A 114,049-nucleotide genomic window follows, 5' to 3' on the forward strand; every position below is an offset into this window, starting at 1 on the left:
GGTGAGATGCGCGAGATCCTCAACCAGGTGGTTTCGGCCGAAAAGCAGGCCGAGGCCAACGTCATCCGCCGCCGCGAAGAGACGAACGCCACGCGTTCCCTGCTCAACACGGCCAAGGTGATGGCGGAGAACCCGGTGATGCTGCGGCTGAAGGAGCTCGAGGCTCTGGAAACCATCGCCGGCAAGGTCGAGCGGCTGACCGTCCACAACGGAACGGGCGGGCTGCTGAACGACCTGGTCAAGCTCCGCGACGGTTGAGCTTACGTTGCGTCAACGGAAGGGCCGCCGGGTCGACCGGCGCCCCTTCTTGCGTTTCCTGGGCATCCCACCCATCTGCGCCCGGCTTAACAGGCCTTTTCCTGCCGGGAAAAACCGATTAGACAGCGCCCAAACGAATGCGGACAGATTCCGCCCGCAAAGAAGGAAAAGCCCCTTGTCCACCACGAACTCCACCACGTTCGACAAAGTCGCCAAGATCATTGCCGACACCAGCGAGATCGATATCGACACCATCACGCCCGAGAGCCACACCATTGACGATCTCGGCATCGACAGCCTTGACTTCCTGGACATCGTGTTCGCCATCGACAAGGAATTCGGCATCAAGGTGCCGCTGGAAAAGTGGACCCAGGAAGTCAATGACGGCAAGGCTTCGACCGATGATTACTTCGTCATGAAGAACCTGTGCGCCAAGATCGACGCGCTGGTTGCCGCCAAGACCGTGTGAGGTCATCAGGGCGCGTGACTTGACGCGCTCCGTCACCTGACCCACAAAGCCGCTCATGAGCAGCCCCCACGACGTCGTCATCACAGGGATCGGCCTAGTTTCCTCGCTGGGGGAAGGTCCTGAAGCCCATTGGCAGAAGCTGGCGCAACCCGGCCCGGAGCCGGTGCTCGATCCCGCGCGCTTCGCGCCCTACACGGTTCATCCACTGCCCGAGATCGACTGGAACCTGCAGATCGCCAAGCGCGGCGATCAGCGGCAGATGGAGACATGGCAGAGGCTCGGCACCTATGCGGCGGGCCTCGCGCTCGACGACGCCGGCATCAAGGGCAATGACGAACTCTGCACCACAATGGACATGGTTGTGGCGGCCGGCGGCGGCGAGCGCGACGAAGCGGTCGACGCCGACATTCTAGCCGCTTCGGAAAACCGCAACGACCGCGACGTGCTGCTCAACGAGAAGCTGACCACCGAATTGCGGCCGACGCTTTTCCTGGCGCAGCTTTCCAATCTGCTCGCCGGCAACATCTCCATCGTCCACAAGGTCACCGGCTCGTCCAGGACCTTCATGGGTGAGGAAGGCGCTGGCGTCGCCGCCGTCGAGACGGCCGCCGCGCGCATCCGCTCCGGCCAGTCGACGCACATCCTGGTCGGCGGCGCCTTCCAGACGGAACATTCCGACATGCTGCTGGGCTACGAGCTGGCCGGTTATCTGCATCGCGGCCCGTGGAAGCCTGTCTGGCAAAGGCAGGGCGCCGAGGGCGGCGGCGTGGTCTCTGGTTCCGGCGGAGCCTTCCTGGTGCTTGAGCAGCGCGAACACGCGGCAAGCCGCGGACGCAAGATCTATGCTGAACTCGGCCCCGTCGTCTCCGGCCGCGCCAGGCGCGCGCGCGGAGAACTCGACACCGAGATCGCTCTCCTCCTCAAACAGGCGCTGCTGCCGAACGCCAAAATGCTCGCCATGTCGGGAGCATCAGGCGCGCATGCGGCAACATCGGCCGAAAAGGCGGCGCTCGACGCCAATCCGGCGATATCGGCGCGCGGTTTTGCAACGTTGACCGGGCACATGAAGGAAGCGCAGTTTCCCTTCGCCGTGGCGCTGGCGGCACTCGCGGTCGACCGCAAGGCCGCCTACCCTGTCTTTGACGCCACGGCCGAAAAGCCATTTGCAGGCATTCCCGTGAGCGTCCTTGCAACGGCGATCGGCTATCACCAATTCGAGGGCATGGCGCTGGTCAACGCCGCTTGAGGCGGCGTTTGGCGAACGCACTGCAGAGATAAGAGGGCTCCCGGATGGCCAATTTCAGAGATCACATGGGCAGGCCCGTGGTTGCCGTCACCGGTATCGGGGTGGTGACCTCGCTGGGCGTCGGCAAATCAGACAACTGGGCCGCGCTGACCTCGGGCAAGTCGGGCATCCACCCGATCACTCGCTTTCCGGTCGACCACCTCAACACACGGATCTCCGGCATGGTCGATTTCCTGTCGTCGAGCTCAAAGGGAGCAAGCCTCCTCACCTATGAACTGGCGGAAACCGCGGCGCAGGAGGCTGTTGGCGAAGCCGGCCTGACTTCCGGCGATTTCGGCGGCCCTCTCTTCCTCGCCTCGCCGCCGGTCGAGCTCGACTGGCACGACCGCTTTTCGCTCTACAATTCAGACAAGCACGATTCCGGCGCCGAAAGGTTGCTGCGCGTGGCGCGCGGCCTGAAGGAACTCGATCTCTTCGAAACCACCCAGTTCGGCTCGATCGCCGACCGGCTCGCCGACCGGTTCGGCACACGTGGCCTGCCGATCACGCTTTCGACGGCTTGCGCCTCCGGCGCCACCGCCATCCAGCTCGGCGTCGAGGCGATCCGCCGTGGCGAATGCGATCGGGCGCTGTCGATCGGCGCCGACGGCTCGGCGACCGCCGAGGCGCTGATCCGCTTCTCGCTGCTGTCGGCGCTCTCCACCCACAACGACAATCCGGAAAAGGCTTCCAAGCCGTTTTCCAAGGACCGTGACGGCTTCGTGTTGGCCGAGGGATCTGGCGCTCTGGTGCTGGAATCGCTGGAGGCGGCGCTTGCCCGTGGGGCCGCCGTTCTCGGCATCCTCAGCGGCTGTGGCGAAAAGGCCGACGATTTCCATCGCACGCGCTCCAAGCCGGATGGATCGCCGGCGATCGCCGCCGTCCGGGCCGCACTTGCCGATGCGGGTCTCGGCGAAGACGAGATCGACTATGTCAACGCACACGGCACCTCGACGCCGGAAAACGACAAGATGGAACACCTGTCGCTGTCGACGGTGTTTGGCGAGCGCATCGGCTCGATGCCGATCTCGTCCAACAAGTCGATGATCGGCCACACGCTGTCGGCGGCGGGCGCTGTCGAAGCGGCGTTTTCGCTGATGACGATGCGCGAAAGCGTCATTCCTCCGACCATCAATTATGACAATCCTGACCCGGCGATCGTGCTCGACGTCGTGCCGAACAAGAAGCGCGATGCGCAGGTTCGCTCCGTTCTGTCGAACTCCTTCGGCTTTGGCGGCCAGAACACTTGCCTTGTCATGGCGCGGGAACCGGTCTAAGCGAGCCCTTTCCGCTTAACAGAACCGACAGGCTCCATGCGCGCACTGCAACTTATCGAGGACCGCCGCCTTGAAACGGTGGACCTGCCACTCCCGCCGCCTCCCGCGCTTGGCGAAGTGACGCTGCGCATCAAGGCGGTGGCGCTGAACCATATCGACGTCTGGGGCTGGCGTGGCATGGCCTTCGCCAAGCGCAAGCTGCCGCTGGTCGTCGGCGCGGAGGCCTCCGGCGAGGTGGAGGCGGTCGGTCCCGGCGTTTCCAGCCTGCTGCCCGGACAATTGGTATCGATCTACGGCGCGCGCACCTGCGGCCTCTGTCGTGCCTGCCGCGAAGGTCGCGACAACCTGTGCGAGCATGTTTCGGGCGTTCACGGCTTCCATCTCGACGGTTTCGCGCAGGAGAAGATCAACCTGCCGGCGCGCCTGCTGGTCCCCGCCCCGCCCGGTGTGACCGATATCGGGGCCGCGGTCGCGCCCGTTACCTTCGGCACCGTCGAGCACATGCTGTTCGACAATGCCAGGCTGCAGCCCGGTGAGACGATCCTCGTTCATGCCGGCGGGTCCGGCATCGGCTCGGCGGCCATCCAGTTGGCCAAGCGGATGGGCTGCACGATCATCACAACGGTCGGCTCGAACGACAAGATCGACAAGGCCCAGGCTCTCGGCGCCGACCATGTCATCAACTACCGCGACGATCGCTTCGAGGGCGTCGTGCGCAAGCTGACGAAGAAGAAAGGCGTCGACGTGGTGTTCGAGCATGTCGGCACCGACACCTTTGCCGGCTCGATGCTGTGCCTGAAGCGCGGCGGTCGCCTGGTGACCTGTGGTTCGACCTCCGGCGTGTCGGCGCAGATCAACCTGATGCAGCTCTTCCAGCAGCAGTTGAAACTGCTCGGATCCTTCGGTTGCCGCATGGAGAACATGGCCAACGCCATGCAAAAGATGGCCGCGGGACAGGTCGCCCCGGTAATCGACACCGAGGTCGGCTTCGACGATATCGATGCCGCGCTGAAGCGCATGGAAGGCCGCGACGTTTTCGGCAAGATCATCCTGCGCGTCGCCTAGAGTCGGATGATTTCAGGTCGAATCGACCTGAAATCTGAATCCGCCTCTAAATCAAGGAATAGAGCATGATGTCATCCGAAAACCGCTTCACACTTTTCGGCATCATGCTCTAGGGCCTCGATGTCCGTGCTCAAGAAGCTTCGCCGCGATCTGAAATTTCGCCATGGCAGACAATTGCGCCAGGTGAATTACTGGTTTGTTGCGCGTCTCGCGATGGTCATCATGTCGCTGCTGCGCCTGCTGCCGGTTGACAGCGCGCTGAATTTTGCCGACCGCACCGCACGCCTCATCGGTCCAAGGGTCGGGCGCCACCAGGTCGCCCTCGACAATTTGCGCAAGGCGTATCCGGAAAAGAGCGAGGACGAAATCCGATCCATCGCGTCCGACATGTGGGGCAACATGGCCCGCCTTGCCGCCGAATACATCTTCCTCGACGCCCTCTTCGACTATGACCCAGCCGCCGGCAAGCCCGGCCGTATCGAGGTCAAGGGAACAGAGCATTTCGTTGAGATCGCGGCCGAGAAGCAGCCGCACATCGTCTTCACCGGCCATCTCGGCAATTTCGAGCTGCTGCCGGTGGCGGCCGCGACCTTCGGCATGAACATCACGGCGCTGTTTCGGCCGCCCAACAACCCTTACCTCGCCGACTATATCCTTTCGACAAGGCGATCGACCATGGGAGGCTTGCTGCCTTCGATGGCCGGCGCCTCGTTCGCGCTGGCGGGAGTGTTGGACAATGGCGGCAATATCGGCGTTCTCGTCGACCAGAAGTTCTCCAACGGCCTGGACACGACCTTCTTCGGCCGCCCCTGCCAGAGCAACCGCGTGCTCGGCACCCTTGCCCGCCACTATGACTGCGACGTCTATCCGGCGCGTTGTATCAGGTTGCCGGGCAACCGCTTCCGGCTCGAGATCGAGGACAAGTTGGTCCTGCCGCGCACCGCCGACGGCAGCGTCGATGTCCACGCCACCACCCAGATGCTGAACGACGTTGTCGAGCGCTGGGTCCGAGAGGATCCAGGCCAATGGATGTGGTTCCACAAAAGGTGGGAGATCAGCAACTGGCGGCGAAAAAACCGCACCAAGCCGGCTCCCGCCTCAAACAGCTGAGCAAGCCGCTGGCGGGAACGTGCGTTCCTCCGCCAGCAAACAAAGCCATATCAACAAACCGCCAATTGCCTAATTGGTGACGACAATGCGCGTATTCCCGAAGCCCACTTCGCGGACCATCGAATAGAAGGCCGCGGCATTGGCGGTGTGCAGCCTTACGCAGCCATGCGAGGCCGGACGGCCGAGTTGCCTGACGGCGCCCGTTCCATGGATGGCATAGCCGCCACGGAAGAACACCGAGTACGGCATCGGCGACATCTCGTACTTGCGCGAATACCACATCCGCGCCGTGCGCTGCGGCCGGTAGGTCCCGCGCGGCGTGAAATAGCCCGGACGGGCGGTGGAGACGGCCCACCGATAGACAGAATCGCCATAACGAACGGTCATCGTCTGCGACGACACGTCGATGTTCGCCACCAATGTGGCGGCCTGACTTGCTGCCGATGCGCCAAACAGCGCAACGACCAATACTGCTGCCTTGAGAAATGACGTATTCATGCGATCAAACCCCTCTGATTGCCCATGCCTGCTCGCCATCACGTTGTTTTTCACCTCTTTAATGGCGGCGAACAGATAGCACACAGTCTTTGACCAATTCGCCAATCCGAAGCAGTGAATTTGAACGATTTCCCGCGATAGTTGCCACAACGACACGTTGCACGGTTTGATCGACGGGCTTGCAAAACCACTGGGATCGCTGCTCAACTCGCGGCATGAACGGGCGACTCCTCAAGGCAATCGACATCAGGCGCGACGAGTTGGTGGCGCTGACCGCCGACCTAATCCGCTTTCCGACCATAAATCCACCCGGCGAAGCTTACGGACCGTGCGCCGACTATATCGGTGAGCGGCTAAGGAAGAGCGGCTTCGAGACCGAGTTCATCCGCGCCGAAGGCACGCCCGGCGACACCGATCGCTATCCGCGCATCAATGTCGTGGCGCGGCTTGATGGACGGTCACCTGGTGCCTGCGTCCATTTCAATTCGCATATCGACGTTGTCGAAGCCGGCGACGGCTGGACCGTCGATCCCTTCGCTGGCACCGTCAGGGACGGCAAGGTCTATGGACGCGGCGCCTGCGACATGAAGGGCGGCCTCGCTGCCTCCATCATCGCTGTCGAAGCCTTTGTGGAAGTCTTTCCCGACTTTCCCGGCGCCATCGAGATCTCGGGAACGGTCGATGAGGAATCCGGCGGCTTCGGCGGCGTCGCCCATCTGGCCGGCCTCGGCTATTTCTCGAAACCCAGGGTCGATCACGTCATCATTCCCGAGCCTCTCAACAAGGACCGCATCTGCCTCGGCCATCGCGGCGTCTGGTGGGCGGAGATCGAGACCAAGGGTGAGATCGCGCACGGCTCGATGCCGTTTCTCGGCGACAATGCGGTGCGCCATATGGGCGCGGTGCTGCAGGCATTCGAGGACGAACTGTTCCCGGCACTCGACCGAAAGATCACCCGCATGCCGGTGGTGCCGGAAGGCGCCAGGCGCTCGACCATGAACATCAATTCCATTCATGGCGGCCAGACCGAGGATTTCCGCCCCGGTCTGCCCTCGCCCAACGTGCCCGATTCCTGCCGTCTGACCATCGACCGCCGTTTCCTCCTCGAGGAGGATCTGGCCACGGTCAAAGCCGAAGTGACCGGCGTTCTCGACCGGCTGAAACGCGAGCGCAAAAAATTCGACTACGAGATCCGCGATCTGATGGAAGTACTGCCCCTGATGACCGAGCGCGACGCCCCCGTCGTCAAGGCGGTGGCGCAAGGCATTCATGCGATCTTCGACCGCGAGCCCGACTACGTCATTTCGCCCGGCACCTACGACCAGAAGCACATCGCCCGCATCGGGCATATCTACGACTGCATCGCCTATGGCCCGGGCATTCTCGACCTCGCCCATCGGCCGGACGAGTGGGTTGGCATATCGGACATGGTGGAATCGGCCAAGGTGATGGCGATCGGGCTCAACGTGCTGCTGCGCGGCACGGCCACGGGATGATCCTGCATCGCGATAAGCTTCGGCCCGCCGACAGGGCTGGCACGGCAAAAAACATTCCCGGCCACCCTGCCTGGCAGCACGAAACGCAATTTACTCCCACGCGAAATCACGCTTCTATCGCCCGGCTTGAGCACGTATCCTGAACGCATGGGGAGTTGCACGATGAGATTGTGGAAAACCATTCTGGCCGCCGCGGTTCTCGCATTGGCCGCTGGAACCTCCGCCTTTGCGGCCCGAACCGACCTGGTCATCGGCATTCCGCTCGAACCGCCGCATCTCGACCCAACCGCTGGTGCCGCTGCGGCGATCAAGGAAGTGCTCTACGCCAATGTCTTCGAGGGGCTGACCCGGATCGGACCCAATGGCGAGGTGCTGCCGGATCTGGCGGAAAGCTGGACCATTTCCGATGACGGCAAGGTCTACACCTTCAAGCTGCACGCCGGCGTCAAATTCCACGACGGCGCCGATTTCAGCGCCGATGACGTGAAATTCTCGCTCGACCGTGCCCGCGCCGACAATTCGGTCAACGCGCAGAAGGGCTTGTTCGCGGCCATCGACAAGGTCGACGTCATCGATCCAGCGACGGTGAAAACCACGCTGAAAAACCCGCAAGGATCCTTCCTTTACAATTTGGGCTGGGGCGACGCGGTGATGGTGTCGCCGAAATCCGCCGACACCAACAAGGAAAACCCGGTTGGCACCGGCCCGTTCAAGTTCCAGAACTGGGCCAAGGGATCATCGATCACGCTGGTCAAATCTGACCATTACTGGGGCTCTCCGGTGTTCCTCGACAAGGTCGAGTTCCGCATCGTGCCGGATGCCGCGGCCTATGTGCCTGCCCTTTTGTCCGGCGACATCCAAGCCTTTCCCTTCTTCGATCCCGACAGCCTCGCACAGATCAAGGACGATCCGCGTTTCAAGGTGGTGATCGGTTCGACCGAAGGCGAAACCATCCTCTCGATCAACAACAAGAAGCCACCTTTCGACAAGCTGCAGGTCAGGCAGGCGATCTCCTATGCGCTCGACCGCAAGGCGATCATCGACGGCGCCTCGGCCGGCCTTGGCCTGCCGATCGGCTCGCATATGTCGCCGGCGAACAAGGACTATGTCGACCTCACCGGCCTCTATCCGCACAATGTCGACAAGGCCAAGGAACTGCTGAAGGAGGCCGGGCTGGAGAACGGCTTCAAGGCAACGCTGAAACTGCCGCCGCCCAGCTATGCACGGCTGGGTGGCGAGATCATCGCCTCGCAACTTCGCGATGTCGGCATCAACCTGGAGATCATCCCGGTCGAATGGGCGCAGTGGCTGGACCAGGTGTTCACCAAGAAGGATTACGACCTGACCATCGTCTCCCATACCGAGCCCAACGACATCGATATCTATTCGCGCAAGGACTATTACTTCAACTACGACAATCCGACCTTCGACAAAGTGATCGCCGACCTCAACCTCACCTCCGACGAGACCAAGCGCAAGGAACTGCTTGGCGAGGCGCAGAAGATCCTGGCCGACGACGCCGTGGTCGGCTTCCTCTACGAATTGCCCAAGGTCGGTGTCTGGGACGCCAAGCTGCAGGGCCTGTGGGAAAATGCGCCGATCCAGGCCAACGACCTGACCAAGGTGAAGTGGAGCGAGTGAGGTTCTTGGTGCGCGCGGCACTCCCTTGCCTTCCATGAGCGCCTACCTCCTCAAGCGTCTCGCCGTCGCTTTGGCAACGCTGGTACTTGCCTCAATGGTGGTGTTCGCCGTGCTGGAGATCCTCCCCGGCGATCCGGCGCGGCTGATGCTGGGCATGAACGCCAGTGCCGACCAAGTGGAACTCTTGCGCAACCAGATGGGCCTCAACGCGCCGATCGTCCTGCGCTATCTGCACTGGGCCGGGGGCTTGCTCACCCTCGATTTCGGCCGCTCCTATACCTACTCGGTCCCGGTCATCGATCTCGTGCGCGAACGGCTGGCCGTCTCGCTGCCGCTGGCGCTGATCGCGCTCGCGCTCTCCACCTTGATCGCCATTCCGGTCGGCCTGTTTTCCGCCAGCCGGCGCGGACGGGCCGGCGATACGATTTCAATGGGCATCGCGCAGCTTGGCGTTGCCGTGCCCAATTTCTGGTTCGCGCTGATGCTGATCTATATCTTCGCGGTCTGGCTGCGTCTGGTCCCGGCCGGTGGTTTTCCCGGTTGGGGCGCCGGCGCCTGGCCGGCACTGAAATCGCTGCTGTTGCCGGCGGTGGCGCTTGCCTTGCCGCAAGCGGCAATCCTGGCACGCGTCACCCGCTCGGCGCTGATCGAGGTGCTCGACGAGGATTACATCCGCACCGCCCGCGCCAAGGGCCTGCCCTATCGGGCCGTGCTGTGGCGGCACGCGCTACGCAACGCCATGATCCCGGTGCTGACAATCCTTGGCCTGCAGTTCGCCTTCCTGCTCGCCGGCACCATCATCATCGAAAATGTCTTCTATTTGCCCGGGCTCGGCCGGCTGGTGTTCCAGGCGATCACCCAGCGCGACCTGATCGTCGTCGAGAGCGTCATCATGCTGCTGGTCGCCGCCGTCATCGCCGTCAACCTCGTCGTCGACCTTTCCTATGCGGTGGTCGATCCCCGCCTGAGGACCCGGCAATGACGCTGCGCATCGACATCCCCGACGAGACGTTCCGCAGCATCCTGGCCAAGGCGTTTGGGAATACCGCTTTCGTTACCGGTTTCGTCATCACCGTGCTGATCCTGGCGATGGCCGTCGTGTCCTATGTCTGGACGCCCTTTGATGTAACGAGGCTCGTTATAGCGGACAAGACGCAAGGTCCCTCGCTAGCGCACTGGTTCGGCACCGACCATTTCGGCCGCGATATCCTGTCGATGATCATGGTTGGCGCCCGCAACTCGATCGCCGTGGCGCTAGTCGCCGTCGGGATCGGCATGGGTGTCGGCGTGCCGCTTGGCGCCTTCGCCGCCGCGCGCGGCGGCCTCGTCGACGAGGCGTTGATGCGCATCAACGACCTCGTCTTCGCCTTCCCCGCACTGCTGTCGGCCATCATGATAACAGCCATTTTCGGGCCGGGCGCCGTCAATGCGATCATCGCCATCGGTATCTTCAACATTCCGGTGTTCGCCCGCGTCACCCGCGCCGGCGCGCTGGCCATCTGGCCGCGTGAATTCATCCTTGCAGCGCGCGCCGCCGGCAAGAGCAGCACGCAGATATCGATCGAACACGTGCTGCCCAACATCGCCACGCTGCTGATGGTGCAGGGCACAATCCAGTTCGCGCTGGGCATCCTGGCCGAAGCCGGGCTCTCCTATCTCGGCCTCGGCGCTCAGCCGCCAATGCCGAGTTGGGGCCGCATGCTGTTCGACGCCCAGACGCGCATGGTGGTGGCGCCGTGGATGGCGATCTTCCCCGGCATGGCGATCGTCGTCACCGTGCTCGGCCTGAATCTTCTGGGCGACGGCATCGCCGACATTCTCGACCCGAAATCGCGGCGGCTGCGATGAGCCTGCTCGAAATCGATAATCTGTCGCTGGTCATCGGCGACACACAGATCCTGAAAAATATGGAGCTCTCCGTCGCGCCCGGCGAAGTGATGGGGCTGGTCGGCGAATCAGGCTCCGGCAAATCGATGACCGCGCTCACGGTGACGCGGCTCGTGCCCCATGCCGCACGCGCCACCGGGCGCATCACATTCGACGGCATCGATATTCTGGGAGCGACCGAGGACCAGATGTGTGCCTTGCGCGGCGACGACATCGGTATGGTGTTCCAGGAGCCGATGACGGCGCTCAACCCGGTCAAGACAATCGGCGAACAAGTCGCCGAAGGCATACGCTGGCACACCGGGGCGAGCCGTGCCGACGCCGAGGAGCGGGCGCGAAAAATGCTCGACCGCGTCGGCCTGCCCGAAGCAAAATTCCCGCTGTCGCGCTATCCGCACGAATTGTCGGGCGGCCAGCGCCAACGCGTCGTCATCGCCATCGCCTGCGCGCTGAAGCCGAAGCTGCTGATCGCCGACGAGCCGACGACGGCGCTCGACGTGGTGCTGCAGGCACAGATCCTCGACCTCCTGCGCGATCTCGTGGCGGAGAACCGCATGGGCCTGCTGCTGATCTCGCATGATCTCGCTGTCGTGACAGAGATGGCCGACCGCATCACCATCCTGCGCCATGGCGAAGTGATGGACGCCGGCGACACGGCGCGCACGCTCTCCGAACAGTTCCATCCCTATACGCGCCAGTTGGCGCAGGCCTCGATGCATGTTCCGGCGCGCTCCAAACCTCATCATGTCGGGATGGACCAACCCTTGCTGCAGGTTGAGGGCGTCAGCCGCGACTACCCCGGACGCCGCATCTCGCTGTTCCGGCGCGCGCCAGACATACGTGCGGTCGACGATGTCTCCCTGTCGATGGCGCCGGGGCAGTCGGTGGCGCTGGTCGGCCGCTCCGGCTGCGGCAAGTCGACCCTTGCCCGCATGATCCTGGCGTTGGACCGGCCGAGTTCGGGAACGATCCGGTTTGGCGGCGAACCCATCACCGGCAGGAGCGAGGCCGAGCTGAAGCCGGCCAGACGCGATATGCAGGTTGTCTTTCAGGATCCCTACGGCTCCTTCGATCCGCGCCAGAAGGTCGAAAAACTGGTCGCCGAACCCCTGCATGTCCTGGAGAAAAAACCGACGCGCGCCGAGCGCCGCGAGATGGTGGCGCATGCGCTCCACGAGGTCGGCCTCGACCAACGCGACATGGACAAATACCCGCACGAATTTTCCGGCGGCCAGCGCCAACGCCTGTCGATCGCCCGCGCCATCATCACGCGCCCCAAGCTTGTCGTCGCCGACGAGCCAGTCTCGGCACTCGATGTCTCGATCCGTGCACAGATCCTGGACCTGTTCGCCGGATTGAACCAGAAACTCGGCATCGCTTATCTCTTCATCACCCACGACCTGACCGTCGCCCGCGCCATCACCGACGACGTGCTGGTCATGCATGACGGCAAGATCGTCGAGCGCGGCAGGACGAGCGAAGTGCTCGACCATCCGCAATCAGAGGCGGCGCAAGCGCTGGTCGCCGCAGCGCCGGATCTTCGCCGGGCGATCGCGAAACGGATGCAGGAACAAGGGTAAGCTGCCGATCCGCCCGCTACTCTTCCGGCTTTACCACATCGACCGGGCTGATGTCGAGCAAATCGAGCGTGCGGCGCAACAGACGCACCTCGGTCTCGGCCAGTTGCGAATCCGCCTTGGCGATTTCCGCCATGTGCTGCGCCAATTGCTTGCGCCGCCCGACGTCGAGGTCACGAAACAGCGCGATCGCCTGCGAGCCGTTGGTCTCATAGCCGTATTCGTTGAGATATTCGACAACCGCGTCGATGCTGGCCTCCGGAATGCCGAAAGCATCCTTGCAGATGCGCCGGAAGGCAACCATCTCGCTCTCGCTCACCGTGCCATCGGCCAGGATCATCCGGAACAGCATCAGCAGTTCCGCCGACAGGACGGGATCGTCCGCGACCTTGCGCACGCCCGGGTCGCCGTCGAAGATCGAGCGTATCTGGTCAAGCAATGCGAATGCCATGAACGGGCCCTTTCCGATTCTTCTTCAACAGAATTAGCGCGGAATCGGCCTTGCGCAAACCGGGTCGGCGTGGTCGAACGCGCGCTACAGCCGACGGACATCTTGACATATCAGATGATCGACCTCACCGCCCAGACAATCGCCATGCTCGCTTTCGCCGCCTTTGCCGGGGGGTTTGTCGATTCGATTGCCGGCGGCGGCGGGCTGATCACCATTCCGGCGCTGCTGCTCGCCGGTTTTTCGCCGGTCGAGGCGCTTGGAACCAACAAGCTGCAAGGCATGTTCGGCTCCGGGTCGGCGACGATCCACTATGCCTCGAAAGGCCATGTCGACCTGCGCCGGCAGCTGCCATCGGCGCTGCTTGCCCTCGCCGGCGGCGCCATCGGCGCATTGCTGGCCACGATCGTGCCCGGCGACCTGTTGCGAGCGGCCCTGCCGCTGGTACTGATTGCCATTGCGCTCTACTTCGCGCTCAAGCCCAACATGAACGATGTCGACCGGGCCGAGCGCCTGTCGCCCTTCCTGTTCGGCGTGACCCTGGTGCCGGCTATCGGCTTCTATGACGGCGTATTCGGGCCGGGCGCCGGTTCCTTCTACATGCTGGCCTTCGTGACGCTCGCCGGCTACGGCGTGCTCAAGGCAACGGCGCACACCAAACTGCTCAATTTCGCCTCCAACATCGGCGGCTTCATCATCTTCGCCGCCGTCGGCGTCATCTCGTGGAAGATTGGCCTGGTGATGGGCGTCGCCCAGTTCCTCGGTGCCCGCGTCGGCGCGAGCTTGGCCATGCGCATCGGCGCCAAGCTGATCAAGCCGCTGCTGGTCATCGTCTGCGTGGCTCTGGCGGTGAAGCTGCTGGCCGATCCGGCCAACCCGTTGCGCGTCATGATTGGTGTGTAATCACGCGCCTGTTACAATGCCGCTGTTCGAATCATGTTGGAGGAGCCAGACATGAATCTCAGCGCGCCTACCCAGATTGTTTTCATCATCTCCGTTGTCATCGCCATCATCGGCATTCTTGCCGCGCTTGGCGTCCTTGCGTTCATTCCGATCGCATCGGTGTGGATCGTGCTTATCGCCTATATCGTGCTCGCCGCCGGCTGCCTGATGCGCGGCGCCTGACAAGTTTCCGTCGACAAGCGGGGACCGAGAGCGCCCGGCCAAAGCCGGGCGTTTTTGATTATGATGCGGGCTCTGCTAGATTCGCTTGGCGGAAGGACGGCCAATGCCAATCGAGATGCAGCGCCGCAAAGAACAGGATCGCTCCATATCGGGGCTTTTCGAAATGCGTCGACGGCTTCCCAGTGCCGCGCTTGACGGCGTTGTCACCGATATCTTCGGTTATCGCGAAACCGCGCCCGGCTATTTCCATAACATCGAATATGCCTCGCTGACCGTGCCGCTGGTGATCAGCTTTGCCGAACCATTCGCTATCGGGCTTGGCCGAACCCCCGGCGATAACGACCGTTTCGCCAGCTTCGCCGCCGGCCTTTATGCCGGACCGGTGATGATCCAGTCTTTCGGTGGCGCCTGCTGCGTCCAGGTCAACTTCACCCCGCTGGGCGCACGCCGGTTTTTCGGCCGGCCGATGAGTGAACTGGCCGATCGCATGGTAGCCCTCGACGACGTGCTCGGTCTCGAAGGCATCGCCCTGCGCGAAAAACTTGGCAACGCGCCGGATTGGAACATGCGATTCGACTTGGCGGAAATGTTCGTCGCCGGCCGGCTGGCCGCTGCCCACGAGACCCGGGCCGAGATCGCTGGGCTTATGACAGGATCATCTTTTCGGGCGGCCGCACGCGCATCGCCTCTCTTGCGGAAAAGCTGGGCTGGAGCCGCAAGCATCTTGCCGAGAGATTCACCGACGCCACCGGCATCGGTCCGAAAACCCTGTCGCGCATCGTGCGCTTCAACCGAGCCCTCGGCCTGTCCAGGCAACAGGCGAGCGGGTGGGCCGACATCGCCGCCGATTGCGGCTATGCTGACCAGGCGCATCTGGCCCGCGAGTTCCGCGACCTGGCCGGCGAAACGCCGACGACACTGTCGTTGGGGGTGTAGTTCCGAACAAGCCGCGGCGCACTGGCCGGCAGGTAACATTTCTTCAAGACGCCGGAACGGCCTTCGAACAGAGTGGGTTATCGACCAATCCGGATGAAGGAGGCAGCCATGCCCACAACCAATGAAGCACCACGGCTCTACCCTGCCCTGCGCTACAGAAACGCGGCGAAGATGATCGACTGGCTGGGCGAAGCCTTCGGCTTCAGCGTCCGCGCCCGCTACGGCGAAGGCGATGTCGTGCACCATGCCGAACTGGTCGTCGGCTCTTCGATGATCATGCTGGGCTCGGTCCGCGACGACGATTACGGCAAGATGGTAGGCGAACCCGGTTCAGGCGGCGGCAAGTCGATCTATGTCGCCGTCGACGATGCCGATGCCGCGTATAAGAGAGCCAGGAAGGCCGGCGCCGTCATCATCCAGGAATTGACCGACCGCGACTACGGCAGCCGTGAGTTCGTCTGCCGTGACCCGGAAGGCAATGTCTGGTCGTTCGGCACCTACTGGCCGAAGGCCAGTGAGAAGGTCTGACCTTCAACGCGCCAGCGAAAAAATCGCGTCGCAGTCGAGATGGGTCTCCAGCTCGGCCGCGACTTCGTCCAGCGCCCGCTCGACTTCGGAACGATAGTCGAGGCCACCGCCCTTGATGCCGAGGCTTTCGAGGAATTTTCCGCGAAAGCCGTCGGCGCCGAACAGGCCGTGCATGTAGGTGCCGATCACCTTGCCGTCGGCGGAGATCGCGCCATCCTCGGCGCCGTTGATGATCGCCGACGGGCGCCTGGTGTCGGGGCCCGTCGTGCGGCCGAGGTGGATCTCGTAGCCTTCGAGCGGCAGGCCGAACGGCACTGACCGGGCGCTGACATTTCGCACCGTCTTTTCCGGCTCCATCACCGTCTCGACATCGAGCAGGCCGAGCCCCTCGGCTTCTATGACGGAGCCTTCGATGCCGTCGGGATCGCGCACCATGCGGCCGAGCATCTGGAACCCGCCGCAAATGCCGACGACATGGCCACCGCGCTTGCGATGCGCCGCAAGATCCCGATCCCAGCCATTCTCGCGAAACTTCAGGAGATCGCCGATTGTCGACTTGGAGCCGGGAATGACCACCAGCCCAGCATCGGCCGGCAGCTTCTTTCCCGGCGGCACGAACACCACCTCGACCTGCGGTTCGGCCTTGAGCGGGTCGAGATCGTCGAAATTCGCGATGCGGCCGAGCATCGGCACCGCCACTTTGAGCGCGCGCGCCTCGCCGGATGCCAGCCGCTCCAGCACCACGGAATCCTCCGACGGCAGCCGTGCCGCGGCCCTCAGCCACGGCACGACGCCGAAACAGCGCCATCCGGTGAATTTCTCGATCGCCCTCAGGCCATCATCGAACAGGGAGACGTCTCCCCGGAACTTGTTGATGAGATAGCCGACGATCATGCGCCGGTCTTCTTCCGGCAGGATCAGATGCGTGCCGGCGAGCGAGGCGATGACGCCGCCGCGATCGATGTCGCCGACCAGCACCACCGGCACATCGGCGCGCGTGGCAAAGCCCATATTGGCGATGTCGCGGCTTCTAAGGTTGATTTCGGCCGGCGAGCCGGCGCCCTCGACGATGACGAGATCGGCACCCTCGCCGACCTTGCCCCAGGACTCCAGCACCGCATCCATCAGCCGGCCCTTCAGCGCCTGGTAGTCGCGCGCCCGTGCTTCGCCGAACACCTTGCCCTGGACGATGACCTGCGCGCCGACATCTGTCTGCGGTTTGAGCAGCACCGGGTTCATATGCACCGATGGCGGCACGCCGCAGGCGATCGCCTGCAGCCATTGCGCGCGGCCGATCTCGCCGCCGCCATGGTTGTTGTCGCCGGGAATTTCGGCGACGGCGGCATTGTTCGACATGTTCTGCGGCTTGAACGGCCGCACCTTCAGACCGCGCTTTTTCGCGACGCGACAAAGGCCCGCGACCAGCACCGTCTTGCCGACGTCCGACCCTGTGCCTTGCAGCATGATTGCCCTGGCCATCAGCCTCTGCCCTGCGTCGCCGTGCCGGTGATCGTGGATTTTTGCGCCAACGGCCCGCCGCGCCAGATGTAGAGCGCCAGCAGCGGCTCATTATCCGTACGCATGGCGTGGTTGACGGTGGAGGCATGGTGGACGACCTCGCCGGCCTCCCGCCTGCGAAAACCGCCCTCGCCCATGCGCCACTCCGTGCCGCCGGTCAGCGGAATATAGATTTCCTCGGCGACATGATGATGGTCGGGGTAGACGATCCCGGGTCCGAGAATCAGCAGCCCGGCGGCAACCTCTTCGTTGACGAAGTGCCCACGCGTGCCAAACATTTCCAGCCAGCCGTAATTGTCGATGAAGGCCCTGCCAAAATCGGCCTCGGTGTAGGTCTGCCCCCAATGCAGTTCGTTGCGCTGCTCGGCCAGCAATCGCACCAGCGGCCTCGCATCCAGCGGCGCCAGTTCGGCCGCGCGATCGAGATGGCGCAGGCAACCAAGCCGGTGCGGCTCCAAATTTCGGGCTGGCATAACCCAGCCGATACGCGCCACCGCCTCGCGCACCGGAACGTCATCGACGGAAGCGAGACAGGCGTGGAACTTTTCCAGCAGTTCGTCCAATTTGGTCGTCACATCTTGCTCCGGGCATGCATCGATGCACAGCCGCTCCGCGATAGGTCGGGTTGCGCGGCGGCATCATTGGTCTAGATTGATGCGCGCGCAAAGCCAAAAACGACAGGCCAGCGGGCTAGCTGGCCAGCCTGTAGGGAGCACGCCATGGACGCCGCGGTCGATGCGAGCACCAACCAGTTCGAACTCAACGAGGAACAGCGTGCCATCCAGGAGATGGCCCAGGCCTTCGCCGCCGATCGCGTGGCGCCCAATGCGCTCGACTGGGACCGAAGGCGACATTTCCCCGCCGATGTGATCCGTGAAACCGGGCCGCTCGGCCTCGGCGGCATCTATGTCAGGGACGATGTCGGCGGTTCCGCGCTCGGCCGGCTCGACGCCGTACTGATCTTCGAGGCGCTGTCGCACGCCGACCCGGCCTTTTCCTCCTTCATCTCGATCCACAATATGGTGGCCTCGATGATCGACCGCTTCGGCAATGATGAGCAGCGCCAGCGCTTCCTGCCGAAGCTCACCTCCATGGAATGGCTGGCGAGCTATTGCCTGACCGAGCCTGGCTCGGGTTCGGATGCGGCGGCGCTGAAGACGCGCGCGGTGAAAAGCGGCGGCGATTACATCCTCAACGGCGCCAAGCAGTTCATCTCCGGCGCCGGCGACAGCGATGTCTACGCCGTCATGGTGCGCACCGGCGCCGACGGCCCGAAAGGCATCTCCACCATTATCGTGCCCAGGGATGCGCCCGGCCTCTCCTTCGGCGCCAATGAGCACAAGATGGGCTGGCACATGCAATCGACCCGCCAGGTCATCTTCGAGGATTGCAAGGTGCCGGCGGAGAACCTCTTGTCGGGCGAAGGCGCCGGCTTCGGCATCGCCATGGCTGGGCTCGACGGCGGCCGCCTGAACATCGCCGCCTGTTCGCTGGGCGGCGCCCAGTCGGCGCTCGACAAGGCGCTCTCTTATACCGCAGAGCGCAAAGCCTTTGGCTCGAAGATCAACCAGTTCCAGGCGCTGCAGTTCAGGCTGGCCGACATGGAGACGGAGTTACAAGCAGCGCGCATCTTCCTCTATGCGGCGGCCTCCAAGCTCGACCGCAAGGCGCCGGACGCCGGCAAATGGTCGGCAATGGCCAAGCGCTTCGTCACCGACACCGGCTTCGACGTCGCCAACGATGCGCTGCAACTGCTCGGCGGCTACGGCTATTTGCATGATTACGGCATCGAGAAGCTGGTGCGCGATCTCAGGGTGCACCAGATCCTCGAAGGCACCAACGAAATCATGCGCGTCATCATCGCGCGCGCCCTGATCGGCCGCTGACGCCACCAACTCCGGGAGAGAGACTATGACGACGATCGCCTTTATCGGCCTCGGCAATATGGGCAATCCGATGGCCGCAAACCTGGTCAAGGCTGGGCATGCCGTGCACGGTTTCGACCTGATGCCGGAAAACCTCGCGGTCGCGCGCGAACATGGCGTCGTCGTCATGGCCAATGCCGTCGCCGCCGTGAAGGACGCCGATGTGGTCATCACCATGCTGCCAGCCGGCAAGCATGTTTTGTCGGTCTATGGGGACATCGCTCCCAAGGCCAGGAACGGCGCGCTGTTCATCGATTCCTCGACGATCGACGTCGAATCGGCGCGCAAGGCGCATACGATCGCGGCAAAGCACGGCCTGCTGTCGATCGACGCGCCGGTTTCGGGCGGCACCGGCGGCGCCACGGCTGGCACATTGACCTTCATGGCCGGGGGAGCCGACGATGCCTTCTCGGCCGCCGAGCCGATCCTGAAGCCGATGGCCGGTCGCATCGTCCATTGCGGCGGTGACGGCGCCGGACAGGCGGCGAAGATATGCAACAACATGATCCTCGGCATTTCGATGATCGGCGTCGCCGAGGCGTTCGTGCTGGCGGAAAAACTCGGCCTGTCGCATCAGGCGCTGTTCGACGTCGCCTCGACCTCGTCGGGCCAGTGCTGGTCGCTGACCACCTATTGCCCGGTGCCGGGCCCGGTTCCCACTTCGCCCGCCAACAGGGATTACAAGCCGGGATTTGCGGCGGCTCTTATGCTGAAAGACCTCAAATTGTCCCAGGAAGCAGCGCTTGGCGCGGGCGCGGTGACGCCGCTTGGCGCCGAAGCGGCGCAGCTCTATACCCTGTTCAACGCCCAGGGCCATGGCGGCGCCGATTTCTCCGGCATAATTAATTTTCTGCGCGGCAACTCGGCGTAAGCAGTTAGTTTTTTCAGGCTCTTCCGGACTAAGGACCGCAAATTTAGATTTGCTTAAGCTCTCGATAACTCGGCGGTAACGATGTTCCTATAAAACGGATTGCGAGGCGGACATATCGCATCCGCCCGGCGCTCCGGATCAGGTCTCGCGTACCGGAGCCCGTAAGTTTCGCAAGTGTCTTGGTAGCGAAACGCCATGCGTATCTGGCAAAGCCGCGTTCCCGATGGGGCGCGGTTTTTGCATTTCCAGCCCTTTATTACCGACGATCCGTCTATATTCCGATCGCCGCACCCGGGATCGGCACATGGTCTTCATTGGTCAGCACCATCGGTGCATCGACGCCGTCCACGCGGACGACGAGCAGGCGCGTGCTCCATGTGCCGGCATTGCGAACCAGGTGGGAATAAACCGTGCCCTTACCCTTGGCGCCGTGGACGGGAATGCTGAACTGGGCGTCGCCCGCGCCATTCGCATTGACGTTGAGATGACCGCCGACCCAGAAATTGTCGGCCAAATCGTCGCCGATGGCGGCCTTGACCCGAACATCGGCGCGGACGACGTCCATGGTCATGCGGTAGGCGTCGCTGCCTTTGAGCACGAAAGGGATGCTGCCGACCATCGTCGCACAACCGCCGATACTGACCACCCATACGGCAAGGCCGGCAATCGCCCAATTGCGCTGCGTCTTGCGGAACTGCTCGGCGTCGCGCCAGGCCCGGTTCTGCCAGGCCCAGCGGCTGCCGCGCGCGCCGAGCACGAAGATCATGATGAGGTTGACGACCGGGATCAGCGCCAGCAGCGCGATGAAGGTGCTGTTGCCGATACCCCAAATCCAGTTGAGGAAGAAGGCGCCCCAGTTCCAGCGATCGAGTTCGGCTGGAATTTCAGCCGGTTGGTTGAGCGGTTGTCCGGCCATGTTGTTCCCCATCGGCGTGTATGCCGATTGGTTCTAGCGCAAGACTTCGACGATGCGCAAAAAAGTTCCGGGGCTTCCGCTTCAACCCTTTGTGGAAAGTCGGCGAAAATTTGCCCTCACCGCGCGGCCGGCCGGCTTCAGCGCTGCGCTGATCGACCGTTCGGCCGCGACGCCGTTGAAGAGCGACGGCGTTCGACCCGAGAGAACCTCCGGCCAGAAACGTGACGCCGATTGCAGGAAAGACATTTGCGCCGCAAGCGCGCCCTCGGCCATGGCGACGGTCTTCTCGCTGACCGCCATTGCCGTCTCCGCGCTCCAGGGCTCGCCGCTTCGCGCCTCCACGGCCATCAGCGGCAGCCGCATCATCACCACCAGCGGCGCCAGCATCAGGTCCGCGCCAAGGCTGGCCGCCTCTTGCACGCGTCGGCTTTTGCCGGTCTTTCTCATGTGGGCAATCCCCTGTCGCGGCCGGATCGGCCGCCTCTTACACTACGCGCCGAAGGCGAAATTCGTTCCCGCTCAAAGAGCATTATTTCCGGGGATTGGGCGTTTCTTCGCAGAAACGCCCAACCGAGGGTTGCTCCTATCGCTTGCGCAGGTCCGCCTGAGCCAGGTCGAGCGCCTTGCCGATGCGCTCGCAAGCCATGTCGATCGTATCGCGGGTCCAGATCAGCGGCGGCGACAGGATCATCGTATCGCCGGTGGCGCGCAGCATCATGCCGTTGGCGATCGCGTGGTCGCGCACCGTCACCGCGGCACTTCCCGACGGCAGGAAGCGCTCCTTCGTCGTCTTGTCCTTGACGATCTCGATCGCGCCCATCAGGCCGATCGAGCGCACCTCGCCCACCAGATCATGCCCGGCTATACGCTCCTGCAATGCGCTAGCGAAATAAGGTCCGGTGTCGTTCCTGACACGGTCGACCAGCCCTTCCCTCTCGATGATCTCCAGGTTCTTCAAGGCCACGGCGCAAGCCACTGGGTGCCCTGAATAGGTGTAGCCATGGTTGAATTCGCCGCCCTTCTCCACCAGCGTCGAGGCAATGCGGTCGCCAACCAGCAGCGCCGAAAGAGGCTGATAGCCCGAGGTCAGCGCCTTGGCCGTGGTGATGGTGTCCGCTTCGATGCCGAAGGTCTGCGCCGCGAACCACTCACCGGTGCGGCCATAGCCGGTGATGACCTCGTCCAGCATCAAAAGCACATCGTATTTGCGGCAGATGCGCTGCACTTCGAGCCAGTAGCTCGCCGGCGGTATCTTGACGCCGCCCGCGCCCATCACCGGCTCGCCGATGAAGGCCGCGACCTTGTCGACGCCGGCCTCGAGGATGGCATCCTCGACGGACTTTGCCGCGCGCAGGCCGAAATCGTGGTCGCTTTCGCCCGGCAGAGCCAGCTCATAGGCATAGGGCATCATCACATGGACGATGTTGGGCACCGCACCGTTGAGCTGCTTGTGCATGGCATCCATGCCGCCGAGCGAAGTGCCGGCAATGGTCGAGCCGTGATAGGCCATCTTGCGCGAGATGACGCGGTTCTTCTCCGGCTTGCCCTCAAGCACCCAGTAATGGCGCACAAGGCGCAAGGCGGTGTCGTTGGCCTCCGAACCGGAGGAGCCATAAAACACCTGGTTCACGTTGCGTGGTGCGATCTCGGCCAGCTTCTTCGACAACAGCACCGGCGTCGGCGTCGAGCATTTGAAGAAGGAATTGTAGTAAGGCAGTTCCTTCATCTGTGCATAGGCGGCCTCGGCCAGCTCGTCGCGGCCGTAGCCGATATTGACGCACCACAGGCCGGCCATGCCGTCCAACAGTTCCGTCCCTTCGGAATCGTAGATGAACGGGCCATTGGCGCGGGTGATGACGCGCGCGCCTGCCTCACGCAGCTCCTTATGGTCGGTGAAGGGATGCAGGTGATGCGCGGCGTCGATCTGCTGAAGCTGCTTCAGCGAATAGTTCTGGTAAGTCATTGATTTGGTCTTTCCTCTGAAATCATTCCGGCGGTGCCGGGGCGAATTCTTCAGAGGACGGCAGGCGGCGAATAGCCGATGCGGGCACAGAGCCGCAAAAGCTCGGCGCGCAGCGTGCGTGACGACGGTGTCACCGCGACCCGGAATGCGCGAGCTGATAGTCTAGCGAGAACCATGAAGGTACCTTAGAGCAAAGGCCGGTCGAGGTGAACCACCCTTTGCTCAGGGGTGCCATGGGGATGAGGTCAGGCTTTTCCGCTCAGTGCCCGCTGCAGGAAGACATATTTCATCGCCGTCTGCGCCGCCTGCGGCCGGCGGTCGCCGCGCCCGCCATGTCCGCCTTCGGTCTCCTCGAAGAACAGCGTCTTGCCGTGTCCTGCCTGCTGCAGGCGGGCCGCCATCTTGCGCGCATGGCCGGGGTGGACCCGGTCATCGGCGGTCGAGGTTGTCAAGAGCACCGGCGGATAGGCGGCGTCGGCCTTGACATGTTGATAGGGCGAATAGGCGGAAAGCCACTTGGCGTCTTCCGGCTTTGACGGATCGCCATATTCGGCCATCCACGAAGCGCCCGGCGGCAATTCGGTGTAGCGCAGCATGTCGAGCAGCGGCACCTCGATGATGACGGCACCGAAAAGCTCGGGATGCTGCGTCAGCGAAGCGCCGGTCAGCAGGCCGCCATTGGAGCCGCCCTGGATGCCGAGCGATTGAGCCGTGGCGATACCGCGCCTGACGACATCTTCGGCCACCGCCGAAAAGTCGTCGAAGCCGTTCTGGCGCTTGCCTTTCAGCGCCGCCTGGTGCCAGGCCGGTCCGAACTCGCCGCCGCCGCGAATGCAGGCCTGCACATAGGCATTGCCTTTCTCCAGCCACAGCCTGCCGCGCACGCCGGCATAGCCGGGCAACAGCGGCACCTCGAAACCGCCATAGCCGTAGAGTAGCGTCGGCACCGGACCGTTCTGGTCGCGCCGCCGGACGACGAAATAAGGGATCATCGTGCCGTCCTTCGAGCGCGCCTCGAACTGCTCCGAGATCAGCGGCGAGGCATCGAAGCGGGCCGGTTGCGATTTCACGGTCGCCAGCGTCTCGCCATTGTCATCGGACCAGATGATCGAGCTTGGCGTCAGGAAATCGGTGAAGGAAAAGGAGACGGTGGAACCGAAATGCTCGGCATGGCTGATGCCGACAGTGCCGTTTTCAGGCAGCACGACTGACTTCAGCGACCAGGCGCCGCGCTCGCGCTCGCAGACGAGAACCTTGCCGCGCACATTGTCCATCAAGCTGATGAACAGGCGGTCCTGTGTTCTAGCCAGCCCGGCAATGGAAACCCGATGCGCCGGCGCCAACAAGGTTTCGATGGCGCCAAAACCGCCGGTTTCGATCCAATGCGCGAAGTCGAAGGAGTAAAGCCCGTCCGGCTGGCATGCGGTGCCGTCCGGCGCCGTCCATGGCGTGCGCACCCCGAACACCAGTTGATCCCGAAAGAGCGAGGTGTCGGTGACGTCGTCGGGCAGCGGGATGCGACGGTTCTCGCCCGAAGGCAGGCGCAGGAAACTGTGCGATGCGAAGAAGTTGAGTGTCCGCGCCAGAAACAGGTGACGCTTCTCGCCGTCGAACTCGACACCGGCGCCTACTGCAAGATCCTCGGTCTTTCCCTCGAAGATCGGGGTCGCCTCTTCCAGCCTTGTGCCGCGCTTCCAGAGCTTGACCACGCGCGCATATCCGGACTCTGTCTTGTCGGCCTCTTCGAAAGCGGCCGAGACGATGATCGTATCCTCGTCCAGCCAGCCGAAGCCCGATTTCGAGGCCGGCGCCTGAAAACCGCCTTTCACGAAGGACTTGGCAGCGATGTCGAACTCGCGCATCGCGCTGGCATCACCGCCATCGGGCGACATCGAGACCAGGCAGCGGTTGAAATCGGGATAGAGCCTGACGGCGCCGCCGAACACCCATTTTATCCCCTCCTTCGCAGCCAGCTGGTCGAAGTCGATGATTGTCTCCCAGTCGGGCTTGTCGGTCTTGTAGGAGGTGACCGTCGTGCGGCGCCACAGGCCGAGCGCATTGGTCTTGTCCTGCCAGAAATTGTAGACATGACCGGCGATCGCCGCGCCAACCGCGATATTGTCCTCGGCCGTCATCAGGTCGAGAGCCGTCTGGAATGACGCCTCATAGGATGGATCGCCCTGCAATTCCGCCACAGTGACCTCGTTCTGGCGATGCACCCAGTCGAGCGATTCCTTGCTTGTCCTGTCCTCCAGCCAGAGGAAGGGGTCCTGCATCTCGCCAACTGAATGTAGCTGCGTTTGTGCGATCGAATTGGTCATGTGGTCTCCGAAAAATTCGTCAAGCTCGGTGCCACAAACATCGGCACGACGCTACCGACATTCAACAGGAACACGTAAAACCAGCAGACTTAGTAGACGCGATAGATCGGCCGCGCAGCCCGCGAGGACACCCATGCAACAACTTTACATTGCGATGGAAAAGTTTGGCCCATCCGGGAGCGGATGGAATGAGTATATCGAGTGGTCGGGCCTCACTCAGTTAACCGAGGTGGTCACACTCGACGGGATACTTTGCCCGTTTGCACTCCCACAAATCAAGGATCACCACTGGGCTCACATCGTCTGCGAAGACAACATGCTCAATTTCTTCGTCGACCTGGATTTCCTCCTCTCGGAACTGCCCGATACCGGCAACCTCAATATCCTTGGGGTTATCCGCGGACCCACGGTGGACGTGCGCTCACTCGGTTGGGATGAGTTCGCCTTCATGGGCTATGACTTGCTGGACAAGGATGTCGGCACCAGCGCATTGAGCAATTGCGGCGGATTCGCCGACGTATTTGCAAACGCAGAGCTATCCAGCGTCGGACTGATTGATGACTTCGATCGAGCCGTGAACATTCGGAATTTGCTACATGAGATGTACCCCGAAGAGCATCATGCCGATTGTGACCTTTGGGCTATTTTCAGGCGGCGGAGCAGCTCGGGAGCATCCCGATAGTTCAGGCAAGGGCTAAACAACTCGTCTTCGAACGACGGTGGCGCCTGCGAGCATGGCGCAGATCGCACCAAGCGTGGCCGGCAGGCCACCCGCGCCGAGCACATCCATCACGCCGCCGGTGAGCGGCGGGACCAGAATGCCGCCGACACCCCACATAAGGGAGAATGCCGCATTGCCGGCAACCAGCGCCGAACCGGTGAAGCGCTCGCCAAGTTCGATGATCGACATCGTGTAGATGCCGTAGGACACAGCCCCCCAGACGAAGACGCAAGGCCAGATCAGCGGCGTTTCGATCAGCATCGGCAAAAGCACGCAGCCAAACAGCGTCAGCAGTACGCAGATGAAGCGTACGAGACGGGCCGTCAGCCGCTCGGCCAGCAGGCCAAGCGGAACCTGCATGGCGATGTTGCCGGCGATCATGACCGACAGCAGCGCCGACATGCGAGCCTCCGCGATGCCATGATGCGTGCCGTAGACGGGCAGCAGCGCCAGCACCGCCTGCTCGAAGCCGGCGGCCACGACCACCGCCGACAGGAGCAGCCAGGCGAGAGGCATGAAACCCATTACCGAAACCTGGTGCCCGGCCTCGTCCACCCTGGGCAGGCGCCTGACCACCAACGCCAGGCAGAAGCCGCAGAGCACGAAGGCGGCAATGCCGACGAGGAACGGGCGCCAGCCCTGCGTGCCGACGGCGAGCAGGCAGAGCGGGCCGGCGGCGAAGCCGGCCGAAATGATCGTTGAATAGAGGCCCATGATGCGGCCGCGCCGGGCCGGCGGCGCCAGGGCGATCACCCAGATTTCGCTCAGCACATAGAGCGGGTTGGTCACGGCGCCGATCAGCAAGCGCAGCGGAAACCAGAGATAGACGTTCTGCGTCCAGCCGATCAGCGCCAGCACGACAGCCGAAAGCGCCGCGCAAGTGAGAGCCGTGCGCCCTGCTCCGAACCGCCTCGCCAGCGCTGGAATGATTGGCGACGAGACGATGAACCCGATCGGCGTCATGGCAGCCGACAGTCCGATCATCGCCGGCGAGACGCCCTGGCGCTGCAGGATGAAGCTCAGCAGCGGATAGGAAAGGCCCTGCGCGATGGCGAAAACGGACACGGTCGCGATCACACCGGTGATCGCCGCCCATTGCATCGTCTCGTCGCTTCTCGTGTCCACCAGTTCAAGATCCATACTGCTGTCGCGGTTGCAGACTTACCGGTTCGGCCCGGCGGCGGTAAGCCCCGCGGCCCGAACGGATGCCCGGCTCCAGCCAAACCCTGTCAGGAGCCTCAGCGGTTGGCCGATCTATAGAGCGCGAAGGCGACCAGCAAAGCGTCGAGGCCAATGATCACGGTTGGCAACCCCACCGGCCCGATCGCCTGCATCAGCAGGCCCGCGCCCGGCGGACCAACGATACCGCCGACGCCCCATAGCAAGGCGAACGCCGCATTGCCGGTGACCAGCAGCGAACCCTTGAAGCGGCTGCCGAGTTCGACCAGTGCCATCGTGTAGACACCGTAGCCGACCGCGCCCATCACCAGAAGCACGCCCCAGATCAGTGGTGTGGTGATCAGCAGCGGGAGCAGAACAGCGCATATGGTCGTCGCGACGGCGCAGGCCAGGATCATCGGTCGGCCACCGAAGCGTTCGGCGAGCAGGCCGAGCGGAATCTGCAGAAGGATGTTGCCCAGCGACAGCGACATCACCAGCGCGGCGAGCACCGCCTCCGGCAAGCCATAGCCGGCCCCAAACACAGGAACCAGGGCATAGGTGCTTTGCTGGACGGCGGCCGAGACCAGCACCGCCAGCAACAGCGCCGGCGCCAGCCGGGCAAAACCGACAAAACTGCCGGCAGGCTGGCCGTCATCCTCGAAACCGGCGAGCTTCGAGGAGACAAGGCGCAAAATGATGGCACAGAGCAGGAAACCGACGATGCCGACGCTGAAGGGAGCCCAGCCCTCGATGCCGACCAGAGTGAGCGTAAAGGGGCCGGCGGCATAGCCGGCGCCCATTAGTGTGTTGAACACGCCCATCACTCGCCCGCGCCGCGACGGCGACGCCAGCGACAGCGCCCAGACTTCGCCCAGCACATAGAGCGGGTTGATGACGATGCCGATGATGAATCGGATGACGTACCAGGCCACCCAATTCTGGAGGTAACCGATGCCCAGGAAGCACATCGCCCCGATCAGCGAGCAGCCAACCGCCAGATTTCGCGCCCCGAACAGCCGCACGGCAGCCGGGACGAAAGAGGCCGAAAGGATGAGGCCAACCGGCATCATCGCCGCCGACAGGCCGATCAGGGCGGGCGACATGGCTTGCTTCTGCATCAGGAGCGTGAACAGCGGCGAGCTCAACCCTTGCGCCGCTCCGAACATGGCCAACGCGGCGGTGACGCCCGCGAGCGCCGCCCATTGCGTTCCCGCTTCGCCTTCGCTCGAGCCGGTCGCGACCATGCCGTCATCCATGTGAGTGCGGCCATCGGCCAGCAAGCAAGACTAGCTACTGGTTCGACCGGAGAAAGAGAAGAGCCGGACCGGAGATCCGCTTGCACCAAGGAAATCGACCGACCGACCGACGCCAATCGGTCCCGAATGAACGAATCTTTGATGCAGACGCGATGGCTACGGGAAGTAGCGGGCGATTGCGCCTTTCTTGCCGTCCGCATAAGGCTTCAGCCACTTGTCGTCGATGGCAATCCCATCAGCATCGGACGGCCCCTTGCCGATCGTCCTGCGCCAAGCCCGGAACTTATAGTGGTCGAAGACGTCGAGCATGTGCACGGCATAGGCCGCGGCAAAGGTCTTGTCGCCTTCCACGATGACCAAATTCTCGTCGTTTTCGTAGGACGCCTTGTAACCGAGGTTGTGGCTGCCGGTAATGACGGTGGCGTTGTCCTCCATCGGATCGATGACAACGATCTTGTCGTGCACGATCGCGTGGCCGACGGTGAGCACTTCGGCCTGGAAATCGGTGGCAATCGTGGCGCCGGTCAGGTTCGCCGCCCTTACGATGGAGACATTCGGGGCCTCCCAGACCTTCTCCGGATAGACAAAGGGCGACTTGCCGTCCTTGTTCGACTTGTGGGTGACCGGATCCTTGGTCGGAGCGACATAGTTGGGCATGGCCGTCTCGTCGCTGATCGCGCCCTGCACGATGAGGTTCGGATCCGCTTTCGCCGCCGCAACCGCCTGGTCTACGATCGAATTTTCGCCGAGCAGCGAAGGGTTGAACACCAGGAACAGCACGGCCCGCTTCGCCGCTTTGATGCGGGCAAGGACGTCCTGGAGGTCAACCGGACGCACCGAAATGTCCTTTTTGTTGCGGGTCGGATCGTTGGGCGAAAACCACACCGTCATGCCGTCCAACACCACCGAGGCGCCGTTGAGCGGGTTTGGCATGTGGTTCTCCTTGCGGAACGGCACGCCCTGCGTCTGCACGACGTGGCCGGCAGCACTTTCCGAAGCCGGTGGCGGAAACACATCGGCTTTCATGCGTTCCCAATAGGCATCGAATACCTCCGCCATCGCCGGATCGTCGCGGACAAAAGCGTTGTTGGACTGGCCGCATATGCCAGTCGACGTCCAGTTGGTACTGCCGGTCATAACCGCTTGCGGATTGCCCTGGGTGTCGCGGTAGACGGCGAACTTGTTGTGGCCGATATGGTTGTTGTTGAACAGGCGGTCCGTCACCACGACCCCAGCATTGTGCAAACGCTTCCTGTAGGGTGCGTTGCCGGCATCCCAGGCCTTGGTCTGGTCATCCCTGCCCGAATTGGACAGGATGACTTCGACTACATCCCTGGCCGCGATAATGGCGTCGCACAATTCGTCGTCACCGAGCTCATAGAGCGCAAGCCTGACGGTGCCGCCTTCGGCCTTGGCCCGTTTCAACAGGCTGGTCAGGACGTCAGGCACGTCGCCATGCAGATAGGCGCGGATCTTGCTGGTCGGGTCTTGCAGCACCGCCCTGATCTTGTCGCGCTGGCCGACCTTGATGCCGGCTTCCGCCAGCGCATGAGACATCCATTGCGTCGAAAGCACGCCGTTGGTGAAGGCAACGCGTGCCTTGCCGAACATTTGGCCCAGGAAGATTGGCGGACTGACCGCGCCCTGCCCGAGATAGCCAAGGGGTCGCGCCGGTCCGGTATAGGCGGGTTTGCCGCCGACGACCTGATCGGGGCGCACCGGCACGGGATCGAGGCCCGGCTTCATGCCCCCAACGGGACGCACGCGGTAGGCGATCATTTCGCCGTCCGGCCTGACGTCTATGCTGTCGCGGCGGCGTCTGACAGTCAAATCGCGCCAGAATGTCTTCTGTACCGGCCAGACACCCGTATCCTGCGGAATCCATCGGGCATTGCGCTGACCCTTGAAGGGCACCCAGGACGCAAGGCAACGCTCCTCGCCTGTATCGGGATAGAGGCGCACGATCTCGAAACCGAGGCAGCCTGGGATCATCCCGTCAAGATCCCAGGAAAGGAACGCGACTTCGTTGTTTGTCGCGGCACGCACTTTGACGACGTCAGGCATGGCTGTCCCTCCAAAACAGTTCAACGCGCAAGTATGTCAGAAGTAAAAGACGGTACTGTAACGTCTTTTTAAATCTGCACCATCCGACGGCCTCATTCAGGCGCCTGCCGGCGCGCCGGTGTGGCCAGGGCGGATGTCGCGGCCACCCGGCTGCCGTTCCGGCATGTCGCTTCCCTCGCTCTAGTGGTCGCCGCCTCCGCAATGGCCGGAGGGGCGCCGGTCCATTATGCCGCCCGTTATCGCATCCTACGAGGACCATCATGACCGCCGCCCTACAACCCTCAGAACCGGCATTGGCGCCCGACCGTGCCCGCCGTGGCGGTCGCGCCGGCAAACGCGCCGGTGGCTCGGCCGCGTTCGAGCAGCCGGCTTTCCGCCAACTGAAAAATCCGCTGACGCCGACCAAGCTGGTGTCCGAGGATGAGCTGGAATCGATCCACCTCGCCTCCTTGCGGGTGTTGCGCGAGATTGGCGTGGACGTCCTGCACGACGAAGCACGCAGCATCATGAAGGCGCATGGCGCCGACGTACGCGAGGGCTCGGAGCGCGTGCGCTTCGACAGCGACATGATCCTGGAACTGGTGTCGAACTGCCCGTCCGAATTCACCATCCATGCCCGCAACCCCGCGCACAATGTGCGCTTCGGCGGTGACAATCTGATCATCTCGATGATGGCTTCGGCGCCCAATTGCTCCGACATCGATCGTGGCCGCCGGCCCGGCAACCAGCAGGATTATCGCAATTTCCTGCGGCTGGCGCAGATGCACAACATCCTGAATTGCACGGGCGGCTATCCGGTCGAGCCGACCGACATCCACCCATCGGTTCGTCACCTCGAATGCATCCGCGACCTCGCCACGCTGACCGACAAGGTGTTCCACATCTATTCGCTCGGCAAGGAGCGCAATGTCGACGGCATCGAGATCACCCGCATCGCGCGCGGCATCAGCCATGAGCAATTGCTCGCGGAACCATCCGTCTTCACCATCATCAACACCAATTCGCCGCTCAAGCTCGACGTTCCGATGATGGAAGGCATCATCCAGATGTCGAGCAAGGGCCAGGTTGTCATCGTGACACCCTTCACCCTCTCGGGAGCGATGGCGCCCGTAACCATCGCCGGGGCGCTGGTGCAGCAGAATGCCGAGGCGCTGTCCGGCATTGCCTTCGCCCAGATGGTGCGCAAGGGCGCACCGGTCGGGTATGGCGGCTTCACCTCCAATGTCGACATGAAGTCCGGCTCACCGGCCTTCGGCACGCCCGAATACATGAAGGCGCAACTGGTCGGGGGCCAGCTCGCTCGCCGCTACAAGATCCCCTACCGCACCTCCAACACCTGCGCCGCCAACACCGTCGACGCGCAGGCAGCTTATGAGAGCGTCTTTTCGCTGTGGGGCGCTGTCCAGGGCGGCGGCAACCTGATGATGCATGCGGCCGGCTGGCTAGAAGGCGGCCTGCGCTGTTCCTACGAGAAGACCATTCTGGATATCGACCTGTTGCAGATGGTTGCCGAATTCCTGACCCCGCTTGACCTTTCCGCTGAAGCGCTCGGCTTCGACGCCATCCAGTCGGTCGGCCCCGGCGGCCACTTCTTCGGCACCCAGCACACGCAAGACCGCTACAAGACCGCGTTTTATTCGCCCATCCTTTCGGACTGGCGCAATTTCGAAACCTGGGCGGAAGCCGGCTCGCCAACGGCAATGGAAAAGGCCAACAAGGTGTGGAAAGAGCGGCTGGCCTCCTATGACGAGCCTTACATGGATCCCGCCATCCGCGAGGAGCTCAACGCCTTTGTTGCGAAGCGCACGACCGAAGGCGGCGCGCCGACCGATTTCTAGACAGACCATTCTCCGGGCCGTTCGGTTTCGCTGCAAAGCGGGTCGGGGTCTTCAAAATATCTGATTCAGTTTACACGAAAACGGAACTATCCTCATGAAATCCCACGTTAAAGCGGTTGTCATTGGCGGCGGCGTCGTCGGCTGCTCGGTGCTCTACCACCTGGCCAAGGCCGGCTGGACCGACATCATGCTGATCGAGCGCTCGGAGCTAACCTCCGGCTCGTCCTGGCATGCGGCCGGCGGCTTCCATACGCTGAACGGCGATCCGAACGTCGCCAAGCTGCAGGCCTATACGGTCCAGCTTTACAAGGAAATCGAGGAGATTTCGGGCCAGTCCTGCTCGCTGCACCTGACCGGCGGCGTGATGTTGGCCGATACGCCCGAGCGCATGGACTTCCTGCGCCTTGCCCACGCCAAAGGCCGCTATCTCGGCATGGACACCGAACTGATCACGCCGTCCGAGGCCAAGGCGATGTTCCCGCTGATGGATGAGACCAATTTCGTCGGCGCCATGTGGGATCCGGTCGAAGGCCATCTCGACCCCTCCGGGACCACCATTGCATATTCCAAGGCGGCCAAAAAACTCGGCGCCGAAATCGTGCTGCGCAACCGCGTGGTCGACCTGACACAGCAGCCGGACGGCACCTGGAACGTCGTCACCGAACAGGGCACGGTTCACGCCGAACACGTCGTCAACTGCGGCGGTCTGTGGGCGCGCGAGATCGGCCGCATGGTCGGCGTCGAGCTGCCGGTACTGGCCATGGAGCACATGTATCTCTTGACCGAGCCGATGCCGGAGGTCGAGGAGTTCAACAAGTCGACCGGCCGCGAAATGATCGGTGTGCTTGACTTCAAGGGCGAGATCTACACCCGCCAGGAGCGCAACGGGATCCTGCTCGGCACCTATGAAAAGGCTTGCAAGCCGTGGTCGCCGGTCAACACGCCGTGGGACTTCGGCCATGAACTGCTGCCGCCCGATCTCGACCGCATCGCGCCGTCGCTGGAAATCGGCTTCAAGCATTTCCCTGGCATCGAAAAGGCCGGTATCAAGCAGATCATCAACGGCCCCTTTACCTTCGCGCTCGACGGCAATCCTCTGGTCGGCCCTGTGCAAGGCCTGACCAATTTCTGGTGCGCCTGCGCCGTCATGGCCGGCTTCAGCCAGGGCGGCGGCGTCGGCCTTGCTCTATCCAACTGGATGGTGCATGGCGATCCGGGCTTCGACGTCTGGGGCATGGATGTCGCCCGCTTCGGCGAATGGGCTGGGCTGCGCTACACTAACGCCAAGGTGCGCGAAAACTATTCGCGCCGCTTCTCCATCCGATTCCCCAACGAGGAACTGCCGGCTGCCCGCCCGGCACAGACGACGCCGCTCTACGACACGATGCTCGCCAACAATGCCGTGATGGGCGACTCCTGGGGCCTCGAAACCCCGCTCTGGTTCGCGCCGAAGGGCAGCGAGCCGAAGGACGTCGTCTCCTTCCACCGCTCCAACGACTTTGGTCCGATCGGCGAGGAAGTGCGCGCCACGCGCGAGCGCGTCGGCGTCACCGAGATCGCCAACTTCGCCAAATACGAAGTGTCGGGACCCGGCGCGGAAGAGTTCCTCAACCGGCTGATGACCAACCGCATGCCGAAGACCGGCCGCATCGTGCTGACACCGATGATCAACGAGTTCGGCAAGCTGATCGGCGACTTCACCATCGCCAAGGCCGGTGAAGACCGCTTCATGATCTGGGGCTCGTCGGCCGCGCAGAAATACCACATGCGCTGGTTCGAAAAGCACCTGCCCAAGGATGGTTCGGTGCGCATCCACCGTTTCGACCAGACACTGGTCGGCCTGTCGATCGCCGGCCCGAAATCGCGCGACCTCTTGCAAAAACTGGTCGATGTCGACATCTCGACCAAGGCTTTCCGCTTCATGGACTTCCGCAAGATGGCGGTCGGCGGCGCGCCCTGCCTGGTCAACCGCATCACCTATACCGGAGACCTCGGCTACGAGATCTGGATGGCCCCAGCCTATGAGCGCCTTGTCTACAAGGCGATCAAGGACGCCGGCGAGGAATTCGGGATCGTCGATTTCGGCATGCGCGCCTTGCTGTCGATGCGCCTGGAAAAAAATTTCCCGACCTGGTTCCGTGAGTTGCGGCCGATCTATGGGCCGTTCGAAGGCTCCATGGACCGCTTCATCAAGCTCGAGAAGAACGATTTCATCGGCCGTGAAGCCGCAGCCAAGGAACAGGCGCAAGGGCCGAAACTGCGCCGCGTCTCCTTCATCGTCGATGCCGCCGATGCCGACGTGATGGGCGACGAGCCTATCTGGGCCAAGGTCGGCAAGGATTACGGCACGGTTGAAAAGCCGCATGGCTACGGCGCGCCGCGCTTCGACACATCAGGCAAGGAAATACGTGGCTCGAAGGCCGCCGAAGGCGCGTCCGCCGTGCGCGGCATCGTCGACGGCGACTGGCGCGTGGTCGGCTGGGTGACGTCGGGCGGCTATGCGCATTACGTGCAAAAGTCGATGGCGCAAGGCTATGTGCCGGCCGCCCTTGCCGAGGATGAAAGCGCGGGCCTGTTCGAGATCGAGATTCTTGGGTCTCGGCGCCCGGCCCGCATCAATGTCGAGGCGCCCTTCGACCCAAGCGGCGAGAAGATGCGGACCTGAGGGCCCGATGGACAGCGGGGCGCCAAAGGGAAGCTTCGGCCGCCATCGCAAGATCATGCCGTTTGTATCAGGCTCGATCGAGGCGTTGCGCGATGCCTCCCGCGAAAAGGCGGCTTCGCTCAACCAGCATGTGCTGGGCTATGGCGCGCAAGCCGAAGCGGAATGGGCGGCGGCGGGTATTGCCGCGCCCGACCTGCCGGCAATGCGAAAATACCGGCTCGATCGCATCCGCGCCGAGCTGAAGCGCCGCGGCTATGCCGGCGCCTTGCTCTATGATCCCGTCAACATCCGATATGCGACCGACTCGACCAACATGCAGCTCTGGGTCGCGCACAATCCGACGCGGCATTGCTTCGTGGCCACCGAGGGTCCGGTGGTGCTGTTCGACTACTTTTCCTGTGAGCACCTGTCCGATCATTCCGGCATCGTCGACGAAGTGCGGCCGGCGGTGTCGTGGATGTACCTCTATGGTGGGGAACTGACCGAGCAGAAAGTCCGCCGCTGGGCCGCCGGTATCGCCGATTTGGTCAGGGCACATGGCGGCGGCAACAACCGCATCGCCGTCGACCACATCAATCCGGAAGGTGTTGAAGAACTCCACCGCCTTGGCATTTCCATCGGCAATGGCGAGGCGGTGATGGAAAACGCGCGGCTGATCAAATCGCCGGATGAAATCCTTGCCATGCGCCGCGCCGTCGTCGCTTGCGAGGCAGCGATGGGCGAGATGGAACAGGCGCTCAAGCCCGGTATCTCCGAGAACGATTTGTGGGCGCAACTCCATCGCGGCAACATCGCGCGCGGCGGCGAATGGATCGAGACCCGGCTGCTGACGTCGGGACCGCGCACCAATCCATGGTTCCAGGAATGCTCGTCGCGGATCATGGAGGCGGGCGATCTCGTCGCCTTCGATACCGATTTGATCGGCCCCTACGGCTTCTGCGCCGATCTCTCGCGCACCTGGCTCTGTGGCGACACAAAGCCGACCAACGAACAGCGCGACCTGTTCCGCATCGCCGCCGACCAGATCGAGTACAACACCGCTTTGATGCAGCCCTGCGTCTCGTTCCGCGATCTGGTCGGACGCTCGGCTGTACCGCCTCGAGACTGCTTCCCAACTCGCTACGGCGTGCTCTACCACGGCGTCGGACTGGCTGACGAATATCCGACCTTGCCGCATGCCAGCGACTGGACATCCGATACACCCGACGGCGTGCTGGAACCGGGCATGGTGCTGTGTGTGGAGAGCTATATCGGCCGGCTTGGCGGTCGAGAGGGTGTCAAGATCGAGGAACAGATCCTGATCACCGACACCGGCAACGAAAAGCTTTCAACCTACCCGTTGGATCGGAGGCTGCTCGGCTAGCCCGGCAAGGGCTTCACGCATCGCGCGCACGTTTTTTTCCGGCGTCGTCCTGGCGGTGATGAACGGCAAGCCTTTGCGCCTTCCCGTCCAGCCGACGATCCTTACAGTTTTCGCCGCCGGCTCGAAACGTTGTGCCAGCGCCCAGCTTTCGCAATCTATCGCGGCAACATCCGCTTTGCCTTCGGCGACCGCCACGATCGAGTCGCGATGACCGCCGCTTTCGCTGCGCGATGAAAATATGGTCATGTTTTCGCCGGCCGCTTTCAGGTCGCGTGTCAGCGCGATGATGCCCGACATGGAATCGAGGCTGTTGAAGGTGAAGCGCCTGTCCCGGATGAGGTCGAGCGGCAGCAAGGCCTTGCCATCGGCGGGCGACCGAACCTCCGGCCCCTCGCCCGAACGCATCACCAGCGCGCTCGAATAAAGTTCGCCCTGGCCGCCTTCATAGGCATCATAGCTTGGCTGGCCGACCACCTGCACATGCCGGGACAGACCGAGTTCCATCGGCCCCCAGCAGGTCTGCGCGAACAGCAGCGCCGGATGCATCCAGAGCTTGTGGAAATCGAGTTCGTCCGGCGGCAGGGTCGTCGGATTGGGCGCGACGAGTTTACCTTCGCCGTCCCGAATGCCGCCCGGCACCGGCGGCAGGTCGCCATTGCGGCGCACGATGGATTGCGGCGCATCGATACCCTTTCGCCGGAAGGCATCGCGCAACGACGCCCATTGGGCATCGACCTCGTCGCGCGCCTCCGGCCAGTCATACATCGGCAACGCCGCAATCAATTCGCTCATGCGATATCAAACCACCATGCCGGGATAAAGGATCGCAAAAACGCGGCGCCCAATCAGAATTGGCCGACACGGTATCCACTCTACACGCGGATACTATTCCTTGGGCGGTTCGGCGGGAACCGGCGCGCTGCCAAGCCCACTGATGCTGCGCGCCCTGACGCGCGGCTTGAACGCCCTGCCCGGCTCGGGCGCGCGCCGCAGAACCGGATGCACGATCGGCTCCTTGGCCTTGAAGGCATAGGATCTGAGCAGCGCGAAATAGTTCGGATAGGCATAGCCATTGTTCATCCGCAGCCATTCCTCCCGCCGGTCACGAAACAGCTTCGGCAGCCGGTACCAGGCGATGGTCGGGCTCTTGTGATGGACGAAGTGCAGATTGTTGTTGAGGAACAGGAATGACAGCGGCGAGCGCTCCACAATCACCGTGCGGCCTTCCGGATGCTCCGACCACTGGTGCTCGGCATAGGTGCGAATCGAGATCAGCGACTGGCCGAGCCAGACCGGCACCAACACATAGAGCCAAACCGGCATGCCAAAGCCGAACTGCACGACCGGCAGCACCACGGCAAGGCCGATCGCATGCAGCAGCCAGGCCTTGCCGATCGCCTTGTCTCCGGCAATCACATGCTTGGCGTCATCGATGAAGAAGCCGATGCAGGACAGCCATGGCCCCAGGACGAGGCGACCTGCCATGGTGTTGTTGACCTTCAGCACGAATTTCATCAGCGGCGGCATTTCTTCGTGCATCCAGAGCGCCTGATAATAGCTCTCGGGATCGTCGAGAGGATCGGTCAGCCGCTCGTCCGCATGGTGGCGCAGGTGAATAGTCTTGAAACGGCGAAACGGCCAGGCGAGGCCGATCGGCAAGAAGACGAAAGCTTCATTGACGAGGCCGTTGCGGGTCGGGTGCCCATGCAGCACCTCATGCATGATAGAGGATTGCAATGCCAACGTGACGGCCATGACGATCAGCGCTGCTGTGGGATACGATGGCCAGAGGAAGAAGCCGGCGGCGAACCATGTCCCGTAGCAGAAGAGAGCGAGAACCACCGTCGGCCATTCGATGGCCGATCTGCTGCTTCGACGGATGCTCTTGCCAGCCATGCTATCGACCACTGTCCCTCAGTCGCCGGAACCCCAACTGGTTCCTGACAGCATTGTGTCAGGAGAGATGATTCCACTCAACGCGACAAAGTGCACAAAATGTTGCGATTGCGCCTTCTTGACCGCATATGTTGCACATTGTAAACAATCTTAGGGATTCATTTACGCCTCGGGCACCAATTAGCTTAGCTCCGGCGCAAATTTTTCCTACGGAGGATAAGGGCGAGGCCATGGACAAGCGCGATCTGTCGACGATCTTCCGGGAGCGTCTGAAGCTCCTCCTGACACGATCCGACCTCAACCAGTCGGCTTTCGCGTCAGCAGTCGGCATCGACAGGTCGGCGTTGTCGCAACTGATGTCGGGTGCCTCGACCCGCCTGCCACGTGCCGAAACGCTTCTGAACATCGCCGCCGAATTCAAAGTGTCGCTAGACTGGCTGCTTGGCCTCAGCCAGGATGAAGGCGTGACCGGCGAAATCCGCGAGAGCCTTGAGATCGAGGAAGCGCCCGACGGTTTCGACCGCACGCTGCTCGCCAAATGGTTCGCGGAAGCGGCGGGCACCAAGATCCGCTATGTGCCTGCTGGCATTCCCGATCTCCTGCGCACCCACGCCCTCGTCGACTATGAGGCCAACATCACCAACAGGAGCCGATTGGCGCAGGCCAGCGAAACGCAATACCGCATCGAGTACAACCGGCGGCCGGAAACCGACATGGAAGTCTGCATGCCGCGCCACACGCTGGAGATCTTCGCCCGCGGTCTCGGCGTGTGGGACCGTTTCCCGGCGGCCGACCGGCAGCAGCAGCTTGCCCATATGGCGACGCTGCTCGACGACCTCTATCCGACCTTCCGCCTGTTCCTCTATGACGGCCGCATGCGCTATTCCATACCGCTGACCATTTTCGGCCCCTATCGCGCGGCGATCTATGTCGGCGACATGTATGTGGTGCTGAACGCCACTCAGCCGGTCCAGGCCTTGACCCGACATTTCGACAATCTGATCCGCGCCGCCGACATTAATCCGCACGAAGCGGCAGCCTTTGCACGCAACCTCGCCGGTATGTCGTTCGCATCAGCCTCTGCCTGAGCACTCAGCGCCGCATTTTCATTGACTAGACATAAAGACTTCTTTATATCCTTATTCGAATTTCCAGACATGTTCGAATTCCAAGACACGAAAGCCAATCCGATGACGAGCAATCCGATCGATGCGTTGCTGGCTGAAAAGGGCGTGCTGCTGGCCGATGGCGCCACGGGCACCAATTTGTTCGCCATGGGTCTGGAGGCCGGTGAGGCGCCGGAACTGCTGAACGAAACCGCGCCCGACACCATCACCAGCCTGCACCAGAATTTCGTCGACGCAGGCGCCGACATCATCCTGACCAACTCGTTCGGCGGCACCCGCCACCGGCTGAAACTGCACCATGCGCAGGACCGCGTGCATGCGCTGAACAAGCGCGCAGCCGAGATCGCCCGCGCCGTCGCCGACAAGGCCGGCCGCAAGGTGATCGTCGCCGGCTCGGTCGGTCCGACAGGGGAATTGCTGGTGCCACTTGGCGCCATGACCTATGACGAGGCGGTCGACGCCTTTGCCGAGCAGATCGAGGGTCTCAAGGAGGGTGGCGCCGAAGTCGCCTGGATCGAGACGATGTCGGCGCCCGGCGAGATCCGCGCGGCAGCCGAAGCCGCCATACGCGTCGGCCTGCCCTACACCTATACCGGCTCGTTCGACACCGCCGGTCGCACCATGATGGGCCTGCTGCCGAAAGACATCCACGGCGTCGCCGACGGCCTGTCGCAAGCACCGCTCGGGGTTGGCGCCAATTGCGGCGTCGGCGCTTCCGACATCCTGGCCTCGCTGCTCGACATGACCGAGGCCAAGCCGGAGGCGACTGTCATCGTCAAGGGCAATTGCGGCATTCCCGAATTCCGTGGCACCGAGATCCACTATTCCGGTACGCCGGAACTGATGGCCGATTATGTCAGGCTCGCCGTGGATGGCGGAGCCAAGATCATCGGTGGCTGCTGCGGCACCTCGTTCCAGCACCTGGCCGCGATGCGCAAGGCGCTCGACGCCCACACCAGGGCGGATCGCCCGACGGTCGAAAAAATCGTCGAGCGCATCGGCCCGATGCGCAACAAGGTGGCGACGGCAAACACCGCCGAAACCAGCGAAGCCCGCCGCGAGCGGCGGCGCAGCCGCGCCTGACGCGATTTCCTTTGCGGTTATTCGCTGTTGTCGGCGTAGCTTGACAGGGCCGACTTGAAATCAACCACGTTGTCGCCGCGCATTGTTGCCAGCGCGCCGGATGCGCTCGGATCGGAAATCTGCTCCAGCATGGCGCGGAAGCGGTCATTGGTCAGCGCCGACATGGCGGTGTGGCGCGCCTGCGCGACATCGTCGCTGATGCGTCTGGATTCGGCTGACGGTGATAAACCCGCCGAAGCATCACGTGCCGGCGGAGTCGGGTTGGCGGTGGTTGTGATTTTCAATTCCGGCTCCCTCAAGCCTTAGACATGACCGGTGTAGCGAGAGGAAATTGCGATCCGGTACCGGAAATGCCGAGCAATTTAACGATCCCGTGCGGATCGCTCCAACTTGCGGCAGTATCGTCGTCGACCAACTAGATCAAAGGCGGAAAAAGTTTACGCAGGAACCCGTTAAACCAGGAGGCCTGCGCTGCATCATGCAGGCTTATAAGACGATCCTGTTCTTCACGCGTCTGCGCGCCCGGCTTGTCATAGTTCGCGGTCGGGCGGTCCTGCACACGTCGAAATCCTGTAGGCGTGACTTCCGGATGGAACTGCAGTCCGTAGATCTTATCGCCAATGCAAAAAGCCTGGTTGGGAAACGAGGCGCTCGAAGCAAGGTGCCGAGCGCCTTCAGGCAATTCAAAGCCGTGCCAGTGTGATTGCGTGACATGGATCGGCTCGGACAGAAAATCCTCCGCTCCCTCTGTCGGGTAGAGTGGATAGCAGCCAAATTCGTGCACGCCGCTAACCGGCGGACCGACATGAGCACCGCGATGCCAGGCGATCTGCTGCGCGCCCTGGCAGATGCCGAGCAAGGGGATATCGGAGCTCATGCAGAAGTCGATAAATCGGTACTCGTTCAGCAAGAATGGATGCAATGACGTGTCGTAGACATTGTACATTCCGCCGTAGACCACGCCGCCCGCGACATCCTCATCAACGTCCAGCACCTCTCCGGCATAGGCTCGACGCAAGACGGGCTCGTAGCCGCTTTGCTGGAGGTAGGCGAACACACGGTCGTCGGCAGGTTCGTCGCTGTGCCGCACCAGGATAATACGTCTCTTCATTGCTCTCTGCCTCCCGCTCGCCAGAATGGGTGGCGGACAAGCATGGCGCAACGAAAAAAAGGCCGGCAAGGGCAAAGATCCCTAGCCGGCCTGCCTCACCCGCCCGTCGGCCGGTGATCAGAACGATCCCGTCATCTGAAAGAAACCGGCCGTCATCGCCACTACCGGTTGCCGCCCAGCGCCGAGGCAAGGCGCACAAGCGAAAGGAACTCGGACCTGTACCCAAACGGGTCGGCTCCTCGGGCGGCGGTGGCAATCTCCATGATCTTGTCGTAGCCGAACTTCCCGGTCGCATCCTCGTCGCGCAGCTTCTGGCCGAAGGCCGCGACCGCGACGGAGAAACGCTGGTCGGTACTCGCCCGGTCGAAGGACGCGACCTCGTTGGCCGAGGTCACCGGCGTGGTGATCAGCTTCGAGACATCCTCGTTGGGCAGCTTGTAGCGGATCTTGACGAAGGCATATTCGTCCGCATTGGCAACGCCGCCATTGTTGACCGTCGCCTGGCCGTAGCGTAGCGGATCGATTTGCTCACCACCACCGCCTTTGGGCGTGATCTCGTAGATCGCGGTGACCGAATGCCCCGAGCCGATATCGCCGGCATCGACGCGGTCATTGTTGAAATCCTCGCGGTTAAGCGCCCGGGTCTCGTAGCCGATAAGACGATATTCGGAGACCTTGTCCGGGTTGAACTCGACCTGGATCTTCACGTCCTTGGCTATGGTGAACAGCGTCGAGGACGCGTCCTCGACCAGCACCTTCTCTGCCTCGGCCAGCGTGTCGATATAGGCAGCGGTGCCGTTGCCGTTCTGGGCAATGGTCTGCATCATTTCATCGTTCAGATTGCCGCGGCCGAAGCCGAACACCGACAGGAACACGCCGGTCTTGCGTTCGCTCTCGATCAGCCGCTTCAGGTCGTCGTCATCGGTCTGGCCGACATTGAAGTCGCCGTCAGTGGCAAGCATCACCCGGTTGACGCCGTCCTTGATGAAGGACTGCTGGGCAAGCTTGTAGGCTTCCTTGATGCCGGCCTCGCCTGCCGTCGAGCCACCGGGCCGCAGATTGTCGATGGCATTGAGGATCTTGTCCTTCTCGGCAACCTTTGTCGGCATCAGCACGGTGCCGGCATCGCCCGCATAGGTGACGATCGAGATGGTGTCGTCGGCCTTCAGCTTGCTGACCAGCAGCCGGAACGCCGACTTGAGCAGCGGCAACTTGTCCGGTTCGTCCATCGAGCCCGACACGTCGATCAGGAAGACCAGATTGGCCTTCGGCTGCTCGGTCGGCTTGACGTCAAAACCCTTGATGGCGACGTGCATCAGCTTGGTGTGCGCGTTCCACGGGGTCGGCATGACGCTGACGGTCGAGTTGAACGGCGTTGATACCGAGTCCGGCCCCTTCCAGTCATAGGGGAAGTAATTGATCATCTCCTCGACGCGAACCGTGTCGGCTTGCGGCAGGTACCCCTGCTTCAGCGAGCCGCGCACGAAGGAATAGGACGCGGTGTCGACATCGATCGAGAAGGTCGAGACCGGGTCCTCCAATGCGGCGTGCACCGGATTGGTCTTGAAATCCTGGACGCGGTCGCGGTTTTCCTCCTGCGGCGCCACCTGGTCGGCCGGGATGGCCGCCGGCTGCTGCGGGGACATAAGCTTGGGCTCGGCAGCCGGCATGCGAGCAACTCGCGACGGCGCGCTTGTCGTGCCATCCAATGCGAATTCACCTTTGGGGGCCGGTGCTGGCTTGTAAGCCCGCAAGGTGGCCGACTGAGATTCGTTAACTGTTGCCGGGGCGTCAGCATTCGGCGTCACGTTTTGCGTACGTCCATCCTGCGGTGCCAAGCCCCCGACGGCAGTCGTCTGCGACTGTGGCGGAGAAGCTGGTGGCGCAAGCGCGTCGCCGCTGGCATCGCGGCTTTCCACGTCCACGTCTGCCTTTTTGTCCTTCTCCAGCGCCGCGGCAGCCTGTTTCGGCTCGGCGGTGGTTGTCTTCAGCGTCGCCGGCTTGTCGGCCAGCGTCTCGGTGATCTTCTCGTCGCCGCCGACCGGCCACGGCTGTTCCCTCAGCATATGGAAGGTGGCGTACCCGGCGATCGGCAGGGCGACGAGGCCGGCAAGGGCCGGCGTGGCAATGAGTTTCTTTTGCATGATCTCGCTCCAGAGCTTTTGTGCTCGCTCCGTGAGACGAAGGCCGCCAGCCGATCCTTGGGTGACGGGGGAAATATTTTCCTGATCGTAGGCGCGCAGGGCGGCTTCGAAGGCGCGTGCCTTCGCGCTCTCGCCCGGCGCCGGTACCGCTGCATTGCTCAGCTTTCTGAGTTCGTTGTCGTCGACCATGGTCACACTTCCCCGGCTGAACGCATCAACGTCTTCAGCCGTTTCTTCGCTTCATGGATGTGCCAGGAAACCGTCGTCTCCGAGATCGCCATCGCCTCGGCGGCGGCCGCGTGGCTCAAGCCTTCGCCATGGACAAGCATTACCGCATCGCGCTGCTTGTCCGGCAATTGCCGCACCGCCGCCCACAACGCCTCGGTCGGGTCTTCACCCTCGGCCGGGCCGTCGCCCGAAATCAGCGCATGGACGCCATAGGCCTCGGTCTTGACCGTCTCGCGCTGGGTCTTGCGCATCGTGTCGCGCGCCGCGTTCATCGTCATGGTGTAGAGCCATGTCGTGAACGCGCCGCCGCCGCGATAATCGCGGATTGCCTTGCCCAGCCTGACACAGACTTCCTGGGCGATGTCTTCGGCATCGGCCTTCTTGCCGCACCAGCGATAGGCGGCGCGATAGACGAAGTCGTAGTGACGCTCCAGCAATTTGCCGAAGGCCTCTCTGTCTCCGCCCTTCGCCCGCCCGATCAGTTCGGCGTCGGAGGCTTCGCTCTCATCCAGCATCATCGCCATCATTTGCCTGTTGGACGAAGGCTAATGGCTAATCCTTGGGGGGATGGAAAGATTTTTCTCGAATTGGACGTTTGTGTCTGGGGCGTGTCGAGTCAGGCAGGCCGGCCTCGCCTGAACGTCAACACGCCTGGCCCGCCGCCCAGCCCGACGACCACGCCCATTGGAAATTATAGCCGCCGAGCCAGCCGGTGACGTCGACGACCTCGCCGATGAAGAACAGGCCCGGCATCAACTTCGCCCGCATCGTCTTCTGGTCGAGGCTGTTGGTGTCTACCCCGCCGAGCGTCACTTCGGCCGTCCGGTAGCCCTCCGAACCGGCTGGCTTGATGCGCCAGTCGTTGACCGCGACCTCGACTGTTTTGATCTGGGCCTCGGAAAGGTCGGCGAGGTTGCCGTCTAGCCCGGTTCGCTCGGCTATCGCCTGAGCCAGCCGTTTCGGCAGATGATTCGCCAGCACGGTCTGCACCGCTTGCCGGCCATTGCCACGCCTGGCGGCGCGGACGAGCTCAGCCACATCAGTGCCCGGCAGCATGGCGATGCGGATCTCATCGCCCTCGCGCCAATAGGAGGATATCTGCAGGATGGATGGCCCACTGACGCCGCGATGCGTGAACAGCATCGCTTCGGAAAATCGCGTCTTGCCGCAGGCAATCTCGGCGTCGACCGCGTTTCCGGCCAGGGGCGAAAGCCGCTCAAGCGTTTTTGCGTCAAAGGTCAACGGCACCAGTGCAGGCCGTGTTTCGACGACGGCAAGGCCAAACCGCTCGGCAAGCTCGTAGCCGAAGCCCGTCGCGCCCATCTTGGGGATCGACTTGCCGCCACAGGCCACGACGAGGGACTGGCAGGAAACCGAGCCGGTGGAGAGGGTGAGTTCAAACCCTTCCGCGGTTTTGCCGATAGTCTCGACGCGGGTCGACAATACCAGCTCGGCGCCCCTGCCCCGCATTTCCGAGACTAGCATATGGATGATCTGGCGCGCGGAGCCGTCACAAAACAGCTGCCCCAACGTCTTCTCGTGATAGGCAATACCGTGGCGTTCGACCAGCGCAATGAAATCGCGCTGCGTATAGCGGCTGAGCGCCGAGATGCAGAAATGCGGATTCCTCGAGATGAAATTCTTCGGGCTCGCATGGATGTTGGTGAAATTGCATCGGCCGCCGCCGGAGATGCGGATCTTTTCGCCAGGTGCCGCCGCATGATCGAGGATCAGCACCGAACGGCCGCGCTTGGCCGCTTCCAAGGCGCACATCATTCCGGCGGCGCCGGCGCCGATGATCACGACATCATAGGATTGCATAAGGTTGATCGTTCCCGCGCGGCTCCCGCTCATTCAGCGAGACGCCCTGATACCGCGAACGGATTGGGCAGCCAACAGGCGAGAACAGACGCGAGACTCAGGTCAGTGTCTCGGCAAACAGCGCCGTCAGCCGCTTCCAGTGACGCTCGGCTCCAGCTTCGTCGTAGACGCTGTGGTCGGGCACGCACCAGCCATGCGCCATGCCGACATAGTTCTCCAGCAGATGGTCGACTTCCGCCGCCCTCAGCGCCGCGGCCAGCTTGGTCGACTGCTCCGGTGGAAAACTCCGGTCGACGCCCGCCATCCCGACATAGACGCGCGCCTTGATGGAAGCCGCCTTGCGGTGCGGGCTGTCGGCGGCATCGCTGGCTAGGTTGCCGCCATGAAAACTGGCGGCGGCCTTGACCCTTTCGGGGTAGGTCGCGGCCGCGTTGAGCGCCCGTGCCCCGCCCATGCAATAGCCCACAGTGCCGATCGGTCCCGTGACGCCTTCGCCGGCGAGCGCGTCGACAAAGGCGGCGCTGTCGCTGATGGTCATTTCCTGCGTCGTACCGGTGACCAGCGCCATCAGCGGCGCCTTTGTCTTTTCTTCGACAAAGGCGGTCTTGGCGTCGAACGGCCCATAGGGAGCATTGCGATAGAATAGATCGGGCACCGGCACCGCATAGCCCTCGACCGCCAGCCGTTCCGCCATCTGGTCAAGCGCCGGGCGAGGACCGAAGGCATCCTGGTAGAGAATGACACCGGCCTTGGCTGAAGAGACCTTGGCCGAGCGGAACAGGCCCGCCTTCGCCACGCCGTCACGGGTCTTGATGTGAAGGTCCTGCTTCGTCATTGCCTGCTCCGTTTGCCAGATGCGCGATACATATCCGCGCACGCCGCCACGGCAAGGCGTTCCCTGAGCCCGATAGTCAACATTTCGTGCGGAATCGCGTGATGCGCTTGCAGGCTGCCTGCGGAAAGTTCGATCAGCTTTGGCCCTCGAGGCGTATGGTCCTGGCTCCGACATGCTGCGCACGGCCGGCGCCGCACCCCATGATGGCAGCGCCAAGACCGAGCGCGACGAACAGAAAGGCCGATACCGAAAAACTGCCGGTCCAGCCACGGATCAGTCCCACCAGAAGCGGACCGGTCGCGGTCAAGGCGCCCATCGGCGTAGCCTGTCTGGCGGGGGTATAAATCAGGTGGCGGCCCGTGCAAAACTAGCCATGTGAAACGCCTGAACCTCCGGCGGATAGCGATAGGAGGAGCCGTAGGGGCAGGCCTTGCGATCGAGGCAACCGCCACTGCGGCACGGCTCGCCATTCGCCCCCCGCACATGCGCCAGGCAGGCCTGGTAGGCGAAACCATCCGTCGAATAAGCGTCGACCGGGCAGGATTTCAGACAAGGTTTGTCGACGCATGTGTCGCAAAGATGGATCGTCTCCCGAAATTCCGGAAGCGTTATCTCCTCCTCGAACAGCAACGCGCCGCGATAAGCATGCCAAAGCCCGTATTGCGGATGCATGAGGATGCCGAGCGGGGACGGCTTCAGCCCTTCCGCCCTAACAGCCCATTGCTGGAACGGCAGGTAAGGCTTGTCCGACGGCGAAACGACGCGGGCACCAAACTCTTGCGCCACGTCGCCAATGACCTGCCGCGACCAGGTGTCGAGCGGATCGGCGATCGCCCGTGGCTGTTGCTGCCGCCAGCGCAGGAAATGCGGCCAACGCGCGGCACCCGCCTGCCCTACCAGCAGGACAGACTTTGCCGGCCGACCCGAGGCGCCATCAGGAATACTGTCGTCATCGCGAAAAAGAAGACCGCCACGCAGGATGAGGCCGTTGGCGCCAAGCGCGGCCGTGATCTCGTCGATCATGCCGCGCATGCAGTCATCCCTTCTTGTCCGGATCGGAGAAGGCGCTCCGCCAGACTTCCTTGTGAATGATGTTGGCGACTTTAGCCCCGCCTGACTCGGGCTCCTTTCAGGTGAAGGCGTCGGGCATCGACCCCTTCTTCTTGGCGATGAAATCCTTCAAGGCTTCATCGATGCCTTCATCAAGGTGCGGCGCTTCGTAAACCTCCAGCCAGCGCCGCGCCAGATCGTTGGCGCGCTGCGGTGCGGTCTTCTGGCCCTCGGCCAGCCACTGCTCGTAGGAGTTGTTGTCGGCGATCGACGAGCGGTAGAATGCGGTCTGGAAATTGGCCTGCGTATGGTCGCAGCCGAGATAGTGGCTGCCCGGGCCGACCTGGCGGATGGCGTCCATCGCCTGGCCGTTTTCCGACAGGTCGACGCCCTCGGAGAATTTCTGGGTCATACCGAGCTGGTCGATATCCATCATGAATTTTTCGTAGCAGGAGGCCAGTCCACCTTCGAGCCAGCCTGCCGAATGCAGGACGAAATTGGTGCCGGCGAGAATGGTCGAGTTCAGCGTGTTGGCGCTCTCATAGGCTGCCTGTGCGTCCGGAACTTTCGAAGCACAGAGCGAGCCTCCGGTACGGAACGGCAAGCCGAGCCGGCGGGCGAGTTGTGCCGCGCCATAGGAGACCAGCGACGGCTCCGGCGTGCCGAAGGTCGGCGCGCCCGACTGCATCGAGATCGACGAGGCGAAGGTGCCGAACAGCACCGGCGCGCCCGGACGGATCAGCTGCGTGAACGAGGCGCCGGCCAGCACTTCGGCCAGGACCTGCGTCAGCGTGCCGGCGACCGTCACCGGGCTCATCGCGCCGGCCAGGATGAACGGCGTGACGATGCAGGCCTGGTTATGCCGCGAATAGACTTTCAAGGCGCCGAGCATGGTTTCGTCGAACACCATCGGCGAGTTGGCGTTGATCAGGCTCGTCAGCACCGTGTTGTTCTCGACGAAGTCGTCGCCGAAGACGAGCTTGGCCATCGCCACCGTGTCCTCGGCGCGCTCCGGTGCGGTCACCGAACCCATGAACGGCTTGTCGGAATATTTGATGTGCGCGTAGACCATGTCGAGATGGCGCTTGTTGACCGGCACGTCGACCGGCTCGCATACCGTGCCGCCCGAATGGTGGATCGACGGCGCCATGTAGGCAAGCTTCACGAAATTCTGGAAATCCTCGATCGTCGCGTAGCGCCTGACGCCGTCGAGATCGCGCACGAAGGGCGGACCATAGACCGGTGCGAATACCGTCGCATTGCCACCGATCTGCACCGAGCGTTCTGAATTGCGGGCATGCTGGGTGTAGATGGGGGGGGCGGTCTTCAAGAGCGAACGGCAGAGTCCCTTGGGAAAATGCACGCGCTCGCCCTTGACGTCGGCGCCGGCCTCTTTCCAGAGCTGCAGCGCTTCCGCGTCATCGCGAAAAATGATGCCGATCTCTTCCAGCACCGTGTCGGTGTTCTTCTCGATCAGCGCCAGGCCTTCCTCGTTCAGCACCTCGTAGACGTTGATCTTGCGCTTGATGTAGGTGAGCTGGGTGCCGGGGCCGCCGCCGGAGCGCGCCGCACGCCTGGCCGCTGCTCCGCCGCTGGCGCCGCGCCCACGGCGCGCGTTTGACGCTTCCTGGTCGACTGCCGCGTGTTCGCTCATGATCGCTCTTCCCTGAATATGGCCTGCCTGACTATGGCTGGTCCGTAACCGTTGCAGCCGCATGACGCGGCTTTGCCCGGATCGTAGCCATGCACCCTATTCGAAACGGCCCGTCCGCGCCAACGCCTGTCGCAAAATCGACAAGAAAACCGATAGATTTTCCAGTCGCTTTCCTTTTGCGGGAAGTCGCAAATCAGCTATGGATACCCGCCCGTTGCGGGTTAGGTATGAACACCAATATTTTGTGCCTTGCGACACAGTCGCGATGCCGTGAGGAGCTGGATAAAAATGTCCGACGACGAGATCATCCTTTCCGAGCTTTCCGACGACGAGCTGGTGCAGCAGATGCACGACGATCTCTATGACGGGCTGAAGGAAGAGATCGAGGAAGGCACCAATATCCTCCTCGAGCGCGGCTGGGCGCCCTACAAGGTGCTTACCGAGGCGCTGGTCGAAGGCATGCGTATCGTCGGCGAGGATTTTCGCGACGGCATCCTGTTCGTGCCGGAAGTGCTGTTGTCCGCCAACGCCATGAAGGCCGGCATGTTCATCCTGCGTCCGCTGCTCGCCGCCACCGGCGCGCCGAAACAGGGCAAGATGGTGATCGGCACCGTCAAGGGCGACATCCACGACATCGGCAAGAACCTCGTCGGCATGATGATGGAGGGTGCGGGCTTCGACGTCATCGATCTCGGCATCAACAACGCGGTCGAGAAGTATCTCGACGCGATCGAAAAGCACCAGCCCGACATCATCGGCATGTCGGCGCTGCTCACCACCACCATGCCCTACATGAAGGTCGTCATCGACACGATGAAGGAAAAGGGCATTCGCGACGACTACGTCGTGCTGGTCGGCGGCGCGCCGCTCAACGAGGAATTCGGCAAGGCCGTCGGCGCCGACGCTTATTGCCGCGACGCGGCGGTGGCGGTCGAGACCGCCAAGGATTTCATGAAGCGCAAGCACAACGTGCGTGCTTCGGCCTGATCCAAGGCATCAGGGCGACGAAAGAAAAGCCGCGCCTTGCAGCGCGGCTTTTTTGTCCCCAGATGAGAGACGGCCGCCGATCAATTGGCGACGGTGTCTTTGACCGCCCTGGCCGTCGACTTGACATCCTTGCCGACACCCCGAACTGTGTTGGCGCAGGCCGTAAGTGCAAGAGCGCAGGCAAGGATAGCCATCGGCGCTAAGCGTAGTAGTTTCATGGACGGTGTCTCCCTCGAAAGATAAATTAGCCCCGCAGCGAAAAGCCGGCTCGACTTGGTCAAGACGAAAAAAACAAAACCGAATCAGACAGACAGGCTGCTCGTCATCGCCTGCGGGATGATTGCGCGCGAGGTGTTGGCCGTCAAGGAACAGCTCGGGCTGGATCACCTCGAATTGACATGTTTGCCGGCGGAGTTTCATTTCCATCCCGACCGCATCGCGCCGGCCATGGACAAGGCGATCGAAAAGGCCCGGGCGGAAGGCTATGAACACATCTTCGTCGGCTATGCCGATTGCGGCACTGGCGGGCTGCTTGACCGCGTGTTGGAGAAGCATGGCGTCGAACGCATGGCCGGCCCGCATTGCTTCGCCTTCTATCAAGGCATGGAAGCCTATGCGAAGGTCGCCGACGACGACATGATGTCCTTCTACATGACGGACTTCCTGTGCCGCCAGTTCGATGCCTTTTTCATGAAGCCGCTCGGGCTGGACAAGCATCCGGAGCTGATCAAGGACTATTTCGGCAACTACGAGAAGCTGATCTATCTGGCGCAGACCGATGATCCGGAGCTCGACAAGGTCGCGGAAAAGGCCGCCGCCCTGCTCGGCCTCGCCTACGAGCGCCGCTCCACCGGTTTTGGTGACCTGACGCCAGGCCTGGCGCGGGCGGCCGCGAACGCCTGACGGCTTCAGGCCGGGTCTTCGGCTGCCAGCGCCGCCATCACGTCGGCAAAGCGCGTCCTGCAGGCAAAACCCAGCCTGTCCCTCGCCCGCGACGCGTCATAGATCCGGTCGATCGAGGAAAACATCGTCCAGCCCTTCCTCGCGTAGAGAGCGGGAAATTCAGGAAAGTACCGCGCCACCACGGACGGCGCGTCCCTGATCAACGCCTCGCAATCTTCGGGTTGGAACGGCGTCGGCGCACAGACTATGAAGATGTCGAAGCCGAGCTCCGGTGCCTTCTCCAAGGCCACGACATGCGCCTGCGCCGCGTCCTCCACCGTCAGCCGCCGAAACAGCATTTCGTTTGCTTTGGTGTTGGCGTCCGATTGCTCGATGGCATGCGCCATGTCGTCGGCCTCGGGGAAGAAACGTGCCGTGCGCAGCACCACCACCGGCAGCCCGTGCTGGAGATGGTAGAGACGGCAGAGATGCTCGGCGGATAGCTTGGTGACACCGTAGATATTGCGCGGCTCGGGCGACATCGCTTCCGTCAGCCACGCCGCCTTGCGCGCACCGCCTTTGAAGCCGTCGCGTATCGCCTGCGAAATCATCAGCGAGGTCGTTGACGTGAAGACGAACCGTTGCACATTGGCAGCACCGCCGCGTCGAGTAGGTTTAGCGTGCCTTGCACGTTGGCCGCGATGAAATCGCTGTTGGCATGGCTGTCTATGTTGGGCTTGTGCAGCGCGCCGCAGTGAATAATGGCCTCTATCCGGTTTTCTCCGACGGCTCGCATGACGAGGTCACGGTTGGCGATCGAACCGACGATCAGCGTTTCGGCCGATGGAACGGGATCGAGGCCGGTGACGTCGTGTCCAAGTCTACGCAGGAGCGGCGCCAACGCGCTGCCCAGCCAACCCGACGATCCCGTAAGCAAGATTCGCATGCGTCACCATAAGTTTTGACCGAGACGCTGTTAAGCACGATGACAGGCGCCAGCGACCCGGTAAGTTATGCGCCAGGCGGCAGCAGCGCCGTTCCAGACAAACAGGGAATCCTTTGATGATCCTTCGCCCATTGATCGCCGCCCTTGGTCTCCTCTGCTGCAGTTTGCCCGCCCTTGCCGACGGTCAAGTGCAAAAACTGATCACGCCTGCCGATAAGGCGCGGCTCGACAAATATGGCGACACCCGCAAGGCGGCGCTCGCCGAAGCAAAGGCGGCCAACCCCGCCGAGCTCAAGCAACTCGACACGCTGTTGGCCAAGCCGCTGGTCGCCTTCTCCGACAAGGATCTCACCGGCAAGTGGCGGTGCCGCACGATCAAGGTCGGCGGACTGAGCCCGCTCGTTGTCTATGGCTGGTTCAAATGCAGGGTCACCGATGATGGCTCCGGTTGGCGACTGGAAAAGATCAGCGGTTCTCAGCGCACCCAGGGCCGCTTCTTCGACGACGGCGACAAGCGCTCGATCTATCTTGGCTCCGGCTCCGTCAACGACGATCGGGCAAAGCCCTATGGCAGCGGCCCGCAAACCGACCAGGTCGGCTACGCCTTCCGAAACAGTGCCAAGGAATGGCGTATCGAGTTCCCCGCGCCCTATTATGAATCGAAGCTCGACATCGTGGAGTTAAAGCGCTGACTGGGGTCTTCATGCGTTGGTAAGGCTTCGGCATACCAAGGATTAACCTGCCCGCCCTAAGGTCCGGCCAACTCAGCCGGTCCTTGGAGCACGGAAAGATCAATGGCAGCGTCGCAACCAAATCCGCGACCTATTGTCGTCGTCACCGGTGGCGGCGCGCACGTCTGGGCCATGATCAACGACCTCGCCGACCGCGTCGGCCCTGTCAGCGTCGTTCTCGAAATCCCTGAATCGAAAAAGCAATTGCTGCGCGGCCGCGCCCGACGCCAGGGCTGGATCTCTGCCATCGGCCAGCTCGGCACGATGGTGCTGAGCAGGCTCGGCAAACGGCTTAACGTCAAACACGCCGCCCGTTTGATTGCCGAGGAGAAGCTTGAAACGGAACCGCGGCAAGGCCAGGTCATCGTCCATGTGGCATCCGCCAACGGGCCGGAATGTCTGCAGGCAATCCAGACGATCAAGCCCGGCGTCGTGCTGCTGAACGGCTGTCGGCTGATTTCCAGGGAGATGCTGGCCAAAATGCCGTGTCCGGTGCTCAACTATCATGCCGGCATCACCCCGAAATATCGCGGCATGAATGGCGGCTATTGGGCGTTGACGTCAGGCGATCCGCAGAATTTCGGCACCACCGTCCATCTGGTCGATGCGGGTGTCGACACTGGTGGCGTGCTGAAGCAGGTGCGCGGCAAGCCGAAACAAGGTGACACCATTTCAAGCTATGCGCTGCGCCAGGCGGCGTTTTCGCGCGACATCTGCGTCGAGGCGGTCAGCGACGCGTTGGCCGGTAAACTTGCAACGTTCGATCCAGGGCTGCCATCAAAGCAGTGGTACCACCCGACGATCTGGTTCTACGTCTGGACAGGGCTGAGAACCGGCATTTGGTAACGCATCCGGTGTCCGGAACGGTGCAAACTCCGCCGCCTTTATCGCTGCAGTGACCCCGTCGCGGCATGGGTCGCAAACGAATAAACGCACCTTTCATTTTACGACATCCAAATGCGTCGCTTTTGAATGCGCGCGCGTCGTCCCATAACAAGCGGGTCAACTGCGCTTGCGGCAATGCTCGGGGATCGAGGAGCGAGAATTCATGGCCGATCTTATCGTCGTCTACTGGCGCGACATTCCTGCCCAGGTCATCGTCAAGAAAGGCCGGCAGAACGCCAAGCGCGAACTGCCGTTGCGCTTCACCGAGGCGATCGACATGTGCGCCATGCGCACCGGCGCCGGCGGCACGGACGACTATCTGGCCGAGTGGCGCAAGGCTGATCCAGTTCCGGTCGGTGACGATCTCGAAGCCGAGGTCGAAAAGGCCTTCAACGAGATCGACGCGAAATATGACCGCGAGCGGCTGGTCGCTCTGGTCAAGGCCGGCGGCAAAGAAAATGTCTGAAACCACTCCCGTGAGCAAGGAAGGGGTGGCCATTACGCAGGCCACTCAGGTCAAGAAGGCGGCGCCGAAGTCCGACTACAAGCCGGCCGATGTCTCGCCGCAGCGGCGCGTACAGCGCTCCTTCGCGATACGGCTGTGGTCGATCAGGCATTCGCGCTTGCTCGAATGGTTCTACGCCCGCTTCGCCGACACGTTCTTGCTGCTGCATCCCTTGTGGAAGGGTATCGGCTATGGCCGTGTCGAGGCTCCAATCAAGTTCGTCGAAAAGCGCGTAAAAGGCTTCATGTTCGACTGCCGCATGTGCGGTCAGTGCATCCTCTCCTCGACCGGCATGTCTTGCCCGATGAACTGCCCCAAGCAGTTGCGCAACGGCCCTTGCGGCGGCGTGCGCGCCAACGGCAATTGCGAGGTCGAACCCGACATGCCCTGCGTCTGGGTCAAGGCCTGGGAAGGTTCGCGGAACATGGTCAACTCCGACAGGATCCTCACAGTGCAGAAGCCGGTCGATCAGTCGTTGCGCGAAACCTCTGCCTGGCTGCGGGTAACCGCGCAGGCCGCGGCAGCCCGTGAAGCCGCCGCTGCGGCGAAGACCGGAGCCTCCTCGTGACCGGCCGCCAGCTCGACGAAAATCCGGCCGGCATCCATTTGCCGCTCGATCCCCTGCCCGGCCACACCTCGCGCGGCCGCCTGGAGCGCGTGCTCAGGCGCGGCGAGTTCGCGGTGACGACCGAACTGAACCCGCCCGACAGCGCCGATCCGGAGGATGTCTACAACCGTGCAAGGATCTTCGACGGCTGGGTCGACGCCATCAACGCCGTCGATGCGTCCGGCGCCAATTGCCATATGTCGTCGGTCGGCATCTGTGCGCTTCTGACCCGCATGGGCTACGCACCAATCATGCAGATCGCCTGCCGCGACAAGAACCGCATCGCCATCCAGGGCGACGTGCTGGGCGGCGCCGCGATGGGCGTCGCCAACATGCTGTGCCTGACCGGCGACGGCGTGCAGGCCGGCGACCAGCCGGGCGCCAAGCCGGTGTTCGACCTCGATTCCATGTCGCTGTTGGAGACCTGCCGCATCATGCGAGACAACGGCAAGTTTCTGTCCGGCCGCAAGCTGACGACGCCGCCGCAGCTGTTCCTGGGCGCTGCCGTCAATCCGTTCGCGCCGCCCTTCGACTTTCGCCCGATCCATCTCGGCAAGAAGATCGCCGCCGGCGCGCAGTTCGTGCAAACGCAGTATTGCTTCGACGTGCCGATGTTCAAGACCTTCATGCAGAAGGCACGTGATCTCGGCCACACCGAGAAAGTGTTCATCCTGTGTGGCGTCGGCCCTCTCGCTTCCGCCAAGACGGCAAAATGGATCCGCTCCAACGTGCCGGGCATCCATATCCCCGACGCTATCATCAAGCGGCTGGAAGGCGCCCAGGACCAGAAGAAGGAAGGCAAGCAGCTCTGCACCGACATCATCAACGAGGTGAAGGAAATTCCCGGTGTCTCCGGCATCCATGTGATGGCCTATCGCCAGGAGGAATATGTCGCCGAGATCGTCGATGAATCGGGCGTGCTGAAGGGCCGCCAGCCGTGGAAGCGCGAGATCCGCCGCGACGACCAGATGGTCGCCGACCGGCTGGACCACATCCTGCACGACGACATTACCGAAACCCAGGTGGACATGGTGAAGACCGCGCATTGACTTGCGCGGAGAGCGACCATTCGCTTGATCGACAAGAGATAACGATATAAAGAACTCTTTATATCACGACGGAGAGATTTCATGACCCGGACCATCGTCGCCTCGGCGACACGAGAAATCATCATCGGCTTCGACCAGCCTTTCTGCGTGATTGGCGAACGCATCAACCCGACCGGCCGCAAGAAGCTCGCCGCCGAGATGGTGGTCGGCAATTTCGAGACTGTCATCAAGGACGCGCTGGAGCAGGCCGCCTGCGGCGCCACCATGCTCGACGTCAATGCCGGCGTCACCTCGGTCAACCCGAACGAAACCGAACCTGGCCTTCTGGTGCAGACGCTGGAGATCGTCCAGGGCCTGGTCGATCTGCCGCTGTCGATCGACAGTTCCGTCACCGCCGCGATCGAGGCCGCGCTGAAAGTCGCCAAGGGCCGGCCGTTGGTCAATTCCGTAACCGGCGAGGAGGAAAAGCTCGAGGCCATCCTGCCGCTGATCAAGAAATACAATGTGCCGGTCGTCGCCATCTCCAACGACGAGACCGGCATTTCGATGGATCCGGACGTGCGCTTTGCCGTCGCCAAGAAGATCGTGCAGCGCTGCGCCGATTTCGGCATCCCGGCGCATGACGTCGTCGTCGATCCGCTGGTGATGCCTATCGGCGCGCTGGGCGATGCCGGCCGCCAGGTGTTCGCTCTGCTGCGTCGGCTCCGCGAAGAGCTCAAGGTCAACACCACCTGCGGCCTGTCCAACATCTCCTTCGGCCTGCCGCACCGCCACGGCATCAACGCCGCCTTCATCCCGATGGTGATCGGCGCCGGCATGACCTCGGCGATCATGAACCCGGTGCGGCCGCAGGAAATGGAAGCCGTGCGCGGCGCCAACGTGCTGAACGGCACCGACGAGAACTGCACCAAATGGATCAAGACCTACAAGGACTACAAGCCGGCCGAAGGCGGCCACGCGGTGGCGGCGCCGACAGCGGTCAATGCGCCGGGCGAAGGCGGCGGCAATGGCGGCCGCCGACGCGGTGGCCGTGAAGCCCGGATGGGTCGGGGATAAGCGCGCAATCGTGAACTCGCCTGCAAACATAATCGATCCGCTCGTGCTGTTCATGCCGTCAGGCAAGCGCGGGCGGTTCCCTGTCGGCACGCCCGTGCTCGACGCCGCGCGCCAGCTCGGCGTCTATGTCGAGAGCGTGTGCGGCGGACGCGCCACTTGCGGGCGCTGCCAGATCGAGGTGCAGGAAGGCAATTTCGCCAAGCACAAGATCACCTCCTCCAACGATCACATTTCGCCCAAGGGCCCTAAGGAAGAGCGCTATGAACGCGTACGCGGCCTGCCCGAACGGCGCCGCCTGTCCTGCTCCGCCCAGATCCTCGGCGATCTCGTCATCGACGTGCCGCAGGACACGGTCATCAACGCCCAGACCATCCGCAAGGATGCCGACACCAGGGTCATCGCCCGCGATTCCGCGATCCGCATGTGCTACGTCGAGATCGAAGAACCAGACATGCACAAGCCGCTTGGCGATCTCGACCGCCTGAAGATCGCCCTGATGAAGGACTGGAACCTCAAAAGCCTGGACTTCGATTTTTATCTGCTGCCGCAGGTGCAAGGTATTTTGCGCAAGGGCAACTGGACGGCGACCGCCGCCATCTACAAGGATACGGACACCGAGACAGCGCGCGTCATCGCGCTGTGGCCGGGCCTCAAGAACGAGGCCTATGGCCTGGCTTGCGATATCGGCTCGACCACCATCGCCATGCATCTGGTGTCGCTGCTGTCGGGCCGCGTCGCCGCCTCGTCCGGAACGTCGAACCCGCAGATCCGCTTCGGCGAGGATCTGATGAGCCGCGTCTCCTATGTGATGATGAACCCGGATGGCCGCGAAGGCATGACGGTTGCTGTCCGCGAGGCAATCTCCGGCCTCGTCGACAAGGTTTGCGCGGAAGGCAATGTCCAGCGCAACGACATCCTGGATTCCGTCTTCGTCGGCAATCCGATCATGCATCACCTGTTCCTCGGCATCGATCCGACCGAACTCGGCGGCGCGCCCTTCGCGCTTGCCGTCTCGGGCGCCGTTCGCATCAAGGCATCCGACATCGGGCTGAAGCTCAACCAGGGCGCACGGCTCTATATGTTGCCTTGCATCGCCGGCCATGTCGGCGCCGACGCGGCGGCCGTGACCCTGTCCGAAGGTCCGCACCGCCAGGACGAGATGATGCTGATCGTGGACGTCGGCACCAATGCCGAGATCGTACTCGGAAACCGTACACGGGTCGTCGCTGCCTCCTCGCCGACCGGTCCGGCCTTCGAAGGCGCCGAAATCTCCGGTGGCCAGCGGGCCGCGCCCGGCGCCATCGAGCGCGTGCGCATCGATCCAGACACGCTGGAGCCGAAATACCGTGTCATCGGCTCGGAACTGTGGTCCGATGAGCCCAACTTCCTCGACAGCGTGCAGGCTACCGGCGTCACCGGCATTTGCGGCTCCGGCATCATCGAGATCGTCGCCGAAATGTATCTCACCGGCATCATCTCCGAGGATGGCGTCGTCGACGGATCGCTTGCCGCGCGCTCGCCGCGCGTCGTCCCCAACGGCCGCACCTTCTCCTACGTGCTGAAGGAAGGCGAACCCAAGATCACTATCACCCAGACCGACGTGCGTGCCATTCAGTTGGCCAAGGCGGCGCTCTATGCCGGCACCAAGCTGTTGATGGAAAAACAGAACACCGAGCATGTCGACCGTATCCACTTCGCCGGTGCCTTCGGCTCCTTCATCGACCCGAAATACGCCATGGTGTTAGGTCTCATCCCCGATTGCGACCTCGACAAGGTCTCGGCCGTGGGCAACGCCGCCGGCGCGGGTGCTCGCATGGCGCTGCTCAATCGCGGCTATCGCCGCGAAATCGAGGAGACGGTGAGCCAGATCGAAAAGATCGAGACGGCGCTCGAGCCGAAATTCCAGGAGCACTTCGTCTACGCCATGGCGCTGCCCAACAAGGTCGATCCGTTCCCGAAACTGTCGGCGGCGGTGAAGCTGCCGCCGCGCAAGACGGTGAGCGAGGATGGCATCGCCGGAGATGCAGCACCGCGCCGACGCTCCCGCGAAGGCCATGCTGCTCGGCGCAGCCGCGAATAGACGCGCCGGCCACTCCCTTGATTTATTTGTATGCAAATGTTTCCGGATCGTCCGATCCGGAAACCGAAATGCTGTTTTCGCGAAATCCAGCAGATACATGCACAGCGCATTTACCCGCACATCGAACGGCGGCCAAGGACAGTCCTTTGGCCATCGCCGTTCTTCAGGGGAGATGAAAATGTCGATGTTCGAAAATTTCGGCCGCTTGGGTGTGACCATCAGGCAAGCCCACGCCAGGAACAAATCAATCCGAGCGCTGAACAGCTTGCCGGCCCATGTCCAGAAGGACATCGGCTGGCCGGCATCGCCGCCGAACGATCCGCAGGCCACACTCGCCTCGCTGCTGCTAGGCTCCACGCGGTGACGACGTTCGCAGACAAATACAAATTGCGCGGCGTCCACCGGGGATCCCACACATCCCCGATGGCCACCAGCAACCGATTGCCCGCGGCACTTTTGCCGCGTCGCGGACGACGCGCGGATCACACCAGCGTGTGGGCACAGCGTAAATCTTGACATTCTCGGCCAAGGCACGATCTCGTTACAAGGGGAGTTCTCTTAGTCGGCTGCAGCCGAAGTTCGTGTATCCGCATGCCAAGTTTGAAAAGCCACGTTGTGTCCTTCGTGCTCAGGCACAGCCGCAAGCAAGCCTTTTCCAGCCCGGAAAACCTGCAGCGCTGGATCGTCGCCGCGCGCAAGACGGAGGATCACCATCCGCCGGTCGCGCTGCATCAGCGTTTCGAAATCCAGACGCGCAGCGTGGGCGGTTTTCCGGTCTACGAAATCGCCCCCAGGGCCGGAGAGCACAAGCGGATACTCTACCTGCATGGCGGCGCTTATGTCTTTGAGATCACGCCCTATCACTGGTATCTGATCGCCGACATGGCCGACCGGCTGGGCTACGGCATCACCGTGCCGATCTACCCTATCGCCCCGGAACACGATTTCCACGCCATGTTCGGCATGGTCGGCGNATGGCGGCGGAAGAGGGTTTGCCGGTGCCGTCGCGCCATGTGCTGATTTCACCCGGCCTCGACGTCTCGCTCGCAAACCCCGAAGTGTTCGAGGCGGAGCGGAAAGATCCATGGTTGGGCATCGCCGGCGGGCGCGAGGCAATCCGGCTCTATAGTGCCGGTATGGATCCGACAGACTGGCGTATCAGCCCGGTCTATGGCGATCTGTCGGTGCTGCCGAAGACACTGCTCCTGACGGGCTCCCGCGATCTTCTCACGCCCGACAATCTGATTTTTGCACAAAAAGCCAGCGCCGCCGGTGTCGAGGTGGAGCTGGTTTACGAGGAAGGCATGTTCCACGTCTGGCCGCTGATCGACATGCCGGAAGCGCGGCGCGCGCGCCAACACATCGTCGCGTTTCTCACGGACGACGCCTCCACTCGGGCTGAAAGGAAAACGGCCAAGTCGTCGACCAAAACTTCATCCCAGCACACCAACCATTTCGGCCAGACGATCAATCGGCTCGGCGAACGTGACGAGATCGCCGAGCGCTGAAACTCGGCTCCACGACATCGATCAGAACTTGCCGGTTTCCCTAAACACTTCGAAGGTCGCGCGGATGTGGTCGGCGACGGCCTTGACCGGCGCGCTGGCGTCCGGCGCCACCACCATGGCAAGATTGTAAGTGCCGATATCGGGCATCCCGTCCTTAGGACAGAGTTCAACCATGTCGTTGCCGAGGAACGATCTAGGCAGCGGCGCGACCGCGAGGTCGGCCATGATCGCGGCACGCTGGCCTGCGGTATGGGCACTCATATAAGCGACGCGATAGTTGCGGCCCTCGCGGCCCAATGCCTCGAGCGCGCCGGCCCGCCAGGCGCAGCCTTCTTCCCAAAGCGAAACCGGCAGCGGTTCGCGCAGATGCGCGCAGCCGCCCTTGGCGCCGGCCCACACGATCGGCTCGGTCAACAGCACCTCGGCGCCGAGCGCGCTGGTCTTGTACGAATTGGTCAACAGCGTGATGTCGAGCGCCCGGTCATCCATGCGCCGGCGAAGATTGCTGCTCTGGTCGATGGTGACGTCGACGGCGATCGAGGGATGCGACTGCGCGAAACGCTTCAACACATGCGGCAGCACGCGCTCGCCATAGTCGTCAGGTGAGCCGAGCCGCACCACGCCGACAATATCGGGGATGATGAATTTCGACACCACCTCACGGTTGATCGACAAAAGCCGCCGGGCATAGCCGAGCAGCATTTCGCCGTCCGTGGTCAGCGTCACCGAACGCGCGTCGCGCGCGAACACCGAGCGGCCGAGAATATCCTCCAGCTTCTTGATCTGCATGGAGACGGCCGACGGCGTCCGGAACACCGCATTGGCGGCGGTGGTGAAGCTGCCGGTCTCGGCAATCGCCACGAAGGTGCGCAAAACATCGAGATCGAGCAGCGGCAGCGGGTGATTGAGTGGGGCGTTCATGACGATCGACCTTCAATTTTTCTGATACAAAACATCATTCCATTTCGTTTGATTGAACATCAGATCAGGAGCATAGTCAACTCCATCGAAGCAGCATGCTGCCAAAAGCGGCCATGAAACGACCCCGGCTCAGACCTGCATTCGACGTGAAATGAAGCTGAAACCGACCTGACGTAACGCATTGCCGGCGCATGCCGCGCCGCAGCAAAGGAGATCGAAATGTCTATCCTATCGTCCCTCGGCCGCATCGCGACCGAATTCAACGCGGCCCGCGCCCGCTACCAGACCGAACGCGCCATCCGTTCGCTGCCGATCGAGCTGCAGAAGGATATCGGCTGGCCGGAAGCTTCCGACGCCAAGACCGGCATTCGCAGCGGCGTCGGATCCTGGGCTGGAGCAAAGTAAATCGTGTGTACCCCGTGCTGAAGGCCTGCCGCGCAACCCGCCCGGCAGGCCTTCTCTATTTATTTGTATTCAAACGAATTCACGAGCCATGTCGCCGCTGCATGGCGCATATGAGCAAGCCGCATAGCAGCTCGATTTTCAGGCTAAATCGCTGTAGATATTCATGAATCCTAGGCGTCTTGCTCATCGCTTGCCAAAATATGTCGCATCCGGTGTCGCTTTTCATATCAAGCGCTTCGCTTTTGCGATTTAGTTCCTGCTCACACAAGCCTATATCACCGTCAGCAAACGAGCTGCCCCACTCCATCAAGCGAAGGCGACCCGTTTAGAGCGACGTGCGTCCAATTGGACGCACAAAATGCGCTCTAACACTTTGAGTCTGCGCATCGTGCTTTCCGAAAATCAATTCGATTTTCGGGCTGATGCGCGAGCAACCGATTGGAGATGATCATGAAGCTTTTTGCCCGCCTCTTCGCCCGCCGCGAAATGAACCTGACCACCGCTCTCGAGCGTCAGCGTCTTGCCAACACCATGCCCGGCCAGACCGGCGCCATGGCCGCGGCGCGTCTCGGCTTCGTCGCCTGAACAAGCGCGGTTCCAGGAAAACCGTATTTTCCCGGCCGGAACTGCGTAGAAATCGAAAATACAAGACACCTCCTGAGCCGCGCCCCTGCCGCGGCTTCAGGGTTGACTGCCGCCGCCTCGGTCCGCCGAGGCGGCGTTTATTTGTTGCGCTTCCATCGCTCTCACAAGCCGACGGGGGCCTAGTTCGAGTAGGCACCGCGCGGCGATTGCCCATTTGCGACCCATGTCGCAAATTTAATCTTGCCAAAGCCGACTAGCCAATTGACAGGAATGGTTTTTCCTGATGACGCTATGCTATTCGCGACATCCTGTTCGCGTCATGGCCAGATGAGGTTCCCCGTGAACGCCGTCAAGCATCCGATCAAGCGATCGTTTGTGTTCTTCCTTGTTCCCGATTTCACCATGATCGCTTTTGCGACCGCGCTGGACCCGCTGCGCTCCGCCAATCGGATGCTCGGCTACGAGGCCTATCGCTGGCGCCTCGCCAGCATCGACGGCAAGCCGGTGCGCGCCTCGAACGGCGTCGAGTGTGCGGTCAACACCTCGCTGGAGGAGGAACGCAAGAAGATGGCAGGGCCGGATCGCCCCAACATGGCCATCGTCTGCAGCGGCACCAATGTCGAGCGCTACCAGAACAAGTCGGCCTTTGCCTGGCTGCGCGAGGAATACAATCGCGGCGTCGCGGTCGGCGGCCTGTGCACCGGTGCGCATATCCTCGCCGCAGCCGGGCTCCTGTCCAACAAGCGCTGTGCCATCCATTGGGAAAACCTGCCCGGTTTTTCCGAAGCGTTTCCGAAGGCCAATGTCTTTGCCGACCTGTTCGAGATCGACCAGAACATCTACACCTGCGCCGGCGGCACCGCCGCGCTCGACATGATGCTGAAGCTGATCGGCGACGATTTCGACGAGAACCTCGTCAACCGCGTGTGCGAGCAGGTACTAACCGATCGTGTGCGCAGTCCGACCGACCGCCAGCGCCTGCCGCTGCGCGCCCGCCTCGGCGTGCAGAACTCGAAAGTACTGACCATCATCGAGCTGATGGAGGCCAATCTGTCCGAGCCGCTGTCGCTGATCGAGATCGCCGACCATGTCGACCTGTCGCGCCGCCAGATCGAGCGCCTGTTCCGCACCGAGATGGGACGGTCGCCCGCCCGCTACTACCTCGAAATCCGCCTCGACCGCGCCCGGCATCTCTTGATCCAGTCGTCGCTGCCGGTGGTCGAGGTGGCGGTCGCCTGCGGCTTCGTCTCGGCCTCGCATTTCTCGAAATGTTACCGCGAGCTCTACGCCCGCTCGCCGCAGCAGGAACGCGTCGACCGCAAGCAATTGCTGGCGGCCTGATCCCGCATCAGGTCTCGGCCGACCGCACTTGCGCCGTTCGCATCGCCTCGACGCGGATGTCCTCGGTCAGTCGCGCCTTCAACGCCGAGAATTCGGGACTGGTCTTCAGCGTGTAGTGCCTGGGATGCGGCAGGTCGATGGCGACATCCGACTTGATGCGGCCGGGCCGCGCCGTCATCACGATTACGCGCGAGGCCATGAAGATCGCCTCCTCGATGTCGTGGGTGACGAACAGCACCGTCTTCTTGCGCCGTTCCCATATGCCGAGCAGCAATTCCTGCATCAGCCCGCGTGTCTGGTTATCCAGCGCCCCGAACGGCTCGTCCAGCAACAGGATTTCGGGATCGTTGGCCAGCGCCCGGGCGATCGCCGTGCGCTGCTGCATGCCACCGGACAGCTGCTTCGGCCAATGGTTCTCGAACCCCCTCAGCCCGACGAGATCGACATAGGAAGCGACGATGTCGTCCCGCTCCTTTTCGGCCGTGCGGCGTTCGCGCAGGCCGAAGCCGATGTTTTCGGCGACCGTCAGCCATGGAAACAGCGTGTAGGACTGGAAGACCATGCCGCGGTCCGGCCCGGGCCGTGTCACCGTCCTGCCGTCTAGCAGAACACGGCCTTCGCTCGGCGCCTCCAAGCCGGCGACGATCCTCAACAGTGTCGACTTTCCGCAACCGGACGGTCCCAAAACGGTGATGAAGTCGTTGGCCGCCACCGCCAGAACGATTGGTAAAAGCGCCTTGACGGGTTCCCCACCCCGCACGCCGGCAAAGGTTCGCGAGACACCCTCGATAAGAAGCTTGCTCACGCCAGGCTCCATGGAAAGAGCCAGCGGTTGAACGCCTTGAACGCGAAATCGGACAACAGCCCGATCAGGCCGATGATGATGATGCCGAAGATGATCTGCCCGGTCGCCAGCCGCGACTGGCTGTTGATGATCATGTACCCGATGCCCGACGATGAGCCGATCAATTCGGCCACGATGACATAGGTCCAGGCCCAGCCGAGCACCAGCCGTAGCGTCTCGGCGATCTCGGGCGCATTGGCCGGCATGATGACCCGCCTGACGATGCCGTTGTTGGTCGAGCCCAGCGTATAGGCGGCCTCGACCAGGTCGCGCCGCGTGGCCCCAACCTTGACGGCAATGATCAGGATGATCTGGAACACCGAGCCGACGAAGATGACAAGCAGTTTTTCCAGCTCGCCAATGCCGGCCCAAAGGATGAGCAGCGGAATGAAGGCCGACGCCGGCAGGTAGCGGGCGAAGGAGACGAAGGGTTCCAGAAACGCTTCCACCGGCTTCCAGGCGCCCATGGCGATGCCGAGCGGCACCGCGACGACCGAGGCCAGTACAAAGCCGCCGAATACCCGCCAGATGGTGATCAGTATGTCGAGCCAGAAACGATCCTCGACCAGCAGCCGCCAGCCGTCCCGCAGCATCGACAGCGGATCGGCGAGGAAGATGCGGTTGACGTGGCCGCCAAACGTGATCCAAGCCCAGAAGGCCACGAACAGCACGAAGAAAGAGATACCGAGCACGCTTCGCAGGCTCGGAGAGACAGGATGCAAGGGGCGCATCTTCGTCCTTTGTCAGCGGCAAGGCGGCGGCGCTCTGCGCCACCGCACGGTGCCCAGGGGTTGAACCGTTAATTCGCCACGGCGCTGGTGTCGGCCAGTGTGGCGACGTCGGGTGCCTCCTTGATCAGCCCCATCTGCAGCAGCAGATCGCCGGCGGTCTTGGAAAAGTCCTGGAATTCCTTGGTGAAGAACTGCTTGTTCTCGGCCTTGTCGGCCCATTTCAGGTACTTTGCCGAATCCTCGAATTCCTTGGCCGACTGTTTCACGTCGGCGCCCATGATCTCGTAGGATTTCTGCGGCTCCTTCTTGATCATGTCGAGGGCGTCGAAATAGCTGTCGGCAAGCGCCTTGGCGGCGTCGGGATTGGCCTTCAGGAATTCGGGCGTACAGCCGACCGTGTCGAGAACCATCGGATAGTCGAGCGTGGTCGCCAGGATATGGCCCTGGTCGGCCTTGTCGCGCACGGCCGAGATGAAGGGCTCATAGGTGACGGCCGCATCGTTCTGGCCGGCGAGGAAGGCCTGCGCCGCCGCGTCGGGTTCGAGATTGACGACCGTGACATCCTTGGTCGACATGCCGTTCTTGTTCAGCACCCAGGCCAGCAGGAAGTAGGGAGACGTTCCAGGCGCCGAGGAAGCGACGGTCTTGCCCTTGAGATCGGCGACTGTCTTGATGTCGTTGCGCACCACGATGCCATCGGCGCCATAGGATTTGTCGAGCTGGAAAATCTGCTTGGTGGTCACCCCGCTGGCGTTCCAGACCAGCCAGGTCTCGACCGTGGTGGCGGCGCATTGCAGGTCGCCGCTGGCGATGGCGAGCGGACGGCTGGCCTGCGGCACCTTCTTCAAGGTCACGTCGAGCCCATGCTTCTCGAACAGCCCTGCCTGCTTGGCAAGTGTCAGCGGCGCGAATCCGGTCCATCCACTGATGCCGATGGTGAGCGATGTGGCGGCCTTCGCTGGCGCGGACAAGCCCGCGGCAAGCGTCAATGTCGCGGCAAGCACGGTTATTCTGTTCATATCGGTTCCCCTTTTGTTTTTCTGCGGGAAATTGTTCACAGAGCCGATGGGCTTGTCAATCAACAGGACCGTGTTCGCGCGGAAAGCAGCCGGCAACCGGTTTGGTATTGCGCTATCTGGTGTCGGGCATCCAGTTGCGGTTGCGCCACATTTTCTCGCCGACCTGGCAGTCGGCGGCGGGTTTGTCCCGCGCCAGCACCACTGGCGGATGATCCGCCTCCGCCGCCGCCCATTGCCGTGACGCCGGGCCGGCGAGCTCCAGCACCAGCTTGCGGCGGATGGCTTCGGGAAATTGCGTCCAGTCGTTGACCGGGATCATGAAGGCGCCGGGACCGCCGATGACGCAGTCGCTGTAGTAGCGATCGAGATCGTTGACGTCATAGACGCCGGAAAAGCCGCCTCGGGTCATCAGCGGCAGGCCGTTGATGACTATGCCTTGCCTGACCACCCCGTCGCGGGCGAGATTGACCGGCGCGCCCTGGTTGTTTGGCCCGTCGCCCGAAATGTCGATGACGCGCTTGGTTCCCTGGTAGCCGCTTTCGGCGAAAAGGTCGCTGCCGAACTCCAGCGCGCCGGAGATCGAGGTGCGCCGCGCGCTGTTGGGCGGCTGAGCCGACAATTGCGCCACCACCCGCTCCGCGTCGGCCCGGGTCGCGATCGCTGTCCACGGCACGATGACGCGTTGCCAGTTGGTGCCGGCCCATTCGACATAGGTGACGGCGATCTTGCCATAGGCGCCATCGGCAATCGCCTGCAGCACATTGTCGTGCGTCAGCGCCGCCGCGTAGCCATGACGCTGGATCTCGAGCTCGTCGGCCGACATTGACAGCGACACGTCCACCGCCAGCACCAACTCGACATCGACCGGCTCGTCGGCGCGGGACATTGGCGCCAGCCAGAACGTAACCGCCAGGGCAACGGCGCTCGAAAGCAGATGTCTTGCAGTGCCAAAACCAGACATGCCGCTAGGGTAAGCCAGAATCGACAGCTGAAAAAGAGAAAAGCCCGACCTGGGCCGGGCTCATCCAAATGCGCGCGAAATTCTTGGCGAAGGCTCAGCTCCGCGGCTTGAGATTCTCCGGGTCGTAAAGCGGCTTGTAGCCGACACTGGCGACTTCAACCGGATAGGTCTCGCCGAAATACTCGACCTTGAGCTTGCGGCCCTCCTGGGCATAGGCCCAGGGCAGATAGGCGAGCGCGATGTTCTTGCCGATCGTCGGGCCATAGGCGACCGATGTCGTGAAGGAGCGGCGACCGAGTTCGTCGACCAGCGTTTCCCCGCTCTCGGGGTCCATCACCGGCATGATGCCGACGGGATAACGGGCGACACCCCTGGAATCCTTGTTCTCGGTCATCACCAACGTGCATAGCATCGCCGGCTGGTGCGCGCGCTCACGATACTCCAAATGCTTGGCCTTGCCGCAGAAATCGTTCTCCTTGACCTTCGGGCGGGCGAGATCGGCTTCCAGCAGATTATACTCGGTCAAGAGGTCGGCATTCTGCAGCCGCAGGCTCTTCTCCATGCGGCGCGTATTGGCGTAGGTCTCGACGCCGAATGGCATGACACCGGTCGAGCGCAGCGCGTCCCAGACGGCGAGACCATCCTCGTAGCGCATATGCAGTTCCCAGCCCTGCTCGCCGACATAGGAGATACGGAACGCCGTAACGTCCTTGCCGCCGATCCGGACCGGCTTGATCGCCGCGAACGGAAAATTCTCCGGCGAAAGCCCATCCGGGCTCTCGACCACCTTTTGCAACGTCGTGCGGGCATTCGGCCCCCAGATGCCGATGGTGACGTACTTCTCGGTCACGTCGGTGATGGTGACGTCGAACCCTTTGTCCTGAGCCGTGCGGCGCATGTACTGGAAGTCGCGCGGGCCGGCGTCGGCGCCGTCGATCAGCCGGCAGCGGTCGGCCATGCGGATCACCGTGAAGTCGGCGCGCACCATGCCTTCCTCATCGAGGAAGTGGGTATAGATGCCCTTGCCGATGTTGTTGTCGCCGCCGATCTTGGCCGCGCACAGCCATTCCAGCAGCGCGACATGGTCGGGCCCTTCGATGTCATACATCGAGAAATGCGAGAGGTTCACGATGCCGCAATCTTCGCTCATCGCCAGATGCTCGGCGTTGGAGACACGCCAGAAATGGCGGTTGTCCCATTCGTTCTCGCGCACCGGCACGCGGTTGCCATACTTCTCAAGCAGATGCTCGTTGGCGGCATAGCCATGCGCACGCTCCCATCCGCCCAGCTCCATGAAATAACCGCCGAGTTCCTTTTCACGCTCCCAGAACGGCGAGCGCCTGATGTTGCGGGCCTTGGAGAAGGGTTCGCGCGGATGCACCGCCGGGTTGTAAACCTTCATCGCCGTCTCGGTGCAGCGATCCCAGATGAATTGTTCCTCGGTCTGGTGCGGATAGAAGCGCGCATAGTCGATGGCGTGGTGGTCGATCGCGGTGCGGCCGTCCGTCAACCAGTCGGCGATCAGCTTGCCCATGCCAGGGCCGTCCTTGACCCAGATGGCGACAGCGTACCACAGGCCCCTCACCTTCTGGCTCTCGCCCATGGAAGGGCCGCCATCGGCCGTCACCTGCAGCAGGCCGTTGAAGGAATGGCTTTCATTATAGCCGAGTTCGCCCAGGATCGGCGTCAGTTCCATGGCGCGCTCGAGCGGCGCCAGGATCTGCTCCATATCGAGATCACGCTGCGACGGCGACAGCCGTGCCTGGTCCTTCTCCAGCAGGTCGCGCGGATGGCAGAGGCGCGGATTGGTCTCTTCGTAGTAACCCCATTCGATCTGGCCCCCCTCGGCGGTCTTGGGATCGCCGGTGTCGCGCATATAGGCCGAGTTGCCTTGGTCGCGCAGCAGAGGCCAACCGATCTCCTTGCCGGTGCCGGCGAACTCGGTATATGGGCCGAAGAAGGTCAGCGGATGGTCGATCGGCATGACCGGCAGGTCCTCGCCGACCATCTCGGCGATCAGCCGGCCCCAGATGCCGGCGCAGACGATGACATAGTCGGCCTCGATCGTGCCGCGGTCGGTCACCACGGCACTGATGCGGCCGTCCTTGACCACGAGCGACTTCGCCGGCGTGTTGGCGAAGGATTTGAGCTTGCCGGACGCTTCCGCCTGGTCGACCAGCTTGCCGGCAACGGTCTGCGAGCGCGGAATAACGAGGCCGGCATCCGGATCCCATAGGCCGCCCTGCACCAGATCCTGTTCGATGAGCGGGAATTTATCCTTGATCTCGGCGGGATCGATCAAACGGGCGCGTGTGCCGAACGCCTTGGCCGAGGCGATCTTGCGTTTGATCTCGTCCATGCGTCCGTCGTCGCCGACACGGGCGACCTCGAGGCCGCCGACGCGCGCGTAATGACCCATCTTCTCGTAGAAATCGATGGAATAGAGCGTCGTCCAGCACGACAGGAAATCGTGGCTGGTGGTGTAGCAGAAATCGGAAGCGTGCGCGGTCGAGCCGATATCGGTGGGAATGCCCGACTTGTCGATGCCGACAATGTCGTCCCAGCCGCGCTCGATCAGGTGATGGGCGATCGATGCGCCGACAATGCCGCCGAGGCCAATGATGACGACCTTCGCCTTTTTCGGAAACTCTGCCATTGCCCGCGACTCCAGAATGCTGTTGCGGGCGGCGTCGGCGCCCGTCTGATCGGGGCACAATATGCAGGCGACGGGGACGGCGCTACCGCCTGTTTGCGACACGCCTCGGATGCGGCGCGACCCCTCCGCAAATCAGGAAAAACATCTACTCGTCAGGCGAAAGCCCAGACGTCCTCGGCCTGGAAGCCGACCTGGTAGCCCGCTGTCTTCAGCTTGACCACCACCTGTCCGATCTCCGGCGCGGGCAGCGCACCAACCTCGACCTTGATCATGCCGGGACGATAGCGCTTGAGGTCGAGTTGCTCGAACACGATCCAGTCGGCGCCTTCGCAATCGACGAGGAAGGCGTCGATATGGGTGATGCCGTTGCGGTCGAGCAATGTCTGCAAGGTCTCCGACGGCACCTCAATGTCTTTCAGATGCGGCGCGAACTTGTTGAAGTTGGCGTCGGCCTCGCCCCAGGCATTCTTGCCCGACATCAAATTGGTGTCGGTCACCGACGAGCAGCCGATGAACTCGATCGGCAGCGTGCCGGCTTCCAGTGCGGCAGCGTCAAAGGTGTGGACGGTGATCGTGCCTTTTGTTCGCGTCACCGCGACGGGTTCGATGACGAAGCGGTCCGTGTCAGGGTAATTGGCGCGCAGCCGTTTCTGGTTGTACGGGATCGGCTCGACCAGCATGGCGCGGGCCCTTGGAATGCGGTGCAGCCACGGCGTCACGTCATCGAACAGCGCGCCATCGCAGGCGCCGACATTGACCATCTGGAATGGCCGGCCGGTATCACCGAAGCGTGCCTTCAGCGCCGCCTTGGCCAAAAACTTGGTGCCGCGCAGCGAAGGCCCGCGATCGAGCAGGCCGGCGGGAAGGCCGAGCGACAGGGCAATGCGCGCCAGGTTGGAAACTGAACTCATGATTTGTCTCCTGGTATGATGTGCAGGGCGGCGCGGTGCTGGCCGCCGGCGACCTCCGCCCACAACGCCATGAAAGGCGGTGCCAGCAGCAGGAATGGCGGGATCAGATGCGGGAAATAGATGCGCGTGTCGTGAATCGGGAAGACGCTGAATTTGGCCAGCGCACCGAGCACCAGCGCGGCAAACAGAATGCCCGCGCGGCGACCGAGCCTGAAGCCGGCGCGGTGGGCCGCGAACCACCCGGCCAGCGCCAGAACCGAGACTCCGACCCAGCTGTTAAGGTTGATGGCGCGCAGCAGCGAGGCGGCAAACGCCCGGAGATAGGCAGTGGCGGAAAAAGCCGGCTCGAACCCGTCCATATTGTAGTGCTGCCCGATACTGGAAAACCACAGATGCGGCCACCAGCCGGGATGATGGGCCCAGTGCGAAATGGCGAAATACGCGGCGAGCGAAGCGGCAAACCCGACCAGCGCGCCCCAGGCCCTCTGCCGGAACAAGACCAGCAGCACAGCGAAAACGGCGAGAAAAACTATGTTGTCCGGCCGCACCATGAAGGCGAGGAAGAGCAGGATAGCCGTCGCCGCCTCGCGGCCTCGGACATAAGTGAAGAGACCGCCGAGCAACAGCGCCGAGGTAAGCAGGTCCGGTGTCGAAGCGCGCGCGGCGTCGCCGAAATCGGCCATGATCAGCACCGCGCCGACCACCGGCGCCAACGCCAATGCCTTTTCCCCGCGCAGCCAAAGCAGCGTGATCGCGCCGAACAGCAGGACCGAAAACACCTGCACCAGTCGCATCGCTTCGACTGGCGACATTACGGAACTCAGCGTCGACAGGATTTCGGCATAGAGGAACTTGATCCGGTACATGCCGAGCAACGAATGGAAGTCGGCGGCGTTCTGCGCCATGTGGCTGCGGAAACCGTCGCCATCGTCGGTCAGCGCCTTGTAGTCGCCCGCCGAGACTCCCGATTTTACGGTGTTGTAGGCATAGTCATGCAGCGCCTGCGCATCCGGGTAGGTGCCCTCCTCCGATATTGCGAGATAGGGCAGCATGTCCCAGTTGGCGTCGGGCATCACCCAGGCCGTGAACGCCGTCAAAAGCATATAGAGGGCGAAGGCAGCCGCACCGATCGGAGCCGCCAGCCGCGCATAGGTCCCCTCGCCCCACGCCAGACCGGCCTCGGCGAGCCGGTCGAGTGGATTTTGCGGAGCGGGCGACTTGGTCAGCATGTCTTCTCAGCGACGTTCGTTTCAGCTGACTTGGCTTTTGACGAAATCCTTCACGATCGCCACGATGCCGCGCGACAAGAGACCGTCGAAGGCATCGACGAAGCGGTCGACATGCTCGCGCCGGCAGATCAGCGGCGGCTCGAGCCGGATGACATTGCGGTTGTATTCGGTGAAGGCGACGAGCACGTCGTAGTCGCGCAGCAGCAGCGCGCCGACGAAACCGGACAGCGAACCCTTCAGCTTGTCGTCGAGCACGCTGACGATGGGGCGCAGCACCATCGGCAAGGTCTGCGAGAAGTCGTGGAACTCCAGCCCCACCATGAAACCCTTGCCGCGCACGTCCTTGATGATCTTCGGGTATTTTTCCCTTAGTGTCTGCAGCCGCTGCAGCAGGTACTCGCCGGTGACGGCGGCGTTGTCGATCAGCCCCTCGTCGTAAAGCACGTTGATGCCCTCGATCGCAGTGGCACACGCCTCGCCCATGCCGCCGAAAGTGGCCATGGCGTGGATCATCGCCGTCTTCGGCGTGCCGTAGGCCTTCATGTAGATTTCGCGGCGCGCAATCATCGCGCCGACAGCGGCCTTGCCGGCGCCCAGCGATTTGGCCAGTGCCGTCACATCGGGCACGACACCATGATGCTCGAAGGCATAGAAGCGGCCCGAGCGGCCATAGCCGCACTGCACTTCGTCGGCGACCCACAGCACACCATGCTGGTCGCACAGCGCCCGCAGCTTCTGCCAGTATTCAGTCGGCGCCTGGATGATGCCACCGCCGCCCTGGATGGTTTCCAGCACGATGACGCCGATCTCCGGATCGGAGCGGAACAGGCGCTCTACGGCCTCGATATCGGCGAAGGGAATGCGGACGGTGTTGTCGGCCATCCTGAAGTCGGCGCGATAGAGCTGGCCGTCGGTGATGCCCAGTACACCCTTGGTCTTGCCGTGGAATGAATTCTCGGCATAGACGATTTTCGGTCGCTTCGGGCCGGCGGCACGCTCGGCAAGCTTCACCGCCGCTTCCATCGCTTCCGAGCCGGACGAGCCCAAAAACACCATGTCGAGATCGCCAGGCGAACATTTGGCGATGTTGTGCGCCAACGCGGCCGCATATTGCGACATGAAGGCGATGGCGATTTCCTGCCGCTTTTCCTCCTGGAATTTTTTGCGTACTTCCAGAATGCGCGGATGGTTGTGGCCAAAGGCCAGCGACCCGAAGCCGCCGAAGAAATCGAGGATCTTGCGGCCCTTCTGGTCGATGTAGAACATGCCCTCAGCACGTTCGATCTTGATCTTGTGGAAGCCGAGCAGCTTCATGAAATGCAGCTGGCCGGGGTTGAGATGCGCCTTGAACAGGTCGGTCATCCCTGCGATATCCATCGACTTGGCCTGCTCGACGCTGATCAGATCGGGCTTGGCGGTGGTGGCGGGCGACAGTGTCGGCGCGCTGACCAGGGTGCGCGTATTCGTCTGTTCCGGCTTGGCCATGACGGTCATTTCAATCTCCTGTTCGCGCCCGAGACTGGCGTCGTGCGCAATAAACTTTTCGGCGCGCCCCTATTCGGCGGGCACATGTTTGGTGGCGACGGCGGGCCCGGTCTTCTTGGCGCGGTATTCGCTGTAGGCGGCGATCAGCATGTCCTCGTCGCGGTACCGCGGCACCCAGCCGAGCTGCCGCTCGGCCTTGGACACGTCGAGCACGCAGTCCTCGTCGGCGATGAGATATTGCTCCGGATCCATGATCGGCATGTTTGCGAGGTCGAGCAGGTCGAGCGTGCGCTTGACCGCCCAGCCGGGTGTAGGCAGCAGGATCGACTTCGATCCGGCATGCCGGATCAGGTCGCCAAGCAATTTCTTCACCGGCGGCGGATTGAGCGACCCAAGGTTATAGGCCTCGTTGGGCACACCGGCCTTCCACGCGGCGCGCGCCGCCTCGGCGCAGTCGAACACCGAGATGAACTGATAAGGGTTGCGGCCCGAACCGATCATCGGCACGGGAAAGTTCCAGTCGATCAGCTTGAACAGCTTTTCGAGGATGCCGAGCCGGCCGGGGCCGATGATAAGGCGCGGGCGAAACAGCGAGATCGACATGCCGCGCTTGCGCCATTCGGCCGCCAGTTCCTCGGTCTTCTGCTTCGACCAGCCATATTCGCCGAGCGGCGCGACCGGATGCTCCTCCGTCATCGGCTGGGTAACGGTGTGACCATAGATCATGTCGGTCGTATAGTGGACGAGCCTGGGGGCACCAGCCTTGTCCATGGCCTGCAGGATGTGCTCGGTGCCGTGGAAATTGACCGGAAAGAAGAAGTCGTGTCGCTTCGCCCGCACCTGGATCGGCGACAGCATCTTGGCCGATAAATTGTAGACCATGTCGTCGGCCTTCAGCCCGACCGCGGCAACCGAGCCTTGGTCGGTGACGTCGCACTTGATGAAGCGGACAGTGCGGTAATGCGCAAGGTCGCTCCTGGCGATGTCGGCGACGACAACCTCTTCACCGTCGGCCACAAGCTTCGGCGCCAGGTGACGGCCAACAAAGCCGTCACCCCCGAAAATCACATGTCTCATCGAACGATCTCGTTTGCTTGTATCTTGTCGGGCGTGATGGAAGCGCTCTGATCTTCATGCCCTCGCCCACTTTGCGCGATCAGCACCGTGCCTACGCAGATCAAGGCAATGCCGGCGATGCGCCAACCATTCAGGTCCTCCCGGAAGACGAAATAGGCAAAGATCGCGACCGCGACGTAAGCCAGGCTCAGAAACGGATAGGCGAAGGAAAGCTCGACCTTGGAAAGCACGTAGAGGTGCGAGGCCATCGAAATGACGAAGGTGCACAGGCCAAGGAAGACCCAGGGGCTGAAGACGATCTGCAACAGCTTGATCAGCGGATTGGCGCCCTCGAATGAAATCGGTCCGAGCGACATCATGCCTTGCTTCAGCATCAGCTGCGCAGCAGCATTTGTCATGACCGTAAACAAAATGAAGACGATATATTTCATGTAGTCCGCCGCCCCTGTGATATTAGGTAATACAAATCTGAAAAGATTTCGTGAACCCGAAGACATTTTTTGGGTAAATGTTGATGTTAAGCGTTCGTAAACCACAATTCATTCTAAGTTTATCTATTCGGCCGCCTCTGCATCGCGCCGCCGCAGGTCGATACTCCCGGCCGTGCGCGCCCAGAAGCCGGACATGAAGGCGGGATCGCGCAGCGCTTCCAGCCTCGGCCACTCCGGGAACGAAGCGACGAAGGTTGCGGCACTCATGCGCGCATCCTTGTAAGGATTGACCGCCCCACCAGCCGCGATCGTCATGCGGTCGAGTTCGCCGAGCAGCGCAAGCGTCGCCGCTCCCCTGTTGGGGAAGTCCAGCGTCAGCGTGTAACCCGCACGAGGGAACGACAGCAGTGCCGGCGAGCGGACGCCGCCGAAGCGCTTCAAGACGGTGAGGAACGACCCCTGCCCGGCCTGCCTGGCCGCCGTGAGCAGTGCCGGCACGGTTGCGCGCGCGGCCTCTTCCGGGACCACGCTCTGATGCTGGAACAGACCTTTCGGGCCATAGAGCCTGTTCCAGTCGCGCACACCGTCGAGCGGGAAGAAGAAGCCCTGGTATCCGACCCGGCGCGGCGCCTTGGACTGCCCCTTTTTCCACCTGTAGGCTGCGTTGAAAGCGGTCAGGAACGGTCGGCCGAGCACGTTGAAAGGCGGCTGGAGCGGAACGGAGAATTTCGCGCTCGCACGCGCGGCCGCGTGCGAGCCGTGCTCGGCGTGGTTGCCGGTAAACAGCAGCCCCCGTCCGCTGTTGCGGCCACCGGCGAGCTGGTCGATCCAGGCGACGGCATATTCATTGGCCTGGTCCGCCGCTTCGGCAAGATCGAAATATTCGCGGAGGTCGCGAAAACGCGTCGTCTTTTCCACGATATCGAGCGACGAAACCCGCATCAGCCGGATCGAAGCCGACAGGATCAGGCCGGTGAGGCCCATACCGCCGATGGTCGCCCGAAACAGGCACGGATTGTCGGTCGCAGAGCAGCGATAGCTGTGTCCATCCGACCGAAGCAGCGTGAAGCTTTCCACATGGCAACCGAACGTGCCGCGCCGGTGATGGTTCTTGCCATGGACATCGTTGGCAATGGCGCCGCCGAGCGTGACGAATTGTGTGCCGGGCACCACCGCCGGGAAGAAGCCATGAGGCGCGGCATGTGCAATGACATCCGCGAGCAGCACCCCGGCATCCGCTTCGAGCAGACCGCTCTCGGCGTTGAAGCCGCGAATGCGGTTCAGGGGCCGCATGTCGACGACAGTGCCGAGCTGGTTCTGGCAGGAATCGCCGTAGGATCGGCCGTTGCCATAGGCAAGCAGCGACGCTTGCCTGGCCTGGCCGCCCTTCAGCAGCGCAATGGCGTCATCGGCTTGGATCGCCCTTGCCGCTGGCGGCGTGGCAAGGCCAAAGCTCTGGAGGCGTTCCGCCATGCCTACCAGCCCCCGATGACCAGCAGCACCGCGCCGATCGCCACCACGATCTGGCTGCGCCAGTCGCGAATGATGAAGACGACCGGGTCGTCGTGCATTTCGTCGCGGCGCGCCAGGATCCAGACACGCATGGTGAGATAAAGCACGATCGGCGCCAGCGGCCAGATCAGCCAGGGATGCGGATAGAGTTCGCGCACCGCGACGCTGTCCATGTAGAGCGCCAGCACCAGCGCCGAGGAGAACGCCGAAGCCATGCCGGCCTGGGCGACAATCTCCTGGTCTTCGGTGCGATAGCCGCGGCCGGCAATGCGTTCGCCGGGCGGAATGGCTGTGGTGCGCAATTCGACAAAGCGCTTCACCAGTGCCAGCGACAGGAAGAAGAAGATCGAGAAGGCGAGCAGCCAGAACGAGACGTCGACGCCTGTGGCGGCCGCGCCGGCGAGCACACGAATGGTGTAGAGGCCGGCAAGCGTCAGCACGTCGACCAGAAGCATGCGCTTGAACGATAGCGAATAGGCCGTGGTGACGACCATGTAGCCACCGAGCACAGCCAGGAATTCAAGCGACAGGAACAGCCCGGTGCCGACGCCGATCGCCAGCAGCACCGCGATTGCGCCAAGGCCGAACGGAATAGACAGCGCACCGCTGGCGAACGGCCTGTTGCGCTTGGTCAGATGCTTGCGGTCGAGCGCAAGGTCGAAGAAATCATTGAGGATATAGATCGCCGACGCCACCGCGCTGAACGAGATGACCGCCAGCAGGCATTCCCAGATCATGTTTGAATTGAAGTATTCGTGCGACAGCATCATCGGCACGGCGATCAGCGAATTCTTCAGCCACTGGTGGACGCGCAGCATCTTGACGATGGTCCGCAATGTCGGCTTGGGCGCCGGCATCGTTTCGGCACCATGCGCCGCCTGCCAGCGCGCGGCATGACGGTCCGGCGCCACCACGATCGCGCTGCGCGCCGCGTCGAAGACCTGGAGGTCATGGCGGCTGTTGCCGGCGTAGTCGAAACCGGCATCGCCATAGGCCGCAAGGAGCGAGGCTCGCTTCTTTCCCGAAGTGAGATTGTCGAGGCCGTCGGTGGCCAGTACCCGGTCGAAAATGCCGAGATGGACAGCAATGGCGTCGGCGAACTTGCGCGGCGTGCCGGTGGCCAGTACGAGCTTGCGGCCTTCGGCGTGCTCGGTGCGGAGCCGGTCGAGCAGTGGCGCCCGATAGGGCAGCGTGGCGGGGTCGATGTCGATGCGTTGGGCGATCGCCTGCTTCAGCCGCGCCGGTCCGCCGGCAACCCAGAAAGGCACCAGGAAGAAATAGAGCGGGTTCTTCTTGAGGAGGATGAACAATCCTTCCCATAAAAGGTCCGTCGCGATCAGCGTGCCGTCGAGATCGACCGCAAGCGGTATTGCGTTCCTGTCCGACCGCGCGTCCATGCCCGTCCTGCCCTGCCAGCGTCTGATCCGGAAACCGGAACCCGTTGAGCGCCGTGTTTCGGCGTCTTGATGCTGGTATAGCGGGGGATCGCCTAGCGAACATTAAAACGTACGGTTGCAAAGGGCTGCCGCTGCCGTATTTCCATCGTCATTGTTAAACAACAGCTACCGGAAACGATAAAAGGCCGAGCAAACGCCCGGCCTTTCCAATCATGCGACCGAGATTACTTGATGCGGGCGACGCCGCCTGAAATCTCCACGGTTTCCGAACCGGTCAGCGCTTCAAGGTCGCCATTGGGCAAGGTGACAAAACAGCCACTCTGGCAGAACTCGACGGTTTCACCGCCAGCCAGCGCAAGCTCGGTCTTGCTGCCGCCCTCGGTCACGACCAGCGTGCGTGTCTCGGCGTCCTTGTTGACCGCGCTAGCGGCATGGGCCGAGCCGCTCACGGCGAGCAAGGCCACGGCAGCGACGAGAGACTTCCACATTTGCAATATCGGTGTTCCCACCGCCTCTGTTGCATTTCCACAAGGCATTCTCGCCTTTGCATGGGAACTTATATGAGATGGAAGCTGAACCGCAACTGAATGCCGCATTCATGCCGCAATTGGCTTTGGCTTTCGCACATACCCCCGTCAACCTGGCCCCCGGCAATGCGGTGTTGTCGGCAATGGCAGCCCGGCAGGAGGATCCAGAGCCTAATCCGGATCGGGTTTCTTCGACTTGCGCTGCTTCGGCAGCTTTTTCGCTTCGGCCTCGGCTTGCGCCTTGGCCTCTTCCCGTTCGGCGAAATCGGCCTCGATCTTGTCGTCGTCGGTCGGCCATGCCACGTGCTTCTTGGCCTCGACGACCGCGCGCGGCGTGGACGGGATTTCGATGTGCTGGTCGTCGAATCTTTCCAGCACGGTGAAGCGGACGTCGTTCTGCACGATGTTGCCGTTCATCACATCGGCCAGGAACACGCGGATCTCGAATTCGAGTGCGGCGGGTCCAAAATTGGAAAACAAGACGAAAGGCTCGGGGTTCTTCAGCACCAGCGGATGGCTGCGCGCGATATCCAGCAGCACCGCGTGGACCTGCTTGACGTCGCTGCCATAGGCGACGCCCACCTTGATGTCGATGCGACCGAGCTTGTTGCGGTGCGTCCAGTTGCCGACGGCGTTGTTGATCAGGTTCGAATTGGGCAGGATCACCGACTGCCGCTGGAAAGTCTCGATCTCCGTGGCACGCACGCTGATCTTCTTGACCGTGCCGCTGACGTCGCCGGCCACGATCCAGTCGCCGACCTTGAACGGCCGCTCGGCCAAAAGGATCAGGCCGGAGACGAAATTCGACACCACATTCTGCAGGCCAAAGCCGATACCGAGGGAAAGAGCACCCGCGACCAGCGCCAGGCTGGAAAGGTCGATGCCGGCCGCCGAGATGCCGACCAGCGCGGCGAGTGCCACGCCGGCATAGCCGACCGCCAGCCGGATCGAGTTGCGCACACCGGCGTCGACCTTGCCGCGCGCCATGACCGAGCCGTCAAGCCAGCCCTGGAACCAGCGCGTCAGGAAATAGCCGATGACGAAGACGACGATGCCCGACAGGATGCCGGTGACCGAAATGGTCACCGAACCGATATTGATTCCGGTGGCGAGCTTGTACGCCCACGCCTCGATATCGCCGGGCTGGAAGCCCCACATCAAAAGGATCAGCGGCAGAAACACCAGCACTATCATCACGTTGATGGCAATGCTGACGACCAGGCCGAGCTGGTCGAGTGCGGTATCTTCATAGCTGGAATTGGCCGACAGCCAACGCCCGACCGAGGTGTTGGCGAAAGCACCCTCCTCGCCGATCGCCTGCGCCGACAGGAAGCCGATATAGGCCGTTATCAACGCGGTGCCTGTGACCACGACTTGTAGCGAGACGAACAGAGCAAGGCCGATATACCCGAGCAGCGCCGCGATGATGGTGAAAAGCCCCAGCCCGAGCGAGGTGTAGCGCAGCCAGGCCGGCCATGGGCGCCAGCTTCCGTCACGCGCCCTGAACGGCCTCAGCATCGCCATCAGGATCAGGATAACGCCGACGATGATGGTGGCGACGAAACTGCGCGCGATGGTCAGCGACAGCGGCGACCCCATCTTGTCGTTCACGACCGACAGGAAGGTGTTGAAGCTGATCACCACGGCCATGGCGGTGGTCAGGCGGACCAGCCAGCGCGCCGGCCCGGTTTCGACGGGGATGAGCCGCCAGTTGGGCAAACGCGGTTCGAGTGCCGCGTTGGTCAGCCGATTGACACAGAACACCACGCCGATGACGGTGGCCAACGCATTGAGGAAGAGGCCAATATCGCCGCGCAACACGTTGTAGTAATTGAAGAAGAAGATCGTCGAGCCGAGAAAGGCGGCCACCGCCAGCGTCGGCAGCAAGGTCGACCAGAAGGCCACCGACAGGCGGCTGAGATAGGATGGGTCCTCATTGGTCGGATCGGCCTCGAACACCCGCCCGAACAGGCGCCTCCCGCCGACCAGCAGCACCAGCGCCAGGCCGAGCGCCACGAAAGTCGCCGCCAGGATAGCCTGGAACTTGAACTTGATGGCGAAGCTCAGCCAGGACGACACCGCCTTGTAGAAATTGCCGAACTCGTCGCGCGCGTCGGAAAACACCTGCGGGCTCAACGCGTCCGAGAGCACGTAGCGCTTGGTCAAAAGATTGCGGAACAGCGCGCTGCGCATGTTGCCGATCTTGTCGATCAGCCCGCTGATGCGGATCGACAAGGATTGAGCTTGCGCGATGACCGCGTTGATCTCGGCCTTTTCGGATGTCAGCCCCTCGCGTTCGGCGCTGACGATGCCGGGTTCAGCCGGTTGGCCGGAGGGGGGCGGCGGCCCGAGCTGTTCGAGCCTGCTGTTGATTTCGCCCAGCCGTGTGCGGAACGCCAGCGCGCTGGTCAGCGATTGCCGTGACAATTCCTCGAGCTGCAGGCGGATGTCGACGAGGTTGCTGTCGTCCTCGCCATCCTGCTGTATCTGCTTCTCGAAATTGTCGGCCTTTGTCGCCAGGCCCTGAATGATCTTTTGCTGGTCGGCGACCAGTCCGGCGGGCGCCTGGCCAACGCCTTGCGCCGCCGCCTCGAACGACAGCGGCGCCGAAACGACAAGCGCCAGGACCAGGATGAGGCGAAGCAATCGAAAAAACATGATGAATAGGCGACTCGCGGGCGGCAAAGGCANAAAGGCATCAAAAAGCCTGTCCTTGATAAAGACGGCCATATCATGGGGCAAGTCACCGCGACGATCGCGCTGCTCAAGCGTCGGCCAGTCGAAAGGCGATGGCGCAATATTGGCTTTGCATCAGCCCCCTGCTCTATAGTCTGCCGCATCGCCCGCAACGGACATCATACACATGGCAGAGTACTCGGCCCTTTCGCTGCTCGCGAACGCGCTCAAGGGAAACAAGGACTGGAAGCCGGCCTGGCGCAAGCCGGATCCGAAGGCCTCCTACGACGTCATCATCATCGGCGGCGGCGGGCATGGGCTGGCGACCGCCTACTATCTAGCCAAGGAACACGGCATCACCAATGTCGCGGTGCTGGAGAAAGGCTGGCTGGGGTCCGGCAATGTCGGCCGCAACACCACGGCCGTTCGCTCGAATTACCTGCTGCCCGCCAACACCCGCTTCTACGAACATTCTATGAAGCTGTGGGAAAACCTGTCGCACGAGCTCAATTACAATGTCATGTTCTCGCAGCGCGGCTGCCTGAATCTGGCGCACACGCCGGCTCAGTTCGACGACTACGCAAGACGCGGCAACGCGATGCGCCATCTCGGCGTCGATGCGGAATTGATGACACCAGCCGAGATCAAGCGCCTGATCCCGGCGCTTGACATCTCCAATGATGCACGCTTTCCCGTGGTCGGCGGCCTGATGCAGCGGCGGGCCGGCACCGCCCGGCACGATGCCGTCGCCTGGGGCTATGCGCGCGGCGCAGACCGGCGCGGCGTCGACATCATCGAGAATTGCGAGGTCACCGGTTTCCTGCGCGACGGCGACCGGGTTACCGGCGTTGCCACCTCGCGCGGCGATATCAGGGCCAAGAAGGTAGCGGTCGCGGTGGCTGGCAGCACCGGACGGGTCATGCAACTCGCCGGCGTCGAGACGATGCCGATCGAAAGCCATGTGCTGCAGGCCTTCGTCACCGAATCGCTGAAACCCTTCATCGACACGGTCGTGACCTTCGGCATGGGCCATTTCTACATGTCGCAGTCCGACAAGGGCGGCCTTGTCTATGGCGGCGACATCGACGGCTACAACAGCTACGCTCAGCGCGGCAACCTGCCCATCGTTGACGAGGTGATGAGCGAGATGCTGGCCCTTTTCCCGGGCCTTGCGCGTGTGCGCATGCTGCGCTCCTGGGGCGGCGTCTGCGACATGTCGATGGACGGCTCGCCGATCATCACCATGGGGCCCCTGCCCGGCATGTATCTCAATTGCGGCTGGTGCTATGGCGGCTTCAAGGCAACGCCCGCTTCCGGCTGGTGCTTTGCCTGGACCATCGCCAAGGATCAACCGCACGATTTCAACGCCCCGTTCACGCTGGACCGCTTTCATCGGGGGCTGGTGATCGACGACAAGGGCCAGGGTGCAAACCCGAGGCTTCACTAGACAAGGCTTCATTAGGAACATTCCGTGCTGATCACTTGCCCCTATTGCGGCCCGCGCGATGTCATCGAGTTCACCTATCAGGGTGACGGCAACCGCGAACGTCCCGACCCCGCTTCGCAGAATTTCGAGGCCTGGAATGCCTATGTCTACGACCGGCTGAACCCGGCCGGCGACCACAATGAAATCTGGCAACATTCCGGTGGCTGCCGGGCTCACCTGAGGGTCGTGCGCAACACGCTGACGCACGAGATTTCCAGTGTCGCCTTCGCGCGTGGCGATCACAGCTCGGCCGCTCGCCGCAAGGCGGAGGACAAGCCATGAGCCCGCGCCGCACCGACACCGGCGGCCGCATAGACCGGCTGAAGACGATCCGCTTCACCTTCGACGGCGTTGCCTATACCGGGCATGGCGGCGACACGCTGGCGTCCGCGCTGCTGGCCAATGGCGTCACCCTGTTAGGACGTTCTTTCAAATACCATCGGCCGCGCGGCCTGCTGAGCGCGGGCGTCGAGGAGCCCAACGCGCTGGTGACGGTGCTGAAGGGCGAGGTGCGCGAACCCAACATTCCGGCGACAATGGTCGAGATCCATGACGGGCTGGTCGCCGTCAGCCAGAACCGTTTCCCCTCGCTTGCCTTCGACATCCATGCCGTCAACCAGCTCGGCGGCAAACTGCTGTCGGCCGGGTTCTACTATAAGACCTTCATGGGACCGGTTGTCGGCCCGTTGAAAGGCACGCGCTTCTGGATGTTCTGCGAACAGTTCATCCGCCGCGCCGCCGGCCTCGGCAGCGCCGGATCGGCGAAGGACCCGGCCCGCTACGAGCGCATGAACGCCTTTTGCGATGTGCTTGTGGTCGGCTCCGGCCCGGCCGGGCTAATGGCCGCCAAGGCAGCCGCCGATCAGGGCGCCCGTGTGATCCTGACCGATCTCGAGCCGCGCTTCGGCGGATCGGCCAACTGGTCCGGCGAAACCATCGATGGCGCCCCCGCCGCTGATTGGGTGCGGCGTACCGTGGCCCAGCTTGAAGTGCGAGACAATGTCCGGCTTCTGCCGCGCACCACCGTCTGGGGCTACTACGACAACAATACGCTTGCCGCGCTCGAGCGGGTCAGCGACCACAAGGCGCAGCCCGCCAAGGGTGAGCCGCGCCATCGATACTGGGCGATCCGCGCCGGATCCGTGGTGCTGGCCACCGGCGCCTTCGAAAGGCCGCTGGTGTTTCCGGGCAATGACCGGCCCGGCGTGATGCTGGCGCATGCGGCGGCGCGCTACGCCAACGAATTCGGCGTGCTGCCGGGGCAGCGGATCGTGCTGTTCACCAACAATGACAGCGCCTACCGTTCGGCGCTGGCGCTGAAGCAGGCAGGTGCGGCGATCGTTGCCATCGTCGACGTGCGCGCGCAACCATCCACCGAGATGGGCGCCCTGGCCGGCGAAGCCGAGGCGGAACTGCTTTCCGGCCATGCGGTGGTCGGCACGGAAGGCGGCAAGGCCTTGTCCGGCCTCAAGGTTCAGCGCTTCGACATGGTCGCGGGTGCGCTGAGCGGCGATGCGCGCAGCATCCACGCCGATTGCGTGCTGATGTCCGGCGGCTGGTCGCCGACCATCCATCTGGCCAGCCAGGCCGGCGCCAAGGCTGAATGGAACGCGGCCCGGCAGGCCTTCCTGCCGCCCAAGCCGACGCAAAGCTGGATCGGCGCCGGCGCGTTCACCGGCAGCTTTTCGACGGTAGAGGCGATGGCCGAAGGGCGCGCCGCGGGCCTTGCCGCGAGTGGCGGGACCCCAACGCCGGCGGCGCTGCCCACTGTCGAGGCACCTCCCGGAGATCCAAATCCCGCGCCGGTGGTCGAAATCAAGGGCAGCGGCAAGAGCTTTGTCGACTTTCAGCACGACGTCACGGCGGAGGATGTCCGCCTGGCGCATCGCGAAGGCTTCGTCTCTGTCGAGCACCTGAAGCGCTACACCACACTCGGCATGGCCACCGACCAGGGCAAGAGCTCCAACGTCCCCGGCCTTGCCATCATGGCGGAAGCACTCGGCAAACCGATCCCAGAAGTCGGCACCACCCGTTTCCGGCCACCCTTCGCGCCGGTTTCGATCGGCTCGCTGGCAGCCGAGCGCTTCGGCGACCTCAAGCCCGAGCGGCTGACGCCGATGCATGATTGGCATGTCGACAATGGCGCGACCATGTACTCCGCCGGCCTCTGGTACCGCCCGATGATCTACGGGCTTTCGGGCGAAACTGTCGAACAGGCCTATGTGCGCGAAGCCAAGGCGACGCGCGACAGCGCGGGCATCGTCGATGTCTCGACGCTGGGCAAGATCGCCGTGCAGGGTCCCGACGCCGCCGCGTTCCTCGACCGTGTCTACACCAACATGTTCTCGACGCTCGCCGTCGGCAAGGCGCGCTATGGGCTGATGCTGCGCGAGGACGGCTTTGCCTTCGACGACGGCACCACCTGGCGGCTGGGCGAACAGGATTTCCTGATGACCACCACCACGGCCAATGCCGGCAAGGTGATGCAGCATCTGGAATATTTCCTCGACGTGATCTGGCCGGAACTCAAGGTCCACGTCACCTCGGTGACCGACCAATGGGCGGGAGCCGCGATCGGCGGCCCGAAAGCGCGGCAGATTTTGGCAGCCTGCGTCACCGGCACTGCCGTGGACAACGCCACCTTGCCCTTCATGGGCATCGTGCACGGCGAGATCGCAGGCGTTCCAGTGATGATTTGCCGGCTTTCCTTCTCCGGCGAAATGGCCTTCGAGGTCTATTCCGGCGCCGGCCATGGCACCCATGTCTGGGAAGCGCTGGTCGAGGCCGGCAAGCCGTTCGGGCTGGTCACCTACGGCCTCGAGGCGCTGGGCACGATGCGCATCGAGAAAGGCCATGTCACCGGCGCCGAGATCGATGGCCGCACCACCGCGCGCGACCTGCATCTCGACTGGATGCTGTCGAAGAAAAAGCCGTTCATCGGCTCCGCGATGATGGATCGGGAAGGTCTCGTCGCGTCCGAGCGGCTGGATCTGGTCGGCCTGATCGCGCTCGACAACCGGCCGCTCAATGGCGGCGCGCACATTGTCGAGGACGTCGACGAAGCCAATCCGCACGGCTCGATCGGGCACATCACCGCTTGCTGCTATTCGCCGGCGCTCGGCAAGCATATCGCGCTGGCGCTGGTCAAGGGCGGCAAGGCCAGGCACGGCACGCGTGCGCATGTCTCCGATCCCTTGCGCAACCGCTTCGGACCCGTGGAGATCGTGTCCAACCACTTCTACGATCCGGAAGGAACCCGCATGCATGGCTGAGCGTCAATCGCCCCTCGAGCCGGAGTTCCATGTCGGCTCGCACGGCAATTTCGAACGTGGCGTCGAGATCCTGCTCACCGAAACCAGGCCGGGCTCGATCGTGCAACTCGCGGCATGGCCCGGCGAGGAAAAGAAACTGATGGAGGCCATCCGCACCGTGACCGGGCTTGCTCTGCCCGATGGCGCCGGCGGCGGCTCGAGCGACGGCGTGAAAGCGGTATTCGGTTCCGCGCCGGGAAAATTCACGGTGACCGATGAAGCCGAAGGACTGGCCGTAGCATTGACCAAGGCGGTGACGCCGGCCATCGGCACGGTGACGGACCTGTCGCATGGCCGCACCGCGATCCGCATTGCCGGGCCGAAAGCCGAATGGGTGCTGTCGAAATTCTTCGCCATCGACTTCGCCCTGCCTGCCTTTCCGGTCGGCGCCGGCCGCTCGACAATGCATCACGATGTCTTCGCCCAGATCCAGCGCACCGGCACCGACCAGTTCGACATCTATGTCTTTCGCTCCTTCGCCCGCTCGTTCTGGAAGGCGCTGTGCCACGCAAGCGAGGAAGTCGGCTACGAGGTGCAGTAGGCATGCGGCCTTAGAGCCGCGGCCTCTGGCCTCAATGCCGGCTGGTTCTGCCGCTAGAGAATCCTGCCGAGCGCGCCCATGATAGAAAAGGTGGCCGCCCAACCGGTCCAAAGGGGTATGAAAATCCCCTCTCAGAGTCGGCATATTTGGTTCGAACATCCCCATGACCGCTGAACTATCCGCCGGCGCTACCGATCGCGCCGATGTGCCGGCCAGAGCCTTGCTCCTGTTGCCACTGACAGTCGCCTGCGGCGTGTTCATGACCAGCCTCGACCAGAACGTCGTGGTGACGGCGCTGCCGGGCATCGGCCAAAGCCTTGGCCGTCCGCCTAGCCAGCTCGGCCTGCTGATCACCGTCTACGTCGCCAGCCTGATCATCTCGATGCCGCTCGGCGGCTGGGCGGCCGACCGTTTCGGGCTGCGCAACGTCTATTGCTTTGCCTTGCTGGTGTTTGCCGCTGCTTCGGCCATGTGCGGGCTCTCGAACGACCTCTGGATGCTGGTCGGCGCCCGCGCGCTGCAGGGCTTCGGCGGCGCGCTGATGGGAACGCTTGGCCAGGTCGTAATCCTGTCGACCTTCCCGCGCAGCCGGACCTTGAAGATCAACATGTACATATCGCTGGCCGGCCAGTCCGGACCGCTGGTCGGTCCGCTCGTCGGCGGCGCGCTGACTACCTACATCTCCTGGCGCTGGATCTTCTTCATCAACGTGCCGTTCGCGCTCGCGGCCGCGATCCTTGCCGCCTCGCTGTTCCCGACGATGACCAAGCCGGTGCGCACGCGGTTCGATTTTCAAGGCTTTGCGCTGGTCGGCAGCGGCATGCTGCTGCTGGTCTTCGGCATGGACTCGCTGGCGTCGAAAGACGCCGCCGGCGGCATGATCGCGGCCGAGCTTGCGCTGGCGCTCATCATCCTGACGGCAGCCTCCTTCTACTGCCTGCGCGTGCGCAATCCGCTGCTCGATCTCAAGCTCCTGCGCATCCGCACCTTCCGCATCTCGTTTCTTACCGGCGGCGGCCTGGACACGATCGGCCTCAGCTCCGTCGTCTTCCTGCTGCCGCTGATGTTCCAGCTCGGCTTCGGCATGAGCGCGGTGCAGGCGGGATCGCTGACCTTCGTGGCGGCGGTCGGTTCGGTGGGTATGCGTGTCTTCATGCCACGCCTCCTCAACCGTTTCGGTTTTCGCCGCGTGCTGGTCTTCAACACGCCCGTGGTTGCCGCCATGGTCGCGGGCTTCGCCTTGGTGCAGGCAACAACCCCGGTCTGGATCACGCTCACCTACATCTTCGTCTTCGGCGTCTTCCGCTCGGTGCAATGGGCCTCAACCGGCAACCTCGCCTATTCCGACATCGCGCCGGAACAGCTCGCCCGTTTCAGCGCGCTCTACTATATCCTGTGGCAACTGGCGGTCGCCATCAGCGTCGGCCTGGCGGCTGCGATGCTGTCGTTTCTCGCCGGCGGCGGGCCTGCCGTCGCCAGCGACTTCCGGATCCTGTTCGTGATCGAAGGCGTCATCACGCTCTGCGCGCTATCAGCCTATCTCAAGCTGACGCCGCAGGACGGCGCCCATGTGAGTGGCCACGGCGCGCACATGAATACGGAATAGCGGGCTTGCGGCGGACGCAGCCTATTCGCTGAACCTCACCCATTCCTCGAGCGGCTCACGTTCGGTGCGGAAGGCGTTCTCGGGCTTGGATGTGTCTTCATACCCGAGCGCCATGCCGCAGACGACGATCTCCTCGTCGGGAATGCCGAGCACCGGCCGGATCTGGCGGTGATAGGGCGCGAAGGCCGCTTGCGGACAGGTATGCAGACCCCTGCCCCGCGCCGCGACCATGATGTTTTGCAGGAACATGCCGTAGTCGATCCACGAACCCTGGTTGAGCCGGCGGTCGATGGTGAAGATCATGCCGACCGGCGCGTCGAAGAAGACGAAGTTGCGGTCGTGCTGGGCACGCATCTTGTCGACTTCCCTACGTCCTATGCCGAGCGCGCCATAGAGGCCGAACCCGTTGGCACGGCGGCGGGTGAGGTAAGGCTCGAAGAACTGGGTCGGATAATAGCGATATTCGTCCCAGTCGGCTTTTTCGGCACGGATGCCGGAATTCATGATGGCATCCGTGATCCGCTGCTTGGTCCCGCCCTTGGTAACGTAGACCCGCCAAGGCTGCATGTTGGTGCCGGAAGGAGCACGCGCCGCAACAGTCAGTATGTCACGGATCGTCTCGTCGTCGATCATGTCGGGCAGAAATGCCCGCACCGAACGGCGCGACATGATCGCATCGTCGACGATTTCGGCGTCAACCGCGATTCGAGCCTTCTTTTCCAGCATGGGCCGTCCCTTAGCCATGTTCGCGATCGGACGTCCCCACTCGCCGCTCGCGGCGGAGGCTTTGCATGAACCGTCAAAATCCTGCAAGCAAATCTTGAGCATTGGTGAAAATCTACTTGATTTTTTCATGAGCTTCATTTCTCATGAAATTCGCTTGAAAATTTTCATGAAGTGAGCGATTTGGCCTCCCCTACCGCACGAACATTGCAGGGACCTGACGAGCGAGTGCTGGCCGGCGACATCAGAGCGTTGCGCCGAGTGCGCGGGCTTACGCTGGCCGAGATCGCGCTGAAGCTCGGCCGTTCGGTCGGCTGGGTCAGCCAGGTCGAACGCGGGCTGTCGACGCCGTCGCTCAGTGATCTCAGGGCCTTCGCGGAGTTGTTCGGCGTGCCGATCAGCCTCTTCTTCAGCCATGACGTGCCCGTGGAAAGCGAGCGCGGCGTCGTGGTACGCGCCGGCAAGCGCCGCACGCTTGGCACCAGCGAATCCGGCCTCGTGGAGGAGCTTCTGTCACCGGACCTCGGTGGTACCTTCGAGATGGTGCGGTCTGTCTTCGCGCCGGGCGCGGAGTTGAAGAACGAGGCCCGCCGGCCGACCGAGGAGGCCGGATACATCGCGTCGGGGCAGTTCGACATCGAGATTGCGGGCGTCTGGCACCGGCTTGGCGAAGGCGACTCCTTCCGCTTCGAAGGCAAGCCTTACCGCTGGCGCAATCCGGGCAGCGAACCGGCGGTTGTCATCTGGGTGGTTTCGCCGCCGGTCTATTGAGCGCATATCGCCCAAACTGAGCAGCGGTTTGGGATAACGACAGGCATCAAACAAAAATAACGGCGCAGCGCGCTTGAGATTGGGAGAAGAAGATGGCGGGTTTGCCGAGCACGGCGCGCGTGGTGATCATCGGAGGCGGCGTTGTGGGCACCTCGTCGCTCTATCATCTGGCTAAAGCCGGCTGGACGGACTGCGTGCTCCTGGAAAAGAATGAGCTGACCTCCGGCTCGACCTGGCATGCGGCCGGCAATGTGCCTACCTTCTCCTCCTCCTGGTCGCTGATGAACATGCAGCGCTATTCGACCGAGCTCTATCGCGGCCTCGCCGACGCCGTCGACTATCCCATGAATTACCATGTCACCGGCTCGCTCAGGCTCGCCCACACGAAGGAGCGCATCCAGGAATTCCAGCGCGCCAAGGGCATGGGCCGTTACCAAGGCATGGACATGGACGTGATCGGGCTCGACGAAATCAAGCGCCGCTACCCCTTCCTCGAAACACATGAGTTGAAGGGCGCGCTGTACGATCCGAGCGACGGCGACATCGACCCGGCACAGCTGACGCAGGCGCTGGCCAAGGGCGCGCGCGACATGGGTGCGAAAATCATCCGGTTCTGCTCCGTGACAGGTGTGCGCCGCGAAAAGGACGAGTGGGTGGTCGAGACGCCGCAAGGCGAGATCCGCTGCGAGATCGTCGTCAATGCTGCCGGCTACCGTGCCGCCGAAGTCGGCAGGATGTTCGGCCGCGAAGTGCCGATGATGGTGATGAGCCACCAGTACATTTTGTTCGAGGAAATCCCCGAACTCGCCGCCTGGTCGAAGGAGCAGGGCAAGAAGCTGCCGCTGCTGCGCGACGTGGATACCTCCTATTATCTGCGCCAGGAAAAGGCTGGCATGAATCTCGGCCCCTATGAGCGCAATTGCCGCGCGCACTGGGCCACCCACAACGATCCCATGCCGGACGATTTTTCCTTCCAGCTCTTCCCCGACGACCTCGACCGGCTGGAACATTACCTGGCCGACGCCGTCGCCCGTGTGCCGATCCTCGGCACCGCCGGCCTGTCGAAGGTCATCAACGGTCCGATCCCTTATGCGCCGGACGGCAATCCGCTGATCGGGCCGATGCCCGGCGTTCCCAACGCCTTCGAGGCTTGCGTCTTCACCTTCGGCATCGCCCAGGGCGGCGGTGCCGGCAAGGTGCTGGCCGAATGGGTGACGCAAGGCCAGACCGAATGGGACATGTGGTCGTGCGATCCGCGCCGCTTCACCTCCTTTGCTTCCGCGCCGGACTATTGCGTGGCCAAGGGCATGGAGATCTACGGCAACGAATACGCCATCCAGTTCCCGCGCCATGCCTGGCCGGAAGGACGTGACAGGAAACTGTCGCCGATCCACGATCGGATCAAGGCGCTGGGTGCCCGTTTCGACGCCTATAATGGCTGGGAACGCGCCACCTGGTACGCGCAGGACGGCGACGACGTCTCCGAGGAAGCCACGCTGACCTTCCGTCGCGACGGTCCCTGGCAGCAGCGCGTGCGCGAAGAGTGCCTGGCTGTCCGCGACACCGCCGGCATCCTCGACCTGCCCGGCTTCTCGCGCTTCAATCTCGAGGGCCCTGGTGCCGCCGAATGGCTGAGCCGGCAGGTGACCGGCCTGGTGCCGAAACCCGGCCGCATCGGCCTTGTCTATTTCTCCGATGACAAGGGCCGCATCGTCACCGAAATGTCGGTGGTGCGTCATGGCGAGGAGTCCATGACGCTGATCACCGCGGCGGTGGCACAGTGGCATGACTTCGAATGGCTGAAATCGCACATGCCCGGGGATGCGGCGTTCAAGCTGATCGACCGGACGGAAGAATTCTCCACGCAGATCCTGGCCGGTCCCAACTCGCGAAAAATCCTTGCCGACGTCTGTGACGCCGACCTGATCTTGCCTTGGCTGACGCATCAGGAGACCAGGATTGCCGGGCGATGGGCCAAGCTGGTCCGCGTCTCCTTCGCCGGCGAGCTAGGCTGGGAAATCCACACCAGGGTCGACGACACTGCCGCGATCTTCGATGCGATCTGCGCTGCCGGGCAGAATCATGGGCTGAAGCCATTTGGCATGTACGCGCTGGATTCGCTGCGGCTCGAAAAAGGCTACCGGACCTGGAAGGGTGATCTGTCTACCGACTATTCGATCCTGCAGGGCGGGCTAGAGCGCTTTGTCAAATGGGAAAAGCCCGATTTCCGTGGCAAGGTGGCCCTCCAGAACGAAAAACAGCAAGGCGTGAAGAAACGCTTCGTCACGCTGGTCGTCGAAGATCCCGGCGACTGCGACGCACCTTACATGTCGACGCTCTGGCATGACGGCCAGATCGTCGGCGAGACGACATCGGCGGGCTGGGGCCATCGCATCGACAAGGCGATCGCGCTCGGCATGCTGCGCGCCGACCTGACCGAACCCGGCACATCAGTTGAGGTCGAGATCTTCGGCGATCGCTTCAAGGCGATCGTGCAACAGGACGAGCCCTTGTGGGATCCCAGGAACGAAAGACTGCGCGCATGAAGAACGTTATCCTCACTGATGGCGGCATGGGCCAGGAGTTGGTGCGGCGCAGCCGGTCCGAGCCGACGCCGCTGTGGTCGGCCAGGGTGCTGATCGACGAACCGGACCTTGTGCGAGGCCTGCATGCCGAATTCATCCGTGCCGGCGCCCGCGTCATCACCATCAACACCTATTCTGCGACCCCCGAACGCCTGGCGCGCGAAGGCGCGGAAGACCTGTTCAAGCCATTGCAGAAGCTTGGCATCGAGCTCGCCAGGCAAGCGCGCGACGAGGCCGGCGATGCGGCGATCGCCGGCTGCCTGTCGCCGCTCTTCGGCAGCTACGCACCGGCGCTGACGATCTCCTACCAGGACACGCTCGACATCTACCGCCGCATCGTCGCCGAGCAGGCGGACGGTGTCGACCTGTTCCTTTGCGAGACCATGGCGTCGTCGGAGGAAGCGCGCGCGGCCGTCACCGCCGCATCGGAAAGCGGCAAGCCTGTCTGGGTGTCATGGACGCTGGCCGATCACGGCACGCCGCGCTTGCGTAGCGGCGAGACGATTGCGTCGGCGACCGATGCGCTCGGGAATCTGCCGGTGGCGGCGCGGCTGCTCAACTGCTGCCGCCCCGAAGCGATCGCGGCGGCCTTGCCTGAACTGATCGAGCTCGGCGGCCCGGTCGGTGCCTATGCCAATGGCTTCACTTCCACCGAAGCGCTCAAGCATGGCGGCACGGTGGATGTACTGCATGCCCGCCACGACCTCGGTCCGGATGCCTACGCCGACCAGGCTGTCGGCTGGGTGGAAGCGGGTGCGGACATCGTCGGCGGTTGCTGCGAGGTCGGTCCTGCCCATATCGCCGCCTTGCGCGACCGGCTGCAACAGGGCGGCTACGCGATCTCGGGAGTCTCACATGCCTAAACCATCATCGCGCATCACCGGCATCGTGCCATCGGGCAAGGACGGCTGGGAAGTTCATTTCGCCGCCTGGGCCCGCAAGGAAGCCGGCGAGGACATTATCATGCTGTCGGTCGGCGACCACGATTTCGACACGCCGTCGGAGACGATCGAAGCCTGCGTTGCGGCGGTTCGCGGCAGCAACCATCACTACACGCCGCTGCCCGGTCTGCCGCGCCTGCGCAAGGCGATGGCGGCGGCCTCCAGCGCCTGCACCGGTGTCGAGACGACGCCGGAAGAAGTCATCGCCACGCCCGGCGGCCAAGCATCACTTTACGCGGCCGTGCAGGCCGTTCTCGACCCGGGCGACCACGCCATCGTGGTTGCCCCCTACTATGCTACCTATCCCAACACCTTCAGTGCCGCCGGTGCCAGTTTCACCGTCGTCGAAACACCGGCCGAGGATGGGTTCCAACCGCGCGCGGACATGATCCGTGCGGCAATCAAGCCCAACACGCGCGCCATACTGATCAACACACCGAACAACCCGACCGGTGCCGTCTATTCGCGCGAGCCGCTGGAACAGCTGGCCGAAATCTGCCGTGAGCACGATCTCTGGCTGCTGTCCGATGAGGTCTATTGGACGCTGGGCGGCGGCGAGCATGTCTCGCCGCGCTCGCTGCCCGGTATGGCCGAGCGCACGCTGGTGATCAATTCGATGTCCAAGAGCCACGGCATGACCGGCTGGCGCATGGGCTGGCTGACCGGTCCGGAAAAAATGATCACGCTGCTGATCAATCTCAACCTGGTGACGACCTATGGCCTGCCGGCCTTCATCTCGATCGCTTGCACCGAGGCGCTGGAGCAGCACTATGGCGTCAAGGACATCGCCGAACGCTACGCGGCACGCCGCACCGTCCTGCTCGATGCGGTACGCGGCATGAACGATGTCACCGTGCGCGGTTCCGAAGGCGGCATGTATGTCATGCTCGACATATCTGATGTCGAACCCGACGACGAGAAGTTCGCCTTCGCCTTCCTCGACAAGGAGAAGGTCGGCGTCATGCCGGGCTCGAGCTTCGGCGAAGCCGCCGCCGGCCATATCAGAATCAGCCTGTGCCAGCCCGAACCCGTGCTCAGGGAAGCAGCCGCCCGGCTGCGCCGTTTCGTTTCCAGCTACCGTCGTGAGGCCGCATGACCGCCAGGAGCCTTCCCACGAAAGCCATTCCCGCCAAGGCAAGGGCCGTCATCATCGGCGGCGGCGTCTCCGGCTGCTCGGTGGCCTACCACCTGGCCAAGCTTGGCTGGACCGACATCGTGCTTCTGGAGCGCAAGCAGCTGACCTCGGGCACGACATGGCACGCCGCCGGGCTGATCGGCCAGTTGCGCGGCTCGCAGAACATGACCCGGCTGGCGAAATATTCGGCCGATCTCTACGTCAAGCTGGAAGCCGAGACCGAGGTCGGCACCGGCATGCGCCAGGTCGGCTCGATCACCGTGGCGCTGACGGAAGAGCGCAAGCACGAGATCTACCNGATCTACCGGCAGGCATCGCTCGCTCGCGCCTTCGACGTCGATGTGCGCGAGATTTCTCCCAGTGAAGTCAAGGAGATGTACCCGCATCTCAACGTCTCGGACGTGGTCGGCGCCGTGCATCTGCCGCTCGACGGCCAGTGCGACCCGGCCAACATCGCCATGGCGCTGGCCAAGGGTGCCCGCCAACGCGGCGCCACCATCGCCGAGAATGTGAAGGTCACCAAGGTCCATACTAAAAACGGCCGCGTCTCCGGCGTGTCCTGGGCGCAAGGCGAAGGCCAGGGCACGATCGAGACCGACATCGTCATCAACTGCGCCGGCATGTGGGCGCGCGACCTCGGCGCCCAGAACGGCGTGAACATCCCGCTGCACGCCTGCGAGCACTTTTATTTGGTCACCGAGCCGATCCCCGGCCTTGGCCGCCTGCCTGTGCTGCGCGTGCCGGACGAGTGCGCCTACTACAAGGAAGACGCCGGCAAGATGATGCTCGGCGCTTTCGAGCCAGTAGCCAAGCCATGGGGCATGGGCGGCATCCGCGAGGATTTCTGCTTCGACCAGTTGCCGGAGGACATGGACCATTTCGAACCGATCCTCGAAATGGGCGTTAGCCGCATGCCGATGCTGGCGACGGCCGGCATCCACACTTTCTTCAACGGCCCTGAAAGTTTCACCCCTGACGATCGCTACTATCTCGGCGAGGCGCCGGAGTTGCGCGGCTATTGGATGGCGACCGGTTACAATTCGATCGGCATCGTCTCGTCGGGCGGCGCCGGCATGGCGCTGGCGCAGTGGATCAACGATGGCGAAGCCCCGTTCGACCTGTGGGAAGTCGACATCCGCCGCACTCAGCCGTTCCAGAAGAACCGCCGCTATCTCAAGGAACGCGTCTCCGAAACGCTCGGCCTGCTTTATGCCGACCATTTCCCCTATCGCCAGATGGCAACCTCGCGTGGCGTCCGCCGCTCGCCCCTGCACGAGCATCTGAAGGCGCGCGGCGCAGTGTTCGGCGAAGTCGCCGGCTGGGAGCGTGCCAACTGGTTCGCCCGCGAAGGCCAGGAGCGCGAATATCGCTATTCCTGGAAGCGGCAGAACTGGTTCGACAACCAGCGCGAGGAGCATCTGGCGGTCCGCAACAAGGTCGGTCTGTTCGACATGACGTCGTTCGGCAAGATCCGCGTCGAGGGGCGCGACGCCTGTACCTTCCTGCAAAGGCTCTGCGCCAACGACATGGATGTCGCGCCGGGCAAGATCGTCTACACGCAGATGCTCAACCAGCGCGGCGGCATCGAGAGCGACCTCACCGTGTCGCGGCTTTCGGATACGGCTTATTTCCTCGTCGTGCCGGGCGCCACGCTGCAGCGCGACCTCGCTTGGCTGCGCCGGCACGTCGGCGACCAGTTCGTCGTCATCACGGACGTAACCGCCGCTGAAAGCGTGCTCTGCGTGATGGGCCCGGATGCGCGAAAACTGATCCAGAAGGTCAGCCCCAACGACTTCTCCAACGAGAACAATCCCTTCGGCACGTTCCAGGAGATCGAAATCGGCATGGGCCTCGCCCGGGCGCATCGCGTCACCTATGTCGGCGAACTCGGCTGGGAGCTTTACATCTCGACCGAACAGGCCGCCCACGTCTTCGAGGCGATCGACGAGGCCGGCGCCGATGTCGGCCTCAAACTCTGCGGACTGCACACGCTGGATTCCTGCCGCATCGAAAAGGCTTTCCGCCATTTCGGCCACGACATCACCGACGAGGACAATGTGCTGGAGGCGGGCCTCGGCTTCGCGGTGAAGACGGCCAAGGGCGATTTCATCGGCCGAGATGCCGTGCTGAAGAAGAAGGAGGCCGGATTGAACCGCCGCCTGGTCCAGTTCCGCCTCAAGGACCCGCAGCCCCTGCTCTTCCACAACGAGGCGATCCTGCGCGATGGCAAGATCATCGGTCCGATCACTTCGGGCAATTACGGCCACCATCTCGGCGGAGCGATCGGGCTGGGCTATGTGCCGTGCCAAGGGCAGAGCGAGGCGGATGTGCTCGCCTCGACTTATGAAATCGAGATCGCCGGCGAACGGTTTGCGGCTGAGGCATCGGTGAAACCGATGTACGATCCGAGGTCGGAACGGACGAAGATGTAGCGCGGCGCCTCTTCCTTCTCCCCGTTCACGGGCAGAAGGTGGCCCGAAGGGCCGGATGAGGGGCGGCGCGAACGTCTCGAACTGAGGCAAACGCTGACGCTGCCCCTCATCTGCCTGCCCGCATCTTCTCCCCGTAAACGGACAAGGGCGCTAATTGCTCAAAACCGCTCCAGCTTCGCCCGCACCTTGACCAGAAACGCCGCTCGCGTCCGCGGCGTCGAGGCGTCCATCAAGTAATGCGCCAGGAAGAACGTCTTGCAGCGCCTGGCGCACAGGGCCCGCATGCCGCGCAACAAGGTCTTTCGCCCGGGCTGGCCGACGACGACGCTCCACCAGGTCGGTGCACCGCAAGTGGTGATGACGCCGACCTTGGTAACATGCGTCATCAGCGACTTGATCCCTCCCTTGCCCGCCGGCAGCTTGAAGGCGACATCGGTCGCCCACACCCGGTCGAGCCAGCCCTTCAGCATCGCCGGCAGCCCGTACCACCAGGTCGGGTAGACGAACAGGATCGCTTCGGCCCAGTTGAGCAGTTCGAAATGCGGTTTCAGCGCCGGATCCTGCGGCGCCTGACTGTTGTAGGTACGCCGCTCCTCGCAACTCATCACCGGATCGAACTTTTCGGCATAGAGATCGAGCAGCCGCACGTCCCAGCCTCGCCGCGTCAGCACATCCACGGCGGTGTCGCGAATGGCAGCGCAGAAGCTCTCCGGCACCGGATGGCAATAGACGACAAGCGCACGCATCAGAATGCATCCATGCTGGCCGCGACCTTCGCCGTGAAGGACTTCCGGGTTTCATCGGTCGACAGGTTCATTGAATAATGCGCGAGGTAGGTCACCGGCGCGCCCGGCTTGACCGTGGCGCGCAGCATGCGCTTGATCAGTTTTCGCGGCGGATCCCCCATCAGAAAGGCGCGGAACCGGCTGCCGCCATAGGAGGTGACCGCCGCGACCTTTCTTATGTTGTGCAGCGACGGCTGCACCTTGCCGTCGACCAGCTTGAACGACACGTCCGGCAGGAAGACGCGATCAAAGAACCCTTTCAGGATTGCGGGAAAGCCGTAATTCCAGACTGGATAGGAAAGCACCAGCGCATCGGCCCGCAACAGGCGCTCGACATAGGGTGCCGCAGGGTCGGCGGAGCCGCGCGGATTGTGATAGTCCAGCCGTTCCTGGCGGGTGAGCCGCGGTTCGAAATCCTCGGCGTAGAGATCGCAGTCATCGACCGAATGGCCAGCCATCGTGAGCCGCTCGACGATCATCCGGTGCAGGCCGGCATTGAAGCTGGTCTCGACCGGATGGGCATAGAGGACGAGGATGTTCATTACCCTGCCTTTTGCAGTCCCTTGAACAGGAACGTCCGGCCCGAACGGTAGTCATAGTCCGGGTTTTCCCAGGCGATCATCTTGCCGGGGTTTAGCAGGCCTTGCGGGTCGGTCTCGCGCTTGAAGGCGAGTTGCACCGCGTCGGTCTGCTTCATGCCGCCCTCTTCCAGCGTATAGCGGTGCGGGTTGAAGATCGGGCAGCCATTTTCCTCATGCAGGCGGATGATCTCGTTAAGCCGCGCCTCGGTGGTGAACTTGACCAGCGGCAGGCCGAAGCAGGTGATGTTGCCATCCAGCCGCACGAATTCGAGATGCGAGAACACTTCGCCGGGAAACATCCCATCCATTTTCTCGACCAGCGCCAGCTGGTTGGGAAAGGGATAGAGCGACTGCAGGTAGGTGATGGCGGGGTCGACGCGCAGCGCCCGGAGCGTCGTGTGATTCCAGGCCAGTTCATAGGTTGGCGGCAGGCCCTTTTTCTCCTCCGGCGTCGCCGTGGTGGCGTTGTAGATCACCTCACCCCCGGCGCGGCGCGTAAAGGCCAGAAAAGCATCTAGCCCATGTTGCGCCACCATGACGACGCAGATGCTTTGACCTTCCCTGAAGAATTTCTGGTGCCGCTTGAAATAAAGCTGAGGCACGGGTGCTGATATCGGCGTGATCAGCTTGGTCAGGATGCCGTCCTGGCAGGCCAGCGCATTGCCATAGTGCGCCGCATCCATGAATTGGTCGAAGCCGACGATGACGTCGATCCAGTCATAGGCCGCCGTCAGCGGCATCTCGACCTCGGAGATGATGCCATTGGTGCCATAGGCATGGGTCACCTTGTGCAGGTCCTCGCCGGTGAGTTCGAGCACCCTCGGCTCGGCCTCCATCGTCACCACACGCAGGCGCAGCACATTGCCGAAATCACGCAATCCGCCGAAATTGATCGAGCCGACGCCGCCTGAGCCGCCAGCGATGAAACCGCCGATCGAGGCGGTGTTGTAGGTGGAGGGCGATAGCCGCAGCTCCTGCCCGGAATGCGCGCGCGTCGCCTTGTCGATGTCGGCCAGGACCGCGCCCGGCCCGGTCACCACGCGCCCCGGCGCGATCGACTTGATCTCGTTCATCTCGGCGAGATTAAGGACCACACCGCCCGAAAGCGGCATTGCCTGGCCATAATTGCCGGTGCCGCTGCCGCGCGGCGTCACCGGCACGCCATGGCGATGACAGGCGGCAAGCACGCGGATCAGTTCGGCCTCGTTCCTGGGCGTCACGATGAGGTCGCCGGTGACATGGTCGAGCTGTTGTTTCAGCACCGGACTGTACCAGTAGAAGTCGCGGCTCTTCTGCTGGACGATGGCTGGATTGTCGTCGAGTTTTATCCCGTCGAGATCACGTTTGAGTGCCGAAAGATCCATCATTCCACCATCAGTCCGTCGAGTTCGGCATAGTCGGGCAATTGCCGATCTATCGCTCGCCCCGCACGCACGACGATGCGATCCGATTCGGGGCGCGACAGCAATTCCGTCCAGCTTCTACCTTTGAACAGCACGAAGTCGGCATCGCCTCCGGCGGCGAGCGTGCCGAAGCCATCGAGCCGCATCACCTGGGCCGGCGTCGCGGTGACCGCCTGCGGCCAGTCGCCGACCGGATGATCGAAATGCAGGGTGCGCGTTGCCATGCGGTAGACCTCCAGCATGTCGAGATCGCCATAGGCATAGAAGGGATCGCGCGTGTTGTCCGAAGCGACGGCCACGGGAACGCCCCTCGCCTTCATCTCATGCAGCAGCGTCACGCCACGCCAGCGCGGTGTGGTTTGGTCAGCGCGACGGTCCTGCAAATAGAGATTACACATCGGCAGCGACACGATTGCCAGCCCGGCCTTCGCCACCTTGTCCAGCGTGTCCAGCACCTCGAGATCGGGCTGACGCGCCAGCGAGCAGCAATGGCCGACTAGGATGTTGCCCTCGAAGCCGTTCCACAGCGCCGCCTCGGCGATTTTCTTCAGCGAAATTGCGGCGATGTCGTCGGTCTCGTCGGCGTGAAAATCGAGGTCGAGCCCGTGCTTGATCGCTTGCGCGAAGACATGATCGAGCAGCTCTTCCAGGTCCGGCACCATGTAGGTGACGACGCCAAGCACGCCCTTGGCGGCGGTCACGCGTTTGGCCAGCCCGTCGAACCATTTCGTGTCGCGCACGCCCTCGATGCCGAGCAGGCAGGCACCCTGCAATTCGATGCGGCCACGCCATGCGTCGCGCGTCATCTCGAACACAGGCCAGGAGATTTCCTCCTGCGGCGCGACGCTATCGATATGAGTTCTAAGCGCCCTGGTGCCATGCGCGTAGGCCGAGCGCAGCGAGAAATCCATGCGGCGCGCCACATCCTCGGCGGTCCAGCGGGCCATGCGGTCGGCGCCGGCGGCATTGAGCGCGCCCATGAAGGTGCCATCAGGATTGGGTTTTCGCGGCCAGATATGCCCTTTGTCGATATGCGTGTGGCAATCGAGGAAGCAGGGCAGCACGATACGGCCGGCGAGATCGACGGCACCGCTGGATATGGCTGCACGATCGTGCGCTGCGATGGCGGAAATCCTGCCATCTGCGACAGCGATATCGGCAAGCGCAAAGCCGTCGCTGTCATAGGTCGCGGCGAGCCCTGGTGTCAGGGACGCGTGAAGCCGGGCGTTGGCGAGCCGGTATGAACCTGCGTTGGGAATCAAAGGCCTAACGCTCCTGCTTCAGCGCGCTCTCGTGCCAGCGCCGCAAAATGAGATGCGAAATCAGCGACAGCACGAGGAAGATCAGGATGCCGGTGAGCGAGATCAGGAACAGCGCCGCGAACAGCCTTGGCGCGTTGAGCCGGTAACCCGCTTCGATGATGCGCGAGGCAAGCCCGGACGACTGGCCAGTGGCGCCGGCGACGAACTCGGCCACCACGGCGCCGATCAGCGACAGGCCGCCGGCGATCTTCAGCCCGCCGAGGAAATACGGCATCGCCGCCGGCAGTCTGAGATAGCGCAACTGCTGCCAGCGCGTCGCGCCGTTGAGTTTGAACAGGTCGCGCAAATTGCGGTCGACCGAGTTGAGGCCGAGCGTGGTGTTGGACAGGATCGGGAAGAAGGCGACGATCCAGGCGCAGAGCAGGAGCTTGGTCATCTGATTGTCGACATAGATGTTGATCAGCGGAAAGATCGCCACGATCGGTGTAACCTGCAGCACGATGGCGAAGGGGAAGAACGACATCTCCACCCACTTCGACTGGGCGAACAAGACCGCCAGGCCGACGCCACCGACAACCGCCAGCAGCAGGCTGAGGAAGGTGATGCGCAAGGTGACCAGCAGTGCGGAAAACAGCAGGCCGGCATCGTTGTAGAGCGTCCTCAGCACAACGCCGGGGCGCGGCAGGATGTATTGCGGGATCTCGTTCCACACGCAGATGCGGTCCCACAGCCAGATCGCCAGGATCATGATCGCCAGCGGCAGAACCCAGCGGCCGATCCGCTCAAGCCGCTCCTGGCGCACACGGCGCGCTTCCTCGGGGTCGAGTTTCAACGTGCCGTCAATGGCTGTCATGATGCGAGCCCACTGTTGAATTGATGGCATTGACCAACACATCCGAGGCTTGCCGGCAAAGGGCCGCATAGTCAGGCGAGGTGCGAAACGCCTCATCGCGCGGGTAGGAGGCCTCGATCGCGAGTTCGTCGAACACCCTGCCCGGCCGAGCCGCCATGACCACGACGCGGTTGGAGAGAAACACGCTTTCGAACACACTGTGAGTGACGAAGACGACGGTGAAGCGTTCGTCTTGCCACAGTTCCAGCAGGTCGTTGTTGAGTTTGAAGCGGGTGATCTCGTCGAGTGCCGCGAACGGCTCGTCCATCAACAGCACGCGTGGCTTGGTCACCATGGCGCGCGCGATCGAGACGCGCATCTTCATGCCGCCGGAGAGTTCGCGCGGCACGGCGTCCTCGAAGCCGGTGAGGTGCACCCGCGCCAGCATCTCCGTTATCGCCGGGGCGGCTTTGGCGCGGGAGATGCCTTTCAGCCTGAGCGGCAGCCAGACATTGTCGAAGACGCTGGCCCAGGGCAGCAGCGTCGGCTCCTGGAAGACGAAGCCGATATTGGCGCGGTCGAGCGAACCGCCGCCGCGCCAGTCGAGCACGCCGGATGTCGGCGTGGACAGGCCGGCAATCAGCCGCAGCGCCGTCGACTTGCCGCAGCCCGACGGTCCGAGCAGGCTGAGGAAATCACCTTCCCGGATCGTCAGGTCGACATCGCTAAGCGCCGTCACGCCATTGGAAAAGACCTTGCCGACGCCACGCAGCGCCAGCAAGCTCGGAGCCATGCCCGAGGCTGGCGCTTGCGCCACCTGTTCGCGCATCATGCCGGGCCGGCCTATTTCTTCAGCTCGAGCCCGACACCCTTGTTGATGAAGGCCAGCGTGTAGGCTTTCGTGATGTCGATGCCTTCTGGCGTGACCTTGGCCTTGACCATCTTGTCGTAGAAGCTCTTGATACGTTCTTCCTTCATGGCGCCGATGCCGAGCTTCTCGGTGTCGCCGGAATCGGCCAGGCCGAACTTCTTCATCTGCTCGATCGAGAAGGCGATCTGCTCGTCGCTCATGTCAGGATTGTCTTTCTTGATCATGTCGTTAGCGGCCTTGTTGTCACCGTAGAGGTATTTGTACCAGCCCTTGGCCGAGCCATCGACGAAGCACTGGACCACCTCAGGCTTCTTGTCGATCGTCTCCTGCATCACCTCGATCGTGGTCGAATAGGTGTCCCAGCCATAGTCGGCGAGCAGGAACTGGTTCGGCACGAAGCCGCCTTCCTTCTTGACCGCGAACGGCTCCGAGGTGACGTAGCCCTGCTGGATCGACTTCTTGTTGGCGAGGAAAGGCGCGGTGTTGTAGGTGTAGGGCACGCGCTTTGAAGCGTCGAAACCGAGCTCTATGACCATCCACTGGAAGAAGGTCTGCACACCTTCGTCGCCCAGTATGTATTGCTCGGCGTTCTTCAGGTCTTCCCATTTGTCGAGCCCCTCGCCAGGGTGGGACATGATGACCTGCGGGTCCTTCTGGAAGTCGGCTGCCACCACACGCATCGGAATGCCTTGCTGGACGGCGTCGAAGGCCGACAGCAAATTGCCGCCCATGTAGAAATCTATCTTGCCGGCGAGCAGCATCGGCCGGCCGCTGACCTGCGGGCCGCCCTGCATGATGGTGACGTCGAGACCGCAGGCGGCGTAGGTGCCATCGGCCACGGCCTGGTAATAGCCGCCATGTTCCGGCTCGGCGAGCCAGTTGGTGCCGAAAGTGACTTTTTCATTCGCCGCCGCGCCCAGCGTGCTGGCCGCAAGCAGTGCCACCACCGCGGCCGAAATCTTCTGTTTCACGTACATTGACCACCGCCCTTTATTTGCACCGGCGCGTTGCGCGCCGTGCTTGACACCAAAGATTCAAGAAGCAAGACACATGCCACCGGCGTCACGCGCCGGGACCCGCCCGCCTGCACCACAGCCATCTGCGAAAGCCGGAAAGGTCGTGCTGCACCGAAGCGCATCGTGCCTATTTTTTGAACGCCTGTCCACAATCGCACGGGCGACATGCACCACCATCTTGATGGTGGAATGCCTCCGGCCTTAGGCTGGCGATATCCAGGAGATCGCCATGTTCAAGTTCCTCACCCCTAAGTCGATCAAGCCGCCCTTTGCCCGCTACAGCCACGGCGTCGAGGTGCCGGCCGGCAAGCGGCTGGTGCTGTGCTCGGGCCAGGTCGCCATCACGGCGGACGACCAGATACCGGAAGACGCCGGCGCGCAGGCCGAACTCTGCTTCAGGAACATCGCGGCGGTTCTGGGCGAAGCCGGGCTGGGGCTTGGCGACATCGTTCGCATCAACGCCTATGTCACCGACCGCAGCCATCTGCGGCCCTACATGGAGGTCCGCGACCGGCTGTTTTCCAGCCCGGCGCCAGCCTCGACGCTGATGATCGTTTCCGGCTTTGCCCGGCCCGAATTCAAGGTCGAGGTCGAGGCCATCGCGGCCGGGTGATCGACAGGCCGGCCGCACCGCGCTAGGTCTGACCTGCTCATTGAAGAGGCGTGACATGACTGCTGGCAAGAAACGCGTATGGTGGGGCGACTACCGGACCACCGAATACGCCTCGATCGATCCCGAGGCGACAATCGCGGTGCTGCCGCTGGCGGCGATCGAGCAGCATGGACCGCATCTGCCCGTCTCGACCGACACTTCGATCATGAACGGCATGCTCGATACGGTGATTTCACGCTTGCCCGACGATCTCGATATCCGCATCCTGCCGGTCCAGGCGGTGGGCAAGTCGAACGAGCATCTGCACGCGCCGGGCACATTGACCCTGCCGGCAACGACGCTGGTCGACGCTTGGACCGAGCTCGGCGTCTCGATCGCGCGCGCCGGCGTGCGCAAGCTCATCGTCGTCAATTCGCATGGCGGCAATGAGGAGATCATGGGCATCGTCACGCGGGAATTGCGCGTGCGCGAAAAGATGCTGGCGGTGAAGACCAGTTGGCAGCGCTTTGGCCGCCCGGCCGGCATGTACACCGAACTCGAGGATCGTCATGGCATTCATGGCGGCGATGTCGAGACGTCGCTGATGCTGCATTTCCGGCCCGATCTCGTCGAGATGGGCAAGGCCGACAATTTCGTTTCCAATGTCGCCAAGGCCGAGCAGGAATTCTCGCTGTTGCGCCAGACAGGCACCCACGCCTTCGCCTGGATCGCCAGCGATCTCAACCCGAACGGCGTGGTCGGCGACGCCAGCATCGCGACAGCCGAGAAAGGCCGGCTGACCTCGGAATATCAGGCTGACGGGTTCATCAACCTGGTGCGCGATGTGCGCAAGGCCAAGCTCGCGGAGTGGCTGAAATAGCTAACCGTCGATCTTGAGCGCGAACGGCGTGCCTTCAAAGGCGTCGGCGCCGCGCCCAATTGATTCGATCGCCTCGATCATGCGGCCATTGCGCTCGAGCAGCGCGTCGGCCACCGCGATCAGCCGCGGATTGGGGGTCGCCGAAGGCGACAGCGCTCGCAGCGTCTGCGCCAGTTCCACCTCGTTGCGTTTCGGCGCCAAAGCCGCGGCGATGATATAGGCCGAGGCGGTCGAACGGCTGATGCCGGCATAGCAGTGCACCAGCATTGGTCTCGCCCGGTCCCAGCGGCGTGCGAAATCGAGCAGGTTACGGACATGCTCCTCGCCCGGCATGGTCATGCCGTCCTGCGCCACGGCGATGTCGTGCATGACCAGGTGCAGATGGTTTTCCCGAGCGATCGAGGCCGGTCGGATTACGTCCGTTCCGGCGGCGAGCAGCGACAGCATGCGGTCGGCGCCGGTCCTGGCCACCACTTCCTCGATCTTCGCCAGCGAGCAGACATGGATCATTGTTTGAAACCTTTCGACCGATCCTCGCGCCGCGACGCCCAATCGGCAAGGGCGGATTCGAGCCTGCGCCATTCCTCCTCGCTCCCCGGCAGGCCGGCGCGCAGGGCATGGGGCCCTTCGGAGAAATGCCGCAGCAGGATACCGCTCTGGCCAAGCCCGGAAAACAGGCCGGTGGCATCGGGCAGGCTGAGATAGCGGAACAGCGTGGTGCCCCCCGCGACGGGAACGCCGAAACGGCTAAACAGCGCGTCGAGCCGCCCCGTCGCTTCCGCCAGCGAGGCCCGCATCGCATCCTGCCAGTCGAGATCGGCGAGCGCGCGGACGCCGTATTCCAGGGCCGGTCCTGCGACAGCCCACGGCCCGAACTGCATGTCCAGCCGTTCAGCGGTCGGCGCGTCGGCAAGCGCGAACCCGAGCCGCAGGCCTGCCAGACCAAAGAACTTGCCGAAGGAACGTAGCACGACGATGCCGCCCTGGCCGACATCGCCGGCGAGGCTGTGCTCGCGTGGGCCCACATCCATGAACGCCTCGTCCACGACCAGCAGCCCGCCCTTGGCGCGAAGTCCGGCGGCCAGCACCAGCAACCGGTCGCGCTCGATGATGCGCCCATCCGGATTGTTCGGATTGACGATGATGGCGAGGTCCGCTTCCGCCAACGTCGCGAAATCGCTGGCCTCGACCACGTCGTGCCCGGCAATCGCCGCCGCCCGGGCGTGTTCGGCATAGGTCGGCCCAAGCACCATTGCCTTGCCGGGCCTCACCAGCGAGGCGACGCGCGGCAACAGGATCTGCGTACCAGGGGCCGCCACCACGCTTGCTGGGGAAGGCGCGCCATAGATGTTGGCCGCAATCTCTATCAATTCGCGCCCACGCGCGGCCTCTGGCAATCGCCACAGCGAGGTGGCGGGCAGGTCGAAAAGCGGGTAGGAGTGCGGATTGATACCGGTCGAGAGGTCGACGAAAGGCAGCACGGCATTGGGGAAAAGCGCCCTTGCCCGGCCAAGACTTCCACCATGGTCCACCGCTCCTTCAAGAAGCTTCATGTCAGTCCTGATCGCTTTCCTGTCATTAATTGTCGAATTCGCCCTTGGTTATCCCGACTGGCTGTTTCGCGCCATCGGCCATCCGGTGACATGGTTCGGCAGGCTGATATCCTTTCTCGACTTGCGGCTCAATCGCGCCACTGATCCCGACGCGCTGCGTCGTCAACGTGGTGTCCAGGCGCTTCTGTTCATCGTGCTGGTGCCGGCGATAGCAGGCCTTTGCGTGCAGCTTGTTCTGCTCTGGTTTGTCCCCCTGGGGTGGATCATTGCCGTCTTTCTGGCGACATCGCTCCTGTCGCAGAAAAGCCTTTACGAACATGTCGAAGCCGTCGCCGACGCGCTCGACAGCGGAGGCCTCGACATGGGCCGGGCCGCCGTTTCGCGGATCGTCGGCCGTGATCCCGAGACGCTCGACCGCGCCGGCGTCTGCCGCGCGGCGATCGAGAGCCTAGCGGAAAATTTTTCCGACGGCATCGTCGCCCCCGCCTTCTGGACCGGGGTCGGAGGGCTCGCCGGCGGCGCTGCCTACAAGGCGGCCAACACCGCCGATTCGATGATCGGCCACCGGACTCCGCGCCATGAGGCCTTCGGCTGGGCGGCGGCGCGCTTCGACGACTGGATCAACCTGCCGGCATCGCGGCTGACGGCGCTGCTGATCGTGCTCGCTTCCCTCCTGGTCGAGGGCGCCGACCCCCGCGGTGCCTGGCAGGCAGTGCGGCGTGACGCGAAAAAACACCGCTCGCCCAATGCTGGCTGGCCGGAAGCGGGCATGGCCGGCGCGCTTGGGCTGGCGCTCGCCGGACCACGCAGCTATGGTGGTATCATGGTCGACGACATCTTCATGGGCGAAGGCGGCCGCCGCGATGTCGACAGCGGCGACATCAGGCGGGCGCTCAAGCTTTACCGGGTCGCGGACTACCTGCTGATCGGCTTGTTCGGCCTGGTCGCGCTGATCGCTGTTCTGGTTTTTTAGAACTCGATGCCTTGCTGCGCCTTCACGCCCGCCGAGAAATGATGCTTGGTCACGCCCATCTCGGTGACCAGATCGGCAGCCTCGACCAGCCCCGGCTTGGCGTTGCGGCCGGTGACGACGACATGCAGACCCTCGCGCCGGCCCTTGAGCGCCGCAACCACCTTGTCGAGAGCGAGATAATCGTAGCGTAACGCGATGTTGAGCTCGTCGAGCACGACAAGGCTGATCGAGGGATCGTCGATCAATTCCAGGGCCTTGGCCCAGGCGGCCTCGGCGGCCGCGATGTCGCGCTTCAGGTCCTGGGTCTCCCAGGTGAAACCCTCGCCCATTGCATGCCAGACGACGCGGTCGCCAAAGGCGGCAAAGGCGTCCTTCTCGCCGGTGTGCCATTTGCCCTTGATGAACTGAACGACGCCGACGCGCTTGCCGTAGCCGAGCATGCGCAGCGCGAGACCGAAGGCGGCCGTGGTCTTGCCCTTGCCGGGACCGGTGTTGACGATCAGCAATCCCTTCTCCATCGTCTTGCCCGCAACCTCGGCGTCCTGCACCGCCTTGCGCTTGGCCATCTTGGCGCGATGGCGTTCTTCATCCTTGTCGTCGGTCATTTCACTTCACCTTGAGCGGGAGCCCCGCCACCATGAGCAGCACCGTGTCGGCCACTGCCGCGACCCGCTGGTTAAGTCGGCCGGCGTCATCGCGAAACCGGCGCGCCAACGCGTTGTCGGGCACGATGCCCTGCCCGACCTCGTTCGTCACCACGAACCACGGTCCGCGCGGCCGAGACAGCACGTCCGCCAGCCGTCGGCACGCGGCATCGACGTCGTGATCGGCCAGCATGTGATTGGTCAGCCACAGCGTCAGACAGTCGACAAGCACCGGCTGACCGTCCGGCGACGCCTCCAGCGCTTCGGCGAGGTCGAGTGGCGCATCGATGGTCGACCAGCCCTCACCGCGCCGCCAGCGGTGCAGCGCGATGCGCTCGCGCATCTCGTTGTCATAAGCTTGCGCCGTGGCGATATAGGCCCATGGCGAGGCCAATGCCGTCACCAGGGTTTCGGCGTGCGCGCTCTTGCCGGAGCGCGCACCACCGATGATGAAGGTCAGCCTGCCGCGATCAGGCAAAACTGTCGCGCATGCTGGTCGCCGTGCCGGTGAAGCGCCGGCGCACCACGCCCACGATCGCGCCCAGCACCAGCCAGAAGACCAGATTGGTCACCGTCACCGCCACCACGAACTGATGGTGCAGGCCTTCCGGGATCGGCGTCTCGAAACTGTCGGGCTGCGGCGCGCCGACGACATGCGGCGCGACGATCAGCAAGACGGCGAGGATGGTCAATGGCAACGATCTGCGAAACACGATCAGGCCTAGGCCGATCGCGGTCGCGGCCGCCGTTGCCGTCCACCAGATCTGGCGCGGCAGAAGATCGGCCGCCGGCATTGCCGGCAGTTCCGGCTGCAGTCCGAGGCCCGGTGCCAGTGTGAACACGGCAAAGCCGGCCAAGCCCCAGAACACGCCCTGGCGCCAGTTGCCGACGCCACCGAAGAACTCGGAAACCGCGACCAGGACCAGCGCGAAGCCGATGCCGGTGACGATATTGGCAACCACGCTAAAGGCGAAACGCTCGAAACCGTCGGCCGGCGCCCAGCCTTCGTCTTCCTCCGCCGGTGCCATGGCATCGGTGCCCGCGGGCGCGGCAGAGCTCGTGGCATTCCCAGCGGGCGCCACCGTGCTCATCGCGTCATTGGTCGCCGCTGGTGCGGCCGTGTGATCATGGTGGTGGCCGCCGCCGGCCTTTTCGTAGACTTCGGCCTTGAGGATCAGCGGCACGGTGGCATAGGCCTGCATGCAGGCGAGAACGACACCGGCCACAAGCCCCGCGATCGCCGCGACGAACACGACGTTGCGAAACAGATTCATGATGTCGGATCCTCGTTAGTGGCAGGGAAACGCCATCGAGTGGCGATAGTCGTGGGCAGCATTGTGGACCGCATCGATATGCGAGAAGCCGACAAAGCCGACGACGAAGATGCCGAGCAGCGCCGCGAGCGCGAGCTGCATGAAACGCGACTGCGAGGAGACGGAGGCGCCGAGGGAGACGGAAGCGGTAGTCATGTCTTGTCCTTTCGCCCTCCACCCGAGGGCATCGAAGTCAGTTTCCTGTCGCCGGCAGGTCTCCTGGCTCGCGGATAAGCGCCCTTCCCCACCTTCCCGAAGAAAAATCTTCAGTGGCATATGGAGAGGACTACCGCACACAGTTGCGGGGGCAGCCACGGCATTGGGCAGGAATTCCTCCCCGCACCGCATTCCCTCTTGGCTCCAAAAAGGAACCGACGACATCGGCGACTATAGGGAAATTCGCCGCGCCCGGCAAACCAAATTCCGACAACCGCCAGCGCAGGAGCGTCGTATCGGCGAAGCTGCCCTCACCCCGTCCCGATTGACAAACTTCATGGCCGGGTGTCGGCTGGCACCCTCACGGGAAGCCAGCCATGCAGCCCAATGCCAGCGAGCGCGAGCCCTATAACGGCCTGACTCGAACCGAGCCGACGCTGCCCTCATCGGCCTATTGGGACCAGGACAACTATAAGCGCGATCTCGACGCCATCTGGTACAGGGACTGGCTGCTCGTCTGCCGCGAGGCCGATCTTGCCCAGCCTTTGGCATTCCGCACCTTCCGCGTCGGTATGCAGGAAATCCTCGTGCTGCGCGACGACACCGGCGAGTTGCGTGCCTTCCACAACACGTGCCGGCATCGCGGCTCGCAGCTTTGCCAGGAAAGCGAGGGCCGGCTGAAGGCGCGGCTGATCACCTGCCCGTATCATGCCTGGTCCTATTCGCTGCGTGGCGATCTGGTGCGCGTGCCGTCGAAATCGCTGCCTGACGGCTTCGACAAGGCCGATCATCCGCTTTATCGCGTCGCGCTCTCGGTGTGGCGGGGCTTCGTCTTCGTCAATCTGGCGGAAGATGACGCCGGCTCGGCGCAATCCTCCTTCGACCCAGCCTCCGGCGATCTCGGCAACTGGCCGCTGGAAACGCTGGTATCGGGCCATGTGCTGCACAAGGTGATGAACTGTAACTGGAAGATTTTTTGGGAAAACTTCAACGAGTGCCTGCACTGCCCGGGCGTCCACAAGGACCTGTCGCGGCTGGTGCCGATCTATGGCCGCGGCCTGATGAGCCGGCATGACGATCCCGAATGGCTCCGCCACGCCGACAATGACGCGCCGGAATTTTCAGGCGGCCTGCGCGCCGGGGCTGAGACATGGTCGCGTGATGGGCAGACGCACGGGCCGGTCTTCCCGAGCTTGACGCCGGCGGAGCGCAGCGCCGGTCAGACCTATGCCACCAGCCTGCCGTCCATGTTCATCGTCGGCCATGTCGACTATGTCAGGACTGTGCGGCTTACGCCGCTCGGTCCCGAACAGACCGAATTGACCGCAGAATGGCTGTTCGCGCCCGAGGCGCTCGCCGAGACCGACATCGACAACATCGTCGCCTTCGGCACACAGGTGCTGGAGGAGGACGCGGCGATCTGCGAGGTCAACCAGAAGGGGCTGCGCTCGATGCGTCATACAGCTGGCGTGCTGATGCCCGAGGAGTACGACCTGCACCGCTTCCACGATTGGGTGCGCGAGCGCCATGCCGCGGTGACATGAGGTCTGTCGACATTCAGGTCAGGCCAAGCCGAGAAGGGCGGAGGTCGAGAACCGGAACGGAACGTACTTTCGGGTACGTGATTACCGGAAGCGCGCAAACCTGCCGTTCGCAGGCCGGCATCACCTGAATATCGACATACCTACAGCGACTTCGGCAGATATCGCCAGGTCACGAAGCCGCAAAACGCGGCCAGTAGTGCGAGCGTGACGAACACCGATCCCAGACCGAAAAAGGCCAGCACCACCGAATAGACCAGCGGCGGCGTCAGTTCGGAGAAATCGAGATAGGTGCGGTAGACCGCAGCCATCTGCGCGCGCTCATAAGAGCGCACCGAGCGCATGAAGGCGGTCGAACCCAGCGCGTCGAGCGCGATCGTGAAGAAGGCGCCGCACAGCAGGAAGGCGCCGGTGAGCAGCGGCACGGTTACGCCCACGGCACCGGCCGCCAGCAACGTCGCCGACATGGCGAAATAGGCAAATGTCATGGTCCTGCGGCCGCCGAAGCGCTTTCCCGCCTTGCCCCAGAAGATCGCCATGAACAGCAGCGCGTTGCCGGCCGAGACCAGCAGGCCGCCAGCCAATTCGCCCTCGCCGGTGATGACCATGAACAGCGGTCCATAGACGAAGAAGGTCGTCCAGAAGCAGGAGCGGCCGAAGGCGATCAGCCAGGCCAGCCTGAGCCTCGGCTGCGCGACGAAGCGGCCGATATTGGCGAGCGGATTGGCCGGTCGTGTCTTGCCCGGGCGGATCGACTGGTTGTCGCTCAGCCGATAGGTCCAGAACAGCGCCAGCAAGGCCATGGCGAACACCGCCACCGCGCCATGCGCGGCATAAATGCCGAAGCGCGTATAGAGAAAAATGCCGAGCGTCGGTCCACCCGTCCAGGCAACCATCGACCACGCCATGCGCAGCGATTCGGCCTGCATGAAATCGGTCTTGCGGATGTGATCCATGATGTAGAGGTTGAGCGTGATCGACAGCGCGCTGGCGCCCATCACCCGGCACAGCATCCCGGCCAGTTGCCCGGCGAGCGTGTGGGTGAGGAAGAACAGCGAGCCGATGGCGAGCAGGCAGGCGCCCGCCGTGTAGACCCAGCGCCGCGCGAAGCGGCGGATCAGCATAGGCATGAACAAGGTCACCGACAGGCCGAGCAGGGACACGGCGGTGTAGAGTATCGAGACGATCTGCTCGTTGTGGAGAATCTCGTAGGCCTGGATCGGTATGACGCTCGACACCATGGCGCGGGCGAAGGATTCGACCGCGTAAAGCGAAGCGAAGGTGCGCGCATCCGCGGCCTTGAGGGCCGAAAGCCAGATCGGATGGCGAACATGGGTGGACATTGCTTCCCCAAAGCAGAATCGCGGCGTCAAATCTGCCGTGGACATTTCAGGCCCATTAAGAGGAAACCGACGCACATCCGGCAAAAAGCGAAGCCGGTCAAAGGCTTTTCCGCGCTGGCCCAACCCAGCGCCAGGCGCGGATCCGGCCGCGCGGTGCAGGCCAAGGCGACCGGTCTTCTTCTATCCGGTGCAACCGTGATAGTCGTCCTGGAAGGGCTGAATCAGATCGCGAGACCATGAGCATCCACACGCCGACCGTACCCGTCCCGCAGCCATCGAAGCGCATCGTCGCCATCGATATCTTGCGCGGCATCGCGCTGATCGCGATGGCAAGCTATCACTTCACCTGGGACCTGGAATTCTTCGGCTACACCGATCCCGGCCTGACCGCCTTCGGCTGGTGGAAATTCTACGCCCGCTGCATCGCATCGACCTTCCTGTTCCTGGTCGGCGTCAGCCTCTATCTCGCCCATGGCCGACAGATCCGCTGGAACGGCTTCTGGAAGCGGTTCGCCATGGTCGCGGGCGCGGCGGTCGCCATTTCGATCGTCACCCGCATCGCCACGCCCGACGGGTTCATCTTCTTCGGCATCCTGCACGAGATCGCGCTCGCCAGCCTGCTCGGCCTCGCCTTCCTGCGCCTGCCGGCGCTGCTGACGCTTGCCGTCGCCGCGCTCGTCATCGCGGCGCCAGTCTACCTGCGCTTCGAGGCCCTCGATCATCCCTGGCTCTGGTGGATCGGCCTGTCGGCGATCAATCCGCGCTCCAACGACTACGTTCCGCTGTTCCCCTGGTTCGGCGCCGTGCTTACGGGAATTGCAGTGGCGAAAATCGCTTCCACTTCCGGCATGAGGGCACGCCTGGCCAACCTGGCGCCCGGAGGCTGGTCCAACCCGCTGGTCTTCATCGGACGCCACAGCCTGGCTTTCTACCTGATCCACCAGCCGCTGCTGATCGGCTGCGTCTGGCTGTTCTCGCAAGTGATGCCGGCGCAGGTCGAAACCCCGCAGGTCAATTTCCTCAAAACCTGCCAGCGCTCGTGCGAGCAGATGCGCAACGCAACCTTCTGTTCGAGCTATTGCGGCTGCATGCTCGAAACGCTCGAAGGTGAAGCCGCTCTTGATCGGCTCTTCAACAACGACCAGACTGCGGACTTCAGGGCGCATCTGTCCGATCTTGCAGCAACGTGCACTGCCAAGACCGACGACAAGATGACGGAGGGAGGGACACAATGATCGGGCCAAAGCCTGGGACCGAACCGAAGCCTGGGCTGATACCGTGGCCCCCGGTGATCTACGCCGCCGCCATCCTCATCAGTGTCGTGCTCGGCCTCTACATCCCGCTGCCCTGGATCGGCGATCTCCTTGGCGACATCCTGTTTGCCGCCGGCTGGGTGGCGTTGTTCGCCGTCGCCGTACTCTGGTTCACAGCGATCCGCACCATGATACGGGCCAGGACCACGCTCAATCCCAACGCCGTGCCCGATCATCTCGTCACGACCGGCCCCTTCGGCGTCAGCCGCAATCCGATGTACCTGGCCAACACGCTGCTGTTGATCGGCGTTGCCTTCGTCTCGGGCATCGCCTGGTTCTTCCTGCTTGCCTTCGTCGCCGCCTTCCTCACCCAGAAGGTCGCGATCGAAGGCGAGGAGAAGATATTGGCGGCGAAATTCGGCAAGAAATACCGCGACTATGCAAA

General features: G+C 63.0%; 103 protein-coding genes, 4 pseudogenes and 1 riboswitch (2 of these 108 only partly in view). Of the genes and pseudogenes, 53 read left to right on the forward strand and 54 right to left on the reverse strand.

Annotated features, from left to right (window positions below; genetic code table 11):
- The 6 genes from X739_RS164665 to X739_RS164640 form a co-directional block, all read left to right on the forward strand.
- On the forward strand, positions 1-258 hold the end of the coding sequence (locus X739_RS164665; protein WP_023783138.1) for a slipin family protein. It extends 885 nt beyond the left edge of the window; only the last 258 of its 1,143 coding nucleotides appear in the window; the start codon falls outside the window, past its left edge; the stop codon is at positions 256-258.
- Positions 259-433: 175 nt separating this feature from the next.
- Positions 434-727, forward strand: a complete 294-nt coding sequence (locus tag X739_RS164660; RefSeq protein WP_023769901.1) for an acyl carrier protein — start codon at positions 434-436, stop codon at positions 725-727.
- Positions 728-782: 55 nt separating this feature from the next.
- Positions 783-1,973, forward strand: a complete 1,191-nt coding sequence (locus X739_RS164655) for a beta-ketoacyl-ACP synthase (RefSeq protein WP_023791683.1) — start codon at positions 783-785, stop codon at positions 1,971-1,973.
- 44 nt (positions 1,974-2,017) lie between these two features.
- Complete coding sequence (locus X739_RS164650; protein ID WP_023791687.1) at positions 2,018-3,289, forward strand: beta-ketoacyl-ACP synthase; 1,272 nt, start codon at positions 2,018-2,020, stop codon at positions 3,287-3,289.
- Positions 3,290-3,325: 36 nt separating this feature from the next.
- Positions 3,326-4,354, forward strand: a complete 1,029-nt coding sequence (locus X739_RS164645; protein WP_023791690.1) for a zinc-binding dehydrogenase — start codon at positions 3,326-3,328, stop codon at positions 4,352-4,354.
- A 120-nt stretch (positions 4,355-4,474) separates the two neighbouring features.
- Positions 4,475-5,464, forward strand: a complete 990-nt coding sequence (locus X739_RS164640) for a lipid A biosynthesis lauroyl acyltransferase (protein ID WP_031240918.1) — start codon at positions 4,475-4,477, stop codon at positions 5,462-5,464.
- A 69-nt stretch (positions 5,465-5,533) separates the two neighbouring features.
- Here the strand turns inward: X739_RS164640 and X739_RS164635 are convergent, their stop codons facing one another.
- A complete protein-coding gene (locus X739_RS164635) occupies positions 5,534-5,962 on the reverse strand; it encodes a L,D-transpeptidase (protein WP_023783134.1) in 429 nt (142 codons plus the stop codon).
- A 215-nt stretch (positions 5,963-6,177) separates the two neighbouring features.
- Here X739_RS164635 and X739_RS164630 point away from each other — a divergent pair, with 215 nt between their 5' ends.
- From X739_RS164630 to X739_RS164610, 5 genes are all read left to right on the forward strand, one after another.
- Complete coding sequence (locus X739_RS164630; protein ID WP_023791695.1) at positions 6,178-7,458, forward strand: acetylornithine deacetylase/succinyl-diaminopimelate desuccinylase family protein; 1,281 nt, start codon at positions 6,178-6,180, stop codon at positions 7,456-7,458.
- Between the two features lie 162 nt (positions 7,459-7,620).
- On the forward strand, positions 7,621-9,099 hold the full coding sequence (locus X739_RS164625; protein WP_023791698.1) for an ABC transporter substrate-binding protein: 1,479 nt from the start codon (positions 7,621-7,623) through the stop codon (positions 9,097-9,099).
- 34 nt (positions 9,100-9,133) lie between these two features.
- Positions 9,134-10,081 (forward strand): ABC transporter permease, encoded by a 948-nt coding sequence (locus X739_RS164620; protein WP_023769893.1) that lies wholly within the window; start codon positions 9,134-9,136, stop codon positions 10,079-10,081.
- Positions 10,078-10,947 (forward strand): ABC transporter permease, encoded by an 870-nt coding sequence (locus X739_RS164615; protein WP_023783130.1) that lies wholly within the window; start codon positions 10,078-10,080, stop codon positions 10,945-10,947. Before X739_RS164620 ends, X739_RS164615 begins: the two co-directional genes overlap by 4 nt.
- The gene (locus X739_RS164610) at positions 10,944-12,566 is read left to right on the forward strand and encodes a dipeptide ABC transporter ATP-binding protein (RefSeq protein ID WP_023791703.1); all 1,623 of its coding nucleotides are present in this window, start codon (positions 10,944-10,946) and stop codon (positions 12,564-12,566) included. The genes X739_RS164615 and X739_RS164610 overlap by 4 nt, the downstream gene beginning before the upstream one ends.
- A gap of 16 nt (positions 12,567-12,582) precedes the next feature.
- On the opposite strand, the gene X739_RS164605 is transcribed toward X739_RS164610, so the two are convergent.
- Positions 12,583-13,014 carry a TerB family tellurite resistance protein gene (locus X739_RS164605; RefSeq protein WP_023769890.1) on the reverse strand — a complete coding sequence of 144 codons (432 nt, stop codon included), beginning with the start codon at positions 13,012-13,014 and terminating at the stop codon, positions 12,583-12,585.
- Positions 13,015-13,128: 114 nt separating this feature from the next.
- Here X739_RS164605 and X739_RS164600 point away from each other — a divergent pair, with 114 nt between their 5' ends.
- From X739_RS164600 to X739_RS164595, 4 genes and pseudogenes are all read left to right on the forward strand, one after another.
- Positions 13,129-13,914 (forward strand): TSUP family transporter, encoded by a 786-nt coding sequence (locus tag X739_RS164600; RefSeq protein ID WP_023769889.1) that lies wholly within the window; start codon positions 13,129-13,131, stop codon positions 13,912-13,914.
- A 51-nt stretch (positions 13,915-13,965) separates the two neighbouring features.
- Positions 13,966-14,136 (forward strand): hypothetical protein, encoded by a 171-nt coding sequence (locus X739_RS1000000167520; protein WP_023769888.1) that lies wholly within the window; start codon positions 13,966-13,968, stop codon positions 14,134-14,136.
- Between the two features lie 103 nt (positions 14,137-14,239).
- A pseudogene (locus X739_RS01000000165715) lies at positions 14,240-15,072 on the forward strand (AraC family transcriptional regulator).
- Between the two features lie 108 nt (positions 15,073-15,180).
- Complete coding sequence (locus X739_RS164595; protein ID WP_023769886.1) at positions 15,181-15,600, forward strand: VOC family protein; 420 nt, start codon at positions 15,181-15,183, stop codon at positions 15,598-15,600.
- A gap of 3 nt (positions 15,601-15,603) precedes the next feature.
- On the opposite strand, the gene X739_RS164590 is transcribed toward X739_RS164595, so the two are convergent.
- Together X739_RS164590 and X739_RS164585 are read right to left on the reverse strand one after the other, a co-directional pair.
- The gene (locus X739_RS164590; protein WP_023769885.1) at positions 15,604-17,079 is read right to left on the reverse strand and encodes a cobyric acid synthase; all 1,476 of its coding nucleotides are present in this window, start codon (positions 17,077-17,079) and stop codon (positions 15,604-15,606) included.
- Entirely contained in the window at positions 17,079-17,693 is a 615-nt protein-coding gene (locus X739_RS164585; RefSeq protein ID WP_023769884.1) for a dimethylsulfonioproprionate lyase family protein, read from the reverse strand. The genes X739_RS164590 and X739_RS164585 overlap by 1 nt, the downstream gene beginning before the upstream one ends.
- A 144-nt stretch (positions 17,694-17,837) precedes the next feature.
- Here X739_RS164585 and X739_RS164580 point away from each other — a divergent pair, with 144 nt between their 5' ends.
- Both X739_RS164580 and mmsB read left to right on the forward strand, forming a co-directional pair.
- Positions 17,838-19,004, forward strand: a complete 1,167-nt coding sequence (locus tag X739_RS164580) for an isobutyryl-CoA dehydrogenase (protein WP_023769883.1) — start codon at positions 17,838-17,840, stop codon at positions 19,002-19,004.
- A 25-nt stretch (positions 19,005-19,029) separates the two neighbouring features.
- Entirely contained in the window at positions 19,030-19,914 is an 885-nt protein-coding gene (gene mmsB / locus X739_RS164575) for a 3-hydroxyisobutyrate dehydrogenase (RefSeq protein ID WP_023769882.1), read from the forward strand.
- 271 nt (positions 19,915-20,185) lie between these two features.
- Here the strand turns inward: mmsB and X739_RS164570 are convergent, their stop codons facing one another.
- The 4 genes from X739_RS164570 to X739_RS164555 all read right to left on the reverse strand — a co-directional run bounded on the left by X739_RS164570 (position 20,186) and on the right by X739_RS164555 (position 25,114).
- On the reverse strand, positions 20,186-20,830 hold the full coding sequence (locus X739_RS164570) for a cytochrome c oxidase assembly factor Coa1 family protein (RefSeq protein WP_023783121.1): 645 nt from the start codon (positions 20,828-20,830) through the stop codon (positions 20,186-20,188).
- An 81-nt stretch (positions 20,831-20,911) separates the two neighbouring features.
- Complete coding sequence (locus X739_RS164565) at positions 20,912-21,277, reverse strand: hypothetical protein (protein WP_023769880.1); 366 nt, start codon at positions 21,275-21,277, stop codon at positions 20,912-20,914.
- 136 nt (positions 21,278-21,413) lie between these two features.
- On the reverse strand, positions 21,414-22,793 hold the full coding sequence (locus X739_RS164560; protein WP_023769879.1) for an aspartate aminotransferase family protein: 1,380 nt from the start codon (positions 22,791-22,793) through the stop codon (positions 21,414-21,416).
- 245 nt (positions 22,794-23,038) lie between these two features.
- Positions 23,039-25,114 (reverse strand): prolyl oligopeptidase family protein, encoded by a 2,076-nt coding sequence (locus X739_RS164555; RefSeq protein WP_023769878.1) that lies wholly within the window; start codon positions 25,112-25,114, stop codon positions 23,039-23,041.
- Positions 25,115-25,247: 133 nt separating this feature from the next.
- Between X739_RS164555 and X739_RS164550 the strand changes: the two genes are divergently transcribed.
- The gene (locus X739_RS164550; RefSeq protein ID WP_023769877.1) at positions 25,248-25,796 is read left to right on the forward strand and encodes a hypothetical protein; all 549 of its coding nucleotides are present in this window, start codon (positions 25,248-25,250) and stop codon (positions 25,794-25,796) included.
- Between the two features lie 12 nt (positions 25,797-25,808).
- Here X739_RS164550 and X739_RS164545 read toward each other — a convergent pair whose 3' ends face one another.
- The 3 genes from X739_RS164545 to X739_RS164535 form a co-directional block, all read right to left on the reverse strand.
- Positions 25,809-26,936 (reverse strand): MFS transporter, encoded by a 1,128-nt coding sequence (locus tag X739_RS164545; RefSeq protein WP_245273774.1) that lies wholly within the window; start codon positions 26,934-26,936, stop codon positions 25,809-25,811.
- 137 nt (positions 26,937-27,073) lie between these two features.
- Positions 27,074-28,240 (reverse strand): MFS transporter, encoded by a 1,167-nt coding sequence (locus X739_RS164540; protein ID WP_023791725.1) that lies wholly within the window; start codon positions 28,238-28,240, stop codon positions 27,074-27,076.
- Between the two features lie 168 nt (positions 28,241-28,408).
- Complete coding sequence (locus X739_RS164535; protein ID WP_023791730.1) at positions 28,409-30,316, reverse strand: phospholipase D-like domain-containing protein; 1,908 nt, start codon at positions 30,314-30,316, stop codon at positions 28,409-28,411.
- Between the two features lie 260 nt (positions 30,317-30,576).
- Between X739_RS164535 and X739_RS164530 the strand changes: the two genes are divergently transcribed.
- The 3 genes from X739_RS164530 to X739_RS164520 all read left to right on the forward strand — a co-directional run bounded on the left by X739_RS164530 (position 30,577) and on the right by X739_RS164520 (position 36,182).
- Positions 30,577-32,154, forward strand: coding sequence for a trimethylamine methyltransferase family protein (locus tag X739_RS164530; protein WP_023791733.1), 1,578 nt, complete (start codon positions 30,577-30,579; stop codon positions 32,152-32,154).
- Positions 32,155-32,248: 94 nt separating this feature from the next.
- On the forward strand, positions 32,249-34,819 hold the full coding sequence (locus X739_RS164525) for an FAD-dependent oxidoreductase (RefSeq protein ID WP_023791737.1): 2,571 nt from the start codon (positions 32,249-32,251) through the stop codon (positions 34,817-34,819).
- 7 nt (positions 34,820-34,826) lie between these two features.
- Positions 34,827-36,182: a Xaa-Pro peptidase family protein gene (locus X739_RS164520; protein ID WP_023791740.1), complete on the forward strand. Its 1,356-nt coding sequence runs from the start codon at positions 34,827-34,829 to the stop codon at positions 36,180-36,182.
- Here the strand turns inward: X739_RS164520 and X739_RS164515 are convergent.
- Together X739_RS164515 and X739_RS164510 are read right to left on the reverse strand one after the other, a co-directional pair.
- Positions 36,147-36,974, reverse strand: a complete 828-nt coding sequence (locus X739_RS164515; protein WP_023791743.1) for a PhnD/SsuA/transferrin family substrate-binding protein — start codon at positions 36,972-36,974, stop codon at positions 36,147-36,149. The genes X739_RS164520 and X739_RS164515 overlap by 36 nt on opposite strands.
- Positions 36,975-37,067: 93 nt before the next feature.
- Positions 37,068-38,078 carry a fatty acid desaturase gene (locus tag X739_RS164510; protein WP_031251914.1) on the reverse strand — a complete coding sequence of 337 codons (1,011 nt, stop codon included), beginning with the start codon at positions 38,076-38,078 and terminating at the stop codon, positions 37,068-37,070.
- Positions 38,079-38,308: 230 nt separating this feature from the next.
- On the opposite strand from X739_RS164510, the gene X739_RS164505 reads away from it, so the two are divergent.
- A complete protein-coding gene (locus tag X739_RS164505) occupies positions 38,309-39,166 on the forward strand; it encodes a helix-turn-helix transcriptional regulator (RefSeq protein ID WP_023791749.1) in 858 nt (285 codons plus the stop codon).
- A gap of 69 nt (positions 39,167-39,235) precedes the next feature.
- Positions 39,236-40,288, forward strand: coding sequence for a betaine--homocysteine S-methyltransferase (gene bmt, locus X739_RS164500; protein WP_084056045.1), 1,053 nt, complete (start codon positions 39,236-39,238; stop codon positions 40,286-40,288).
- A gap of 17 nt (positions 40,289-40,305) precedes the next feature.
- Here the strand turns inward: bmt and X739_RS1000000169885 are convergent, their stop codons facing one another.
- The 9 genes and pseudogenes from X739_RS1000000169885 to X739_RS164455 form a co-directional block, all read right to left on the reverse strand.
- Positions 40,306-40,572, reverse strand: a complete 267-nt coding sequence (locus X739_RS1000000169885; RefSeq protein WP_023769868.1) for a hypothetical protein — start codon at positions 40,570-40,572, stop codon at positions 40,306-40,308.
- A 131-nt stretch (positions 40,573-40,703) separates the two neighbouring features.
- Positions 40,704-41,399, reverse strand: a complete 696-nt coding sequence (locus X739_RS164490) for a glutamine amidotransferase (RefSeq protein WP_023783108.1) — start codon at positions 41,397-41,399, stop codon at positions 40,704-40,706.
- A gap of 161 nt (positions 41,400-41,560) precedes the next feature.
- The gene (locus X739_RS164485) at positions 41,561-43,732 is read right to left on the reverse strand and encodes a VWA domain-containing protein (RefSeq protein WP_023791759.1); all 2,172 of its coding nucleotides are present in this window, start codon (positions 43,730-43,732) and stop codon (positions 41,561-41,563) included.
- Positions 43,733-43,734: 2 nt separating this feature from the next.
- Entirely contained in the window at positions 43,735-44,295 is a 561-nt protein-coding gene (locus X739_RS164480) for an RNA polymerase sigma factor (RefSeq protein WP_023791763.1), read from the reverse strand.
- A 118-nt stretch (positions 44,296-44,413) separates the two neighbouring features.
- Positions 44,414-45,592 (reverse strand): NAD(P)/FAD-dependent oxidoreductase, encoded by a 1,179-nt coding sequence (locus X739_RS164475; RefSeq protein ID WP_023791767.1) that lies wholly within the window; start codon positions 45,590-45,592, stop codon positions 44,414-44,416.
- Between the two features lie 97 nt (positions 45,593-45,689).
- Positions 45,690-46,427 (reverse strand): dienelactone hydrolase family protein, encoded by a 738-nt coding sequence (locus X739_RS164470; RefSeq protein WP_023791770.1) that lies wholly within the window; start codon positions 46,425-46,427, stop codon positions 45,690-45,692.
- A gap of 133 nt (positions 46,428-46,560) precedes the next feature.
- Positions 46,561-46,734: pseudogene (locus tag X739_RS164465) on the reverse strand (cyanate transporter); the annotation flags it as partial.
- A 38-nt stretch (positions 46,735-46,772) separates the two neighbouring features.
- Positions 46,773-47,459, reverse strand: coding sequence for a 4Fe-4S dicluster domain-containing protein (locus X739_RS164460; RefSeq protein ID WP_023791776.1), 687 nt, complete (start codon positions 47,457-47,459; stop codon positions 46,773-46,775).
- A 97-nt stretch (positions 47,460-47,556) separates the two neighbouring features.
- Entirely contained in the window at positions 47,557-49,131 is a 1,575-nt protein-coding gene (locus X739_RS164455) for a trimethylamine methyltransferase family protein (protein ID WP_023791780.1), read from the reverse strand.
- A gap of 288 nt (positions 49,132-49,419) precedes the next feature.
- Here X739_RS164455 and X739_RS164450 point away from each other — a divergent pair, with 288 nt between their 5' ends.
- Positions 49,420-50,118, forward strand: a complete 699-nt coding sequence (locus X739_RS164450) for a B12-binding domain-containing protein (RefSeq protein ID WP_015317429.1) — start codon at positions 49,420-49,422, stop codon at positions 50,116-50,118.
- An 80-nt stretch (positions 50,119-50,198) separates the two neighbouring features.
- Here X739_RS164450 and X739_RS1000000167530 read toward each other — a convergent pair whose 3' ends face one another.
- The gene (locus tag X739_RS1000000167530; protein WP_023791783.1) at positions 50,199-50,336 is read right to left on the reverse strand and encodes an entericidin A/B family lipoprotein; all 138 of its coding nucleotides are present in this window, start codon (positions 50,334-50,336) and stop codon (positions 50,199-50,201) included.
- Between the two features lie 55 nt (positions 50,337-50,391).
- Here X739_RS1000000167530 and X739_RS164445 point away from each other — a divergent pair, with 55 nt between their 5' ends.
- Entirely contained in the window at positions 50,392-51,021 is a 630-nt protein-coding gene (locus X739_RS164445) for a DUF1638 domain-containing protein (protein ID WP_023769859.1), read from the forward strand.
- A gap of 5 nt (positions 51,022-51,026) precedes the next feature.
- On the opposite strand, the pseudogene X739_RS01000000165720 reads toward X739_RS164445, so the two are convergent.
- Positions 51,027-51,946 (reverse strand): annotated as a pseudogene (locus X739_RS01000000165720) (NAD(P)-dependent oxidoreductase).
- Positions 51,947-52,062: 116 nt separating this feature from the next.
- Between X739_RS01000000165720 and X739_RS164440 the strand changes: the two are divergent.
- The 9 genes and pseudogenes from X739_RS164440 (at position 52,063) to X739_RS01000000165725 (ending at position 60,367) form a co-directional block, all read left to right on the forward strand.
- Entirely contained in the window at positions 52,063-52,638 is a 576-nt protein-coding gene (locus tag X739_RS164440; protein WP_023769857.1) for a DUF4893 domain-containing protein, read from the forward strand.
- Positions 52,639-52,740: 102 nt separating this feature from the next.
- A complete protein-coding gene (locus X739_RS164435; protein WP_023791788.1) occupies positions 52,741-53,523 on the forward strand; it encodes a formyl transferase in 783 nt (260 codons plus the stop codon).
- A 202-nt stretch (positions 53,524-53,725) separates the two neighbouring features.
- Positions 53,726-54,028, forward strand: a complete 303-nt coding sequence (locus X739_RS164430; protein WP_015317423.1) for a virulence factor — start codon at positions 53,726-53,728, stop codon at positions 54,026-54,028.
- Positions 54,021-54,635, forward strand: a complete 615-nt coding sequence (locus X739_RS164425) for a methylenetetrahydrofolate reductase C-terminal domain-containing protein (RefSeq protein WP_023769855.1) — start codon at positions 54,021-54,023, stop codon at positions 54,633-54,635. Before X739_RS164430 ends, X739_RS164425 begins: the two co-directional genes overlap by 8 nt.
- Positions 54,632-55,723 (forward strand): methylenetetrahydrofolate reductase, encoded by a 1,092-nt coding sequence (locus X739_RS164420; RefSeq protein ID WP_023769854.1) that lies wholly within the window; start codon positions 54,632-54,634, stop codon positions 55,721-55,723. Before X739_RS164425 ends, X739_RS164420 begins: the two co-directional genes overlap by 4 nt.
- Positions 55,724-55,804: 81 nt before the next feature.
- Positions 55,805-56,779 carry a methyltetrahydrofolate cobalamin methyltransferase gene (locus tag X739_RS164415; protein ID WP_023769853.1) on the forward strand — a complete coding sequence of 325 codons (975 nt, stop codon included), beginning with the start codon at positions 55,805-55,807 and terminating at the stop codon, positions 56,777-56,779.
- Positions 56,730-58,859, forward strand: coding sequence for an ASKHA domain-containing protein (locus X739_RS164410; protein ID WP_032924108.1), 2,130 nt, complete (start codon positions 56,730-56,732; stop codon positions 58,857-58,859). Before X739_RS164415 ends, X739_RS164410 begins: the two co-directional genes overlap by 50 nt.
- A gap of 178 nt (positions 58,860-59,037) precedes the next feature.
- Positions 59,038-59,223 carry a hypothetical protein gene (locus X739_RS164405; protein WP_023769851.1) on the forward strand — a complete coding sequence of 62 codons (186 nt, stop codon included), beginning with the start codon at positions 59,038-59,040 and terminating at the stop codon, positions 59,221-59,223.
- 227 nt (positions 59,224-59,450) lie between these two features.
- Positions 59,451-60,367: pseudogene (locus X739_RS01000000165725) on the forward strand (alpha/beta hydrolase).
- Positions 60,368-60,388: 21 nt separating this feature from the next.
- On the opposite strand, the gene X739_RS164400 reads toward X739_RS01000000165725, so the two are convergent.
- Entirely contained in the window at positions 60,389-61,288 is a 900-nt protein-coding gene (locus tag X739_RS164400; protein ID WP_015317416.1) for a LysR substrate-binding domain-containing protein, read from the reverse strand.
- 219 nt (positions 61,289-61,507) lie between these two features.
- Between X739_RS164400 and X739_RS164395 the strand changes: the two genes are divergently transcribed.
- From X739_RS164395 to X739_RS164385, 3 genes are all read left to right on the forward strand, one after another.
- The gene (locus X739_RS164395) at positions 61,508-61,693 is read left to right on the forward strand and encodes a hypothetical protein (RefSeq protein WP_023769849.1); all 186 of its coding nucleotides are present in this window, start codon (positions 61,508-61,510) and stop codon (positions 61,691-61,693) included.
- Positions 61,694-62,143: 450 nt separating this feature from the next.
- Complete coding sequence (locus X739_RS1000000171090) at positions 62,144-62,278, forward strand: hypothetical protein (RefSeq protein WP_013894968.1); 135 nt, start codon at positions 62,144-62,146, stop codon at positions 62,276-62,278.
- A 327-nt stretch (positions 62,279-62,605) separates the two neighbouring features.
- Entirely contained in the window at positions 62,606-63,619 is a 1,014-nt protein-coding gene (locus tag X739_RS164385) for a GlxA family transcriptional regulator (RefSeq protein WP_348625742.1), read from the forward strand.
- A 7-nt stretch (positions 63,620-63,626) separates the two neighbouring features.
- Here the strand turns inward: X739_RS164385 and X739_RS164380 are convergent, their stop codons facing one another.
- The 14 genes from X739_RS164380 to X739_RS164315 form a co-directional block, all read right to left on the reverse strand.
- The gene (locus X739_RS164380; RefSeq protein ID WP_023769846.1) at positions 63,627-64,424 is read right to left on the reverse strand and encodes an ABC transporter ATP-binding protein; all 798 of its coding nucleotides are present in this window, start codon (positions 64,422-64,424) and stop codon (positions 63,627-63,629) included.
- A complete protein-coding gene (locus X739_RS164375) occupies positions 64,421-65,194 on the reverse strand; it encodes an ABC transporter permease (protein ID WP_023769845.1) in 774 nt (257 codons plus the stop codon). Before X739_RS164375 ends, X739_RS164380 begins: the two co-directional genes overlap by 4 nt.
- A gap of 68 nt (positions 65,195-65,262) precedes the next feature.
- Positions 65,263-66,213: an ABC transporter substrate-binding protein gene (locus X739_RS164370; RefSeq protein WP_023769844.1), complete on the reverse strand. Its 951-nt coding sequence runs from the start codon at positions 66,211-66,213 to the stop codon at positions 65,263-65,265.
- 112 nt (positions 66,214-66,325) lie between these two features.
- Entirely contained in the window at positions 66,326-67,174 is an 849-nt protein-coding gene (locus tag X739_RS164365; protein WP_023769843.1) for a DUF1194 domain-containing protein, read from the reverse strand.
- 94 nt (positions 67,175-67,268) lie between these two features.
- Positions 67,269-69,830, reverse strand: coding sequence for an FAD-dependent oxidoreductase (locus X739_RS164360; RefSeq protein ID WP_023791800.1), 2,562 nt, complete (start codon positions 69,828-69,830; stop codon positions 67,269-67,271).
- A gap of 152 nt (positions 69,831-69,982) precedes the next feature.
- A complete protein-coding gene (locus tag X739_RS164355; protein WP_023769841.1) occupies positions 69,983-70,741 on the reverse strand; it encodes an FkbM family methyltransferase in 759 nt (252 codons plus the stop codon).
- Positions 70,738-71,970, reverse strand: coding sequence for a glycosyltransferase 87 family protein (locus tag X739_RS164350; RefSeq protein WP_023769840.1), 1,233 nt, complete (start codon positions 71,968-71,970; stop codon positions 70,738-70,740). The genes X739_RS164355 and X739_RS164350 overlap by 4 nt, the downstream gene beginning before the upstream one ends.
- 21 nt (positions 71,971-71,991) lie before the next feature.
- Complete coding sequence (locus tag X739_RS164345) at positions 71,992-73,464, reverse strand: aspartate aminotransferase family protein (protein WP_023769839.1); 1,473 nt, start codon at positions 73,462-73,464, stop codon at positions 71,992-71,994.
- A 60-nt stretch (positions 73,465-73,524) separates the two neighbouring features.
- A complete protein-coding gene (locus tag X739_RS164340; RefSeq protein ID WP_023769838.1) occupies positions 73,525-74,532 on the reverse strand; it encodes an NAD(P)-dependent oxidoreductase in 1,008 nt (335 codons plus the stop codon).
- Complete coding sequence (locus tag X739_RS164335) at positions 74,529-74,963, reverse strand: EamA family transporter (RefSeq protein ID WP_023783088.1); 435 nt, start codon at positions 74,961-74,963, stop codon at positions 74,529-74,531. The genes X739_RS164340 and X739_RS164335 overlap by 4 nt, the downstream gene beginning before the upstream one ends.
- Before the next feature lie 123 nt (positions 74,964-75,086).
- Positions 75,087-76,436 carry an FAD-binding oxidoreductase gene (locus tag X739_RS164330; protein WP_023769836.1) on the reverse strand — a complete coding sequence of 450 codons (1,350 nt, stop codon included), beginning with the start codon at positions 76,434-76,436 and terminating at the stop codon, positions 75,087-75,089.
- Positions 76,437-76,438: 2 nt separating this feature from the next.
- Positions 76,439-77,872, reverse strand: coding sequence for a UbiA family prenyltransferase (locus X739_RS164325; protein WP_023769835.1), 1,434 nt, complete (start codon positions 77,870-77,872; stop codon positions 76,439-76,441).
- Positions 77,873-78,096: 224 nt separating this feature from the next.
- A complete protein-coding gene (locus tag X739_RS164320; protein WP_015317401.1) occupies positions 78,097-78,360 on the reverse strand; it encodes a hypothetical protein in 264 nt (87 codons plus the stop codon).
- Between the two features lie 210 nt (positions 78,361-78,570).
- Positions 78,571-81,057 (reverse strand): mechanosensitive ion channel family protein, encoded by a 2,487-nt coding sequence (locus X739_RS164315; protein ID WP_023783085.1) that lies wholly within the window; start codon positions 81,055-81,057, stop codon positions 78,571-78,573.
- A 205-nt stretch (positions 81,058-81,262) separates the two neighbouring features.
- Here X739_RS164315 and X739_RS164310 point away from each other — a divergent pair, with 205 nt between their 5' ends.
- The 5 genes from X739_RS164310 (at position 81,263) to X739_RS164290 (ending at position 88,019) form a co-directional block, all read left to right on the forward strand.
- Entirely contained in the window at positions 81,263-82,522 is a 1,260-nt protein-coding gene (locus tag X739_RS164310) for a sarcosine oxidase subunit beta (protein ID WP_023769833.1), read from the forward strand.
- A 24-nt stretch (positions 82,523-82,546) separates the two neighbouring features.
- Positions 82,547-82,843: a sarcosine oxidase subunit delta gene (locus tag X739_RS164305; protein WP_015317398.1), complete on the forward strand. Its 297-nt coding sequence runs from the start codon at positions 82,547-82,549 to the stop codon at positions 82,841-82,843.
- A complete protein-coding gene (locus X739_RS164300) occupies positions 82,840-85,833 on the forward strand; it encodes a sarcosine oxidase subunit alpha (RefSeq protein ID WP_023791811.1) in 2,994 nt (997 codons plus the stop codon). Before X739_RS164305 ends, X739_RS164300 begins: the two co-directional genes overlap by 4 nt.
- Complete coding sequence (locus tag X739_RS164295) at positions 85,826-86,413, forward strand: sarcosine oxidase subunit gamma (RefSeq protein ID WP_023791815.1); 588 nt, start codon at positions 85,826-85,828, stop codon at positions 86,411-86,413. The genes X739_RS164300 and X739_RS164295 overlap by 8 nt, the downstream gene beginning before the upstream one ends.
- A 163-nt stretch (positions 86,414-86,576) precedes the next feature.
- Positions 86,577-88,019 carry an MFS transporter gene (locus X739_RS164290; protein ID WP_023769830.1) on the forward strand — a complete coding sequence of 481 codons (1,443 nt, stop codon included), beginning with the start codon at positions 86,577-86,579 and terminating at the stop codon, positions 88,017-88,019.
- A 21-nt stretch (positions 88,020-88,040) separates the two neighbouring features.
- Here X739_RS164290 and X739_RS164285 read toward each other — a convergent pair whose 3' ends face one another.
- Entirely contained in the window at positions 88,041-88,745 is a 705-nt protein-coding gene (locus tag X739_RS164285; protein WP_023791818.1) for a nitroreductase, read from the reverse strand.
- Positions 88,746-88,916: 171 nt separating this feature from the next.
- Here X739_RS164285 and X739_RS164280 point away from each other — a divergent pair, with 171 nt between their 5' ends.
- The 5 genes from X739_RS164280 (at position 88,917) to X739_RS164260 (ending at position 96,606) form a co-directional block, all read left to right on the forward strand.
- On the forward strand, positions 88,917-89,513 hold the full coding sequence (locus tag X739_RS164280) for an XRE family transcriptional regulator (RefSeq protein WP_224682457.1): 597 nt from the start codon (positions 88,917-88,919) through the stop codon (positions 89,511-89,513).
- Between the two features lie 92 nt (positions 89,514-89,605).
- The gene (locus tag X739_RS164275; protein WP_023769827.1) at positions 89,606-92,059 is read left to right on the forward strand and encodes an FAD-dependent oxidoreductase; all 2,454 of its coding nucleotides are present in this window, start codon (positions 89,606-89,608) and stop codon (positions 92,057-92,059) included.
- Positions 92,056-92,961 carry a homocysteine S-methyltransferase family protein gene (locus X739_RS164270; protein WP_023791823.1) on the forward strand — a complete coding sequence of 302 codons (906 nt, stop codon included), beginning with the start codon at positions 92,056-92,058 and terminating at the stop codon, positions 92,959-92,961. Before X739_RS164275 ends, X739_RS164270 begins: the two co-directional genes overlap by 4 nt.
- Entirely contained in the window at positions 92,954-94,135 is a 1,182-nt protein-coding gene (locus X739_RS164265; RefSeq protein ID WP_023769825.1) for a pyridoxal phosphate-dependent aminotransferase, read from the forward strand. The genes X739_RS164270 and X739_RS164265 overlap by 8 nt, the downstream gene beginning before the upstream one ends.
- Complete coding sequence (locus X739_RS164260; protein WP_023791827.1) at positions 94,132-96,606, forward strand: FAD-dependent oxidoreductase; 2,475 nt, start codon at positions 94,132-94,134, stop codon at positions 96,604-96,606. The genes X739_RS164265 and X739_RS164260 overlap by 4 nt, the downstream gene beginning before the upstream one ends.
- Positions 96,607-96,764: 158 nt before the next feature.
- Here the strand turns inward: X739_RS164260 and X739_RS164255 are convergent, their stop codons facing one another.
- From X739_RS164255 to X739_RS164225, 7 genes are read right to left on the reverse strand one after another with little or no spacing between them, the layout of a single operon-like run.
- Positions 96,765-97,352 carry an NAD(P)H-dependent oxidoreductase gene (locus X739_RS164255; RefSeq protein ID WP_023769823.1) on the reverse strand — a complete coding sequence of 196 codons (588 nt, stop codon included), beginning with the start codon at positions 97,350-97,352 and terminating at the stop codon, positions 96,765-96,767.
- A complete protein-coding gene (locus tag X739_RS164250; RefSeq protein WP_023791830.1) occupies positions 97,352-97,933 on the reverse strand; it encodes an NAD(P)H-dependent oxidoreductase in 582 nt (193 codons plus the stop codon). Before X739_RS164250 ends, X739_RS164255 begins: the two co-directional genes overlap by 1 nt.
- Entirely contained in the window at positions 97,933-99,336 is a 1,404-nt protein-coding gene (locus X739_RS164245; RefSeq protein ID WP_031251915.1) for an FAD-binding oxidoreductase, read from the reverse strand. Before X739_RS164245 ends, X739_RS164250 begins: the two co-directional genes overlap by 1 nt.
- The gene (locus X739_RS164240; RefSeq protein ID WP_023791836.1) at positions 99,336-100,637 is read right to left on the reverse strand and encodes a cytosine deaminase; all 1,302 of its coding nucleotides are present in this window, start codon (positions 100,635-100,637) and stop codon (positions 99,336-99,338) included. The genes X739_RS164245 and X739_RS164240 overlap by 1 nt, the downstream gene beginning before the upstream one ends.
- A gap of 4 nt (positions 100,638-100,641) precedes the next feature.
- Positions 100,642-101,490: an ABC transporter permease gene (locus X739_RS164235; RefSeq protein WP_023791839.1), complete on the reverse strand. Its 849-nt coding sequence runs from the start codon at positions 101,488-101,490 to the stop codon at positions 100,642-100,644.
- Positions 101,477-102,301: an ABC transporter ATP-binding protein gene (locus X739_RS164230; protein ID WP_023791842.1), complete on the reverse strand. Its 825-nt coding sequence runs from the start codon at positions 102,299-102,301 to the stop codon at positions 101,477-101,479. Before X739_RS164230 ends, X739_RS164235 begins: the two co-directional genes overlap by 14 nt.
- 11 nt (positions 102,302-102,312) lie before the next feature.
- Positions 102,313-103,317, reverse strand: a complete 1,005-nt coding sequence (locus X739_RS164225) for an ABC transporter substrate-binding protein (RefSeq protein WP_015317382.1) — start codon at positions 103,315-103,317, stop codon at positions 102,313-102,315.
- Between the two features lie 268 nt (positions 103,318-103,585).
- Here X739_RS164225 and X739_RS164220 point away from each other — a divergent pair, with 268 nt between their 5' ends.
- Both X739_RS164220 and X739_RS164215 read left to right on the forward strand, forming a co-directional pair.
- Positions 103,586-103,969: a RidA family protein gene (locus X739_RS164220; protein WP_023769817.1), complete on the forward strand. Its 384-nt coding sequence runs from the start codon at positions 103,586-103,588 to the stop codon at positions 103,967-103,969.
- Positions 103,970-104,024: 55 nt separating this feature from the next.
- Complete coding sequence (locus X739_RS164215) at positions 104,025-104,828, forward strand: creatininase family protein (protein ID WP_023791846.1); 804 nt, start codon at positions 104,025-104,027, stop codon at positions 104,826-104,828.
- Here the strand turns inward: X739_RS164215 and X739_RS164210 are convergent, their stop codons facing one another.
- Positions 104,829-105,338, reverse strand: a complete 510-nt coding sequence (locus X739_RS164210) for a tyrosine phosphatase family protein (RefSeq protein ID WP_023769815.1) — start codon at positions 105,336-105,338, stop codon at positions 104,829-104,831.
- Positions 105,335-106,381, reverse strand: coding sequence for a threonine-phosphate decarboxylase CobD (gene cobD / locus X739_RS164205; RefSeq protein WP_023791849.1), 1,047 nt, complete (start codon positions 106,379-106,381; stop codon positions 105,335-105,337). Before cobD ends, X739_RS164210 begins: the two co-directional genes overlap by 4 nt.
- Here cobD and cbiB point away from each other — a divergent pair.
- Complete coding sequence (gene cbiB, locus X739_RS164200; protein WP_023769813.1) at positions 106,380-107,354, forward strand: adenosylcobinamide-phosphate synthase CbiB; 975 nt, start codon at positions 106,380-106,382, stop codon at positions 107,352-107,354. The genes cobD and cbiB overlap by 2 nt on opposite strands.
- On the opposite strand, the gene cobO is transcribed toward cbiB, so the two are convergent.
- From cobO to X739_RS164180, 4 genes are read right to left on the reverse strand one after another with little or no spacing between them, the layout of a single operon-like run.
- A complete protein-coding gene (cobO, locus tag X739_RS164195; RefSeq protein WP_023769812.1) occupies positions 107,351-107,959 on the reverse strand; it encodes a cob(I)yrinic acid a,c-diamide adenosyltransferase in 609 nt (202 codons plus the stop codon). The genes cbiB and cobO overlap by 4 nt on opposite strands.
- 1 nt (position 107,960) lies before the next feature.
- Positions 107,961-108,476 carry a bifunctional adenosylcobinamide kinase/adenosylcobinamide-phosphate guanylyltransferase gene (gene cobU / locus X739_RS164190; protein ID WP_023769811.1) on the reverse strand — a complete coding sequence of 172 codons (516 nt, stop codon included), beginning with the start codon at positions 108,474-108,476 and terminating at the stop codon, positions 107,961-107,963.
- Positions 108,469-109,272, reverse strand: coding sequence for a CbtA family protein (locus X739_RS164185; protein ID WP_023769810.1), 804 nt, complete (start codon positions 109,270-109,272; stop codon positions 108,469-108,471). Before X739_RS164185 ends, cobU begins: the two co-directional genes overlap by 8 nt.
- 15 nt (positions 109,273-109,287) lie before the next feature.
- Positions 109,288-109,467 (reverse strand): CbtB domain-containing protein, encoded by a 180-nt coding sequence (locus X739_RS164180; protein ID WP_015317373.1) that lies wholly within the window; start codon positions 109,465-109,467, stop codon positions 109,288-109,290.
- Between the two features lie 35 nt (positions 109,468-109,502).
- A riboswitch (cobalamin riboswitch) is annotated at positions 109,503-109,702 on the reverse strand.
- Between the two features lie 142 nt (positions 109,703-109,844).
- On the opposite strand from X739_RS164180, the gene X739_RS164175 reads away from it, so the two are divergent.
- Complete coding sequence (locus X739_RS164175; RefSeq protein ID WP_023769809.1) at positions 109,845-111,011, forward strand: aromatic ring-hydroxylating dioxygenase subunit alpha; 1,167 nt, start codon at positions 109,845-109,847, stop codon at positions 111,009-111,011.
- Positions 111,012-111,151: 140 nt separating this feature from the next.
- Here the strand turns inward: X739_RS164175 and X739_RS164170 are convergent, their stop codons facing one another.
- Positions 111,152-112,351 (reverse strand): MFS transporter, encoded by a 1,200-nt coding sequence (locus X739_RS164170; RefSeq protein ID WP_023769808.1) that lies wholly within the window; start codon positions 112,349-112,351, stop codon positions 111,152-111,154.
- Between the two features lie 236 nt (positions 112,352-112,587).
- Here X739_RS164170 and X739_RS164165 point away from each other — a divergent pair, with 236 nt between their 5' ends.
- Positions 112,588-113,586 (forward strand): DUF1624 domain-containing protein, encoded by a 999-nt coding sequence (locus tag X739_RS164165; RefSeq protein ID WP_023791856.1) that lies wholly within the window; start codon positions 112,588-112,590, stop codon positions 113,584-113,586.
- Positions 113,583-114,049, forward strand: the 5' portion of a protein-coding gene (locus X739_RS164160; protein WP_023769807.1) for an isoprenylcysteine carboxylmethyltransferase family protein. Its footprint extends 22 nt past the window's final position; only the first 467 of its 489 coding nucleotides appear in the window; it begins with the start codon at positions 113,583-113,585; the stop codon falls past the right edge of the window. The genes X739_RS164165 and X739_RS164160 overlap by 4 nt, the downstream gene beginning before the upstream one ends.

It is taken from the genome of Mesorhizobium sp. LNHC209A00 (assembly GCF_000502915.1).
Taxonomy (GTDB): Bacteria; Pseudomonadota; Alphaproteobacteria; order Rhizobiales; family Rhizobiaceae; genus Mesorhizobium.

What these genes read in the sequence shown, in the direction of transcription:
- X739_RS164655 (WP_023791683.1), top strand. Translation starts at nt 783, where the DNA reads ATGAGCAGCCCCCACGACGTCGTCATCACAGGGATCGGCCTAGTTTCC.
- X739_RS164650 (WP_023791687.1), top strand. Translation starts at nt 2,018, where the DNA reads ATGGCCAATTTCAGAGATCACATGGGCAGGCCCGTGGTTGCCGTCACC.
- X739_RS164645 (WP_023791690.1), top strand. Translation starts at nt 3,326, where the DNA reads ATGCGCGCACTGCAACTTATCGAGGACCGCCGCCTTGAAACGGTGGAC.
- X739_RS164640 (WP_031240918.1), top strand. Translation starts at nt 4,475, where the DNA reads ATGTCCGTGCTCAAGAAGCTTCGCCGCGATCTGAAATTTCGCCATGGC.
- X739_RS164635 (WP_023783134.1), bottom strand. Translation starts at nt 5,962, where the DNA reads ATGAATACGTCATTTCTCAAGGCAGCAGTATTGGTCGTTGCGCTGTTT.
- X739_RS164630 (WP_023791695.1), top strand. Translation starts at nt 6,178, where the DNA reads ATGAACGGGCGACTCCTCAAGGCAATCGACATCAGGCGCGACGAGTTG.
- X739_RS164625 (WP_023791698.1), top strand. Translation starts at nt 7,621, where the DNA reads ATGAGATTGTGGAAAACCATTCTGGCCGCCGCGGTTCTCGCATTGGCC.
- X739_RS164620 (WP_023769893.1), top strand. Translation starts at nt 9,134, where the DNA reads ATGAGCGCCTACCTCCTCAAGCGTCTCGCCGTCGCTTTGGCAACGCTG.
- X739_RS164615 (WP_023783130.1), top strand. Translation starts at nt 10,078, where the DNA reads ATGACGCTGCGCATCGACATCCCCGACGAGACGTTCCGCAGCATCCTG.
- X739_RS164610 (WP_023791703.1), top strand. Translation starts at nt 10,944, where the DNA reads ATGAGCCTGCTCGAAATCGATAATCTGTCGCTGGTCATCGGCGACACA.
- X739_RS164605 (WP_023769890.1), bottom strand. Translation starts at nt 13,014, where the DNA reads ATGGCATTCGCATTGCTTGACCAGATACGCTCGATCTTCGACGGCGAC.
- X739_RS164600 (WP_023769889.1), top strand. Translation starts at nt 13,129, where the DNA reads ATGATCGACCTCACCGCCCAGACAATCGCCATGCTCGCTTTCGCCGCC.
- X739_RS1000000167520 (WP_023769888.1), top strand. Translation starts at nt 13,966, where the DNA reads ATGAATCTCAGCGCGCCTACCCAGATTGTTTTCATCATCTCCGTTGTC.
- X739_RS164595 (WP_023769886.1), top strand. Translation starts at nt 15,181, where the DNA reads ATGCCCACAACCAATGAAGCACCACGGCTCTACCCTGCCCTGCGCTAC.
- X739_RS164590 (WP_023769885.1), bottom strand. Translation starts at nt 17,079, where the DNA reads ATGGCCAGGGCAATCATGCTGCAAGGCACAGGGTCGGACGTCGGCAAG.
- X739_RS164580 (WP_023769883.1), top strand. Translation starts at nt 17,838, where the DNA reads ATGGACGCCGCGGTCGATGCGAGCACCAACCAGTTCGAACTCAACGAG.
- mmsB (WP_023769882.1), top strand. Translation starts at nt 19,030, where the DNA reads ATGACGACGATCGCCTTTATCGGCCTCGGCAATATGGGCAATCCGATG.
- X739_RS164570 (WP_023783121.1), bottom strand. Translation starts at nt 20,830, where the DNA reads ATGGCCGGACAACCGCTCAACCAACCGGCTGAAATTCCAGCCGAACTC.
- X739_RS164565 (WP_023769880.1), bottom strand. Translation starts at nt 21,277, where the DNA reads ATGAGAAAGACCGGCAAAAGCCGACGCGTGCAAGAGGCGGCCAGCCTT.
- X739_RS164560 (WP_023769879.1), bottom strand. Translation starts at nt 22,793, where the DNA reads ATGACTTACCAGAACTATTCGCTGAAGCAGCTTCAGCAGATCGACGCC.
- X739_RS164555 (WP_023769878.1), bottom strand. Translation starts at nt 25,114, where the DNA reads ATGACCAATTCGATCGCACAAACGCAGCTACATTCAGTTGGCGAGATG.
- X739_RS164550 (WP_023769877.1), top strand. Translation starts at nt 25,248, where the DNA reads ATGCAACAACTTTACATTGCGATGGAAAAGTTTGGCCCATCCGGGAGC.
- X739_RS164545 (WP_245273774.1), bottom strand. Translation starts at nt 26,936, where the DNA reads ATGCAATGGGCGGCGATCACCGGTGTGATCGCGACCGTGTCCGTTTTC.
- X739_RS164540 (WP_023791725.1), bottom strand. Translation starts at nt 28,240, where the DNA reads ATGGTCGCGACCGGCTCGAGCGAAGGCGAAGCGGGAACGCAATGGGCG.
- X739_RS164535 (WP_023791730.1), bottom strand. Translation starts at nt 30,316, where the DNA reads ATGCCTGACGTCGTCAAAGTGCGTGCCGCGACAAACAACGAAGTCGCG.
- X739_RS164530 (WP_023791733.1), top strand. Translation starts at nt 30,577, where the DNA reads ATGACCGCCGCCCTACAACCCTCAGAACCGGCATTGGCGCCCGACCGT.
- X739_RS164525 (WP_023791737.1), top strand. Translation starts at nt 32,249, where the DNA reads ATGAAATCCCACGTTAAAGCGGTTGTCATTGGCGGCGGCGTCGTCGGC.
- X739_RS164520 (WP_023791740.1), top strand. Translation starts at nt 34,827, where the DNA reads ATGGACAGCGGGGCGCCAAAGGGAAGCTTCGGCCGCCATCGCAAGATC.
- X739_RS164515 (WP_023791743.1), bottom strand. Translation starts at nt 36,974, where the DNA reads ATGAGCGAATTGATTGCGGCGTTGCCGATGTATGACTGGCCGGAGGCG.
- X739_RS164510 (WP_031251914.1), bottom strand. Translation starts at nt 38,078, where the DNA reads ATGGCTGGCAAGAGCATCCGTCGAAGCAGCAGATCGGCCATCGAATGG.
- X739_RS164505 (WP_023791749.1), top strand. Translation starts at nt 38,309, where the DNA reads ATGGACAAGCGCGATCTGTCGACGATCTTCCGGGAGCGTCTGAAGCTC.
- bmt (WP_084056045.1), top strand. Translation starts at nt 39,236, where the DNA reads ATGTTCGAATTCCAAGACACGAAAGCCAATCCGATGACGAGCAATCCG.
- X739_RS164490 (WP_023783108.1), bottom strand. Translation starts at nt 41,399, where the DNA reads ATGAAGAGACGTATTATCCTGGTGCGGCACAGCGACGAACCTGCCGAC.
- X739_RS164485 (WP_023791759.1), bottom strand. Translation starts at nt 43,732, where the DNA reads ATGGTCGACGACAACGAACTCAGAAAGCTGAGCAATGCAGCGGTACCG.
- X739_RS164480 (WP_023791763.1), bottom strand. Translation starts at nt 44,295, where the DNA reads ATGGCGATGATGCTGGATGAGAGCGAAGCCTCCGACGCCGAACTGATC.
- X739_RS164475 (WP_023791767.1), bottom strand. Translation starts at nt 45,592, where the DNA reads ATGCAATCCTATGATGTCGTGATCATCGGCGCCGGCGCCGCCGGAATG.
- X739_RS164470 (WP_023791770.1), bottom strand. Translation starts at nt 46,427, where the DNA reads ATGACGAAGCAGGACCTTCACATCAAGACCCGTGACGGCGTGGCGAAG.
- X739_RS164460 (WP_023791776.1), bottom strand. Translation starts at nt 47,459, where the DNA reads ATGCGCGGCATGATCGACGAGATCACGGCCGCGCTTGGCGCCAACGGC.
- X739_RS164455 (WP_023791780.1), bottom strand. Translation starts at nt 49,131, where the DNA reads ATGAGCGAACACGCGGCAGTCGACCAGGAAGCGTCAAACGCGCGCCGT.
- X739_RS164450 (WP_015317429.1), top strand. Translation starts at nt 49,420, where the DNA reads ATGTCCGACGACGAGATCATCCTTTCCGAGCTTTCCGACGACGAGCTG.
- X739_RS1000000167530 (WP_023791783.1), bottom strand. Translation starts at nt 50,336, where the DNA reads ATGAAACTACTACGCTTAGCGCCGATGGCTATCCTTGCCTGCGCTCTT.
- X739_RS164440 (WP_023769857.1), top strand. Translation starts at nt 52,063, where the DNA reads ATGATCCTTCGCCCATTGATCGCCGCCCTTGGTCTCCTCTGCTGCAGT.
- X739_RS164435 (WP_023791788.1), top strand. Translation starts at nt 52,741, where the DNA reads ATGGCAGCGTCGCAACCAAATCCGCGACCTATTGTCGTCGTCACCGGT.
- X739_RS164430 (WP_015317423.1), top strand. Translation starts at nt 53,726, where the DNA reads ATGGCCGATCTTATCGTCGTCTACTGGCGCGACATTCCTGCCCAGGTC.
- X739_RS164425 (WP_023769855.1), top strand. Translation starts at nt 54,021, where the DNA reads ATGTCTGAAACCACTCCCGTGAGCAAGGAAGGGGTGGCCATTACGCAG.
- X739_RS164415 (WP_023769853.1), top strand. Translation starts at nt 55,805, where the DNA reads ATGACCCGGACCATCGTCGCCTCGGCGACACGAGAAATCATCATCGGC.
- X739_RS164410 (WP_032924108.1), top strand. Translation starts at nt 56,730, where the DNA reads ATGGCGGCCGCCGACGCGGTGGCCGTGAAGCCCGGATGGGTCGGGGAT.
- X739_RS164405 (WP_023769851.1), top strand. Translation starts at nt 59,038, where the DNA reads ATGTCGATGTTCGAAAATTTCGGCCGCTTGGGTGTGACCATCAGGCAA.
- X739_RS164400 (WP_015317416.1), bottom strand. Translation starts at nt 61,288, where the DNA reads ATGAACGCCCCACTCAATCACCCGCTGCCGCTGCTCGATCTCGATGTT.
- X739_RS164395 (WP_023769849.1), top strand. Translation starts at nt 61,508, where the DNA reads ATGTCTATCCTATCGTCCCTCGGCCGCATCGCGACCGAATTCAACGCG.
- X739_RS1000000171090 (WP_013894968.1), top strand. Translation starts at nt 62,144, where the DNA reads ATGAAGCTTTTTGCCCGCCTCTTCGCCCGCCGCGAAATGAACCTGACC.
- X739_RS164385 (WP_348625742.1), top strand. Translation starts at nt 62,606, where the DNA reads ATGAGGTTCCCCGTGAACGCCGTCAAGCATCCGATCAAGCGATCGTTT.
- X739_RS164375 (WP_023769845.1), bottom strand. Translation starts at nt 65,194, where the DNA reads ATGCGCCCCTTGCATCCTGTCTCTCCGAGCCTGCGAAGCGTGCTCGGT.
- X739_RS164370 (WP_023769844.1), bottom strand. Translation starts at nt 66,213, where the DNA reads ATGAACAGAATAACCGTGCTTGCCGCGACATTGACGCTTGCCGCGGGC.
- X739_RS164365 (WP_023769843.1), bottom strand. Translation starts at nt 67,174, where the DNA reads ATGTCTGGTTTTGGCACTGCAAGACATCTGCTTTCGAGCGCCGTTGCC.
- X739_RS164360 (WP_023791800.1), bottom strand. Translation starts at nt 69,830, where the DNA reads ATGGCAGAGTTTCCGAAAAAGGCGAAGGTCGTCATCATTGGCCTCGGC.
- X739_RS164355 (WP_023769841.1), bottom strand. Translation starts at nt 70,741, where the DNA reads ATGAGTTCAGTTTCCAACCTGGCGCGCATTGCCCTGTCGCTCGGCCTT.
- X739_RS164350 (WP_023769840.1), bottom strand. Translation starts at nt 71,970, where the DNA reads ATGCTGACCAAGTCGCCCGCTCCGCAAAATCCACTCGACCGGCTCGCC.
- X739_RS164345 (WP_023769839.1), bottom strand. Translation starts at nt 73,464, where the DNA reads ATGACCGTCATGGCCAAGCCGGAACAGACGAATACGCGCACCCTGGTC.
- X739_RS164340 (WP_023769838.1), bottom strand. Translation starts at nt 74,532, where the DNA reads ATGAGACATGTGATTTTCGGGGGTGACGGCTTTGTTGGCCGTCACCTG.
- X739_RS164335 (WP_023783088.1), bottom strand. Translation starts at nt 74,963, where the DNA reads ATGAAATATATCGTCTTCATTTTGTTTACGGTCATGACAAATGCTGCT.
- X739_RS164330 (WP_023769836.1), bottom strand. Translation starts at nt 76,436, where the DNA reads ATGGCGGAACGCCTCCAGAGCTTTGGCCTTGCCACGCCGCCAGCGGCA.
- X739_RS164325 (WP_023769835.1), bottom strand. Translation starts at nt 77,872, where the DNA reads ATGGACGCGCGGTCGGACAGGAACGCAATACCGCTTGCGGTCGATCTC.
- X739_RS164320 (WP_015317401.1), bottom strand. Translation starts at nt 78,360, where the DNA reads ATGTGGAAGTCTCTCGTCGCTGCCGTGGCCTTGCTCGCCGTGAGCGGC.
- X739_RS164315 (WP_023783085.1), bottom strand. Translation starts at nt 81,057, where the DNA reads ATGTTTTTTCGATTGCTTCGCCTCATCCTGGTCCTGGCGCTTGTCGTT.
- X739_RS164310 (WP_023769833.1), top strand. Translation starts at nt 81,263, where the DNA reads ATGGCAGAGTACTCGGCCCTTTCGCTGCTCGCGAACGCGCTCAAGGGA.
- X739_RS164300 (WP_023791811.1), top strand. Translation starts at nt 82,840, where the DNA reads ATGAGCCCGCGCCGCACCGACACCGGCGGCCGCATAGACCGGCTGAAG.
- X739_RS164295 (WP_023791815.1), top strand. Translation starts at nt 85,826, where the DNA reads ATGGCTGAGCGTCAATCGCCCCTCGAGCCGGAGTTCCATGTCGGCTCG.
- X739_RS164290 (WP_023769830.1), top strand. Translation starts at nt 86,577, where the DNA reads ATGACCGCTGAACTATCCGCCGGCGCTACCGATCGCGCCGATGTGCCG.
- X739_RS164285 (WP_023791818.1), bottom strand. Translation starts at nt 88,745, where the DNA reads ATGCTGGAAAAGAAGGCTCGAATCGCGGTTGACGCCGAAATCGTCGAC.
- X739_RS164275 (WP_023769827.1), top strand. Translation starts at nt 89,606, where the DNA reads ATGGCGGGTTTGCCGAGCACGGCGCGCGTGGTGATCATCGGAGGCGGC.
- X739_RS164270 (WP_023791823.1), top strand. Translation starts at nt 92,056, where the DNA reads ATGAAGAACGTTATCCTCACTGATGGCGGCATGGGCCAGGAGTTGGTG.
- X739_RS164265 (WP_023769825.1), top strand. Translation starts at nt 92,954, where the DNA reads ATGCCTAAACCATCATCGCGCATCACCGGCATCGTGCCATCGGGCAAG.
- X739_RS164255 (WP_023769823.1), bottom strand. Translation starts at nt 97,352, where the DNA reads ATGCGTGCGCTTGTCGTCTATTGCCATCCGGTGCCGGAGAGCTTCTGC.
- X739_RS164250 (WP_023791830.1), bottom strand. Translation starts at nt 97,933, where the DNA reads ATGAACATCCTCGTCCTCTATGCCCATCCGGTCGAGACCAGCTTCAAT.
- X739_RS164245 (WP_031251915.1), bottom strand. Translation starts at nt 99,336, where the DNA reads ATGGATCTTTCGGCACTCAAACGTGATCTCGACGGGATAAAACTCGAC.
- X739_RS164235 (WP_023791839.1), bottom strand. Translation starts at nt 101,490, where the DNA reads ATGACAGCCATTGACGGCACGTTGAAACTCGACCCCGAGGAAGCGCGC.
- X739_RS164230 (WP_023791842.1), bottom strand. Translation starts at nt 102,301, where the DNA reads ATGATGCGCGAACAGGTGGCGCAAGCGCCAGCCTCGGGCATGGCTCCG.
- X739_RS164225 (WP_015317382.1), bottom strand. Translation starts at nt 103,317, where the DNA reads ATGTACGTGAAACAGAAGATTTCGGCCGCGGTGGTGGCACTGCTTGCG.
- X739_RS164220 (WP_023769817.1), top strand. Translation starts at nt 103,586, where the DNA reads ATGTTCAAGTTCCTCACCCCTAAGTCGATCAAGCCGCCCTTTGCCCGC.
- X739_RS164215 (WP_023791846.1), top strand. Translation starts at nt 104,025, where the DNA reads ATGACTGCTGGCAAGAAACGCGTATGGTGGGGCGACTACCGGACCACC.
- X739_RS164210 (WP_023769815.1), bottom strand. Translation starts at nt 105,338, where the DNA reads ATGATCCATGTCTGCTCGCTGGCGAAGATCGAGGAAGTGGTGGCCAGG.
- cbiB (WP_023769813.1), top strand. Translation starts at nt 106,380, where the DNA reads ATGTCAGTCCTGATCGCTTTCCTGTCATTAATTGTCGAATTCGCCCTT.
- cobD (WP_023791849.1), bottom strand. Translation starts at nt 106,381, where the DNA reads ATGAAGCTTCTTGAAGGAGCGGTGGACCATGGTGGAAGTCTTGGCCGG.
- cobO (WP_023769812.1), bottom strand. Translation starts at nt 107,959, where the DNA reads ATGACCGACGACAAGGATGAAGAACGCCATCGCGCCAAGATGGCCAAG.
- X739_RS164185 (WP_023769810.1), bottom strand. Translation starts at nt 109,272, where the DNA reads ATGAATCTGTTTCGCAACGTCGTGTTCGTCGCGGCGATCGCGGGGCTT.
- X739_RS164180 (WP_015317373.1), bottom strand. Translation starts at nt 109,467, where the DNA reads ATGACTACCGCTTCCGTCTCCCTCGGCGCCTCCGTCTCCTCGCAGTCG.
- X739_RS164175 (WP_023769809.1), top strand. Translation starts at nt 109,845, where the DNA reads ATGCAGCCCAATGCCAGCGAGCGCGAGCCCTATAACGGCCTGACTCGA.
- X739_RS164170 (WP_023769808.1), bottom strand. Translation starts at nt 112,351, where the DNA reads ATGTCCACCCATGTTCGCCATCCGATCTGGCTTTCGGCCCTCAAGGCC.
- X739_RS164165 (WP_023791856.1), top strand. Translation starts at nt 112,588, where the DNA reads ATGAGCATCCACACGCCGACCGTACCCGTCCCGCAGCCATCGAAGCGC.